Below are 115,343 nucleotides of genomic sequence, written 5' to 3'. Positions count from 1 at the left end.
AATACGACAGCGGCAATTCTCAAAACGCGCGAGCGAGTGATTAAGCAACTGCAAAAAATGAATTGCACCGTACTTCCGTCTGCCGCTAATTTTGTTTTTATTAAGTATGATGAATGGGAAGGCCAGGCCATATACGAACAATTAAAGGCTCATGGCATCCTTGTTCGGCATTTCAATGCCGAAAGAATTTCCGATTTTATTCGCGTCACGATTGGAACTGATGAACAGATGGATGTATTTTTGAATGAATTGTCTTCAATATTGGCATCCGCGTCTCCCGTCCAACCGTAAAGCTGTTATACTAATCCCTAAGAGATAAAAGAAGGGGACGGGATGACAATGATGACACCCAAATATATTGATGTTGCACTAATCATTTTTCTAACCTATTTCACAATCAATCGCTTTATGGAAGGGCATACGTGGATCGGCGTAATGCTTACTGTATTGACGCTCATGAATGTGCTTGTCTTATTCATGAAAATTAAACAGGATAAAGTTCAAGGAAAAGACGCAAAATAACCGTAAAATGAGGATGTTTTCAACAGCTGTGAGTTAACTTCCTGTCAGATTTGTGGTATACTGACTGAATGCAAAACGAGAAGCGAGGAATTGCAATGAAAAAATCAATTTACGGTTTGACTTTGGAGCAGCTGACAGATTGGTTAGTGGAACAGGGACAAAAGAAATTCCGTGCCGCACAGGTTTGGGATTGGCTCTATAAAAAACGAGTGGTCCGCTTTGAGGACATGAAGAATATAAATAAAGAATGCCTGCAATTGTTGGAGGATAACTTTCAAATCCAAACATTGGAACAGGAAGTTAAACAAGTTTCGGCAGACGGCACGATTAAGTTTTTATTCAAAATGCAGGACGGCAATTTGATTGAAACCGTATTGATGAAGTTTCCTTACGGCCAATCGGTCTGTGTAACGACACAAGTCGGCTGCAACATCGGCTGCAGTTTCTGCGCCAGCGGCTTGCTGCGGAAAAATCGCGATTTGGATGCAGGAGAAATCGTCGGTCAGATCATGAAGGTCCAACAGCATTTGGATGAGCTTGGGGAAGAGGAACGGGTCAGCCATATCGTCGTCATGGGAATCGGTGAGCCATTCGACAACTACACGAATTTGATGAATTTCCTTCGTGTCGTGAACGATCAAAAAGGGTTATCGATCGGTGCGCGTCATATTACCGTATCGACAAGTGGATTGACGCCGAAGATCCGCGAATTCGCGGAAGAGAATATCCAAATTAATCTCGCCGTATCACTTCATGCACCGAACAATGAACTGCGAACACAGATCATGAAAATTAACAAAGCGTATCCAATCGAGAAATTGATGGAAGCGATCGATTACTACTTGGAAACGACCAATCGCCGGATTACGTTTGAATATATTCTGCTAAATGATGTGAATGATCACGCTGCTGAGGCGGAACAACTGGCGAAGCTCCTATACAATAAGCGACACTTGTCGTATGTCAACTTGATTCCATATAACCCGGTTGACGAACATAGCCAATACCAGCGCAGTGAACCAGCCTCCATCAAGACGTTTTATGAGACGCTGAAGAAACGCGGAATCAATTGTGGCGTCCGTCTGGAGCATGGAACAGATATTGACGCGGCATGCGGTCAGCTACGCAGTAAACAAATTAAGAAAAATAAAGTGAATGCGTAAGCGCACTCTACCAACATAAAAGACTGTCATCCGCCCGAACTGATTCGGCTGATGACAGTTTTTTTTTTCAGTTATCGCTCATCAGATTGCCTTCTTGAGCCAGCGGTGAAAAACGTGCAGTGAAAAAGCGTAAGGTTGGCGGTTCATAATCCATGCGCAGACCGCAAATCGAATCCCGCTTATTATATAGCTCAATAATGGAATCCGCCACAACATCCATATGGTTATTCGTATAAACCCGACGCGGAATCGTCAGTCGCACGAGTTCCAGCTTAGGTTTATTATGTTCTCCTTGCTGATTCCGTCCGGCAGACACAATGCCCCGTTCCATGCTGCGTACACCCGAATCCAAATAGAGAGCTGCCGCTAGTGCCTGGGCAGGAAACGCTTCTTGTGGGAGGTGTGATAGGAATGAGCGGGCATCCAAAAACACGGCATGGCCGCCAATTGGTTGGACGACCGGAATGCCTGCTGCAATCAACTGTTCCCCGAGGTGCCGCACTTGTCCGATTCGATGTTCGATGTAGTGATCATCGACAGCTTCCCTAATGCCGACAGCCATCGCTTCCATGTCCCGTCCCGACATCCCGCCATAGGAAGGCATCCCTTCGTAGACAACAACCAATTCCCGTGAACGGATGTACAGCTCCTCGTCGTTCATCGCCAGAAAGCCGCCCATATTGACGAGACAATCCTTTTTCCCGCTCATAGTGCAGCCATCCGAGTAGGAGAGCATTTCTTTCAATATATCCGCGACAGGTCGGTGGCTGTGACCCTCTTCGCGTTCTTTAATAAAATACGCATTTTCCACACAGCGCGTCGCATCGAACATCACATCGATTCCATGAAACTTGCAAAGCATGTAGACATCCTTTAAGTTTTGCATACTGACAGGCTGTCCGCCTGCGAGGTTCACTGTCACAGCTACACATACATAGGGAATCCGATCTGCCCCAACCTCTTCGATAAGGCTCCCTAGTTTTTGGAGATCTACATTCCCCTTAAATGGATGCTCGAATAGCGGATCATGTGCCTCGTCAATAATAATGTCAACGAAGGTTGCACCATTCAATTCCTGGTGGGCTCTCGTCGTCGTGAAGTACATATTCCCAGGTACGTAATCGCCTGGCTTAATCTTCAATTGCGAGAGAATATTTTCCGCACCGCGGCCCTGGTGAGTAGGCAACACATACTGATAGCCGTAAACATCCCGTACGGCTTGTTCAAGCCGTTTCCAGCTTTTGCTTCCGGCATACGCCTCATCGCCCGTCATGAGTGCGCCCCATTGCGCGTCACTCATTGCGGTTGTCCCACTGTCAGTGAGCAAGTCGATGTACACATCTGCGGAATCAATGAGGAACGTATTATATCCGGCTCGTTCCAGTGATTTTTTTCGTTCGTCATACGTCAGCATCGCAAGCGTTTCGACGCTTTTGATTTTGTAAGGTTCAGCCGTTCTTCTAGTCAATGCTTCCAGCCCCTTTGTAAATATAGATCCATTTTTACAACCGTGCTTCTACTATATTTCAAGGAGGGGATAAATATCCCGGTTACTACTAAAAAGTGGCGGGGGATACAATTTTTGAAGTGAGGAATGGAAGTACAGGGGAGGCGAGTTTAAATATCCACTATGCAAAGTTTGGTAGGCGAGTGAGACGGAATACTGCGAACTCTGTCTGGCAGTGGGAGCTAGTAAAACAAATGAAACCAATCAACTCATCGAAGAATTCGCTGACTGACCGAATTTCATTTTTCGAGGGGATTGTATTTTAGGAAGACAACTAAATCATATAACTGCCACTTTACTGTAGTTTAGGAACTGCTATTTATGTAGGACGCAAAAAAAACCTCGCGTGTGAGGTTTTAAGATTATCATCTATTATTCATTCCTTTTTTTATGGCAGAAATTGCAGAGTCTAGATCTTCATAAGAGTCGATAGTGTTGTTCTGCAAATTTAATAACTCGTAGCGATTTTCCTTATAACTAATGGCTAACCGAGGCACTTGTTCTTCGTCATTGAAGGTTAATGATATATCGGTCGTTGGATAATCCGTTAGGATATCAAATAATGATTTTGTTATGTTACTAGAAATTCGTTTTCACATCCTTCCCTTTTAGGAAGGTGACTAAGAGAAGTCTAGTAGTTCCTGTATACGATGTCCTTATCATATCATAAATCACGTAACTTAGATATGAAAAAGCATTTTTTTACAGGGTTTTAGTGGTAAGTAATTAAGTGTAGTAAACTAGTCATCATTGTTTCGTAGAATTGGCTGCTAGCAAAACCAATTGCCGAGAAAGTGCACTTGTGATTCCAATTTCGACACAAAAAAAGACTAGAAACCAATTGTTCTAGTCCTCATCCATTCAAGAGGGTCGGTTAGTTCCATTTGTTGTGGAAAGTAACATTTTGACCGCCTGGACGATCAAGGTGATGCCGAAGCCAAATGAAGTAATGATGAAGAGGGAAAGGATTCCCGCGGCATCCCCCCAGCCGTCTTTGTCCATAATAAAGCTTCGGAACATTTCTGCGAAGCCGATTGCCAAGGAGGCCATGAAAATCCAAAATCCTGCTTTCATTTTGTAAAATCGCAAGAGAGTCGCCAGCATACCGACTGTCAGGCCAAAAACGGCAAATGTCAAATAGTTTTTTACCTCTAGTTGGTTTCCTAAAATAGTTCGTGTACCCAGTATTAGAAGGACGAACGATGTCAAAGCCGTAAAGAACCCAAGCTTCCAAAGTTTCGAATCCATAATCGCACCTGCTTTCCATCTACATCATACATGAAAATGAAAGAGGGGGAAAGCAAAGAAAGACCCTATCCAATGGCGGATAGAGTCTAGACTTACATTTATTTTTTTGCAATTAATACCAGTTTCCCGTGGTCCAATTCACGCTCTGCATCTGCAGCTTCTTCTGCAGTCAGGCCAGCTGCCTCCATCTTGTTGCGCAGCTCATCTCCGCGGGATGTGAACATATTTTTCATGCTGTCCAGGAAGCCTTGCTCTGCCATGCCGACTTTTTCTGTATCGAGCGCTTCTGTAATATCGTCCGAACGTTTTTTATCATGTGCGAAAATGTAAATATCATCATGTGAGTAGCCTTGAGTTGCTAACTCTTCGATTTCTTTTTTGGCTTGTACTGCATTTTCAACGATTTTTTTCAATGTCATAAATAATCCCTCCAAAACGTATTTGTCTATCTATACCTCGAATGCAAAGAATTAAACAAATACTGTAGGAGGAATTCCAATTTACAATGGATAAAAATCTCCCCTCAACTTACGGTAAGACGTCATGAAATCAGTAGGATCCGTTTTCACTTCAAAGGTGAAGAGACCCTGATTTGTATGCAAATAGAAGAGTCCATCGCCGTTTGAAAAGGGCCGGTACGACACATCATGGACGTGTGTCAGTTCAAAGGTATGACTGGGCGTGCAAATTTTTTCGACGTATAAGTGAATGGCATGAGCCGATTGCTGCTGTTTCTGTTCAAACCACTCAACCGATCGTTCCACTTTAAAAAAAGGAAGGCTGGATATGACTTCTTTCATCGGTTCACTCACTGTAAAACCTCCCGATGCGAGTTTTATTTATGTTTATCCTATCAGTTTTACGACCATGAAAACAAACGAAAGAATAATTTTATCTTAGCTTCTTGATATCGCGTATGATTTGTTTGACATATTCATCATCGACATAATTGTATTCATCCACTATATATCCTTCCCGGTCAATCAGATAAAAATTCGTCCCATGAATGACTTGGCTCGAGGTTTTTGGTTTTTGCACAATGGTCTGAAACTCTGAAACCGCCATTTCCTCGATATCTTTCTGGGAATAGCCCGTTAGCATATGCCAGTTTGATTCATCGTCAGTGAACTGTCCTACATATTGTTTTAAAAGTTCCGGGGAATCAACAGTCGGATCCACAGTGAAAGAAACGAATTCAACATCCAAGTCTTCTTCACGCATTACCTTCTGTAAATCAGCCATTTCACTTGTCATCGGTGTACAAACCGTTTCACATTTTGTGAAAATGAAACTGGCGATCCATATTTTATCCTGCAGTTGTTCCGTTCCAAATTCATGACCGTCTTGATCTGTAAATGCAAAAGGAGGGATACTTGGCCCTGAATAGTTTTTTCCACCGCATCCGCTTAATACAAAAAACAGCATGAGAACACTAATCCATTTTTTATTCATCATACTCGTCCCTTCTGCCAGTAGGTAAGGAGGGCAACCCGATCGTTACAGTTGTCCCATTTGATTCATCACTCTCAATAGTAAATGTGCCACCGTGCATCCTGACAATTTCTTTAACAATTGATAGGCCAAGGCCTGTACCTCCTGTTGTTCGGTTCCTCGCTTTATCCGTTCTGAAAAAACGTTCACCGATGTGGGCAAGATCCTCTTTGGGTATGGAAATGCCTGAATTGGTCAGTCTGTAGGAAGCCTGTCCATCTATTTCTCTCAGTTGTAGTTGAAGAAAACTGTTTGGATCGGCATATTTGATCGCGTTATCAATTGTATTGTAAAAAACTTGCTGGATTCGTTGCGGATCTCCTTCTACAATAATGTCTTCCTCCAGTTCCAGTTGCATCTCTGCATTTTTCTCGGTCAAACGGAATTGGAATAGCTCAAGTGTGTCGAGCAACAATTGGGCGATGGCGATCGGCTGATACTCCATTTTGTACATGCCATCCTGCAGATGGTTAAGATCAGCAAGATCATTGATTAATTTATTTAAACGCTCTGTCTCTTTCTCTATCGTTGCCAAATACGATTCCGCTTCTTCCGGTGAAGAATAGATCTTCTCCTGTAAGACATGGACATACCCGCTAATATACGTAAGAGGAGTCCGTAATTCATGGACGATGTTGGAGGTGAATTCCTTTTTTTGCTCCTCCTGTTTCTCCAATGAATGGCTCATCGAATTGAACGCGTCTGCCAGTTGGCCAATCTCATCATTGCGATTGGTAAGCATTCGTTTCGAATAATTTCCCTTTGATATTTCCCCGGCCAAGTGCTGCAAATCCTGCAACGGTTTAAAAATCGATTGCCATGCCCGGTTAACGACGAGGAACAAAATGAAGAAGAACAAAGTTCCAACCGCTATGAGGATCGGTATGCTCTCACGAAAAACATCTTGAATGTCTGCAAGAGGAACGTAGATATAGATGAACCCGATTAGGCCGTCGTTTCCTTTGATTGGAAAGATAGCACCGAGCACTTCTCGTCCCAATTCCTCCACATATCCTTTTTTGACGACATAAGCTCCCTTTTCAAGGGAGGAATAATCATTCTTGTCCACCAGATTTTTATAGTCCAGCTTATATGGAAAGTACGTTGTTAATTCATCAAGCTGATCCACTACAATAATTTCATATTCGGACACAATATTATACCACTGGATTTTTTCGATGATTTCGTCACTCAGCTCCCCATAATGATAGTGGGAGGCTGTCCGTTTTCCTTGATACACAATGGACTCTTCCATGCTGTCCAAATAAAGCTTGGAATACAGGAAATGGATGAAAAAGAATGAAAACAAGATGGTGAACGCAATACTTGAAAGGAGAACAGCAAGGAGTTTCCTGCTCAAGGTCAAGTTTTTCATGTTACACCTCGAACTTATAGCCGATGCCCCAGACAGTTTCAATCAATTTTCCTGAATCTCCTAGTTTAAGCCGGAGCGTTTTTATATGCGTATCAACTGTCCGATCGGTGCTTTGGTGATCTTGGCCCCAAACAAGGTGGAGAAGCTGCTCTCGCGTAAATACCCGGCCTTTATGTTTCATCAGTACTTGCAACACGCCAAATTCCTTCAAAGTTAAGCTGATCGGATTCCCGTTTAAAGTCACCGTATGGGCATCGGTATCGATGACCAGTGGACCTACGTTCAGGATCTCTGCTTTTTCAGTTCGTCCATACGTGCGGCGAAGCACCGACTCGATGCGGGCAAGCAACTCGCTAGGCAAAAATGGTTTGACAATATAATCATCTCCGCCGATTTTCAGCCCTTGCACTTTATCCCATTCTTCTCCCCGCGCGGAGAGAAAGATGAGGGGAATATCCGAAATCTGTTTAAGTTCAGCTGCAAAAGTAAATCCATCCATATAGGGCATCATGACATCCACGATGCATAAATCAGGCTTCACCTCTCCAAGACGTTTCAAAGCATGTAACCCGTCCGTCGCCTCTTCGACAAGATAGCCATCTTTCTCTAAAAATGTTCTAATCAGTCTTCTCATTTGAGGCTCGTCATCTATAATTAATACGGTGAGTGGCTTTTTCATACTCTTACCTCTTTTCAATAAAGCATAATTACTTACAGTCTGCTTGGATAATGTGAAATTAAAATGAAGTTCACTACTTCACACGAATTTCTAAATCAGTTTATATAATCATACTGAACTTTATTGTAAACGTTAAGCATGTAATGTGAGAGGAGCAAATCGAATGAAGAAGATAAGTTGGCTAATTAGTGCTGGCATGGTAATGATGCTGGTAGCCTGTGGAGCAAGCAAAGACAAAGCAGCTCCAGATTCCTCGGAGAGTGAAGAAATCCTTCCCATTTCCGTAGAATTGACTGTACCTGAAAAAGCGGAGGTCAATGAAACCATTGTTATGGAAACGGTGGTTACCCAAGGCGAAGAGCAAGTGGATGACGCGAATGAAGTGGTCTACGAGATTTGGGAGGAAGGAAAGAAAGAGGAATCTTACAAGGTCGAGACATCCAATGAAGGAAAAGGCCTTTATAAAGCCGAAACCTCCTTTGAACATGACGGCCAGTTCCATATTCAAGTCCATGTCACAGCGCGTGATATGCATACGATGCCGGAGAAAGTTGTAACGGTCGGCAATGGTGGAAACAATACTGTGGAAGAAGGCCATGAGCACGGCGGTGACCATGAACACGGGCATAGCGAAGGATTCTCCATGCATTTCATGGAACCGGATGCACCAGCTGCTGGCAAGTCGACAGACTTAGTGACACATTTGCAAATGAACAACGAACCTTTGGAGAATGTAGAGGTCCGTTACGAAATCTGGAAAGAGGGGCAAGAAAAACACGATTGGGTAGATGCTGAGGAGGCTGCGAAGGGTGAATATCATTCTTCCTTTACATTCCAGCAAGCCGGGGAATACACAGTCAAAATCCACGTTAAAGATGACAACGATTTGCATGAACACGAAGAAAAAACAGTCGAAGTAAAATAAGCAAAAGACCGCGTGCAGAAAATGCTGCGAAAAGGAAAACGATCCTGTTCGCGGTTGCACGCGGTCTTTTTATTACAAGCATCAGATGAAAATTTCATATAAGCCAATCAGTACAAGAAGTACTCCCGCGATTCTGTCGGACTGCTGGCCGAACCACGTATAGCCGATCCGATGGCCAAGTTTGACACCAATCCCGATGGAGATGAATGAAAACACTCCGATGGAAAGGGAAGCCAGGAAAGGGGGAACTCCTGTAAATCCTGCTCCAAACCCTATGGTCAGGCAATTGATCGCCAGAATAAAACCAAGCACGATCGACTCCTTCCAGTGTATGGTCGTGATCCGTGAAGGATTGCCCGTCGACTGGCTGCCTGGTTTTAAAATGAACCAGCAGCCTAGACCAATTAGAGCGAGACCGCCCAGAATGTTTGCGACATTCATCGGAATATATCCGGAAATCCAGCTGCCTGCCAGAATGGAGAAGTAGGCAAAAAGCATGGAAATGAAAGAGATGACCACATTATACACGATCGGTATACGATGATAACGTAATCCGTATGACAGACTGATGCCCAAATTGTCCAAGTTTGCAGCTATTCCAATAAGAATGATGGTTAGCAATTGCATTTTCATCCCTCCGCAATTGACGTTTCGTTTTGTATTTATATGATTGGGTCATCAGGAGAGAGTGGGCGTGGAGTCAGCATCCAAGGAAAGGATGCGGCAATCATGATATGATGGAAGGACATGAAGGAGGGCCAGATACTATGGCAGAACATCAATTTCATTTGAAAGCGGACTGGCCGGGTCTCCGCAATGACGTGGGAACGATTGAAGCGCTCCATTTAAAAACCAAGGTTTCGATTCCGATTGAAATGGACGGTCCCGGAATTGGAACAAATCCGGATGAGATGCTGCTTGGAGCGGCTGCGACATGTTATATCATCACATTGGCTGCGATGATGGAGAGAAGCCATATCGAGAAGCGGAGTTTGACGATGGAATCCGTCGGTATCGTGGATGTGACGAACGGAGTCATTACATACAAGAAAATTATCCATAAGCCGGCCATTACTTTGATGGAAAATGCATCTGAGGCAGAGCGGGAACTGACAAGACAATTAACTGCAAAGGCCGAAGCTTCTTGTATGATCAGCCGGGCACTCAGAGGAAATGTTGAGGTATTGGTGGAAGAAAACATTCGGTAATGCCAAGCTGCCAGACAAAAAATGTTCAAAAAATACCTGATGTACCTTTGTGCTGCTGGAGGATTTTGAAACAATCATGGTAGAATGGCGTTATCGTGCTTTGATCCGGCTTTAGACTGGAAAATTGATAAAGTACTTTTGATTGACGAAGGAGAGAATAATAATGACTGATTATCCGAAAAAAACATGTTCCGTAGAACGCCTCGTAACCGTACCTGCGGATGTTAAAAAAGTATTGGAAGGCAAGAAGACAGCGACACGACGAAACGGTGTCTATGCATATCCGGGAGAAATTATGGTGCTGGAAGGCAAGGAGTTCAAGGTTGATAAGCTATATGCTCAAACACTTGGCGAATTGACGGAAGAGAATGCAAAACAAGAAGGCTTTGATAATCTTGAAGACTATAAACAATCCATACTGTCCTTACACCCTAAAATGCCATGGCTTCCGACGATGAGCGTGTGGGTGCATGAATTCAGCGCTGTAGAGAATTAACATAGGCCGTTTCATGAATGTTACGGTCTATGACATAATCCTGTATTTCCATATCGTAAGTGCCGTCCTGGCAATTGGTCCATTGTTTGTACTGCTTCTTGTCATTAAACAACTGAATGGCGTGCAACGGGAGATTGAGCGGTCCTATGTGTCGCTCATCTCTGTGGCCGTCCGTTTCATTATGCATGCAGGGCATGCTTTAGTATTGACGGGCGCTCTCCTCATTCTGTTTGGACCATGGCCTTGGTATACGTCCTGGGTGATTATGACACTCGGCGTCATGCTGTTATCTGCTTTTTTTCTAGCAAGCGGCTTTACAAGGGTGCTTAGGCGCTTCGGGCAGGCAGAGGATAAACGCATCATTTTGAGTAGACTATGGAATACGACATGGATTTACATACTGCTGATGTTAGTCATGTTGTGGCTGATGGTGCAAAAGCCAATACTTTGGTAGCGTTCCGCTGTACATATCATGGTATCTAAAAGAAGTAGATGCTCAATGCAAAAAGGCTGAGATATTTCATCTTAAAGCCTTTTTTTGTTGGCCTGCTCCGCCAGATGGATGAAAAAATTGGATGACAAGTACAAGAGGGAACGGTATAATCTTCAAAACAGAATGGGGTGGGGTTATGAGGTTTAAGCAATATGAAGATGCAGATCGTTTCGCTCAGGTGGCGGAACCGATTTTAGAGCAGGGAGAAGATGTGAACAGTCTGTTTTACGGTGTCTTGCAGGCCATTCGCGCTGGAAAATATGCAGATCCTTTTATGGGAATTGTCGAAGAGGAAGGCGAATTATTGGGACTGTTCCAAATGACGCCTCCGCATGCATTAAACATTATTGTTGCAGCAGAAGATCGGATCGAGGAAATATTTCAGGAAGCAATACGGTATATTCTCGAACATTCCATTCCTGTGCAATCAATCATCAGTCAAAAACCTTGGGCAGAGCGATTTTCAGCAGAGTGGGAAAAGCAAACTGGCCAGACTTCAGTTGTATTAATGGACCAAGGCCTGTATCGGCTTGATGTAACAGATGAGTCTCTCGTGCACAGTCCGGGAAATTGGCGTAAAGCGATCGAAGGGGACAGCTCATTAATTGAAGAATGGTACAATGCCTTCGAATCAGATACCCATCTGCCAGTAACGGACTTAAATGTGGTAAAGGAAAAGGTTTCTAAATTCATTGAGGACGGGGAAGTCTTCGTATGGGAACATGATGGTGAGGTTGTTTCCATGATGAAAAAATCAAGACCGACGAAAAATAGCATCACCGTGTCACTGGTGTTTACGCCGTCTGATCAGAGAAGGAAGGGATATGCCCGTTCATTAGTGGCGCATGTCTCAAAAGAACTTCTTCAAGAGTATGCGTTTTGTGTCCTTTATACAGACATGCTGAATCCGACGTCCAATAAAATCTATAAGGAAATCGGTTATCAACATATTGCAGATTCTGTTCATATCGGCTTTATGTGAAAGAAGAAATCAGGTGGAGAAAACTAGACGTTTTCTCCACCTGATTCATTTTATTGGATACATGCTTCATACCCCGCTCGGTGAAAAGATGCCGAGGGTGGCAATTCTTCCTACAGCTTCACGGATGCGTTCCTCGCTGGCCAACAGCCCGACCCGTACATAACCTTCACCGTGCGTGCCAAATCCGATGCCTGGGGTGACAACTACACCTGCCTGCTGCAGGAGAATGTCGGCAAATGCTTCACTTGTATAACCAGGCGGCACTTTCAACCAAGCAAAAAAGGAGGCTTTAGGAGCTGTCACATCCCAGCCGATCCGCCTGCATTCGGATATGAGAACATCCCGTCGCCGCTCATACAAATCGGTCATGTCCTTGACGCATTGCTGGTTTTCAGATATCGCAGCAATCGCGGCATGTTGGACTGCCGGAAAAATGCTGATGAATAAATAATCTTGCAAACGTCTAAAGGCTTCGATCATTTGTCGATTTCCAACCGCAAAAGCGACACGCCAGCCAGCCATATTATAGGTCTTTGAAAGCGTATACATTTCTACGCCAATATCTTTGGCACCTTCCGCCTGAAGGAAGCTGACAGGCTTTTCACCATCAAATCCAATACCCCCATACGCCATATCATGCAAAATGAAGATGTCATGATCTTTGCCAAATTGAATCGCCTCATCGAAAAAAGCACGGGAAGCTGTGGCGCTCGTCGGGTTGTTCGGATAATTTAAATACATCAGTTTTGCCTGTTCCGTCTGCTCCTTCGTTAATAAGGAGAAATCAGGGAGGAACTGATTCTTTTCCAACAAAGGCATCGTCGCATATTGTATATCTGCTAGACTGACGCCCGATAAATAATCAGGATACCCGGGATCGGGCAAAAGCAGGAGGTCACCCGGATTCATCATGGCTAGCGGCAACTCGACTAGACCGATTTTGGACCCACCGATAATCGCCACTTCGGTATCCGGATCCACATCAACATCGTATTCCCGTTTATAAAAGCCGGCCACTGCCTGTCTCAATTCAGCAGTTCCATTGAATGGCGAATACCCATGAGTTTCTGGCTTCTCTGCCGCTTCTTGCAGCGCCTTAATAATGTGGGGAGGCGTCGGCTGGTCCGGATTCCCCCTGCCTAAATTGATAATATCCTTACCGGCTGCCCGTGCGGCATCCACCTTCTTCACCAGTGACGAAAAGAAATGGGGCGGCATTTGTTGCAAACGATTTGAAATCAGCATTCAACAACCTCGTTCCTTGATATTAGATTAGTCTGACTAGTAACTCCTTTCATCGTACTATATCGTATTGAAGAAATCTATCTTATATTCTGATAGTTTTTTGTAGTGTAGATTTACTTAGTTAGAGGGTCAGGATGGATAATGAGGTTAAGGAGCTTAGTAGCAAGCAGTCAAGGAGGGGGCGGTTACGGGGTTGATTGAATGCTTCATGTTTATTGGTCAGTTTTACAGATATATCGGCTACTTTATCATCAGCACTCGCCGGCATAAACGAGCGGTCGCAGAACATATACGAGCTGTTGGAGATTAGATACAAGTGGTTACAGACAGATACGAGCGGTTAGGGAACTGATACGAGAGGTTCGCGAGGATATACGAGCGGTTCAAGGTGAGATACGAGCGGTCTGAAAGGTCTATGCCCCCAAAAAACAAAAACCAGACGGTATGAAACACTCCGCCTGGTCTATTTCTCATTTGCCGTTGTCCATAATAAAGGCAAGCAGAGAAGTCCAATGATCCATTTCTTTCTTTATCGCCATATATTGGCCCGATTGCTTCTTTAAACGCTTGTCCAGGTTTGAATAGAACCGAATGACTCGAACCGGTTTTTCTTCATCGTCTAGTACGAGTTTCATTTCCAATGTGGCGACTTTCCGGTAGATGATTTTCTTGGCCACAGGCAGTTTGGATTTCGTTTCTTCTTTCCATTCTTGGCCAAGTGCAGCCAATCGTTCGTCTGTCCGCTCATCAGGATTTTTAAAACGTTCTTGCCGGATACCGTTTTCAAACACTTCTACTGCGAGCAGATCTTTGTATCCGTATTCTACTATTTCATAAGGCATGGAAGCATAGGCTTTGTTTACATACTTTCCGTCCCGTAGAGGAGGCACCCACAGATATAATTTACGGTGCTTCTCATCGATCGCTATTTTTGACAGCAGATCATAGGAAACATAAGCATGAGATTCGGTATACGATGGTTTTGCCGGTTGGAAAGTCTCCAAATGCGCTTGTTGTTTCTGTTTGGCTTTTCCTTCCGCTCTCCCGGAAAGATAGAGGAACAGGATGGCGAAGCCGAAAAATAATGCAAAAAATAAAAAGGCCGCCAAAATGGAGTCTTGCCGTATCAATACAAATAACGCGATGGTTCCAATGATTGGTGATAAACATCCTAAGCGGATAAACCAATTGGATTCTGTTGAACGCATGGAATTCACTCGTTTCTCAAATAAACTAGTCTCTCTTTATGATACCGAAAGATTACATGATTGACAATTGCATGACGAATAGAAGGGTAATTTGGCGGCGAGTGGAATTAAAAAAGCGAAGGAAACGGGATGCATTTCCTTCGCTGACTCTATTATGCTTTTGCCGCTTCGATTTCGTCGGTCAATTCGACGAGTTGATCGATCAGCTCACCGATATAAGCGATTGTATCCAATAAAGGCTGTTCCGTCGTAATGTCGACACCCGCCATTTTTGCAAGTTCCGCAGGCGATTTTGTACCGCCGGCTTGCAATACTTTCAACCAATCTTCAACAGCAGGCTGCCCTTCGGAAAGAATCCGCTTGGAAACTTGTGTGGAAATAGTCAATCCGGCACTGTATGTGTACGGATACAAGCCCATGTAGTAGTGAGGCTGGCGCATCCAAGTCAGTTCTGCCCCTTCATTGATTTCCACGTCGTTACCCCAGAATTCTTCCAAGACTCCGCGTTTCAAGCTGTTCAATACGTTGGCGTTCACGCTGCCGCCCTCATCAATTCGGTCATAGACTTTTCGTTGATAAGCCGCTTCCAGCAAGTGTGTAACGAAGTTGTGATAATACGTACGGGCCACAATGGAAGAAATAACCCATCGTTTGAATTTAGGATCATCCGAATTCGAAAGCAAGTGGTTCGCCATCAGCATTTCATTCATCGTGGATGGTGCTTCGATGAAGTAAAGGGATGGACGTGAATTGAAGATGTTCTGATTCTTATGAGCATTGTAGAAATGCCCTGCATGTCCAAGTTCATGTGCCAAGACAAAGACATCTTCCATGCTGCCAGTCCAGGAGATTAGGATATACGGATGGACTCCGTACGGGCTGGAACAGAAAGCACCTGTCGATTTGCCGACATTCTGAGCGAAATCCGTCCAACGTTCTTTGTAGGAACGGTCCACCATGTCAATATAGTCTTCACCCATGATGGCAAGTGCATCATCAATATATTTCTTTGATTCCTCGATCGTGATTTTCGGCTCATAATTCGGATCGAGTGGAATTTTCAAGTCGGAGAAAGTCATTTCATCCAGTCCATGAACCTTTTGAAGGAGCTTTGCATATTTTCGCATATGCGGCGCCAATTCTTTCATAATCAAGTCGATTTGGCGGTCGTACATGGAACGGTCTACTTCTTGACTAAATAATAAATAATCGAAAACTGTTTCATAACCGCGCAGGTCGGACATCGTCTTTTCTTCTTGTAAGTGCATATCATATGTTTTGGCTGTCGTATGCTGGTATTCTCGTAACTTTGCATGGAAAGCATCGTATGCAGCTCTGCGTTTCTTTGTATCTGGCTCTGTTTCCCAGCCGCCTTCAAAAGAAGTGTAGCTGAGCGGATACTTCTCACCATCCACTTCGAATTCGCCAAAGTTAATATCGACAAGCTTCGTCGTGTTGTAAAGGCCATAAGGCGCGTTCAATACAGAAGAAAGTGCCGCCAATGTCTTTTCGACTTCAGGATGAAGGCGATATGGTTTCTCGCGCAGAATTTCTTGCAAATAGAGATTAAATTCCTCGGATTGCTCCGCAGCGGATTGCAATAATTCAGCAGGGAGCTCAGAAAGCTCGCTTGTGACGAATGACAATTGACTGCCTAACTTAGCAGAGATCGAGCCAAATTTGCTGGAGCGCATTTGTGCTTCGTCATTCGTTTGGTCTTCACTCATGGCTAGGCTTGTATACGTACCGATCGGCACCAATTTTTCATAGATGGCAGCATAGCCTTTCAACGCTTCAATGATGGACGTTTCGTCGGCAATGTTACCCTTGAACTTGTCCGCATAAGCGGCAACCTCTTGTTCAAGTTCTTCAATCGCTTTGTTGTAATCGTTTTCGGATTTGAATAAATCACCCAAGTTCCATGTTTCTTCAACTTTTACTTCGGAACGTTTCGGCAAGCTTTTTACCATTCTCATCTCTCCCTTTTATTACGGTATTCGAACTAATATTAAGTATATAGCAGATTGATTGAAAAGTAAAAATGAATAGAAAGATTCTGCCGCTTTTTATTCTTGAACATTGTCCAGAAATTTCTACAGCCTTTCAAACTCTTATTTTCGCGTCTTTTCAATTTCCTCTGCCACGACAAAAGCAAGCTCGTCATTGCCGAAAAGCTGCAATAAATCAAGCATCGTGTCATTTTCTACCACTATATCATCATACGTTTCCTCGGAAGCCAGCAGTTGAGTCAAAATTTCGTTGTCTCTCTGAGTGGGATAGGCAGTTCTGTAAAGTACATGGGGGTCAAGTTCTTTTCTCTGACACCACTGAATGAAAAGCCGAATCATCACCATTTCATCTTCCTGATAAAGTTCAATAATTTTCTTCTGAAAGGTTTTTTTGTCCATGATTGTTTAAGTTCCTTTCCTCCATTATGATTCAAAGTATACTGCAAAATAGAGGGAGATGCTGGGGATGAGAAGATTGGATGTTGTATACACATTAATCGCAAAAGAGGAAAAAGTAGTTTTGGTGAAGAATAGGAAATATGATAACTGGACATTGCCAGGGGGATCGGTAGAAGAAGGCGAGACACTGGAAGAAGCTGCAGTGAGAGAAGTATGGGAGGAGACAGGTCTTACTGTCCAAGTGAAGAAACTGCTCGCGGTGAATGAAACGTTCAGAGAAAAAGAAGGCAATCACGTTCACTTTTTCACTTTTTTAGCACATCAAGTGAATGGGGATTTGGCTGTTCAGGACAAAGAAGGCATTTTGGAAGTGGACTGGAAGGACATGGAGTTTGCCGATCGCCAGATGCCTTATTACGAAGGCGGGATTCGGGGATTGCTTCGTGAATCCATACCTTACTCGTTTCAAGGAGTGCAGAATTGAAATGGCCCGCCTCTCTGCCGAGGGTGAAAACGTTAGGCTGTATATGGTCGGATAAGCGTTTGCTCGTCGAAGAATGCAGAGGTCCCCATTCTAGCGGGGAAGGCATTTACTATCGACCGCTTGGAGGAACAGTCGAGTTTGGCGAGCGTTCGGATGATGCATTGAAACGGGAGTTTTTTGAGGAAATTGGGGAGCAGGTGAAGATTGTTTCCTATATCGGTTGTTTGGAAAATATTTTTTCGATCCAGTCCGAAATGGGACATGAAGTGATTCAGCTATATGACGTCGAATTTGTGAAGGAAAGCAATTATTTGCGTGACCGGTTTAGGGTGCATGAAGGTGAAAAACAGGGTTGGGCAAAATGGATTGCATTTTCCGAATTTATTGAAGGGAAAGCAATTCTCTATCCTGAAAAGCTTACATCCCTACTAGAAAGGGGAGCGAGATGGAACAAAAACAAATGAGCAAAAGAAATCAAGTCGGATGGAACCAATACGCTTATGAAGCCTGGGTAAGGAGACATGGCAGTCCGAGCGACTATGCAAAAGAATTGCAAGCCGCCCCGGCAGATAAAGTGATGTATTACCTAAAAGAAATGGGAGAAGTCAATGGAAAAAGGATCCTGAACCCGCTTGGCTCGAAAGGCAATAAAGCGGTATGCTTCGCTTTGCTTGGAGCTGAGGTGACAGTTGTGGATTTATCAGAGGGCAACCGGCAATATGCCATGGAGCTAGCTGAAGCAGCGGGAGTTCCTCTTACCTATATCGTTGGGGATCTGCTGGACACGCCTCTTCATGACGCAGGAAAGTTCGATTTTGTTCTTCTGGAAATGGGCGTCCTGCATTATTTTGCTGAATTGCCTACGTTATTTAAGAAGATCGCCAGTTTGTTAGCTACAGACGGTATCTTTCTTATTCGGGAATATCATCCGTACGTCGCAAAAGTGATGTGCAATAAAGATGGCGAGGCTGTCTTTGAGGGGAATTATTTTGATGAATCATATACTGAGGAAGATGTCGCATATGCATCTTTACTACCGGAAAGCATCCGTCCGCAGCTTGAAAAGAATTTGATCAGGAGATGGACGATAGCTGAAGTAATCAATTCGTTAATCGTGTCTGGTTTTCACATTGTTAAAATGAAGGAAGATCAGGGAGTGAGCTGGGCCTTTCCAAAAGGAGCACCAGCAGGGATTGAAGACCGGCTTCCGGGAACGTATGCTTTGATTGCAGTGCCTTATTACGTAAGCCAAAGGGGAGTGTAGTATGGGTTATATCGAAGATTTGCGGGCTGAGGTTGGCAACCGGCCGTTGCTGCTGACGGGTGTCGGCGTTGGTGTTCTGAATGACAAGGGAGAAATCTTGCTGCAAAAGAAGGTGGATGGGCGCTGGGGCATTCCGGGCGGCTTCATGGAGCTCGGAGAAACAGCCGAAGAGACCGGCAGAAGGGAAGTTTTGGAGGAGACGGGCATTGAGATTGGCAAGATGCAGCTCGTTAGCGTATTTTCGGGCCCCCAGACTCATACAGTCTTACAAAATGGAGACGAATATTATTCAGTGACCTTGATTTACGCAACAAACGAAGTAATGGGGGGAGAACTTAAAGCAGATGGAGTAGAGACGGCAGAGGCGGGCTTCTTTCCAATTCGCCAATTGCCCGAGCAATTAAGTCCTGCTGTTCAAACTATGATAAAAAGCTATGCCGCACAGATGGGGATATACTAATCGTTAAACCGGAAAAAAGATGTCTTCTTGGACGATCGCAGAAGACATCTTCTCTTCTATCTTTATGAACGGTTAGAGGCGATGAAGCGGACAATCCAATCACCATCTAGCGGTCCATCGACAATTCTGTAGTACAGCATGGAGTTCTGGATGATGAGATTTTCATTTACAACGATGGTGATCGTATTCCCAGTCCCATCTTTCAGAATGATATTAAACTCCTCTATGTCATCTTGTAGTGTGATTTCTTCAGGTTTTAGCTTTTGGACACGATAGTCCTGCAAGAATTGAAGCAGCTGGTCTACTTCATACTCATCGTCGATGACCCATGTTTTAGCAGGAGCACCGAAGATGGGGGGAGTCGTGAAAACCAGTGACTGGAACTCCACATCCATCGACTGAAGCAAATCCTCGAAACGTCTTTCATTATACGCATTAATTTCATCAAACATTGCATACGCCCCTGCGATTACAAGTGCGAGTAACAGTACAGCTCTTGTCTTCATAACCATTTCCTCCTGGAGTCGTTTGTTTAGTATACGCATGCCGCAATACTTTGGAATAGTACATATGCTATGTGACAGAGAGGCAAAACATTAATGGTCAGGTGCAAATGCGGAGCATGCAGAAATTTTTTAGACAGCTAGTAAATGCCAGTGCCATAAAATCTTTGCAAAGTAATCGGTAGAGTAGTGTTATAATTAAAAGAAATTAGACGACTAAAGGGAGGAATGTTCATGAATACGGAAATGAATAAGGCAATCCAGGATGAATATCCAGACGATTTTGCCTGGTGTTTTGGCTGTGGGCGATTAAATAAAGATGGTTATCATTTCAGGACCGGTTGGGATGGGGAACAAACGGTCACATATTATGATCCGGAAGAGAAACATATTGCGATACCCGGTTTTGTATATGGCGGGTTGATCGCTTCCTTAATTGACTGTCATGGAACCGGTTCTTGTGCACTCGCACTGCATCGTAAAAATGGACATGAGCCAGGAGATGGTGCGGAAGTCCCTCGCTTTGTAACTGCTTCATTGCAGGTGAACTATCGCAAGCCGACGCCCCAGCATGTTGAATTAAAGGCAGTGGGAACAGTAGAAGAAATCCATCCGAAGAAGTTTAAGGTGGAAGTACAAGTATTTGCTGGAGAGGAACTGTGTGCAACGGGTGAAGTAGTTGGTGTCGTGATGCCGGCTTCTTTTACAGCGAAGTAATATGCTTTTCCTAAACATCGTGATGAAACGATTATCATGGTTTCCCCGTAAAGGAAGTACTGCTGTTCTTCGGTAAAATGACGAAATAGCCGGAAATGAATTACAGAATAAAAAGTAAAGGTATAGGTGAAAGACATGGTGATGTTATATGTTTTAGGAATTGTAGCGGTTGTAATGTGTGTCCCCATCACGGCGATCATCACAGACCATAAACAAAAAGCAATTAAATTCAAGGCAGATATCGTTCGACAGGAAATTGAACTGGAAAAATTAAAGCAGCAGAACTTCATTATTGAAACGGAAAAAATGAAGTTGGAGCTGGAGCAAATGAAACTGGATTATTCAAGCGGAGCGAAGGAGCTCATTAAAATCGACTAAGGGAGGCCGTGAAGATGGCAGATGATTATGTAACCCCAAAGTACAACGATTTGATTGGAGATATACTAAAGCGGCATACGGATGACGGCGGAATGGAAAATTTAAAAGGGCAGGGCAAGCCGCTCTCTAAGGAATACTTTTCGGGTGATACATTCCAGCACTTTCAGAAAATCGCAAAGGATGCAGGATACAAACCCCATTGGCTCAAGTTGCAGCATGAAATACGTGATGAATTAAACGACATTTCCTTTCAAATGAAGCAGGATGCTTCACTCGATATGCAGGAGAGGATTCAGCAGGTCAATGAAAAGATCGCCGAACATAATAAACACTGTCCACCTCCATTTGTCAAAGGAAAAGTGAGTGTTCAATCGGTCGAGACAGCCAAAAATTTCTGGAATTGATTCATGAGAAAATGGCTGATTTTATTTCTGGCATTTGTCTTGCTTCTTTCAGGCTGTTCTGTAGGAAAGGAAGATGCATCATCATCCAGCCGTACAAACACGGTATTTCTTGAGGAACGTAGTATGCCAAGCGATTTTACTATCCCTAATGTCGATGCGATTGAAAGTTTATTAGAACAAATGACAGTCGAAGAGAAACTTGGTCAATTATTTATTTTTGGATTCGAAAGCAAAAGTTTTTCGCCGCAATTGAAAGAAATGATACAAAAACATCATATAGGCGGTCTTATTCTGTTAGGCAGGAATGTGTCAACGGCTGATCATATGGTAGCTGTATTAAATGAGGCGAAAGCTGCTAATCAAGTGAATCAAATCCCTTTATTCCTTTCAGTTGACGAAGAGGGCGGCCGTGTATCCAGATTGCCGAAAGGAATCCGGAAACTCCCTTCTGCACAAAAGGTGGGGCAAAGGCAGAATGGAGCGTACAATTATCGGACAGGCGAGTATTTGGCGGAGCTGCTACAGTCTTTTGGGTACAATATGAATTATGCACCAGTGCTAGATGTTCACAGCAATCCAGCCAATCCGGTCATCGGTGACCGCGCATATGCGAGTAGTGCACAAGTTGTTGCTGATTTAGGTATCGAGACGATGAACGGCATGAAAGACCATGGTGTCATTCCTGTCATTAAGCACTTTCCAGGGCATGGGGATACAGCAGTCGATTCGCATCACTCCTTGCCAGTTGTCGAAAAGAGTCTTGAAGAATTGAAGCAGACTGAATTACTGCCATTCCAACAAGCCATAGACAAGGGTGCGGATGTTGTCATGGTGGCGCATGTCGTATACCCTGCTTTAGATTCCAAATGGCCAGCTTCCATGTCCAGCAGCATCATTAGCGATCTGCTGCGTGAGCAAATGGGTTTTCAAGGTGTTATCATTACGGATGATTTGACAATGGGCGCGATAACGAATGACCATTCGGTTTCCGAAGCAGCATTGCAATCCTTTTTAGCAGGAAGTGATGTGCTGCTCATCGCTGGCGATGAGGATGAACAATTGAAGACAATACAGTTGTTCAACAAGTCAGTTGCTTCAGGTGCCATTTCCGAGGAACGCTTGAATGAGAGTGTACGACGGATCTTGGAATTAAAAGAGGCTTATGGCTTGGAAGATGATCCGGTTCAGTCGTTCGATGCGGCCGTCGTCAACAATACGTATAAAAAATTAGTGGAAAATCAATAGAGTGATGAAACCTTTATTTTCTTTACCCGTATAAAAGATAGAAAGTAAAAGAAAATGGAGGTGCTACTGTGGAAAACACAGGTCTAAAAGTATTAGTTCACGCCAGCGCATTTTTTGCACCTTTTTTAGTTCCATTCATCCTCTATCTAGTTGTTGATGATCATGAAATAAAGAGGTTGTCCATTCAAGCCTTGTTGTTCCAGGTTATGATGGGATTTGCTATAACCGTTTCGATAATCTTAAGCTTTGTTTTGATCGGAATTCCGCTGCTCATCGCTTTTGGATTGGCAACGATCATTGTTCCGGTTCTGGGCATTATTAAGGCGTTGAATGGTGAAACATACAACTATCCGATTGTCGGTAGGTTTTTCTAAACAATAAATAAGATCGCAGAGGACATCGCCTACGAGCGGGTTCCTGCGATCTTTTGTTTTGTAAAGCGCCAAAATCCTTAATTGAGCATTCATGAAGGCAGTGGGACTTGTATAAGATGTAGTGATCTGAAATTTTTGAAAGGGGATGGGGATGAAGATCAAGTTTACGCTCATGACACAAATATTCATTGCATTTGTTCTGGCCGTTCTGCTGGGAAGTCTGTTCGGGGAGAATATCAATTTTTTAAAGCCGTTCGGTGATTTATTTCTGCGTTTAATAAAATTCATCATTGCTCCGCTCATTTTATCGACGCTTGTTGTAGGAGTCGCAAGCTCATCTGATCCTAAACAGCTGGGACGGATTGGACTCAAAACAATGGTATATTACTTGGCAACAACGGCGATTGCTATTTTGATCGGCCTGCTTATCGCATTTATTATTTCTCCTGGAAAAGGAGTGTCACTTGATTCGGAAGGACTTGTTGCGCCGGAAGCGGCTACACAGGAACCGCAGAGTGCTATTACGACATTATTGAATATCGTGCCCGATAATCCGTTTTCCGCTCTCGCATCAGGCAATATTCTACAGATCATCTTTTTTGCTTTATTCATTGGACTGGCGATTACGCTGGTAGGGGAAAAGGCACAGCCGGTCTACCGATTCTTTGAAGGATTTTCCGAGGTCATGTACAAAATAACAGGGATTGTTATGAAGGTAGCACCAATCGGGATTCTTGGCCTTCTTGCTCCAGTTGTCGGCCAATACGGTTTGTCCGTGCTTCTTCCATTGCTCAAGGTAATTGTCGCGGTTTATCTTGCCTGTATCTTGCACGCATTGATCGTCTATTCCACAGCAGTGAAGGCATTTGCGAAAATGAGCCCGCTCACGTTCTTCAAGGGAATATCGCCAGCTGCACTTGTCGCTTTCAGTACGGCCAGCAGTGCTGGAACTTTGCCGGTGACGATCAAAAATACGAATGAAAACTTAGGCGTACCGAAAAAAATCTCGAGTTTTGTCCTGCCTCTAGGTGCCACAATCAATATGGACGGCACAGCTATTTATCAAGGCGTCGCAGTTATTTTTATCGCCCAATTTTTCCAATTGGAGCTCTCCTTTGTTCAGCTGCTGACTGTTGTTCTCATTACCATTCTTGCATCGATCGGAACTGCAGGAGTACCTGGAGCGGGCATGATCATGCTCGCCATGGTGCTAAGTTCAGTAAATATGCCGCTGGAAGGGATCGCTTTAATTGCTGGAATCGATCGGGTCCTCGATATGATGAGAACTTCTGTCAATATTATTGGGGATGCTTCTGCTGCGGTTGTGGTGGCAGGCACAGAAAAAGAAGAGGACAGCGCAGTTTCATAGACATATGAGAAACATGAAAAAGCGGCAGAAACTACACGGTTTCGCCGCTTTTTTATGTCCGGAATATACTAATCGTTTCCATACCTACAGGTACGGCCGAATTATCGATTCAACCGTTCTTCCACACTGTCAACGATATCTTGGACTGAACGTCCTTCCACGCTGACGACAGGGAAGTCAAACTGATCGACGTTGACATCTCCTAAAGCACGGACGACACCAATATCGCACCCGTTTACATTCTCGTCGCTTTCAAACATTTCTACTTGGTAGCCTTTTTCCTCCAATGCTTGTTTGACATCAGTAAATGGGTTTTCTACAGCCACTTTTGCCATTTGAAGCACCTCCATGTTGTATTATTCTCTCCACCCATCTCTTCCCGCTGACAAATTGGTTAAACATGGGCAGCGGAACTTACATCAATGTTGGCTGGTAAAGGAATGAGCATAACAAACAACAGCAGAATTTTTTAAAAACACGGCAAATCAGCATGAATTCAAGGTGAGATAGAATGATTACAAACCAATTTGGCAGGAAAGTTTGATACTTTCGGCATGACTATCATATACATCTAACAGACGAAAGTTAGGTGGGGAAATAGTGGAATTTATAAGGAAAGCAACGGCCGTAGGAATCGGATGTCTATTTATCTCGATTGGAATCAATCTGTTTCTCGTACCCTTCGGATTTTTAGAGGGCGGCGCTTTGGGTATTAGTTTAATCCTTCACTACATATTGAACGTTAAAGTTGGATTAACATTTTTGCTGATTAGCATTCCGATTTTTATTGCGGCATGGTTTTTGTACAGGCCATTTTTCTATAATGGGATACACGGCCTGTTATGTTCCTCTGTCATTATCGATATGCTTATGCCGCTTAGAGAAGCGGGTCTGAGCGACAAGATGAATCCATGGCTGGGTGCTTTTACAGCGGGAGTCTGTATTGGTATGGGAGCTGGTCTCATGTTAAGGAAGGATATAAGTATCGGCGGGACAGACCTATTGGCACAAATGGCTGCTAAAAAGTTATCCATGAATCCTGCACTGATGATTCTTTGTTTTGATGTCATCATTGTGTCAATTGGCACCATGCTTCTCAGCCATGCACGGCTTGGATTATCTTTGGCAACCGTCACTACAATAGGAATTACAGCCAGCTGCATTGTGGCCTATCAAAAAAAGTGATCATCATATTGATGGATCACTTTTTTCGTGTTTCCGGAAACCCGCGAAAGCATCAATAGCGGTCGTCACTATCGTTGCGAGACCAATACCGATAATAATCCACCGGACTTGTCCGTAAATATCCTCTGGAGCTTTTTGAAAAATGGAGGCGAAAAAGGAAGCGACGGCATGTTGGATGATCGCAGGATTTATGACGAATATGGAAATGAGGCAAATCCAAAGCAAGTTAATGATGAAATTGCCAATGGCCAGAGTCTTTGTCCATTCCGAGGCAAATGCTTTGTAGCTTGCAATTACAATTTCAATAGTGATCAATAGCATGGCGGCAGGCATCAGAGAGGCGAGAGACGCGCTACTGATAAATCCCAATGGTTTCATCCTTTCTACCTGAGTTTACAGGTAGTGTACCCAGTAATCTGCACAATTTAAACGGAGGATCTCGTCTCCAAATGTAGGAACAAGTCATGTATACTGAAAAGTACATTCAGTATAAAGGAGGTTGATTTCAAATTATGACGACCAAGGAAGTAAACAGCCATTTACCTGTATATCCCATCATGTTTGCAATTGGGGGCTGTCATTTATTGAACGATACATTACAGTCCGTCATTCCGGCCATGTTCCCTGTGCTAGAGCAGGAAAGGGGTCTCAGCTTTACACAGCTTGGCTTCATATTTTTCTGTTTGAATATGGTTGCTTCGGTGTTGCAGCCGGTTGTTGGTTATTTCAGTGATCGTAAACCAATGCCTTATGCACTTCCGATTGGAATGACCTTTTCCATGCTTGGCATGGCCGGATTAGCCTTTGCCCCAAGCTACGCTCTCATTTTACTTTCTGTCATTGTGCTCGGATTAGGATCAGCGGTTTTCCATCCGGAAGGATCACGGGTTTCTTTTTTGGCCGCAGGCAATAAACGCGGATTGTCCCAATCGATCTACCAAGTCGGCGGGAATTCCGGGCAGGCGTTAGCCCCCTTAATCAGCGCCTTCATTCTTGTTCCGCTTGGGCAAATCGGGGCGGCGGTCTTTATTTTGGTTGCTGCACTAGGCATTTACATATTAACGAGAATATCGAGATGGTATAAAGAACAGCTGGATCAGGAGAAAAAAGCAAAGCGTAAAAAAGTAGTTCTGAGCACCATCGGAAAATTGACAAGCAAACAAGTAGGAACCGCCTTAACGTTATTGTTCATCATCATTTTTGCCCGTTCTTTTTATGTGACAACGATTACGAGTTTTTATGTATTTCACTTAATTGATCATTACAATTTGAAAATTGAATCGGGACAGCTATACATATTCCTCTTCATGGCATTAGGAGCAGCAGGAACATTTTTCGGAGGTCCGATGGCAGACCGAATTGGCCGCAAGAAGGTCATTGTCCTATCATTGCTTGCTCCGCTTCCGCTATGTCTATTACTGCCCTACGCTCCGCTTTGGGCCGTATCCCTGCTTCTCATCGGAATCGGTTTCTTCATTATGCTTAGTTTCTCAGTTACTGTCATCTACGCGCAAGAACTCGTGCCAAGCAAGATTGGGACGATGGCGGGTTTGACAGTTGGTTTGTCATTTGGCATGGGAGCTCTTGGCGCGGTTGGCATTGGTATGCTGATGGATACAATCGGTGTTTATCAAACAATGATTCTTGCTTCGTTTCTTCCATTTATCGGCCTGGTGGGGCTCGGTTTGCCGAAGGATCAAAAAGTCGGTGCCGCAGTTTCAGCTTCTCCTAAATAAGGTATCTGCCATTCATTTTCGGATGAATGGTATTTTTATTGAAATTTTACGTTAGTCGGCTTGTATTTAGGGTATAGGAAAGACAATCAATCTATAGGAGTCGATTTAGTTTTGGACAGAAGATTTTTGAAGAACCCGGTGTTTTCCATTTCGGCAGTCGTCATTTTGGTGCTGGCCGTCTTGGGGGCAATCATGCCCGAACAATTTGGTAATGTGGCCAATGTGTTATACGGTTTTACTACAGCAAAATTTGGGTGGTTTTATTTGTTGGCAGTGTTTATTGTCATTCTATTTTTGGCGGGTCTGGCAATAAGCAAATATGGCGCAATCCGTCTTGGCGGAGATGATGAACGGCCCGATTATCCTTTCTTCACATGGATTGGCATGCTGTTCTCTGCCGGATTTGGGGTGGGCCTCGTTTTCTGGGGTGTCGCCGAACCAATGAGCCATTATTTTACCTCGCCATTAACTGGAGTGGAGTCTAAGACAGTGGATTCGGCTCGTGTCGCAATGGGGTATTCGTTTTTCCATTGGGGAATCTCTCAGTGGGCTATTTTTGGCATCGTCGGACTCGTTATTGGATTTCTACAGTTTCGAAAGAAAAAGGATGGTTTAATATCAACTGCAATGGAGCCGCTCGTCGGTTCAAATAAAATCGTGAAGACGGGGATTGATTCCTTTGCAGTCATCGCAACCGTCATGGGTATCGCGACATCTGTCGGAATGGGTGTCCTGCAAATGGGCGGCGGATTGGAATATGTTTTTCCAGTCAAAAATACATTTCTCATTCAATTGCTCATTATCTTTGTTGTATTTGTAGCTTATATGCTCTCGGCATCTACAGGTTTAAGTAAAGGGATTGCCTATTTAGGAAACTTTAATCTAGGAATGGCGCTTGTCCTGCTTGCATTCTTCTTCATTGTCGGACCAAAAGTGTTTATCCTGGAGAGCTTCACATTGGCGATCGGGGATTATATTAATAATTTCATTCGTTATAGTTTACGCCTCCAACCCTATCAGGGAGGAACGTGGGTCCAAGAGTGGACCATCTTCTACTGGGCTTGGACAATCGCCTGGTCTCCATTTGTCGGTGCATTTGTTGCCCGCGTATCCAAAGGGCGGACGATCCGAGAATTTATTGCAGGCGTCATGGTCATTCCGCCAGTGTTTGCCTGTATGTGGATCGCAACGTTAGGGGGGACTGCTCTCTATAATGATTTGAACAACGGCACGCATATTGCGGAAGCTGTAGATGCCGAGGTCACATCAGCTGTATTTGAAACATTTAAGCATATGCCATTCACAAACGTGCTTTCTGTGCTGGCAATTATCTTGATCTTTACATTTCTCGTAACTTCCGCGGATTCCGCGACTTACATTTTAGCGAGTATGACAACGAAGGGGAATCTGTTTCCACCATTGATTGTCAAAGTCGTTTGGGGCTTTTTGATGTCAGCTATTGCAGCGGTGCTGCTATATGCTGGCGGCTTGGAAGCGCTGCAGACCGCGTCGCTCGTTTCGGCCTTGCCATTCACACTCTTTTTGCTGCTGCTCGTGTTCTCCATGATGAAATTGCTGAAAAAGGAACCGATCACCGTTCGGCCGACCGACATTCGGCGATTCGAACACATTGAAAAAGCAGTGAAGAAGAAAGCGAATAAGAAGTCTAAGAGAGAAGCAAAAGTGGAATAATGGAAAAACCGGTGCTTTTATAGGCACCGGTTTTTCTTATGTAAGTCAATTTTATTCTGAGGGCTCTTCAGATATTAATTTTACGGAATAAGGAGTGAGACCGGGCAGTTCCAGACAATTCAACTGGCCGCCATATACAGCACCACCATCAATTCCAATAATATTATTCTCCCCCAAAAAAATGGAGTGGTTAGTATCATCTTTATATAAATACTTGGTTGGAGTGTGTCCGAACACTACCTTTTTTTCACCACTATAGCCATTATGGAAAGGATCGCGAATCCAGAGAAAATCCCTTTCCTCCGTCTCATGGATAGGCGTTTCAGGATGAACGCCTGCATGCACGAAGATGAAATCGTCTAGTTCTATATAAATGTCTAAAGAGCAGATGAACTCAAGATGCTTCTTCAGTGCATCCGAGGAAAGTTGAGGCTGCTCAAACGGTAGATCGGGAGAAACGATATACTCCTCTTCGCGAAAGCCGTAGCTGCGCAATGTTTCATTTCCTCCATTCCGGTCCACCCAATGACGCCATGGCCGTTCTTCTCCACTCGTTAATGCTTTAATCATCATATCTTCATGGTTTCCCTTGAGGACAATCGCGCCAAGCTCGCGAAGCTGCATCACTTTGTCCAACACCGCTTTTGAATCTTCCCCCCGATCTACATAATCACCGAGGAGAATCAGCTGATCGGTGCCAGGCTCATAATTAATCTCACTCAATAATTGATTGAAAGCTGTAATCTCTCCATGAATATCACTTATTACCAATGTCCGTTTCACATGCGACAACTCCTTATTTATTCTTTTTATTCTACCTGAGAGATGAGTGAACCGTAAGAAAGATGCTTGTTTTAAAATAGATAGACGGCATGGAGGAGAAGGGTCGCTTGGTTAATCAAGTATGCTAAAAAAGTATTAACTTGCTATTAAATGAAGCGAGCGGTTCCGCAAGCAGATACGAGAGGTTTCCTTGCATAATCGAGCGGTCACGGAGAATTACGAGCGGTTGACGAAATATACGAGAGGTTGGAATGATTTACGAGCGGTTGATGAAATATACGAGAGATTGGAATGATTTACGAGCGGTTGATGAAATATACGAGAGGTTGGAATGATAAACGAGAGGTTCAAACCATCGGGGAGTATGGCGTTATAATCTCTTTATTCAGCCATACCAGAGAGAACCACTAGCTGGCAAAGTCCTTAACGTGAACCAACAAATAACAATGCCATTACGAGTTCGCTTAACGAGAGAAAACGTGAAAACAACATACTGTAAGTTAGAAACCTAATCCACAAGTACTTTGTTCTATCAAAATCAACATAAAAAAACGCACAGAAATGTGCGTTTCAGAGCGTAGACAAAAGCATATTAATTGTTGTCGCGTATAAAAATAATAAGCAACTGTTGCTCACATAAGATTCTTAATAAAGTTGATTTCCGCTTCTGGCGGTCGCTTTCCGGGGGGCGGGCGGTGAGCCTCCTCGTCCGCTGCGCTTCCTGTGGGGTCTCACCTGTCCCGCTCATCCCCCAGGAGTCGCCGCCTTCCGCTCCAATCAACGGATGTTCTGCTAACAAGTTATGTTAGTAATAATTAAAATGATGAACCTTGTATATAGGAAGTTAAAGGAACTTTCATATTTACTTAATCATAAAGAAATTATATTAAAGGCAGGGAGCGCAACGTAGACTCCTATGGGAATAGCTTGAGCTGAAGACCCCACAGGAACGAAGTGACGAGGAGGCTGAAGCCAAGCCCATGGAAAGCGAAGTTGCGCTCCCTGCCGGTTAGTTTATGCATTTCTATTCATCTCGAAGTGACTTTGTCTACAGTCTGAAACGCACAGAAATGTGCGTTTTAAATCCGATATTTCTAACTTAACAAACGCACCCTTTAGCTTTAAAAAGGATTAATAGTTACTTGATTAGTATTTTTATTTCCTTTTCATGTTTTTTTACTAAATCATTCAAAAAGTCATTTGCCTTTTTATCAAATTCCTTTAGGTTCTCTTCATCATACCCGTCAGCACCAACCATTTCTTGTATGTAGGCATTTACATACGAATCTTGTTCGCTCCTTATTTCAGCATACTTCTTGTAATATTCTTCTTTTTCCATTCCGAGCTTATCTGCTTGGGATGTGATAAACTCTTGCATTCTTACCTCTCCTTCTTCAAGAGGAAGAGATAGCATAATTTCTTTCCGAACAGCTTTGTCTTCAGAAATGTCTAGATTCATTTTTTTAGCTTCCTGGAGCATTAATTCGAACTTTACAATCCCCTCAATGTTATTTAAGACATCATCATCTGAATACAGAAATCGTAAGTCACCTATTGTAATTTCTTTGTCTCCAACAATTGCTGCCACATCACTGTTTTTGTAATCTTTCATGCTACCTTGAACATTAGAACTACATCCCATTAGGGAGATAATTAAAGACAGTAAAATTATTAATATAGGAATGCCTCTCATAAAAACACCTCCATAAAATAATTCTTATTATTAAGTAATACGATTTAGAATACAAAAAGTTCCAAATTGTTTGTGCGATAATAAAGCACCGGTTGTCTAGAGACCTTCAATCTCGCTATATCAAAAAAAGAGGACACCAATTCATATACGAATTGTGTCCTCGATGGATCTGTTATTTAATGTTTTTTTCCCTTCTTCAACCGAAGGCGTTACAAAAAAACTGCTTATCCATGAAGTGCCAATTGGATCATCAATTCGATGCCTGCCGGGATTGCTGCTTCGTCGATATCGAATTTCGGATGATGGTGCGGGTATTGGCTTTTTTCACTTTGCATGCCGACATTAATGAAAACGCCGACTTTGTTCTTCAAGTAATAGGCATAGTCTTCTGCGCCAAGCACTGGCTCGTAGTCTACAAAGGCATCTTCACCAAATGTTTTCTCGATAATATCCTTCGCCACCTCACATGCTTCGGGGTGGTTATACAAAGGGGGTGTTCCCTCGATGAATTGATAATGTCCAACCGCACCGAAGCTTTCACAGATGGATTTCGTCAATTGCTCTGTTTTACTGTGCATGAGTGTAGCGCCTTCGAATGTTAATGCTCGGATGGTCCCTTTTAATAAAACCTTATTCGGAATGACGTTATAGGAATTGCCAGCTTGTAGTCCGCCTATGGAAATGACGCCTGCATGCAAGGGATTTAGATTTCGGCTGACGATTGATTGGAATGCCTGTATGACATGTGTAGCAATATAGATCGGATCCACCGTCTCGTGCGGGCTGCCTCCGTGGCCGCCTTTGCCTTCTATGACGATGTCAAAATCATCACAGGAAGCCATGGCGGGGCCAGTGGCAAATCCAATTTTCCCAAGAGGCATGTTGGCCATATAATGAATGCCGTAAATGACATCAACACCGTCTAAGATGCCTTCCTCGACAAGCTGTTTCGCACCGCTGGGCGAGGCCTCTTCAGAACTTTGAAAGATGAACAGTATATTATTGCGAATGTGCTGCGCATTTTCGCTCATCCACTTGGCGACTGCCAGCAATGTGGCTGTATGCCCGTCATGGCCACAACCGTGCATGACCCCGGGGACTTTGGATATATACGGTTTATCTCCTTCCTCCTCAAGTGGCAGGGCATCCATATCCGCTCGCAGGGCAATCGTTTTGCTTCCTTCTGTTCCTTTAAAAAATGCAATGACATTCGGTTCTGAGTAGCCATCGACTAATGGAATTTCGAATTCTGCTAATCTCGCTTTGATATAAGCAGCTGTTCCTACTTCTTGACCAGACAACTCAGGATACATGTGGAAATGTCTGCGCTGTTCAATCGTCCAATCGATCAGCGTTTGATCCAGTGATAATTTATTCATTTTGAAGCTCCTCATCTAGTATGGCTTGAATGTGAAGCAGCTTAAAAGCTTTTACTATCCAAGTGTATAATATTATTATAACCGATTAAAAAGGGCCATAGTGGATCAGCTGTGCCACGATGAGAAAGATGATCGAAATGACGATTTGTATGCAGATAAGTGGAGTCACCCATTTGATCCACCTTGTAAAAGGAATTCCTGCAACAGCAAGGCCTGCGAGCAGGACACCGGATGTCGGAAAGAGCGCGTTGGAAATGCCATCGCCCAGCTGGAAAGCAAGGACAGCCGTTTGTCTCGTGACGCCTACGAGGTCGGAGAGCGGTGCTAATATCGGCATGGTGAGAGCCGCCTGGCCACTTCCTGAAGGTACGAGAAAGTTGAGGAACAGCTGGACCAAAAACATTCCGATGGCGTTCAAAATAGGGGACAGTTCCCCAAGCACAGAAGATGCATAAAACAATATAGTGTCAATCAGCTTTCCGTCTTGTATGACAACAAGAATCGCTTGTGCAAAGCCAATAATCAAAGCACCGCCAATGAGTTCTTTTGCTCCGTCAATAAAGCTGTCCGCCATCTTATTCGGCCCCAATTTGCCAATTAAACCGATCACAACGCCAAATAGCAAAAATAGTGCAGCGATTTCTGTAATATACCAGCCTAATTTAATGACACCAAAAATAAGGATGATAAAGTTAAATAAGAACAAGGAAAGTATCCATTTATGACGGTTCGTCAGTTTCGTCATGTTTCCGGCATTTTCGATTGAATCATTTTGAAGATGGCCGGTGAACTTCAGTTCAGGATGGGTCTTCACTTTCTTGGCATAACGAAATACATATAGGACGCCTGCACTGTATAAAGTGAAGAATAACACGATGCGGAGACCGATTCCGGAGAATGTGGGCAGATCGGCTATACTTTGGGCGACGCCTATATTAAAGGGATTCAAGACTGCGCTCATGAATCCGATATTTGCACCGACAGATACAATAGCGAAACCGACAATTGCATCAAAACCAAGTGCAATGGCAAGAGGAGTGACGATTGCGATATAGACAATCGTTTCTTCCGCCATACCCATTAAGGTTCCGCCGGCACCAAAAAAGAGCATTAAGACTGGTATAAGCAATAGTTCTCGTTTGCCAAGCTTTCTTGTCAAACTTACAATCAAAGCGTCCAGCGCACCGGTTGCTTTTAAAATGCCAAAAGCCCCGCCAATGATAAGGACGAAGAAAATAATGCCCCCTGCATTGACCATCCCTTCATGAAAGCTCGTAAACGCATGGAAGAAACCGACAGGGGATGATTCTGACCAGTGGAAGGAGTTCGGAACGACAAGAGTCCGCCCATCCTTTTCCACCCGGTCATATTCACCAGCCGGCATGATGTATGTCATTGCGGCAGATAGGAGAACTACTAGGAATAATAAGACGAATGCATTAATATGGAGAGGTTTCTTTTTAGGTTGACCTGCGTACTGATGGCTGTTCTCAGATGTCTGTCTCTGCATGTCACTTGCTCCTTTGTTATTCATTATAATGTATTTTTATTCACTTGATTGTAAAAGGTATTCAAATATAATGCAAGGTCAAAAAATGACAATCAACAAAATTTGAAATGATGTTTAAGAAAGAAACTAGTTGAAAAATAGAGTAAAATGGCATGTATATTAATTTCAATTTATAATAAGATTTATGATTTCCCGGGAAATAAAATATTTAAAATTATCCATATAATGTTAAAGTATAAAAGGAGGATGAATAAATTATGCTTGCAACTTTACTTCGTGACTCAAAACATGCGATCGTTTTTACAGGAGCCGGCATGTCTACAGAAAGTGGGCTGCCTGATTTCCGTAGTTCGAATTCAGGCCTTTGGGAACAGGAGGATCCCAGCAGGGTAGCCAGTACCGAGGCGCTAAATAAAAATGTGGAACAGTTTTTCCGCTTTTACAGACATCGAGTAGTGGGCATCCAAGATTGCAAACCACATGCAGGACACTTTATCTTAGCGGATTGGGAAAGGAGAGGGCTGATTCAAGGAGTGATTACGCAAAATGTGGACGGATTCCATGCGGAGGCGGGAACTGTTAATAGCATGGAACTGCACGGGACTCTTCAACAGGTTCATTGTCAAACATGCGGCCAGGTTTATGGAAATGATCGATATTCTGACGAGCATTTTTATTGTTCTTGTGGAGGCACTCTGCGGCCGTCCGTTGTTTTGTTCGGCGAAATGTTACCGGAAGCTACATTTGCAAGAGCTTTACACGAAACGGAGCGGTGTGATCTGTTTATTGTCCTTGGGTCATCCTTGACCGTCACGCCTGCCAATCAATTTCCTTTACTAGCAAAAGAACATGGCGCCAAACTGGTCATTGTGAATAGAGAGCGGACTTTACTGGATCATTACGCGGATGTTGTTATTCATGATAAAGATATTGGAGTCGTGCTCGCAGAGGCCGATCAAGATCTGGGAGGGGATTTGTAAATTTTTCCGTAACATTCTATGTTCCCGACCGTCTACTGGGTTAAATGGGGGAGTGATCGAAGTGAAAAGGAATGGACTTTGGTTGTTCGTAATTCTGTTTTTCTTTGTATGGAATAAACCAGAAGAGGCGTCCGCCTGTTCCTGTGCCATGTCTCCACCTGTTGATCAAGCTCTTGAGGAAGCCAAAGCAGTGTTTAGCGGGAAGGTCGTTGGAATCACTGAAAGTAAGAAGAGCTGGAATCGAGGTAAGACGGTTACATTTCAAGTGAATGAAGTTTGGAAAGGCGATGAAAAAAGCAAAATCGTAATTAGAACAGGTTTGGATGACGGAGATTGTGGCTTTCCATTTGTAGAGGGAGAATCGTATCTCGTCTTTGCGATCGTCAATGATTTTTATGGGCAAAATACATTATCAACAAACATTTGCCAAAGGACGGCTCGCCTTGCAGAAGCATCAGAGGAGCTGGCGGAATTGGGAAGCGGAATCGTTATTGAGCAATCAAATAAATGGACATCTGATCATTACAATACAAATGAAGCAGGATGGATAGTGGCCATTTGTTGTTTCCTTTTCGCCTTTATTTTTTTCAAGATCTATTCTTGTAAAAGAAATAAGACAAAGTAATAGCTGTCAATCCACTCGGTGTTAGACGAGTCGAATGACAGCTATTTTCACGTAAAAGTTATCAATTTGGCTAACGGACTATCTGAGGCTATCAATTTTTCCAAATCTTTGAGCGGAATCGGGAAGTATGGGAATCCCTGCGCATAAGGCGAAATTTCATAAAGCTGAAAGTAGATGACGATCGACGTGTCTGCCAGGTAGTAATCCTGGTTGGGGCGAATCTTCGTGAAAGGCGGATCAAGTAAGGTGATGTCCCAGTCATCGATCCGTTGACGGATAATATCGGAGATCACCTCTACATAATTGCTGCCGCTTTTAAACAAATCCTGTAATTTATAATGTTCGCCTGTTTTTGTGGAAAAAGTTAAAGATTTCACAATAGTCATGCCATGTGCGCCACCTGTGTACGAATATACAATAAGATTGAGGCTTAGGATACCCCGTTCATTTGTCTTTACTTCAAAATATCCAATTAGTTCGACTAAATCTTCATTATAAAAATTTTGTTCGATGAGTATATCATTATAGACAGAAATAATGGCGAAATTAATTTTCCGTTGAATAATGGCATCTTCCATTTCAATAATGACTGGATACGATATCGTAATTTTATCTGAATCCGAATCCAGCTTTCGTGATATGACTGTAACAGGTAGGTCCATTCCGTGGCCAAGCTCCCTTCTGACTCTTACCGAGTCATACAGTATATGAACACGGCCGAAATGAATGACACTACGTGAGAGACACTGAACCCCTTTTCTCTACTAGCAAAAACCGCCTGTCGTCGTTGACGGCAGGCGGTTCATTTATGGACTTAGTTTCTAACCTTTTTTCTCCGGTACTTGCCTACGAATTCAAAGACGACCGGTACAAATATGAGGGTTAGCAGTGTCGAGCTTGTCAGCCCACCGATAACTGTAATGCCGAGACCTTTGGAAATCAAGCCGCTTCCTTCAGCTCCAATAGCGAGCGGAATTAATGCGCCGATTGTTGCCAACGCAGTCATTAAGATTGGACGCAGTCTTGTAGCACCTGCTTCAAGAATGGCCTCCCGGGTAGGCAGTCCTTCTTTTTCTTTGTTAATGACTCGGTCAATCAATACAATGGCATTCGTTACAACGATACCAATCAACATCAGCATACCAATCATTGCGGAAACACTGATTGTTTCTCCGCCAATCAACAATCCGACCAATGCGCCGATTACTGTGAACGGCAAGGAGAAGAGGATTGCGAATGGGGCTAATCCGCCTCCGAAGGTAATAACAAGGATGAGATACACGATAGCAATCGCAGCGAGCATAGCCAGCCCAAGTTGCGTAAATGCTTCTGTAATATCCTCTGTGACGCCAGCTGTCTTGATTTTGACAGTAGATGGCATTTGCAGCTTATCGACTTTTTCACTTACATTTTTGGATACTTTGGATACATCCTTTGTGACGATTTCTGCCGACACGCTTGCGAACAGTTTTCCGTCTCGGCGGGAAACGGTATCCGAAGTTGTGCCTTCTTTCAATTCAACGACTTCCGAAACAGGTATTTCTATCCCGAATGGCGTTTGAATCTTTTCATCCAGCAGTTCCTCGATTGTTTTATGTTCTTTCTTGGCGTCGTCGACCAGAACATTGATCGATTTTCTGCCGTCTTCCAATTTCGTAATTACTTGCTGTTGTTTATTCGGATATAAAATCATACCGACCTGAGCTGTCGTCAAACCATATTGAGTCAGTTTTTCCTGATCAGCGACCAAAGTGTATTCCTTATAGGTGCGAGACATGCTTGTTTTCGTATTCTTCAAATCTTTATTTGACGATAAGATAGTTTCAATGTCGTTGACAACAGGTTCAATCTCATCTAGCCGCTCTCCGTATACATAGTAGCTCAATTGATTGCTGGAGCCGCTTACTCCGAAGTCCTGAGATTTCCATTCGCCTTTCACAGACAGCTTATTCAGCTCATTCATCGTTTTCTCTTTTACTTTTTCGAAGTTCGGTGTATCGGAATTAAAATTTACGAACATAAGCGCACCATTTGAAGCACCAGGTGCCATCGGGTTTTCGCCACCTACGGAAACTTGGACGCTTTCCACGTTTTTCAAATCTAGCAGGTAATTTTCCGCTTGGACGGTATTGTCATTGACAGTGTCCAATGGTTCACCTGGTTCAGGCGTGTACGTAATGTACATCATTTTCTGTTCTTCATCCGGCAGCATACTAACACCGACATGCGGAACCAAGAAGAGACTGCCTCCAAGAAGCGCTAAGGATAGAATAACAGTGATCAATTTATGATCTAATGTCCAGTTCAGGACTTTTCGGTAGCCGTTCGCCATTTTGCCATGTTGTTCTTTATGAACCCCAACATTGCCGTTTAATTGCTTGTTAAACAATGTATGGGCCAGCATTGGCACAATAGTGATGGCAACGAGAAGTGATGCTAATAAAGAAAAGACAATCGTGAGCGCAAACGGGAGGAACAATTCTCCTACCATGCCTCCGACCAGGCCGAGCGGCAGGAATACCGCCACAGTGACAAGTGTGGAGGATGCAATCGGTTTGAACATTTCTTTTGTTGCTTCCCGAATTAAATCACGGCCCCGCAATTTTTCTGTTGAGAGATGCATTCGCCGATAAATATTTTCTACGACAACAATCGAGTCATCAATAACTCGGCCGATGGCGACCGTCATAGCACCGAGTGTCATCATATTTAATGTAATATCGAGTTCTTTCAATAATAATACTGCGATAAGCAGAGACATAGGGATCGAGATAATTGAAATGATGGTAGATCGGAAATTGCGCAAGAACAGCATGATAATAATGACTGCGAATAGCGCTCCAAATAATGCTTTGCTCAGCATCGTTTCTACGGATTGTTCAATCGGTTCTCCCTGATCCAATGAGACAGAGATGGAGAGGCCGTCGTGTTCCTCTTGGAATGAAGCCGTCATCTCTTTCACTGCATTAACGACAGTCACTGTATTGGCATCCTGTGATTTGACAACTTGGATTGCAATGGCTTCTTTCCCGTTCATACGGGAAATCGACTCCGCTTTGCCGACATGCTTAATTGATGCAATGTCTCCCAGCTTGACTGTCGGGATGCCAGCCGACGCGGCAGGTGGTATTCCTTGTGGGGCGCTTTGACTGGCAGGGGACTGCGCAGCACCCGTTGCTTTCGGAATTACAGGAATCAAGAGATTCTCCAATTCTGGTATGGTTGTCAGCTTTCCATCTACGACGACGGATTGCTCTTCACCGTTAAAATTGAACAGACCGAGCGGCATTTTTAAGTCTGATCCTTTAATCAGTTGTTTTACCGTTTCTTCATCCAGATTATTTTCAGCTAGCGTTTCCTGGTCGAAGGTCAATACGACTTCTTCAATTTGCTGGCCAGATACAGCCACACTGGAAACTCCATCAATGCCTTCCAAGTCCGGCACAAGGGAATCTTCAACTAAGGCAGTCAAGTCCTCGAGCGTTTTGTTTTTATCTGAAACGCTTAAAGCGACTACTGGAAAAGCATTAATGCTAATTCTGCCAACAGACGGTTCTGGCGCTGAATCGGGCAGCTGATAATTGCCGATCGCTTCTTTGACCTCTTCTTCGGCAGCCTTCATATCTGTTCCGAAACTATACTCGATTTGCATGGAAGAAGCGTTTTGGTATGAAGTGGAGCTTACGGATTTCACGCCTTTTAAATTCTTCACCGTTTTTTCAAGAGGCTCCGAAATTTCATTCATCACTTGTTCAGGTGTCGCGCCAGGGTAGATGGTTGTGACGCTGACAACTGGAACCGTAATGTCGGGAATCGTCTCTAACTTCATTTTCATTCCCGAATAAATTCCCGCAACGGTTATAATGATAGTAAGAAGCCAAACGGCCAATTTGTTTCGCATGACAAAATTGATGATTGAATTCATAAGATCCTCCATTTCTAGTTTTGACGAGTTGACACTAATACTTTATCATGATAACTGACCGGTCAGTCAGACGTCAATGGAAATGGCGAGAATAAGGGATTCATAGGGAGGAATTCATATGGATAAACGAACAATGATAATTGAAAAGGCTTCCGAGCTCTTTGCGAAGAAAGGCTTTGATACGACATCAGTGCAAGAAATAACAGATGCGTGCGGTATATCCAAAGGCTCCTTCTATCTAACATTTAAATCAAAAGAAAGTTTGCTGTTCGCTATTTTTGAATATTTTACATCCAAGCTGGTAGACCGGATCAGTACTGTTTTCCAGAAAGAAATTAATTCACAAGAGAGACTCAGTGAATATTTAGTTATTCAATTTGAAGAGATTCAGAAATATAAAGATTTTATATTAATGCAAGTGAGAGAACAGACGAATCTTGGCAATGAAGAAATGATGAGGCTGCTCAGCCGGCTGCGCCGGAAAGCCTTTGAATTGCAGGAAGCTTTGTTTGTAGAACGCTATGGACAGGCAATCAGCGCTCATCTTCCCGATCTCTTCGTCATCGTCAACGGCATGACGAAAGGATATATTGAAATTATTATTATGACGAAAGTGGAACTTGATTATAAAAGACTTTCCGATTATCTGGTGGAGCGGATCGATTCCGTCGTGGATGGTCTCAATGAACCACTTTTGGATAGTGATTCGATATTCGGTTTTCAAACGGGCTGTTCCTCCTCAGCTGCCATAAAGGCAGATCTCGCCAGCCAGTTGCATGCGTTAAAACGAGATAGTGCTAATGCCGATATGACTATTAGTCTTGAGGTGATTGAGGAAGAGCTGATGAAGGAAGCAATCAGAAAGCCTGTCATTATTGGTATGCTATCGAATTTAGAACCATTCGAAGAAGCGGCTGAGTTTTGCCAGGCCATGAGGAGTTTCTTAGAACAATAAGGTGAAAAATCGTCCGGATAGGGCATGATATGGTAAGATAGATGTTTAGAAAAGGATAGGAAGTGGACAAATGATTTCCATAACAATACCGAAACCGGATGTAACTATCGTCCAACGGAAGCAGGACTCTGGCGAAGCAACAATCAAACCGATTTGCGGTTTTATTGATTTGCATGAAATTCCTCGTGACAAAGGGGGAATCGTTCTTTTTTATAACCGAGAGGACGAATTACTTTTTGCAGGAAAGGCACGAAAACTGCGTCAACGAGTGAAAAAACATTTGGAGGATAACGTTTCTCCAATCAAAGATCATCGAAGTGAAGTAAATAAAATCTCTGTCATCCTTGTGGAAGATCCGATGGAACGCGAGATTTATGAAACGTATATTATTAATACTCTCCGTGCGAAGTACAATACGGAAAAAGTATTTTTTTGAAAACGAAGAGTACCCGCATACGCGCCCATGAGGCTGTATGCGGGTATTGTTGTTATTTGCTCAGTTCATCATGAATGAGGTTAATATTATAGTTCAAATATTTTACATATGTGTCGACTTCATCGCCAGGCTGACCGATTTCATCGGAATAGATTCGTTTTTCTGCGATGCGCACATCCGTTTCAGCAGCTACGGTTTCCATCGGCCTTGGATCCACATTAGATTCAATGAAGAGTACAGGGACTTGATGTTCACGAATAAAATTCACCAGTGATTTGATTTGGGCAGGGGAACCGTTTTCCTCAGTGTCGATCTCCCAAATATACGCTTCCCTCAAGCCGTAATGAGACGTCATATATTGGAACGCACGCTCACTCGTAACGAGGGTTCTCTTGTCTTCCGGAATGTCTTGAATTCGTTCTTCATACTCCTGATCAATCGCTTTCAAACGCTCCACATATTCGTCCCCGCGCTTTTGGATTTCTTCGCTTTTGGCAGGATGTTTTTTAACGAGCGCATCTCGGAGATCTTCAGCCATTTTAATGCCGACTGCTGGATCGATGAAGGCATGCGGATTAATTTCTTCCTCTCTACCATCTTCATTCGTCAGATACATTGGTTCTACACGCTCTGTTAGGCTGATAACATTTTCTTCGTTTTGTTGAACCGTGTCGATCATTTTGAAAAACCAGCCCTTTTTGCCCCCCTCCAGGTTCAGACCATTGTAAAATAACAAGTCTGCATCTGTAGCTGCCTTAATATCATTAGGCAATGGTTCATATTCATGCGGATCGGTTCCAGTTGGCACTAAGTTATGGACTTCTACGAGATCGCCGCCGATTTCACTTGCCATATCAGCGATGATGGTAAAGGATGTAACAACTTTCAAAGGCGCATTAGGATCCTTAGTGTTATCTTTTTCAGTTCCACATGCGGAAAGTAATATGGAGGCAACTAAGGTTAAACTGATCCATTGTATCAATCGTTTCATTTGTAATCTCCTTCCTTATGTCGAAAATATTATGCATATCTTTTTCTGTTTGCGGACTTCAGTTTTCTTACTAGTAACCCCTGCTTCGGTGAAAAAAGGAAAGCCAGGACGAACAGGGCAGTTGTTACGAGTGCAATGACAGGACCCGATGGCATGTTGTAAAGAAAACTGAAATACAGGCCGATTACGGCAGACAGGGCACCGAAAATGGCTGACAGGACGACCATAACTGAGAGGCGGTTCGTCATTAGATAAGCCGTGGATGCTGGTGTGATCAGCAGAGATACGACCAAAATGACACCGACTGTCTGCAAGGATGCGACAGTAACTAAAGTCAGCAGGAACATGATTGCGTAATGGATAAGCCGTGTCGGTAATCCATAAGCCGCTGCCATCGTCTCGTCAAAACTGGAAATGAGCAATTCCTTATAGAAAATGATGACGACCAACAAGACCAGACCGCCGATTGCCAATGTCAGCCACATATCCGAGTTGCGGACGGCAAGTACATTGCCGAAAAGGATTTGTGTCAAATCGGTAGCGCTCTTAGCCCGGTTGATTAAAATGATGCCAAGAGCAAAAAAAGCAGAAAAGACGAGTCCGATCGATGAATCACTTTTTATTCGGCTGTTTTGCGTGATAGCGCCGATTCCGAACGCTGTTAACACGCCTGTCAATACGGCGCCGTAGAAATAATTGATGCCGAGCATATAGGAAATAGCCACGCCCGGCAAGATCGCATGTGAAATCGCATCGCCCATCAACGCCATGCCCCGCAGGACGATGAAGCTTCCGATAACGCCGCAGATAACGCCAACCATAATCGATGTCGTAAAAGCTTTTTGTAAAAACGCATACGTTTGCAAATCATGTATGAATTCGATCATAAAGGTACCTCCGATCCTTCGACCATTGAAAATGGACGCTGATACGCTCTCGTCATATTTTCCGTCGTGAAAACTTCTTGAACCGGTCCGGCAGCAATCAAGTTTTTATTGATCAATACAAGCTCGTCAAAGTATTGTTTCACCTTCGTCAAGTCGTGATGAACGACAAACACGAGTTTTCCCTCATCGCGAAGCCGTTTTAATATGCCGATGATTACTTCTTCACTTGATACGTCAATGCCGACGAAAGGTTCATCGAGGAAGAAAATGTCTGCTTGTTGTGCAAGGGCCCGTGCTAGGAATACCCGCTGTTGCTGTCCTCCCGAAAGTTCCCCGATTTGCTGATTCGCAAAATCCGCCATGCCTACCTGTTCCAGACATTGCATCGCCCATTCCTTATGTTCTTTTTTCGGTCTGTGGAAAAGACCGAGCTTAGGATACGTTCCTAACAGGACGGTATCCTTCACAGTGATCGGAAAGTTCCAGTCGATATTGGATCTTTGCGGAACATAAGCGATTTGCTTACGGACCTCTTTAATCGGTTTCCCGTTGATTTCAACTGAACCTTTGTCATTTGGTATTAGACTGAGCATTGCTTTCATCAATGTTGATTTGCCGGCGCCATTTGGGCCCAATATGCCGATGAGATTCCCTGATGTGAATGTGAAGGACACATCCACCAACACGGGATTTCCATAATACGATACGGATACGTCATGGACGCGTAATTGGTCTTTCATGTTTTTCACTCCAATCAATCCAACTTTCCCTTGTGCAACTTTCAGGTTAAAAAAAGTAGTTCGATATGCGGTTGAATATATGCTTTTAGAGGTGATAAATGAACACTACCATCAAAGTTTCCCTAGAGCAACTTATGCCAGTATAGTATATCTTAGATTCAGAGTAAAGTCTTTTTTCTTGGACAGTTTTATATAGTTCCATAACTTTTTCAATTTCCCTCACTTTGGATTGCTATGGCTATCACAAGAAAGTACTGTAAAATAAAAGGAGAACTAGAATCGGGGGAGAGGCAGAATGAAGTTTTTCCATACAGCGGATTGGCATCTTGGCAAACTTGTTCAAGGTGTCTATATGACAGACGGACAGCGTTTTATATTACGACAATTCGTAGATGCGATAAAAAAAGAAAAGCCTGATGCCGTCATTATTGCGGGTGATTTATATGATCGGGCTGTACCGCCGACAGAAGCTGTGAATCTATTAGACGAAGTGCTGCAGGAAATCGTGATGGAGCTGCATACGCCAGTCATTGCGGTCGCGGGTAACCATGACAGCCCAAGCCGACTTCATTTTGGAAGCGACCTGTTGCGGAAAAATGGTCTCTACATAGTTGGGCGTCTTGCGAAGCAGACGACACCATTTGTATTGAAAGATGCTGATGGAGAGGTTTATTTTCATCCTGTGCCATTCGTGGATCCTTCTGTGTGCAGACATTTTTATGAAGACGATACGATACGGGACTTCCATAGTGCCATGAAAAGGATTATTGAAGAGCTCCACCTTGCGCCAGATGCGCGCCATGTATTAATTGGACATGCATTTGTGACACCAGGTGGGGAAGAAGCGGAGAATACAAGTGATTCGGAAAGGCCGCTCTCCATAGGCGGGGCTGAATATGTTTCAGCAGAACTATTTAAGCCATTTCACTATACGGCTCTTGGCCATTTACATCAAGCTCATTTTGTCGGGCAGGAAAAGATCAGATATGCCGGTTCGCCAATGAAATATTCAATTTCAGAAGAGCATCATGTAAAAGGGTTTTACATCGTCGACATGGACGGTGAGGGCCAAGTGACAGTGGAAAAAAGGGAATTGATTCCCGATAAGGATTTGCGGACAGTCAAAGGAACGATGGATGAAATATTGCGGCACGAACCGAGCGAGGATTTCGTCTTCATTCAGCTTCAGGACGATACGCCTGTCTTGTATCCGATGGAAAAGGTCCGCTCTGTCTATCCGAATGCCATGCATATAGAGAGAGCGCTGCCGAAACTGGCAGCTACTATAGAAAATAGATCTGCGGAAATGCATACGAAGCCAAGTGATCTGGATCTTTTCCGTGTGTTCTATGCTGAGATGAAAGAGGTAGAGGCAGATGAGGAAACGCTCTCCATCCTGTCTAACCTATTGCATGATGTGATGAATAAGGAGGAAGCGTAACATGAGGCCGATCAAATTGAGCATGACCGCCTTCGGTCCATATAAAGCAACGGAAATTATCGATTTTACGGAGTTGGACAGCCATCGTCTATTTGTCATATCAGGGGCGACTGGTGCGGGCAAGACGACGATCTTTGATGGGATATGCTATGCCTTGTATGGACTGGCGAGTGGCGAAGACAGGACAGACAGCCGTGCGATGCGCAGCGATTTCGCTGACGATTCTGTCCAAACGGGGGTAGAACTTGTTTTTGAAGTGCGTGGTCGCCAGTTTCGTGTTCTCCGTCAAATCCCATATACGAAAGCAGGAAATAAGTCGGAAACATCTGGCAGATGTGAGTTAGTAGAAGTAACGAACAATGGAGAGATTCCTGCTGTCGACAGGCAAATCGTTACAGAAATCAATCAAAAGATTGAAAGTCTCATTGGTTTTACGTATGCGCAATTCAGTCAGATCATCATGCTGCCGCAAGGAGAATTTCGGAAGTTTCTTACTTCAGATACGGATAATAAAGAAGCCATTCTCCGAAAGATTTTCAAAACAGAACCTTATCGTCAGCTTGTCGATCGGCTGAAGGTGCAAAGGGATGATTTAAAGGTGGAATGGGAACGGGAGCGGCAATCGTTTGATGGATTGATCCGCCGAATTCCGTCGGCTGTTCCGCATCGGGACTCCTTATTATTCCGTTCGCTTGAAAACGACCAGCCGAACATTTATCAAATTGTTGAAGGCTTGGATAATGAGCTTGTGTATTATGGAAATAAAATTAAAGAAAACCAGAAAAAATACGAAGAGGCCTATGCGAGGCATACCGAGGTGCAAACAAGTTACCATGCGGCCAAAATGATTAATCAGCTGTTCGATGACTTGGAACGAAAGGAAAACTTGGCTAGGCAGATAGCGGAGAAGCAGCCGATTCTTGAACAAAAGGAACGGAGTTTGGAACGGGCAGAACAAGCGGCCTCCATCGAAGGCATTGAGCTACAGTATGCAGAATTGAAAAAAGAGTGGCTTGCGCAAAAGGAAGCGGTTGAACGCAGCAAAAAGGAAGCGGAGCAGGCGAAGGATTCGTTTACAACTGCTGAATTGGAAAAAGGAAGAATCGAAGAGCGGCAGGACGAAAGGGAGCGTCTTCAAACGAAGCTGACCTCACTGCGGCAGTATGTACCGGTCGTCATCACATTGAAAGAAAAGCAAGCGGATCTCCATAACATGAAAAAAAGTGTGGAAATTCTTCATACCGATATGTCGAGCATTAACGGCCGTTTGACTGAAAAGCGGAATGAAGTGAGTCGGTTAGCGAATGAAGTTGAAAAAACAGAACGCGAAGTGGAAAATTACGAGCAAGTTGTAGATGAAGTGAATGAACTGAAAACGAAGATTGCGTTGATGGCAGATTACGAAAAGCTACGCCAGAAGCATGAGGCAGCAAAACAAGCAGCAGAGGAACAGGCGCTTTATTTCAATCAATTGAAGCGCGAATTCTTTTTGCTTGAACAAAGGTGGCTCGATAACCAGGCTTCCCTTTTAGCGCACACGCTACAAGACGGGAAACCTTGCCCTGTATGTGGAAGCACCCACCATCCGACGAAAATGGGCAGTCAAGAAGAGAATCTGTCACTATCCAAGGATTTGGTGGAAGCGGAAAGGTTAAAGTTATCGAAGCACGAAACGACGTATCGCAATCAACTCGCTGCATCTGAAGCAGTTGGTTTGCAGGCGGAAGAGAAAAAGCGCCAGCTGGATGCGCAAAAAATTGAAGCCACTTATGACGAGCTTCTTGCTGTACAAAAAGGGCTGGAAGAACGGTTACATCAAATGCGCCAAAAGAGATCCACCCTTACTACATTGAAACAACAATGGAAAAAAGGAACCGGTGAACAGGAACATCTCCAAATTGATAAGGAGGCGGCCGAGAGAAAATTGGTTGATGAACAGGCGATTCTGGGGAAAGCGCAAGCCCGGTATGAACAGCTAGTTGAATCGGTTCCTCCAGAATATCGAGATGCAGCTTTTCTGGAACAACAGATTGCTGCACTGGAGAAAGCCAAGAGGGAACTTGACGAACTATTTTCAGCGGTTCAAAAGAGATATGAAGAGAGCAAGGAGCGTTTAACCAAAGCGGCTGCCACCGAACAATTTTCCGTGCAGGCATTAGAGCAACTTCATTTCCGAAAAGAGAATGCTGAGAAGCAATTCAAGGGAGCACTCCAATTAGCAGGATTCCAATCGATGGAGGATTATAAAGAAGCGGTCTTGACAGCACAGGAACGAAAAGATCTTCGGAATGCCATTCAAGAATTCAAGCAAAAAGCACACGCCACGAAAGAAATGATCCTTTCGTTAAGACAACAAGTTGAAGGAAAGGCGAAGAGCGACATAACGGCAATCGAAGCGATGACAGAGGAATTGAAAAAGGAATATGAAATGGCATTAGGCAATTATCATGCGTCCGTCGCAAGTGAAAAGGCGCTGAGCGAAAGCAAGGGCCAACTGTTGAAGTCTTCAGACAACCTCGTCGGACTAGAGAAGAAGATTGGCAAAGTCAGTGAACTCTATGATTTGCTGCGCGGACAAAATAGATTAAAACTGTCATTTGAGCGATTCATCCAAATTGATTATTTAGAACGGATTGTAGCATCAGCCAATAGCCGACTGCGTGAAATGTCAAATGGACAATATGAATTGATCCGCAGTGACAGGCAGGAAGCCCGTGGCAAGCAAAGCGGGCTTGGACTTGATATTTATGATGCGTACACGGGCCAAAACAGAGATGTCAAAACACTCTCGGGAGGCGAGAAATTTAATGCCTCGCTCTGTCTCGCGCTTGGTATGTCCGATGTCATTCAGAGCTTCCAAGGTTCTGTTTCGATTGAAACGATGTTTATCGATGAAGGTTTTGGAACACTTGATTCGGAATCACTGCAAAAGGCGATTGATGCCTTAATTGATCTTCAGCGTTCAGGGAGAATGATTGGTGTCATCTCCCACGTGGATGAACTGAAAGCAGCATTCCCTGCTATATTAGAAGTGACGAAATCGAAGGAAGGATATAGTAAAACAGTGTTTTTTATTAAATGATTCATTAATTTATTCTCTACAGTCTGGTCTTTCAGTGGTATAATGCAATAACGTTACTATTAATTAAAAAATAATGAATAGTATGAAATGATAATATTATTTTAAAATATAAATATGATTGCTTTTTAGCTGTTCGGACGGTATGATGAGGGACATTGATATATTGCATAACGGTTGCTTACACTTACATTTAGGAGGGAACACCTCATTGCAGCAAAAAATATCATTCTCATCATTTCTGTTAATCGGCGTCATGTTGTTCGCCCTGTTCTTCGGAGCAGGTAATCTTATTTTCCCGGCTTCTTTAGGACAAAATGCCGGAGAATCTTTGTGGCCGGCTATTCTGGGCTTTCTCATTACCGGAGTGGGTTTGCCGTTTTTAGGCATTGTGGCGATGGGCTTCTCAGGCAGTGAAAATCTGCAAATGCTGGCGAGCAGAGTGCATCCAATTTACGGGATCGTCTTTACGTCTGTCCTTTATTTAACGATTGGCCCGTTCTTCGCGGCTCCGCGGACGGGGGCAGTGGCCTATGACATTGGCATCTCTTCGTATATTCCATCTGGCTACGGCACACTGGCATTGTTCATTTTTACACTCGTCTTTTTCGGGGTGACATTCTGGCTTTCGCTCAATCCAAGTAAAATTGTAGATCGCATTGGAAAGATCATGTCACCTGCTATCATTATTCTATTGTTAGTGTTATTGGTTGTCGCTTTTATTAACCCAATCGGACCTATGGAACCGGCGCATGGCGATTATCAGACCATCCCATTCTTCAAAGGATTCCTGGAAGGGTATAATACGATGGATGTGCTTTCTTCACTTGTATTTGGGATCATTGTCATTAATTCCATCCGGGCTCTCGGCGTAACGGACAATGTCGAAATCATGAAAGCGACTGCCAAAACAGGTGTAGTTGCTGCAGGGTTTTTAGCAATCATCTATATTGGGATCGCCTACCTGGGAGCTTCCTCTACAGGAACGTTTGGATTGTTTGAAACAGGCGGCCCGGTTTTGAGTCAAGCGTCCTCCTACTATTTTGGTACGTTTGGAACAGTTTTGCTGGCGGTCATTATCATATTGGCTTGCCTGACAACGAGCATCGGTCTTGTGACGGCATGTGGGGAGTACTTTAATTCTCTCTTCCCGCGTATTAGCTATAAAGCGTATGTAACCATCTTCTCACTGTTCTGTTTCATCGTCTCCAATTTCGGGTTGGATAACATCATAACCTATTCCATACCTGTCTTATTGTTTTTATATCCACTGGCCGTTGTACTGATGTTGCTGACATTCCTGTCACCGCTGTTCGATCATTCAAGAATCGTCTATGTCAGTGCAACCGCGGTTGCGTTCTTAATTAGCCTGGTGGATGGCATATCAAGCTTCTATGCGTCGCTGGAAGCAACACGGCCGGCTTGGCTCGAAGAAATGACTGCATTTCTTGATAAAGCCTTGCCTCTATACTCCCACGGTTTAGGATGGGTTTTGCCTGTCGTAATAGTCATCCTGATTTCAGGATTACTAGTAAAGGTATTCAGAAAAGCGTATTAACTCAATTGAGCTATAGGCTGTCCAGAAAATCAGTGAAAACTGATTGTCTGTGACAGCCTTTTTTCGTTATCAAACAAATCTTGCCAAGTGTCTGGGTACCTGTGCAAACGGCCCTGGTAGCCGCGCATAAACAGTTGCCACCCGCGCATACGGCCCTTGTAGCCGCGCATAAACAGTTGCTATCCGCGCAAACGGCCCCGGTAGCCGCGCATAAACAGTTGCTACCCGCGCATACGGCCCTGGTAGCCGCGCATAAATACGGCAACCTCATGCAACTAATTTTTACAAATAACCAACACCCTATGACTACTTCAAGTAAAGAAGTGAAGATCATACAGTAGCCCCTAGTTGATCATGACAATCTCCTGAAGCTGTCCGATTGCCCGCGCTTGATGAATACTCATGCGAACTTGCTCATGCATTCCGTTTTCCATTGATTGACTAAAACAATATACCCTTTTTTCGGAATAATGCTTGTTTTATAGTTTGGATTATATATAATAGTCTGTATATTAAGAACAGGAGGGGTTATGTTTGGTAACATTTATATGTTCTCTTCTTTTGCTTTTTGCAGGATATGCAGTCTATTCAAAGGTAATTGAAAAAGTATTTGTCGTGAACGACAGCCGTCAAACACCGGCGTATACAAAACAGGACGGACTCGATTTCGTGCCGATGAGCTGGTGGAAGGGCTGGTTGATCCAATTATTGAACATTGCTGGACTTGGCCCGATCTTCGGAGCCGTCGCAGGTGCCTTGTATGGTCCTGTCGCATTTTTATGGATTGTGTTCGGTTGTATTTTCGCAGGTGCGGTCCATGATTACTTTTCAGGGATGCTTTCTTTAAAGCATGGTGGAGCTCAATTTCCTACGCTGGTCGGAAAATATATGGGGCAATTCGTCCGGAAATCGGTTAACATCGTTTCCATTGTATTGATGCTATTAGTGGCGGCTGCCTTTACAGCAGGCCCGGCGCAGCTTATTTCATCTATTAGTCCACTATCTTTTGGGCTTTGTCTCGTTCTTATTTTTGGTTATTTCTTATTGGCGGCCATCTTGCCGATCAATCAAATCATCGGACGGATCTACCCGATTTTCGGCGCTATTTTAATTATCATGGCCGTTGCCATTGCAGCTGCTCTCGTCTTTGGTTCCAAACAAATTCCAAATTTGACGTTTGCTAATTTGCATCCAAGTGACTTGCCAATATGGCCATTGCTCATGGTGACGATTTCATGTGGGGCTATCTCCGGTTTTCACTGTACGCAAAGTCCAATTGTTTCCAGAACGATGAAGAAGGAAACGGAAGGACGCAAGATTTTCTACGGCGCCATGATTGCTGAGGGAGTGATCGCGCTAATTTGGGCAGCTGCCGGCATGACATTTTTCGGCGGGACGGGTGGATTGCAGGGGGCATTGGCTGCGGGAGGCCCAGCAGGTGTTGTGAATGAAATCTCCACTTCCTTGCTCGGAACATTCGGCGGCATCCTCGCTATACTTGGTGTTATCATCTTGCCGATTACGACTGGTGATACGGCACTTCGATCGGCACGGATGATTGCAACAGAATCATTGTCCAAATGGTTTAATCCAGAGAAGAAATGGGTCGTTGCGGTTATTACTGTCAGTCTAGGTGCCCCTGTGTTTTACCTTTCTACCATCGACTATTCGTTTTTATGGAGATATGTAGGAGGGACCAATCAAATCGTTGCTACTGTTATGTTGTGGACGGCTGCTTCATTCCTCATGCGAGAAGGGAAAGCGCATTTCATTGCAGGAATTCCAGCCCTCTTCATGACAGCTGTCGTTTGCACGTATTGGCTGTATGCTCCGGAAGGCCTGTCGCTCGATTACACGCTTTCCGTTGTGGTCGGTTTGCTCGCAACGCTTGCTGCAGCCATCCAATATGCACGGAAGATTCTTTATTACCGACAACAAGCTCCAATAGTGCTCGAGAGATAAACAGAGACACCACAGTCGGTCCAATAGAAAAACGGCAATGGGAGATTATTACTTCTCCATTGCCGTTTTTATGGCCTGTATTATTTACGCAATGACTTAAATTCGTCAATTGCTCTGACCCAATTTTCCTTCATGACTTCAGACGCTTTTTTTGCATCTTTTTCGAGCAGCAGCTTGATGATTTGTTCATGTTCCTCAATGGATTGCTCTGTGAGGATAATGGAATTGTGAAAGAACAGCCTTCTTACATGCGCTTGCAACGAAGCGGCCATGTTTGTGATGTAAGGGTTTTCAGCCGTATCCACAATAATTTGGTGAAACGTCTCGTCAATTTTCAGTCCATTGAAATAATCCTCTTCCCGGACTGCCGTCGCGAAATCATCATTCACCTTTTTCAATTCTTCTATTACATCGGGAGTCACATTTGGCACAGCGAGTTCTGCTGCAAGTGCCTGCAATGCGGCTAGTGGCGGAAGCAGATCGACGATGTCCTCCTGCTCAACCTCTGTCACTTGCGTGGCTTTTCCGGGAAATAGTTTGACGAACCCTTGCACTTCCAATAATTGCAATGACTCTCGGATCGGCGTTCTGCTGACGCCTAAGGCCTGAGCCAATTCCACGTCATTTAATTTCTCGCCAGGTTGCAATGTACCGTCGATGATCCATTGTTGCAGTTGGGTGAAGGCTGCTTCTTTTGCTGTCATGCGTGAAGTCTTTTCGTAATTTGAAGGTATCGGCAACTGAATCACCATCCTCATATATTTGTTATAAGTATACCGTAAATTGTGTGTCTCGGAAAGGTATACAATATATTACTGTGCTAAATTATTCTGCAGTATAGAAGAGATAGTTCCTGGTCTTCTTCGTCAGCACCATAGGAGATGTGCTCTTCTTTGAAAATGAAACCCCTTGCTTCATAAAAAGGAATGCCAAACTGGTTTCCCTTGGCAACAGATACCCGTTGTTCAATTACATTAAATCGATGTTTCTGCAATTTTGAGTAAAACTCCAAGAGGCGGGTGCCGATACCGTTGCCCCTCATGTCAGGCTCCATGTAGAAGACATAAATTTCTCCCACCCCTTCCGAGGCTAAACCGCCACCAATGACACCTGCAATTTTACCCTTTTCAACAGCGACGTAGTAACCATGCCAAGAATCGCTGACTTCTAAAATTTCCTCACGAATTCGATTTATGTTGTAATATTTGTCGATTAGCTGCTGTATATATGGTTCACTATAGAGTTCTTTATAAGTAAACCATTGCGCTTTGACTAGCAAGGAGGCGATTTCTTCTGTATCTCTCAGTTCTGCTTTTCTGATCAACATGACAAGCGTCCTCTCGTTTGTAATATTCTGATTAGAAATGTAATAATAATTGCGCCATTTTGTAACGTGGCTGTAATATGAGCCTGTTAATCTAATTGTAGACTAAAACGCAAGGAGTAGAAAACTTGATAAAACGAATTGTGACGCTTATTTTTGCAGTAACACTTTTGATTGGCGGAACGTCTGAAAGTTTTGCAGCTTCTTCAAAGTATACGGTCAAACAAGGAGATTCGCTTTTTAAAATAGCGAAAACCCACCACGTTTCAGTTAAAGAATTAAAATCGTGGAACGGGTTAAAATCCAATACCATTCACCCAAAGCAAAAATTACACGTAGTGAATCCGAAGAAGGTTGCCGCCAACCAAACTACTAAAAAGGACGTAGCATCTTCCAAGAAAACACCATCACGATCTAATACAGACAATGTCGTCAAAGAATTCACCGTCTCTGCCAGTGCATACACTGCGAATTGCAATGGCTGCAGCGGAATCACTTCCACGGGCATTAATTTGAAGAAAAATCCCGATGTCAAAGTGATCGCAGTCGATCCAAAAGTAATCCCTCTAGGCACAAAAGTGCATGTGGAAGGGTATGGATATGCAATTGCCGGGGACACAGGAAGTGCAATTAAAGGAAATAAAATCGATGTGTTCTTTTCTTCCAAGAGTGAGGCATATGATTGGGGAAGAAAGAACGTCAAAATCAAAATACTTGAGTAAAAATGGAACTGTCCAGAATGTCAGCGGAACTGACTTTCTAGGCAGTTTTTTCGTTTGATCGAGGAGGTACATTGTTCCTCTTCTTTGGCAGCATCGTCTCAGTAAGCTGTTTTCTTCAAGATTAGATACTGTCAAAGTAGAATGCTTTTTTATGTCCAGAATGATAGACTGAAGAAAACAAATGGGGGAGAAGTGGTTAGATGGACAAAAGGAGAATGCTGATTGGGTTGATTGTGCTTCTTGCGATTCCGCTGTACATTTGGATTGCCTATGTGGAAATACCTGCTAAATCGAAAGTTGGCGAAGAGAAACTGCAGCAGGATCCGCTTCAGCATGATTTTTCCCAAGTGCTGCAATATGACAATCCTTACATGTGGAACGCCTCGAATGTAGGGAAATTATTTCAATCTCTGCCCTTGAATGATTACAAAGGAACATTCGAGATGGATTCTGATCGACTTTCACTTGTCATGAATTATGATGTAAATGCAGGGGAACTTGAGGGCAAAGCAGAAGATGCGTTTCTGTATAATTCGACGGCTGCTTTTTTGCTCATTCACAACTTAGATCAAATTGAGATGAAATTTTTGGATACTTCATTTATAACGACGAGGAATCGCGTTGAAAATTGGTTCGGTTCCGAGTGGGAACATTTAAAGGATCCGGAGGAATTTAAGAAGCAAGTCCAACAAAAGCTGAAAAACGGAGAGCAGGAGGATTGGCTGCATTCCTATCAGGAGGGGAAGTCGTAATATGGACATCGTCATTATTACCGGAGCATCAAAAGGAATCGGAGGGGAGCTGGCTGCCCAGTTGGAGCGGCAAGGGAAACAAGTGATTGGATTGGCCAGAACAAATCCAGGCTTAAAAGATAATTTTGTAGAAGTCGATTTGGCAGAAACGACTTTATTGCCTAATGTGATGAACGAAATCATTGAGCAGTACTTGGAAACCGCAACATCTTTCACACTTGTGAACAATGCAGGCATAGTCGATCCAATCGGATTGGCGGGGAAAATCGAGCCGGAGATGATCAGTAAGGCAATCACTGTCAATTTGACAGCGCCAATGATTCTTGCGAATACGTTCATTTCCCGACTGGCTAATTTCAAAGGTGCGAAAAAGATTGTAAACATCTCTTCCGGAGCTGGCAGAAATCCTTATGAAGGCTGGGGGGTCTATTGCACGACAAAAGCGGGACTTGACCACTTCTCTCGTGTTGTGGAGCTTGAGCAGCAGTCTGTCGAAAACCCCGTTCAAATCGCTTCCATTGCACCGGGAATTATTGATACGGGTATGCAGGAGACGATTCGCTCAAGTGAGGCGGCTGACTTCCCGTTGCTGGATCGGTTCATCAACTACAAAGAAGAAGGAAAATTGAGCAGTGCGGAAGAGACAGCGCAGAAATTGATCGCTTTCATGGAGACTAATTTCAAGGAAGCGGGCGGGCCGATTTTGGATTTGCGACAATTGTAAAGGGAAAGCGCCAGTCTGAGTATTTCTCAGATGGCGCTTTTTTCATGCTTCTTCAATGAGACGGACGGTTTGAAAGTCTTTCACTTTTTCAAGTGCAATTAAAAATGGAGGATTTTTTCGTTGGTTTATCAGCTCGTACCGAATGACATGGACATCGGCCTGGTGTATTTTTTTTACAAAGGTGAGCAGGGCATCCCGCTCCTCCTTGCCGCCTGTATGCCCATCATATACCGAAATGGTAATGATCCCGCCTACTTTCAACAACCCTAGCAGTTTGCGGACTGCTTCAATCGTAGACTCGGCTTTTGTAATGATAGACAAGTCCTCACTATAGGGCAAGTAACCTAAGTTGAACATTGCGCCGCCAATCGGTTGGTTAACATGTTGGTCGACATTCGCATGGCTGTCCAAAAGCAATGTAACCCGGTTATGTAGCTCTCCTAGCCGGTTCTTTGTCGCATCAAGTGCGGCTTGCTGGATATCGAAAGCATACACATGCCCCTCTTGACCGACTAGTTCGGCTAGAAAGAGCGTGTCATTGCCATTCCCCGCTGTGGCATCGACGACTGTTTCGCCTGGCTCCACTGTTTTTTCAATCAACCGCTTTGAAAACGGAAGAACACGATGCAATAAAATCGAACTGCTCACAACGTCTCTACCACCTTAGAATAAAATTTTCCTTGCCAGCTGTTCCGCCTCTCAAGCTCTTTATCGATCCCGTTGAGCACGTCCCATTTCGTTGCGCTCCACATTGGGCCAATCATCAAATCGATCGGTCCGTCGCCTGTAATTCGGTGGATGATCATTTCGGGTGGAAGGATTTCAAGCTGGTCAACCACGAGTTGGATATAGTCGTCTTTTTCAAGGAATGTCAACAATCCTTTTTCATACTGTTTGACCATTGGCGTGCCTTTTAACAGATGGAGCAAATGAATTTTAATCCCTTGCACGTCAAGCTTAGCAACCTCTTTTGCAGTCTCCATCATCATATCGTAGTCTTCTAATGGTAGACCGTTGATAATATGAGAGCATACTTGGATGCCGTGCTTTCTTAGCTTTTCTACACCTTCCACGTACGTCTGATAGTCATGAGCCCGGTTTACAATCCTGGCAGTTTTCTCATGGACTGTTTGAAGTCCTAATTCCACCCATAAATACGTTCTTTTATTCAACTCCGCTAAATAATCAACTACGTCGTCAGGCAAACAATCCGGACGGGTTGCGATAGAAAGTGCAACCACATCGTCTTGCGCAAGAGCGGCTTCGAACTTTTCCTTTAGAACAGGAAGCGGGGCGTGCGTATTCGTATACGCTTGGAAATACGCCATGTAATTCCCGTTCTTCCATTTCTGATGCATTTTATCCCGTATCTTTGCAAACTGGACATCGATCGGTTCTGCCCGGTCGCCTGCAAAATCGCCAGATCCGGCCACACTGCAAAATGTACAGCCGCCAAAAGCGACCGTGCCATCCCGATTTGGGCAATCAAAGCCTGCGTCCAATGAAATCTTAAATACTTTAAATCCGAATTTGTCCTTTAAATGTTTGGACCATGTATGATAACGTTTCCCTTCCGAAGGGAACGGCAATGTTTGCAAATCCACGTCATTTCATCTCCTTACGGATAAATTGTATCATAAATGGGGACTTGAATTCGGTGAATCGGGTAAACCCGGAGTATAGGATATAACGTGTGAGTAAAGCATCCCTTATGATCTGAATTATGGAACATATACTGATGTGCTTGTTTGGTTACTAAAAAAAGAATAAACTCTAATTATATTTTTGGCAGAACGGAGGCAGAAATATGCCTAAAAAAGTTTGGCTGCTCGTTATCGGCATGTTTGTCAACGTAATCGGCAACTCCTTTTTGTGGCCGTTGAATACGATATATATGCATGAATACTTAGGGAAGTCGCTGGCTGTTGCTGGCCTGGTGCTCATGGCCAATTCCGGAGCCGGGGTAATCGGCAACTTGCTTGGAGGTTATTTATTCGATAGGATCGGCGGATATAAATCGATCATGGGCGGGATACTGATTTCAGTCCTTGCACTGGTCGGGCTCGTGTTCCGGCACGACTGGTATCCGTATGTCATTCTATTGACTGTACTCGGTTTTAGCGGCGGGATCATCTTCCCAAGTATGTATGCAATGGTCGGCACGGTTTGGCCAGAAGGCGGGAGAAAGGCATTTAACTCTATATATCTTGCACAAAATGTCGGTGTTGCAATTGGCCCAGCGTTAGCCGGTCTCGTTGCGTCTTTCCATATCGACTATATTTTTGGTGCAAATTTGATTTTTTACATTCTATTCCTGTTCATTGCCTATTTCGGTTATAAGAACTTCAGAATCGCACCGGACCGACACACCGATGTATTTAGGGAAACTTCACCAATCAAGAAGAAAGCCCCATTCTACGCGCTGCTCATCTTGACGACTGGTTATTTGCTGACATGGCTTGTTTACTCCCAATGGTCGACTACGATTTCAACTCATGCGTTGTCCCTCGGTGTCACGCTTAGGGAGTACAGTTTAATTTGGACGGTTAACGGTCTTTTGATTGTCTTAGGCCAACCGCTCATCCGGCCATTGATCAAGCGGTTGGAGCATCAGCTGAAAGCACAGATGATCATCGGAACACTCATATTTATCGGGTCGTTCATTATGGTTAGTTTTGCGGGCTCCTTCCAAATGTTCATCGCGTCCATGGTCATCCTAACGTTTGGAGAAATGATTGTCTGGCCGGCTATTCCTACGCTTGCGAGTCAATTGGCGCCGAAAGGGAAGGATGGTTTTTACCAAGGAATCGTCAACTCAACAGCTACGATAGGACGGATGATCGGCCCGTTTGCCGGCGGTGTCCTCGTTGGACTGTATGGAATGAAAGCGATGTTGCTCATCTTAACTGCGTTTATGAGCATATCCATTGTGACGACACTACTTTACGATAAACCCCTTAAAGGTCAACAGACAAAACCGGAACAACCGTAAAGGTTGCCGGTTTTTCTTTATGCTTTCATTTCCACATAAATTGCAACAGATAAAATAGTTTGTTTTAATAGATTATGAGAGGTATTGTAAATTATCGTTTTCAAACAAAGGGGGATGTTGAATGAAACCAATTTACACGACTGCTATGGAAGCGGTTTCTCGTATTGAGGACGGCTCCACATTGATGGTTGGCGGGTTCGGTCTTGTAGGAATTCCGGAGCAGCTCATTTTAGCACTGGTAGAAAAGGGAGTAAAGGATCTGACCATCATTTCTAATAACTGCGGAGTGGACGACTGGGGACTTGGACTGCTCCTGAAGGAAAGGCAGATCCGGAAAATGATTGGATCCTACGTGGGAGAAAATAAAGAATTTGAACGCCAGGTCCTCTCTGGTGAAATTGAAGTAGAATTGACGCCGCAAGGGACTTTGGCAGAAAAGATACGGGCTGGCGGTGCCGGAATTCCGGCATTTTACACTCCGGCAGGCGTTGGAACTATTGTTGCCGAAGGAAAGGAAGTACGTCTTTTCGACGGTAAGGAATATGTGTTGGAAGAAGCGCTCATGGCAGACTTTTCATTGGTAAGAGCTGCAAAAGCCGACACGTTCGGAAATTTAATTTACAACAAGACAGCCCAGAACTTTAATCCGATGATGGCGGCTGCCGGTACATTCACGATTGCTGAAGTGGAAGAGATCGTGGAAGCTGGAGAGCTGGATCCTGCAGCAATTCATACACCGAGCATCTATGTGCAGGGGCTGCTCCAGGCGAAGCAGGAAAAACGGATTGAGCGTTTGACGACTCGATGAAAAAGGGGGACTGGCGGTTATGACTAAAGTCAATTTCAGGGAGCGTATCGCAAGACGGGCTGAGAAAGAAATTAACGATGGAGATTACGTCAATTTAGGCATTGGCATGCCGACGCTAGTAGCAAATTATATTTCGCCGGATAAAACCGTTGTGCTGCAGTCGGAAAATGGACTGTTGGGCATCGGGCCCTATCCGACTGAAGATGAAGTGGATCCGGATTTGATCAATGCTGGGAAGGAAACAGTAACGACCATACCTGGTTCAGCATTCTTTAATAGCGCCGAATCGTTTGCGATGATTCGCGGAGGACATGTGGATGTAGCGATCCTCGGTGGCATGGAAGTTTCAGAAACAGGGGACCTCGCCAATTGGATGATACCGGGCAAGATGATCAAAGGGATGGGCGGAGCGATGGATCTCGTCCATGGCGCCAAAAAGATCATCGTCATCATGGATCATGTGGCGAAGGATGGATCTGCGAAAATAAAAAAGGAATGTACGCTGCCTCTTACAGGAAAAGGTGTAGTCCATAAAATCATTACGGAACGTGCCCTAATTGAAGTGACACCAGAAGGGCTTGTGTTACAAGAAGTATTTGAAGGTTTCACGGTTGATGAAGTGATCGGCTCGACGGAAGCGGATTTGCGTGTGGCGGATGGATTGCGGTAAAACCCCCAGGCTGAATTCAGTTGTTGTATTTTGTAACATAGTAGGGTACACTACAATAAACTAACTCTAAATAGTGTCGGCTATGACAAGGAGTAGTAATCTGGAAGGTCGTTTTAGAGAGCAGGCGGTTGGTGCAAGCCTGTACGACGCAAGGATGAACTCGCCTTAGAGCCCGTATCGGTGAATGTAAACTAGCCGGTGCCGTTTTCCTCGTTACGGATCAAGCTGAGCAGAGTAATCTGCTAATTTGGGTGGCACCGCGGGAGAAAATACTCTCGTCCCTTTTCATAAGGGACGGGGGTATTTTTTTATTTTCCCCCATACTCGCAAGGACATGATTTGGAGAGCAGGAAGGAATGATTTCATGAGTTACAACCATTTGCAGATTGAAAAGAAATGGCAACAATACTGGAAGGATCAAAAGACATTCAAGACGATTGACGATCCTTCAAAACCAAAGTTCTACGCACTTGATATGTTCCCGTATCCGTCGGGTGCAGGTCTTCACGTCGGGCATCCGCTCGGCTACATCGCAACCGATATCCTAAGCCAATTCAAACGGAAACAAGGCTACAATGTCCTTCATCCGATGGGCTGGGATGCATTCGGATTACCGGCTGAACAATACGCGATCGATACAGGCAACGATCCGGCTGAATTTACGGCGAAAAATATTGCGACGTTCAAACGCCAAATGAACGATTTAGGATTTTCATATGACTGGGACCGTGAGATTAATACAACAGATCCGAAGTATTATAAATGGACGCAGTGGATCTTCATTCAATTGTTTAATAAGGGATTAGCCTATATCGATGAAGTTCCTGTCAACTGGTGTCCGGCACTTGGCACAGTTCTTGCGAACGAAGAAGTCATCGATGGGAAATCAGAGCGTGGCGGCCACCCGGTTGAACGCCGTCCGATGAGACAATGGGTGCTTCGCATTACGGAATACGCGGACCGCTTGCTTGAAGATTTGGATGAGCTTGATTGGCCAGACAGCTTGAAGGATATGCAGAGAAACTGGATCGGCCGTTCAGAAGGCGCGCAATTGACATTTGAAATTGACGGTACAGACTTGTCATTCGAAGCATTCACGACGCGTCCGGATACTATTTTCGGCGCGACGTATGCAGTCTTGGCGCCAGAGCATAAATTGGTGGAGCAAATTACGACAGATGAACAGCGCCAGGCGGTCAACGATTACTTGGATAAAGTAAAAGTGAAAAGCGATTTGGAGCGTACGGATCTAGCAAAAGAAAAGACAGGCGTATTTACGGGTGCTTATGCAATCAACCCGGCAAGTGGCGAGAAAATGCCGATCTGGATCGCGGATTATGTATTGGCTTCCTACGGCACAGGTGCCATTATGGCGGTGCCTGCACATGATGAACGCGACTACGAATTCGCTAAGACATTTGATCTTCCAATTGTCGAAGTAGTAGCTGGGGGCGATGTTTCGAATGAACCGTTTACAGGTGACGGGGAGCATATCAATTCCGAATTCCTGAACGGGCTTGGCAAAGAGGAAGCGATCGACAAGGCAATTGCCTGGTTCGTTGAAAATGGCAAAGGCGAGAAGAAAATTACGTACCGCCTTCGCGACTGGTTGTTCTCCAGACAGCGTTATTGGGGTGAACCGATCCCAATCATCCATTGGGAAGATGGTTCCATGACGACAGTTGATGAGTCAGAACTGCCTTTGACACTTCCGAAAACAACAAACATTAAACCGAGCGGAACGGGTGAATCACCGCTTGCTAACATTGACGAATGGGTGAATGTCGTCGATCCGGCTACAGGTATGAAAGGACGTCGCGAGACGAACACAATGCCGCAATGGGCAGGAAGCTGTTGGTATTATCTTCGTTATATCGATCCAGACAATGATGACATGATCATTGATCCGGAATTGGCTGAGCGCTGGCTTCCAGTCGACATTTATGTCGGCGGAGCAGAGCATGCTGTCTTGCACTTACTGTATGCGCGTTTCTGGCACAAAGTATTGTATGACGTAGGCGTCGTTAAAACGAAAGAGCCATTCCAGAAATTGTTCAACCAAGGCATGATCCTAGGAGAAGGCAATGAAAAAATGTCTAAATCCAAAGGGAATGTCGTGAACCCGGATGATATCGTCCATTCGCACGGTGCGGATTCATTGCGTCTTTATGAGATGTTCATGGGACCTCTTGATGCATCGAAAGCTTGGTCTACCAACGGACTTGACGGATCTCGCCGTTTCTTAGATCGGATTTGGCGTCTATTCGTCAATGAGGATGGAACGCTTAGCGAGAAAATCAAAGAAGTGACAGGCGGACCGCTAGAGAAGGTATACCATCAAACGGTGAAGAAAGTAACCGAAGACTTCGAAGCGATGCACAACAATACGGCCATCTCACAAATGATGGTGTTCATAAACGAAGCATACAAAGCGGACACCATTCCAAAAGAATACGTGGAAGGATTCGTCACAATGATTTCGCCAATTACTCCACATCTTGCAGAAGAACTATGGGAAAAATTGGGCCACTCCGAATCGATTACGTACACAGCATGGCCGTCCTATGACGAATCCAAGTTGCAAGACGACACAATCGAGATCGCTGTCCAAATCAACGGCAAAGTGAGAGCGAAATTGGAAGTATCCAAAGATATCTCCAAAGAGGACTTGGAAAAAGCAGCACTTGAAAACGAGCAAGTAAAGCAATGGATTGACGGCAAAGAACTGAAAAAAGTAATTGCCATTCCAGGCCGGCTTGTCAATATCGTCGCTGCAGAGTGACATTTATAACAGATGGAGAAAAACGATTGTTTTTCTCCATCTGTTTTTTGTTTTGGATACATGGGTATGGATGCTAGGTAGTAGGCGAAACGGAAGTGTTCGAAGTGACCGATACCATTGGTAAAGAGCGCTGGATATATGAGTGGGCGCCAATAAAACCGGGTGAACGCCAGAATATCAAGCCGAACGCCAGATAAATAGACTGAACGCCAGAAAATCAAGCCGAACGCCAGATAAATAGACTGAACGCCAGAAAATCAAGCCGAACGCCAGATAAATGAGCTGAACGCCAGAAAATCAAGCCGAACGCCAGATAAATAGACTGAACGCCAGAATATCAAGCCGAACGCCAGATAAATAGACTGAACGCCAGAATATCAAGCCGAACGCCAGATAAATGAGCTGAACGCCAGAATATCAAGCCGAACGCCAGATAAATGAGCTGAACGCCAGAAAATCAAGCCGAACGCCAGATAAATGAGCTGAACGCCAGAAAATCAAGCCGAACGCCAATAACCCCGGGTGAACGCCAAAAACTCGGGCTGAACGCCAAAAACTCCGGGTGAACGCCAAAAACTCCGGGTGAAAGCCAATAACTCTGGGTGAACGCCAAAAACTCCGGGTGAACGCCAAAAACTCGGGCTGAAAGCCAAAAACTCAGGTTGCCAAAAACTCGAGTTGAACGCCAATAACCCGAAATGAACGCCAATATAAAAGCGATCTATAACGATCAACGAATCCATACCAATCGATACTAATTAAAGACAACGGCAAACATTTTATCTCTTAACGAGAAAAATGGCTTTAGCCTCGAATTCCGAGCTAAAGCCATTCAGCCGTTGACCATTCATTTATCATGAAGGCTGCCCAAAACAGGACAGCCTCCACTTTCAATTTTTTCATCCCTCCGAAGCATACTGCCCGGCACTCATGCCTGCTATGCGGCCGGTGACGAGGGCGGAGGTAATATTATAGCCGCCAGTGTATCCGTGGATGTCGAGGATTTCGCCACAGAAATAAAGTCCTTCTTTTTTGCGGGAGGCCATCGTTTTCGGCTCAATTTCTTTGACCGACACACCACCGCCTGTAACGAACGCTTTCTCGATAGGCTGGGTGCCATTCACTGTCATCGTGAACGCTTTTAAGGAAGTGGAGAGCCTTCTTAGTTTATCGGTTGCGAGCGTGGCACCGATTTCGCTAGGGTCGATGCCGGCGCGGTCGAGTAGAAATAATAGCCAGCGTTCTGGCACGAGGCCTTTCCAGACATTTTTTACAGCCTTTTTTGGATCTTCCTTGATGTGGGTAGATAATAGTTGGAATACATTCTCTTCGTTTTTGTCTGGGAATGAGTCGATCCGGATATCGACAGGCTGATTGCCATTCTTTTTTCTTTCCTTTACGACATACTGGCTGCATCGGAGAATCGCCGGTCCGCTTAATCCAAAATGGGTGAAGAGCATGTCCATTTGGTGCGTAACGAGTGCTTTTCCTTTTGCATTCAAAACAGACACAGCTACATCTCTCAATGCGAGCCCTTGCAATTCTGCCGAGTTGATAAATGGCTCATTCGATAGTAAAGGCACTTCTGTCGGGTAGAGTTCGGTCACGGTATGTCCGGCCTTTTCTGCCCACGGGTAACCGTCGCCTGTTGAACCGGTTTGCGGAACTGCTTTCCCGCCTACTGCGACTACGATGGCCCGGGACCGAATTTCCTCGCCGGATTCAAGCCGGACCCCTATCACTTGTGTATCGTCCATCAACAGTTTTTTTACTCGTGTCTCGAGCTTTACGTGGACATTAAGACGGTCCATTTCGGACAGGAGAGCGTTGACGACATCCTTTGCTTTGTTTGATACTGGGAACATTCTACCGTGATCTTCTTCTTTTAACGGCACACCTAGTCCTTCAAAAAAGCGGATGATGTCTTCATTATTGAAAACCGAAAAAGGACCGTATAGAAAACGACCATTTCCGGGTATATGCTTAATGATCTCTTCGATGGGAAGGCGATTCGTCACGTTGCAGCGCCCGCCCCCTGAAATGGATAACTTGTGTCCAAGCTTTTTTCCTTTATCGAGCAGGAGGACCTTTTTTCCGTTTTCAGCTGCCGCAATCGAAGCCATCAAGCCGGAAGGACCCCCGCCGACTATAATAACGTCATACATAGTAGGTACCCCACACTTTCTGTTTTTCTTTATTATACACAATAACATTGATACCCATTGTGAAATTTGACGGTCGGGGGTAAACTATAACATAGCTCTAAAGAATGGATGGATCATTTATGTCATCAAATTTAGTAAAAGGCACGGCCATATTAACCATTGGGCTGTTTTTGTCGAAAGCTCTTGGTCTTTTGTATGTCATACCGTTTTATAGCATCATCGGGAAAGAAAATGTCGGATTGTACCAATACGCATACATACCTTATAATCTGGCGCTTTCCATCGCAATCTCTGGAGCACCTCTCGCTATCTCCAAATATGTCTCCAAATATAATGCGCTAGGTGATTACGCAACGGGAAAGAAATTGATGAAATCCGGAATGCTTGTCATGTCAGTCACCGGTTTTCTTTCGTTTTTAATACTCTACTTCCTTGCTGAGCCGATTGCTGGACTGGTACATAAATCAGAAGACCAAAGCTTTAGCATTGAGGAAATTGCAACTGTTATCCGCTGGGTCAGCTACGCGTTGCTTGCAGTTCCTCTCATGAGTATTGTCCGGGGCTATTTCCAAGGTTTTCAGAAATTCGAACCGACATCCGTTTCGCAGCTCGTTGAACAGATTATCCGAATCGGAGTCGTTCTGATCGGCGCTTATGTCGTTGTAGATGTCCTCAAACTCTCCCCGCGGACTGCTGTTAATTTTGCTGTTTTTGCCGCATTTATCGGTGCACTCGCTGGACTTGTCGTCTTGTATCGCTACTGGATGAAATACAAGCCGGAAATTCAGCAGCTGTATGATGCAAGTCCGCCGGCAAGCGAGATTACGTTTGTCGATATGTACAAAGAAGTAATCGGTTATACGATACCTTTCGTTTTAGTGGGAGTCATTAATCCGTTATATCAGTTCGTTGATATGATCACATTTAATGAAGCAATGGGATCGATCGGTCTAGCTAAAGTATCGGATGAATATTTGTCGATGCTGAACTTCTTAACGCATAAGATTGTGATGATTCCGGTTATGGTTGCAACTGGATTTTCTATGGCGCTTATCCCGGTCGTCACAAACTATTACACGAAAAAGGATCAGAAGGGGATTAATCGTTCTTTGGATCAAACGTTCCAAATTATGCTGTACCTCACAATCCCGATGGTCATTGGCTTAATGGTTCTTTCTAATGAAACTTATCAATTTCTTTATGAAAAAGACACTGTAGGGGCTGACGTTCTATTCAGTTATGCTCCGGTTGCCATTCTGTTTGGACTCTTCACAGTGACAGCCGCTATCTTACAAGGAATCGATAAGCATAAATGGATTGTTTTCACGTCCTTGCTTGGCTTGCTATTTAAATTAATGCTGAACATCCCGCTCATTAAAATGTTTGAAACGGATGGCGCCATTGCGGCTACGGCGATTGGATATATCATCGCTGTTGGAATTAATATCGTTGTTATCGCCAAGGAATTGAATTACCGTTCGAAAATGGTGTACCGACGACTGATCTTAATCAGCATTTTCAATTTGATCATGCTGATCGCTGTCCACTTAACGTTAAAAGGATTGCTTGCCATCAGTCCTGTAGGAGGCAAATTCCAAGCCTTGCTTTATATCGCCATCTGTGCGGCTGTCGGTGCTGCTATTTATGGTTTCCTGTCATTAAAAACAGGATTGGCACAAAAGTTGTTCGGAGAACGGCTGACAAGATTTACGAAGAAATTCGGTTTTGGAAGGTGACGGTATGAGACTTGATAAATTGCTTGCCAATATGGGCTATGGATCTCGAAAAGAAGTGAAACAGCTATTGAAAAAAGGCGCAGTCAAAGTGAATGATGTGCCTGTAAAAGATGCAGCCTCTCATGTGGAACCGCATAAGGATGTGGTTTCAATTCTAGGAGAGCAGGTGGTTTATAAGGAATTCATTTATCTTATGATGAATAAGCCGCCTGGTGTTGTATCAGCCACAGAGGATTACCGGGATCGGACGGTTGTTGATCTGCTGGAACCAGAAGATCGCCATTTTGATCCGTTTCCTGTCGGAAGGCTTGATAAGGATACGGAAGGTCTTCTGTTATTGACGAATGATGGGAAGCTGACACACAATCTCCTTTCGCCGAAAAAGGAAGTGCCGAAGACGTATTTTGCCCGCATTGAGGGCGTTGTTACGGAAGAGGATATTTTGCTTTTTGCACAAGGACTGACGCTGGAAGATGGTTTTGAAACGAAGCCAGGCATTTTGCGGATACTTGATTCCAATGCAATTTCTGAAATCGAGTTGACAATTACAGAAGGGAAGTTTCATCAAGTGAAGAGGATGTTCGAGGCGGTCGGGAAGCGTGTCATCTATTTAAAGCGTTTGTCGATGGGAGCATTGGAGCTTGATGACGAATTAAACTTGGGGGAGTACCGTGAATTGACCGATGAGGAATTGTCTTCAATCCTCACCCCATGAAGCTGCAAAAAAGGAGGCTGTTCGGCATGTCATATCGACTGCCGGACAGCCTCCTTTCCGTTAAGGAAAGCAATATTAGGAAGGCAATTTCACTTTTTTCTTAGTTGTCGTCCATTTTCCGCGCGCCGGGCTTATAATGAGCTCGTTGTATTCAAGAACATTTAAATCCCTTTGTGCTGTGCGGTTTGTTATTCCGAATTCCTCGACCACGTTTTCTGTTGTGACTGTACCTCTGTCAAGGATGTATAGATAAACGTCTTTGATTCGGGTAAGCATACGATCAGTAGCAGGATTCAACTTGGAGACCACTCCTTCATCTTCATTTTCCAAAATCGATGGGCATGAGACGTCTGAATGTTACCTTTGCTCGTGAAATTGCTCCTGATATTGCACTCCTTTCACATCTAGGAATGTCAGTGAATTGTTCTGACAATACAATTATAGCGCATTACTATTAAAAATGCATGAATTTATTGTTAACTTTGTCTTTTGGTACAACCTATGAAGAAGAGACAATAACACGAGATAATTTTCGATTTTAGAGAGGCGGAAAATCTAACAGAAACTGTTGAAAATGAAATACTTGGATACGAAGGATTGTTCTTTATTTTATTCGCCCAACGTGTGAAAATAGAGAGTATTAATGAAAAGAGGTGCTTGAATTGATGGATTGGAAAGAAGAGGCGTTACGACGGCAAGAGCAGATCATCACAGATTTGCAGCAATTGGTTTCCATCCCTTCCGTACTCGATGAAAGCTCTGCTTCCAAGGAAGCTCCCTTTGGGCCGGGTCCAGCCGAGGCTTTGGGATGGATGCTGGAGGAGGGACGCCAAGCGGGTTTTACAGTGAAGGACATCGATCATATGGCAGGTCATATTGAGATGGGAGAAGGCGATGAATTGCTCGGCATTCTTTGTCATGTAGACGTGGTTCCTGCAGGAAGCAATTGGACATACGGTCCTTTTGAAGGGGCTGTGAAAGAAGGGAAATTGTTTGGCCGTGGTGCGATTGATGATAAAGGCCCGACAATCGCGGCTTGGCATGCCATGAAAATGGTGAAGGAAGCAGGCATTCCTTTGACAAAAAGAGTGCGGCTCATTGTCGGTGCTGACGAAGAAAGCGGCTTCCGATGTATGGACCGTTATTTCGAAACGGAAGAAATGCCAACGCTCGGCTTTGCCCCGGATGCCGATTTTCCAATTATCCATGCGGAGAAAGGCATTGCGTCACTTCATTTCAGTCAACATTCATTCAAACCAGACGGCCAGCTGCTCAAGTTCCAATCTGGAAATCGGACGAATATGGTTCCAGATCATGCTGAGGCGGTAACATCGCTAAATGCTTCTGACATATCGGAGCAGTTTGAGAGTTACTTAAATATCAACTCAGCAAAAGGGTCTATTACTAAAGAAAACGGACAAACGATTATTACGGTAGAAGGGAAATCCGCACATGCCATGGAGCCCGATCAAGGGATCAATGCGGCCGTTCTTCTTGCTTCCTTCCTGAACCGTGTCTTCAAGGAAGGCTCATCCAAAGATTTCACTCAGTTCATGCTTGATGCATTTGGGACAGAAACGAGAGGGAATTTTCTTGGTTTAGCATTTAACGATGAAGTGTCCGGCGATACGACGTTGAATGCAGGCATTGTAGAATTTACTGAATCTGCTGGAGGAATCATAAAAGTTAGTATGCGCTATTCCGTTACGTATCCGTTTGATGATAAAATCGAGACTTGCAAAGAAAGACTTGAACAGACGGCATTTCAGCTGGCTGTTTCATCTAACTCCAAACCGCATCATGTGGATGCGGAAGATCCGTTCATCAAAACGCTTCAAGCCGTCTACACAGACCACACCGGTGATGAGGCCGAACTATTGGCTATTGGAGGCGGTACGTATGCGAGAGTGTTGGAAAAAGGCGTCGCTTTCGGCATGCTTTTCCCTGGCAGGGAGGATGTCGCACACCAAGCGGATGAATATGTATATATAGAAGACTTGATGAAAGCGACAGCTATTTATGCAGATGCCATCAGCCGACTGGCTGGAGAAAAGAAAGGGGAACAATGATGATATATTTTATGAATGGTCAATTTACGGACCAAGAGGGATGTACAATCTCCATCGATGATCGTGGCTATTATTTTGGAGATGGGGTATATGAGGTTGTAAAGGTATATAATGGAGAACTTTATACTGCAGAGGAACATTTCAACCGGCTTGTGGAAAGTGCGGAAAAAGTGAAGATGGTGCTGCCTTACTCGAAAGAGGAATTGATCGGTATCGCCAGCGAACTAGTCAAGGCAAATCAAATTGAAACGGGCCATATTTATATCCAAGCAACAAGAGGGGTTTCCCCAAGAACGCATCAGTTTCCCGAAATTCCAGTCACTCCTGTCGTGACTGCGTATGCCATCAATAATCCTAGACCTTTGAAAAATATTGAAGAAGGCGTCCGAGTAAAAATCGTTGACGATGTGAGATGGCTTCGGTGTGATATTAAAAGCTTGAATTTATTAGGCAATGTATTGGCTAAACAAGAAGCTTTTGAAGCAGGTTGTGCGGAAGCGTTATTTGTACGGGATGGCATCGTGATGGAAGGCTCATCCTCAAATGTTTTCGGCATTAAAAATGGCACAGTCTATACACACCCTGCCACAAATCTTATCTTAAATGGGATTACTCGCCGCGTTGTAATGAAGCTTTGCGAAGAACTCGCAATTCCGTTTGTGGAGAAAGAGTTCACACCAATCGAAGCATTAAGCATGGATGAATTTTTCCTTACTTCCACAACCGCGGAAATTACCCCGATCGTTTCAATTGATGGCCATCCGATCGGAAATGGACAGCCGGGTACTGTGACGAAACAGTTGCAGGAGGCTTTTGCCCGCCAAATACCAGTACCGGTCAAAGCAAACTGAACGGAGTGAAATGCCATGGCGCAGCTAGTGAAGTTGCTAGATTATATTTCCCGATATGAAAATGATTTGTCACGATATCCGACACAGTTTATCAGGCTGAAAAAATCACAGTGGGAACGGATGAGGTTTCAATGGGAAAATGGAACGGATCTATCTGTGTTAGAAACAGAAGATGAAGGATCCGGAGGTAACCCGGAGGATCGGAAATGGTTTAACCCGATTCTCCGGCTATTCAACCGGAAACAGGAACCAGAGGATGAGCAGATCGAGGAGCAGGAAGCGGATGCCGAGGAGGAATTCGATTTTCAGCCGAACCTTGTTCAGCGCCCAAATGACATTGCACATATGCGCAAGCTCTACTTGGACCAGCTGTTTCATTTTCAAATCAAATGGGCCAGTTCTACCTTATTGGATAAGTCCAGAGTGGACGCTCGTTTTTTTCGTGACATGTTTCTGCGGGAATTAACATTACAATTACCAGACAGTTATTTATTGTTTTATTACCCGATTGTAAAAGTGAAGAAAGCGCCTGTTGAACTGGACATCATTTTACTTACCCCCATCGAATGCATGTGCCTGACAGTCGTTGAAAAGGAAGATGCAGCGGTTTTCATTGGGGAGAGCGATCGGTTTTGGTTAAAAAAGTTCGGGGACCAGGAAGCAAAATTGCTAAATCCGACCATTGGCTTGAATCGGATGGAAAAGATCATCACAGGGTTATTCGCACGGGAAGGGATTGAGTTCCCGGTACGCAAATATATCGTTTCCCGTAATGGCTATATTGATTATCCCGGATCGCCTTATGATATCCGGGCTATTGACCGGCGTTCGTTCCCAGATTGGTTCAATGGTTTGGCGCAATCGACGACACCGATGAAATTCAATCAATTCAAGGCGGCGCAAGCCATTTTGGATATCGGCCAGACGACTGCAATGAGCCGGCTTTTGGAATCATTTGAACAGCCAGAGGAACAGGACGAGGAAGAATAAAGATTATAGAAATGAGTGTAGAGATATGCGGTTACGCAACAAACCATGGGCGAAGGATTTTATGGCCCAGCATCCAGATGTGTTAATTCTGGACGAAGAACGGCCAAAAGTAGATTGGCAGCAGGAATTCGGTAACGAACATCCAATTCATATTGAAGTGGGTACTGGCAAAGGTCAATTTATTATCGGAATGGCTCTTGCCAACCCAGAAATCAACTATATCGGTATTGAGCTTTTTGACAATGTCATCGTTTCGGCGCTGGAAAAGGTAATTGAAATGGACAAGCCGAAGAATTTACGCTTATTGCGCGCGAATGGCGCTAATTTGACAGAGCTGTTTCAGGAAGGACAAGTGGATCGGGTTTACTTGAATTTTTCGGATCCTTGGCCTAAAACGAGACATGCGAAAAGACGTTTGACGCATGAGTCGTTTTTACAGCGCTATGAAACAGTTTTGAGAAAGAATGGGGAGATTCATTTTAAGACAGATAACCGGAAGTTGTTTGAGTATTCGCTTACGTCCATGTCTGCTTACAAAATGAAACTTCAATTCGTTTCGTTGGACCTTCATGCGGATATGCCGGAAGATAATATTATGACGGAGTACGAAGAAAAGTTTTCGGCAAAAGGCATGCCGATCTACCGCCTGGAAGCACAGTTCTGCGAATAATGCACGAATAAGTAAAGGGGGATGGAATTGTGGATACATATACGTTTCACAATATGAAATTGACATGGTTAGACGGGGGCGTCAACTTTTTGGATGGCGGGACGATGTTTGGTGTCGTTCCGAAAGCATTGTGGGCAAAGCGTTATGCCTGTGATGAGGATAATTTGATTGAACTGCGGACGGATCCGATTCTCGTTCAATACGAAGGCAAAAATATGTTGATCGATTCTGGGATGGGGAACGGAAAACTGAACGAAAAAATGAAACGGAATCTGGGTGTCCGGGCAGAATCGAAAGTCAAAGAAAGTTTAGATGAATTAGGATTGACACCTGCCGATATTGATCTCATTCTAATGACACATCTGCACAATGACCATGCCGCAGGGTTGACGGGATTGCAGGATGGCGAGCTGGTTTCGATGTTTCCGAATGCCGAAATCATCGTGTCACAAGTCGAATGGGATGAAATGCGCAATCCAAATATCCGATCGAGGAACACATATTGGAAAGAAAACTGGGAGCCAATCCAGCAGCAAGTGAAGACGTTCACTGACGAAATCACGATCTTGCCGGGCATCTCTATGATTCATACGGGTGGCCATAGTGACGGCCATAGCATTGTAAAGCTTGAGCAAGAAGGCGAAACGATTCTTCATATGGGAGATATTATGCCGACGCACGCTCATAGCAATCCGCTATGGGTGCTGGCGTATGACGACTACCCGATGACATCCATTTTCGCTAAGGAACGATTAATGAAAGAAGCATTGGCGAACGGCTACCGTTTTATATTTTACCACGATGCGGTGTACCGGTTGGTCAAGTGGGATGAATCTGGAAAAGAACTGATTGAAACCATAGACTGTCATGCATAATAAAAGTCGCAGGAGCGGGTAAATCCCAGACTCTGCGACTTTTTTATTATTTTTTAATCAATTCAACGACGGTTCCAGTTTTTGAATCTGCCGCAAACTCAAATTGCTCCAGGGAGCCGTTTTGAATGCGTGAAATGCCGCCACGGTATACATCCATTGTAATGACGCCATTATGGAACGGTTCAGGTTTCATAACAATCCAGGAACCATCAATCGGTCCCTCTTTTTTAAATGCCTCTTTGACAGAACGCAGCACATCCTCGGCTGGTGTATTCATTTCTATTCTTCCAATTGCTTGATTGACGATGAGTCCGGCTGCTACCCCAGTTAACACTCCCGCAAGGAAATCTTTTAATTTCATCGGTACGTAACCCCCTCCATCAGTTTCTTTCCAAGTGTACCATAATTCTGTTGATTATAGCAGATTCCGTAAGGCTCGTGAATTAATTCGAACTAGAGGACAGCTCACAGAAAAACGTTCTCAAGAAGGGAAACGACACTTGTAAAGTAAACTATTTCGAGAAGGGGGACTTAACTATCATTTCTCATAATTTGATAAATAAGTATTTGAATATTTCGCCAGATAGTGTAGTATTTTCTCCATAATCAAAAAACTTATGATTAAAGGGGGTATGTCCAATGAAGGTTGAAAGCGCATACAAAGAGAAAACCAAGAAAAAAAAGGGGGGCGCCGGACCTTTAGCGGGCCAGGGAGCAATTGATTACGAAAAGATAGTATCAAGCCCGGAGTATAAAGAAATGCTGCGTCGGAAAAAACGTTTCATCGTCCCGATGACTATTTTTTTCCTCGCATTTTACTTTATGCTGCCGATCATGACATCGTATTCAACAGTACTGAATACGCCTGTGTTTGGCGATATCACTTGGGCTTGGGTGTTTGCTACTGCTCAGTTCATCGTCACGTGGGTTTTGTGTGTCATGTACGTAAAAAAATCAAATTCATTTGATAAAGATTCAGATGAAATTATTAAAATGATTGAACGGGATGGGGGCTCGGCTTAATGAATGCAACGGTTGTAATATTATTTCTGGCGATTGTCATCGCTACTTTGTTCATAACGTATTATGCAGCGAAGCGGACACAAACTACCGGCGATTTTTATACAGCAGGCGGTGGTCTGACAGGCTGGCAGAATGGACTGGCTATTGCAGGGGACTACTTATCGGCAGCCTCGTTTCTTGGGATTGCTGGCGCGATTGCACTTTTTGGTTTTGATGGATTCTTTTATAGTATCGGTTTCCTGATCGCGTACTTGGTTGTCATGTTCCTAGTTGCAGAACCTCTTCGAAATTTGGGGAAATATACGCTGGCAGATATGATTAATGCCCGCTTTGATGCCAAAAAAGTTCGTGGCATGGCCGCATTCAGTACTATCACGATCGTCATTTTCTATATGATTGCGCAGCTGGTGGGGGCCGGTGCGCTCATTCAATTGCTGTTTGGCATTAAATATTGGATCGCTGTCCTCATTGTCGGCGTAATGATGACAGTATACGTATTGTTCGGCGGCATGACAGCAACGAGCTGGGTGCAGATTGTCAAAGCTGTTCTGCTAATGCTTGGGACAATAATTATCGCAGTTCTCGTATTTGCAAAATTTGATTTCAACCTAGTTAAGATGTTTGCTGAAGTCAAAACGGCTACTGTGCATGGGGCAGACTATCTGAAGCCGGGACTGAAGTATAAAGTTCCGCTCGATACATTGTCGCTAATGCTGGCGCTTGTGTTAGGAACCGCGGGGTTGCCGCATATTCTGATGCGCTTCTTTACCGTAAAAGATGCGAAGACAGCGAGAAGCTCAGTTGTTATCGCGACATGGATTGTCGGGATTTTCTATGTTCTGACTGTGTTCCTCGGCTTTGGCGCAGCGGCATTTGTCGGCTATGATGCCATTACGAAAGCGAATGCTGCAGGGAATATGGCTGCACCGCTGCTAGCCGGTGTGCTCGGAGGAGATATTTTAATGTCCTTCGTATCTGCAGTTGCTTTTGCTACAATCTTGGCAGTTGTTGCCGGGCTCGTCTTGACAGGGGCATCCGCGTTTGCCCATGATATTTACGGCCAGATTATTAAAAAAGGAAAGGCGAGCGATCGGGAGCAAATGCTGGCGGCACGATACGCATCATTAAGTGTTTCGGTTTTCTCCATTTTACTTGCCTTGTTCGCACAGTCGATGAATGTAGCATTCCTCGTCTCCTTGGCTTTCTGTATTGCTGCCAGTGCGAATTTGCCAGTCATCTTATATACAATCTACTGGAAAAAATTCAACACGACCGGAGCAATTACCGGGATGGCGGCAGGCCTTTTCTCTGCCCTCGTTCTCGTTGTAATCAGTCCGAACGTTTTTGCTCCGGAACCGGGACAAGCCATATTTGTCGGTACTGCTTTGTTCCCGCTCACGAATCCGGCCATTATTTCAGTGCCGCTAGGATTTTTAGGCGGTTATCTCGGAACGATCCTTTCCAAGGAAAAAGCCGATTATCGGAAATATGCAGAAGTAAGTGTCCGTGCCAATACAGGCTTTCGGGAATAAGCTTTTACATGAGCGAAGGGGACGAAAATCCCCTTCGTTTTTATGTATTTGAATGGCTAAAACGCAGTCTGTAAATTAATTCGGGTTCCTAATTATTCTGTTGGAAAGTTCATGCAAGATGGTCTACAATGAAATGAGGAATACATACTAGATTGGGGAGGACACGTTTCATGCAAAAAGAGACACTAACAATGTTCAAGACGTTGACAGAGCTGCCGGGGGCGCCTGGCAATGAACATATGGTTCGCAGCTATATGAGAAGTGAGTTAGAAAAATACTCAGACGAAATCGTGCAAGATAATTTAGGGGGCATTTTCGGTTTGCGCAAGGGACCTGAAGACGGTCCGCGGATTATGGTAGCCGGCCATATGGATGAAGTCGGTTTTATGGTCACTGCTATTACGGATAACGGCATGCTTCGTTTTCAGCCATTAGGCGGCTGGTGGAATCAAGTGCTCCTCGCACAGCGGGTGCAGATTATTACAGATGAAGGGCCGATCATCGGTGTTATCGGTTCCATTCCTCCGCATTTATTAAGTGATGAGGTTAGAAATAAACCGATGGATATTAAAAATATGCTGATTGATATCGGTGCGGATGATAAGGAAGATGCAAAGCGCCTTGGGATCCGCCCGGGCCAACAAATCGTTCCCGTATGCCCATTCACTCCGATGGCTAACGATAAGAAGATTTTGGCCAAAGCATGGGATAATCGCTATGGTTGTGGACTATCCATTGAACTTCTAAAAGAAGTGCATGGGGAAGAATTGCCAAATACGCTATACTCCGGTGCGAACGTAATGGAAGAGGTCGGTTTGCGTGGTGCCCAAGCAGCGGCACGGATGATTAATCCTGATCTATTCTTCGCGCTCGATGCAAGTCCTGCAAATGATGCTTCTGGCAATAAAAACGAATTTGGCCAGCTAGGAAAAGGTACGCTGCTCCGTATTTTTGACCGTACTATGGTCACTCATCGCGGCATGCGCGAGTTCATTTTAGACACGGCGGAGTCAAATAATATTCCGTACCAATACTTCATCTCCCAAGGAGGCACGGATGCCGGGCAAGTACATGTTTCCAATGAAGGCGTTCCAAGTGCGGTTATTGGTATCTGTTCTCGTTATATCCATACATCAGCATCGATTATTCATACGGATGATTATGCTGCTGCAAAAGAATTGCTCGTCAAACTGGTGAAAGCTTGTGATAAGACAACGGTGGAGACGATCAAAGCGAATGTCTGATTGTTTGATGTGATAGAAGCAAGTTAAAAACGAGACCGTCCTTTCAGTTGATGAAGGACGGTCTTGCCGCGAATGGAGTTGATCAAATGGATTTCGTTATCGGATCAAAAAATCATGCAAAAGTAAGTGCGGTTCGCAAGGTGTTGGAACTCCATCAACCAGAGTTCCACCTTCACGAAGCGAAGGTGCCATCCGGTGTAAAAGACCAGCCGTTTGGAGATGAGGAAACAAGACAGGGAGCGATCAATCGTGCGAAGAATGCTGCAGTAACGGTTGATGGTGCGATTGGCATCGGACTGGAAGGCGGTGTTCGCATGCTGGATGGGCAATTGTTTGTATGTAACTGGGGAGCGCTTGTACTGCCGGATCAAACAGTCTTTACTGCAGGCGGAGCACAGATCCCTCTTCCGGATGAAATTGCAGAAGAACTACATAAAGGCCAAGAATTGAGCGAAGCAGTCGATACCTATTTCAATGCACGTGGCATAAAGCATAGCGGTGGGGCAATGGGGATGTTTACAGCTCATGCAGTCAATCGGGATGCATTGTTTGAACATGTCATGCTATTGCTGATTGGCCAGATGAATTATGAGAGACAAAAATGATTCCGCTTGCTTGCATAACATAAGAAACAACTTTAAAATGAATATGCTCTTCTATAATTAACTAACTACTGACATGATGCACTGGATTGATGATAACTATATGTAAATTGATTGGGGGAAATTGAATGTTCCGCTCGTGGAAGTTCTTGTTCCTGCTCGTGAGCGCTATTTTTGTGCTTGGCGGGTGCGGCAAATCCATTGACCAAAAGGCGGAAGATGGGATTGCGGCAGCGCGTGATATTTTTGAACAGGATGGGAAGAATGCAACTGAGGAAATCGAGGGTGTTGCATTGTACAAGCCAGTTGGTTTCACAATTGAAGATGCATCTGACCCGCAAAATATTATCTTTTCGAATAAGGATGAGACATTTATTCTGTTCATTAATCCAAATGAAGAAAAGGATAGCCATCTATTCCATGATTTATTGAAATCGCAGGAAAAGATCGAAGTCATTAAAGAGGAAACATTTTCGGATAAAGGGTATTTTGGGTTTGCATCGGTATTAAAATCGGGTGACGGCAAGGTGGAACTTGTCACAAGTGTCGGCGGTGTGAAGATGACTACCATCACAAAAGAGAAAAATATAGAAAATTACATGGCGAGCATGATGGAAATCGTCCGATCTGTAAAGCAGCCGGATTGACAACCATACATGCTCAGCGATTGAAAGGACGTGGAACGGATTGAAATCTGAAGAGCTGGTAGAAGTGTTGAAAGAGCGGCTCCCTTCCGAAAGTTTTCAATGGCGTTTCGACCGGAAGACCGATAAAGTCCGTTTGGAACACAGCGGCTTGGGAAAAGGTATGGATATTTCCTTGCCAGAAATCTTAGCAAAGTATGAGGATAAAAAAGAACTGGCACTGGATGAAATCGTTTATACGATCCGTGAAACCTTTAATGCGATGGAGAAGGAAATGAATGAGGGATTCCATAAGGATCTGCCGATCTACCCTGTCATTCGTTCTACCTCTTTTCCGACTGAATCTACAGCAGGGCATCAGTTCATCACAAAAGATCATACAGCGGAAACACGGATCTATTATGCAATTGATTTAGGGACGACCTATCGGCTTATTGACGCCAGTATGTTGGAGTCGATCGGATTGACGGAAAATGAGATTGCAGAAGCGGCTTTATTTAAACTCCGCTCCTTGAAAACGGATTACAAGAAGGATGAAGTGGCGGGAAACCTGTTTTACTTTGTCAACAACAATGATGGCTATGATGCCAGCAGAATTTTAAACAGTGCATTTTTGAAGGAAATGGAAAGCAAAGTGGAAGGCCACATGACAGTTTCCGTGCCTCACCAAGATGTACTAATAATCGGTGACTTGCGAAATGATACTGGCTATGATGTTCTCGCACAGATGACGATGCAATTTTTCACTGTCGGAAAAGTGCCGATTACTTCCTTGTCATTCATTTACGAGCAAGGAAAGCTGGAGCCGATCTTCATCATGGCAAAAAACCGGATAGCTAGAAAGGATGGAAAAAAGAAATGAATGCATTTTACAATCCCGAAGGCGTAGGCAACGTACTACTCATACAATTTCTTGCAACGAAGCCGAAAAACGTAGAAGTAAAATCGTTGAATGATGTCACTCTTTTGAAGGATGAAGAGACGGGGGAACTGGCCGGCTTGAATCTATTCAATGCAACTGAATATGTCGATGTGGCAGGCAATGGTCAAATTGAAGTGACTGAGAAATTGGTTGCTGAGATTAGGGAAGCTTTAAAAAAGAACGATGTAGCAGTTGAGTTTACAGTGGATTTTTCACCAAAATTTGTCATCGGCCATATTGTAACGAAGGACAAGCATCCGAATGCTGATAAGTTGAGCGTATGTACTGTAGATGTGGGAGACGACACATTGCAAATCGTATGTGGAGCACCGAATGTGGAAGCTGGCCAGAAGGTCGTCGTTGCAAAAGTGGGCGCAGTTATGCCATCTGGCATGGTGATTCGGGATGCTGAATTACGTGGCGTTGCCTCCTCTGGGATGATTTGTTCCGCGAAAGAATTAGGATTGCCCAATGCACCGGAAGTAAAAGGGATCCTTGTTCTGTCTGAAACAGCGATACCGGGAGAGCCTTTCACAAATATGTGAATCTGTTAGGGGACATGCCAATTATGACAGACGGCCCCCGCCTTGGAGAGGCTTACATGTAGACAATCCTGCTTATGGAGACAAGTCGCATGGCATCTCCTTTGTATCATCTATCTCATATGAAACGTACTGTTATAGGCAGTACGTTTTTATCATTTTAGGGATAGGTTTGATTTCGCCATGTTGAACCTGTTAAAATAGAATGATCGACATGGAAAGAGTGATAATGTTGACTTGGTTTAAAAGAGTATTGAATCGAATTGTAAAGTCGGATAAGGATTATGAAACTGACACGGAAAACGAATATGAATACGAGTATGAATACGAACATGAACTAGTGACAAATGAACAACAGCAGGAGAGGGAAAGCGATAGCGAGCGAAAACACCCGCCGTCCTTCCGTTTCCCTATCATCACGGACGCCGAAATTTACGGCTGGGATGATGAGGAACCTGTGGATCGCCTGAAACCATCTGCCCCACCTCAGGAAATGCTGGAGGAAGACGGTTTTGAACCTGTACCGCTTTATCAAAATGAGCGTTGGCCAGGCAAAAATGAACGTGTGACCATCCATCGGACAGAAACCGAGCGGCGTTTGGATAAAAGTGCTCTCCGAATGACGGGAGCAACGATTGAAGCAGCTTCGGAACCAAAGCAAGAGAAAAAGGAGAAGGTGAAACCGGTACGGAACCGACCATTTACGCCTACACAGGTTCCATCTCCCGTTTACGGGTTCCGAACACCAAAAAGAACCGTCTTAGCAGAGGAGCAACTGCCAATTCCGCGAAGTCATGCCGAGAAGACGGGCGTACATAATGATTGGGCTGACCCCAATGCTTTGCAGAATGATGAAAAGAACCTGCCAGTTCAGGAGAGGGAAGATTCAACCACCTATAGGAATGTTGCGAGTCCTTCATCTTTGGCTGATGGGCAGGCAAAAGAACAGATGCATAGCCAGGAAGATTTGAAAGCAATAGAAGCAAGTGGCTTCGAGGAAGAACAGTCACCGCGAAATGAAGAACCTTTTGACCATTCTTTGGAAGAAGAGGCGGAGTGCGCTGAAGCAATTGAAGTGGAAGCTCCCACCTATGAGACAGAGGCGAAAGTAAATGACTTCGCTACTGAGCTGTTTGAAGAAACAGAGAATCATGTCATTACAGGTGAAGCAGATGTCCATATTGCCATCACGCATACAAATGATGAAGTGCAAGAGCATGAAGTTTCTGGAGAAATGGTAGATTTCATAGAAAGTCATTCTGGCAGCAGTGAGATGAATGGTCCGATGGATGAATATCAGGCTGCCAGTGTAACGGATGTTGAGCTAGAAGGTATGGTCGGCATCGGTGAAGCGAAAAACGTGCCGGAAGAACAGGTTGCTATCAGTAGCTCGAATGATGAGATGGAAGATAGTGGTAAATTAATTGAAGAGACGAAAGATTTCACTGCCATCGGTGAGGCAAATAATGAGGCGGTAATTCATGCTGCCATCAATGATTCGAGTGTTGAGTTGGATCAGGACTCTGCCGATGAAGATTCAGAAACTGTGGCGGAAAATAACGAAGCTTTCAGTGAAGTGAATGAAGATCCTGCCATATCCGGCCAATTGGATGTGGAGCCAGTACTCGATACTGCTGGGGAAAGCTCCATTGAACAGCCGGTAGAGCGGGAGAAGGTCGTCCCATTCAATGTACTTATGCTAAAATCGGACAAAATGAAAATTGACAAGACAGTAGAGCAGGTAGAGCAAGTTGCAGAGCCCGCTCAAGCTGAGAAGAAAACAGTCGAAGAACCCATCGAGCCGATAGAGGAAGAAGAGGAGCCTTATTATGCTTTTCCGTCATTGGATCTTTTGATTCAACCTGAGGAGCATATTGAAGATGTTGAATGGCTGGAATCCCAATCGGTTAAACTGGAGGAAGCCCTATCGTATTTCTCCATCCAGGCTAATGTGATGGAAGCAGTGCAAGGACCGACTGTTACACGCTTTGAATTGACAGTCGGCCACGGAACGAAAGTGAGTAAAATACGGAATTTGACGGACGATTTGAAACTCGCTTTGGCAGCGGAAGATATTCGCATTCAAGCGCCAATCCCGGGAACAAGCTCCATCGGCATTGAAATTCCGAATCGGCGGACACGCGCTGTCCGGATTTCTGAAGTCATTCAGACAGAACGATTCCGGCAATCGACGTCTCCTCTTGAGGCGGTGCTCGGATTAAGTTTGACGGGTGAACCGGTCACACTGGATTTGCGTAAAATGCCGCACGGAATGATAGCAGGTGCGACGGGCTCAGGAAAATCGGTCTGCATCAACTCCATCTTGACGAGTTTGATGTATAAGGCCTCCCCGACAGACGTGAAACTGCTATTAATCGATCCTAAGATGGTCGAATTGGCTCCGTATAATGGTGTTCCGCATTTACTCAGTCCGGTCATTACAGATGTAAAAGCGGCAACGGCTGCGCTGAAATGGGCTGTAGATGAAATGGAAAGGCGTTATGAACTCTTTGCCCATGCGGGTGCGAGAAATATTGAGCGCTACAATGAAATGGTCACTGGCAGCCGTCAGTTCTCCTTGAAGATGCCTTATTTGCTCATCGTCATTGATGAACTGGCAGACCTCATGATGACGGCACCAGCGGATGTGGAAGTTTCCATCAGCCGCATTACGCAGAAGGCAAGGGCTTGCGGTATTCATTTGATCATTGCCACGCAGCGACCATCCGTCGATGTCATTACAGGCACAATTAAAGCGAATGTACCGACACGTATCGCATTTTCGGTATCGTCCCAAGTGGATTCCAGAACCATTATCGATACCCCTGGTGCAGAACGTCTCCTCGGAAAAGGGGATATGCTGTATCTGGGTAATGGCCAATCTTCTTCTGTTCGATTGCAAGGGACATTTGTCACGGATGAAGAAATTGAACGTATAATAGAACACGTTCAAAATGAAGCAAAACCGGATTATTTGTTTGGCCAGGAGGATTTATTGGCCAATTCCATCGAAGAGGAGGAAACCGATCCCCTTTTTGAAGAGGCTTGCAAGTTCATAATTGAACATGGAAGCGCCTCAACATCCCTGCTGCAGCGCAATTTCGGTATTGGCTACAATCGTGCTGCAAAGCTGATGGATAAAATGGAGAAACTCTCGTTTATTTCTGAACAAAAAGGAAGCAAACCGCGGGATGTCTATTTGACTCAGCAGGAATTCGAACAGTATGTAAATCGGTTTGAACAAAACTAATCACGTAGCTAGTAAATAAATGCGGATTCATTCGTGGTATAATGGGGAATGAGAAGCAAAGGGAAATCGAATGATTTTCAAGAAGATGAATGTGGGAGCAGTGATGATCCCGGGAGGTTGCAATATGACAGTGTTTCATTTTACCGGAATTAAAGGATCAGGGATGAGTTCGTTAGCCCAAATCCTCCATGATTCTATGAATGAAGTTCAAGGATCTGATGTGGAGAAATATATCTTTACAGAAGAGCCTTTAGTGGAAAGAAAAATAAAGATCTTGCCGTTTGATGCGGATAATATTGTGCCAGGATTGACGGTTATTGCCGGCAATGCATTTCCGGATACACATCCGGAATTGGTGCGGGCGAAAGAACTTGGACTGGAAGTTATCCGGTACCACGATTTCCTCGGACATTACATGGATCAATTCACATCGATTGCGGTGACTGGTTCGCATGGCAAAACGTCGACAACCGGTTTGCTTTCGTATGTGTTATCGGGCTTTACGCCGACTTCTTATCTAATTGGAGATGGAACAGGCAAAGGCGTAAAGGACAGCAGGTTCTTTGTTTTAGAAGCGTGTGAATACCGGAGACATTTCCTGGCTTATAAACCGGACTATGCAATTATGACCAATATTGATTTTGATCATCCAGATTATTTTAAGGATCTCGACGATGTGATGGATGCTTTTAATCAAATGGCGATGCAAGTGAAAAAAGCGATTGTGGCATGCGGTGATGATCATCATCTGCAGCAGATCAAAGCAAATGTTCCTGTAGTATTTTATGGTTTCGATGAAGCCAATGATTTCTTTGCGAAAAATGTTGTGAAGACTTCAGATGGATCATCGTTCGATGTATACGTCAGAAATGAGTATTTCAATTCGTTCGCTATTCCTTCGGCTGGCGACCATGCGATATTGAATGCTTTAGGTGTGATTGCTCTGTCCCATTATGAAGGTGTGCCAGTCGACATAATCAAAGATCGGCTATCTACATTCGGCGGTGTAAAGAGACGCTTTACTATCACGGAATATGATGACAAAACGATTGTGGACGATTATGCCCACCATCCGACTGAAATTGAGGCAACCTTGCAATCGGCGAAACAGAAGTATCCGGATCGGGAAATCGTCGCGATTTTCCAGCCGCATACTTTTACAAGGACAGCCGCTTTGCTTGATTCATTTGCTGCCAGCCTTTCTCATGCGGATTCTGTCTACTTATGTGACATCTTTGGATCTGCGAGGGAAAAGAGCGGGACATTAACGATTGATGACTTGGTTAAACGGGTACCGGGAGCTAAGCATCTTAAAATCGAACAAATTGCCGAGCTTGAAGAACATGGAAATGCAGTTTATCTGTTCATGGGAGCAGGGGACGATATCCAAGATTATATGAATGCATTTAAACGTTTGATTGAGCAAGGAGAAACAGCTTGAACCTTACCGGTTTAAGCTTCCCGTAATAGTAAAAAGGGCTGGAAATCGACTCGATTTCAGCCCTTTTTCTTTTAAAGAAATGTCTGTTGAATTTGCCAGTTATTCAAGAGCAGCCAGGAAGAAAAGAAGTGAGTGCGGCGGCAACCAGAAAAAACGATGCGGCAATTGGGCCGAGCAATGGACAGGAAAACCCTTGCAGACAGGCATCTGTTGTTTGATATTTCGAATACTTTTCATCATAAGACATTTTTCTTGTCTAATTCGGGTTTATTGGAAATAATAAATTATAATCTACTTTTTTAAAGGGAATTTAGGAAGAATGTCGAAAAGGGTATGTAGGCTTGGCGTTTACTTTATTTCAGATAAGGGTAGAAATTACTTATGTATGTAGAAGGAGGAAGCGTTTTGGTGATTTTGTTGTACCTGGCAGCGATTATTGCTGCTGTGGCGTTTTTAATATTATGTGTGAGCCTTGCAATGACGCTGGGATCATTGAAAACCACTTTGCGAAGTGTTTCGGAGACATTGGACGGGCTGACGACTCAGCTGGAAGGTGTGACGACTGAAACGACGGAGCTATTGCATAAGACGAATGCCCTCGCGGAAGACATTCAGGAAAAGTCGTTGAAGTTGAATTCCGTAGTTGATGCTGTAAAAGGTGTTGGCGAGTCCGTCAGCGGGTTAAACAGCTCGGTGCGGAGGGTAACAGAATCCATTACCGTCGAAGCAGAACGCAATAGCGATAAAGTGGCGCAAGTCGTTCAGTGGAGCCATGTCGTCTTAGGTATTTATGACAAGGTGAAGGACATGAAAGCCAATACTTCAAAGGGTTGGACAGTGTATAAGGCAGATACAGGACAGAAGAAGCTGCCAAGCCCATCAGACCGCTTCCGATGAAACAAAAAATATTAGAGGAGGAATTAAATTGACGGATTACAACAACTCAAAACCGAACTATGGTGATTCTGCATTCCAACATCAGTATTATGGCGATAAACAATACAAGAACACTTTCGGAGAACCGTCCAATTTGCCGGTGAACTATTCACATTACACAAATACGGATGATTTTTATAATGAAGAAGAAAGTTCCAGTGCCGGCAGTTTTCTTCTCGGCGCATTAGTCGGCGGCGTCATTGGTGCTGCGGCCGCCCTATTCCTAGCCCCTAAAACTGGGCAAGAAATGCGCGAGGACTTCTCTGAACAGGCGTCACAGCTGAAAAACAAGAGCATTGAACTCACTTCAGTAGCGAAAGACAAAGCGACTGAACTGACTGCAGTTGCGAAGGATAAAACGGATGGTTTGACGAAAACGATCCAAGAGCAATCCGGACAATTGGTCGACAAAGTGAAGTCGATGGCAAATAAGACAACCATTCCAATGGATGATGGCACAGCGTCTTCCGAAGGGGAAGAAGCAATGGATTATGTGGAAAACAAGGTAGAAGAAAACAAAGAAGCTGCAGAAAGCAACACAACAGGAAATAGCGATGTCGTCTACGACAATAGTGAAAATTTCGGAGAAGATAAGGTGACAAACCAAAATCATATCTCCGTCGAAAAGGATAAGTAATAAAAATGGCCGGTCAACCAAACATTTTGGGTTGACCGGCTTTTTAGTACTATTATTTACATGTTCAACTTGTCCGAGAATCGTATCTCCAATTTATCACCGCTGAAGATCGGGTCATGGAACCCGATCGTCTCGCCGTTTCGAACCAATTGGTAATGGATCGGGCCATTCATTGGCAGTTCGTAGTCCACAAATGCGAACACATCGCTGAATACAATTGGAGCAAAATCCGCTGAATCCAAGTCAATCCTGTCACCGGAGGAAAGGACTGCTGATTCATCGACTGCCTCGCCATTCACTCGGATGCTATAACGTTTTTTCTGTATGTCCACTTGTATTCCGTTGAATTCTACAGTAGCTTTGTCGTGGAGAACCAATCCGGCTTCTTGTGCAAGCTGGCCGATCGTCGGCATCTTTGGGTGTTCCATTTTAATGTCATCTCCATTGGAAACGACGTACGACTCGGAAACAGATCTTCCGCCAACGAGATATGTTGTTTTCATTGAAAATTTCGTTTGCACGCTTTTTTGGTTGACGAACAATTGAAGCGGCTTCTGACCAGCAGAAATTGTTTTATTCCACTCAGCAGCCAGATCTTTGATGGACTCCTTTTGAATCACTGTGATCTCATCCCGGTCCTGGAGTGCAGTGTCTAACCGTATGTCATTCCCATTTAGCAAGATGACCGGTGCAACGTCTTTTTCCTTGCCATTGAACGTTACTCTTTTCGTTGGGATATCACCTACTAAATCCCTGACAGTGGCAGAAGCATCTCTTCCATTTTCTCCTCGTGTCAATTGAATTTGATCTCCGTTTGTTAAAAGATCCTTTGTGCTGGCAGATTGCCCGTTCACGAGCAATGTGGAAGGCGTTCCGTGTTCTCCGGGAATGAAAACCGTTTGGCCGTTCACTGTAATGGACATCCCAAGGCCGGGCTTGCCGTATAATTCACCTGGTCTGATTTTTGCAGCAAGCAGGGCATCGCCGACAGACATCTCTTTCAATTCGAATAAGCGGATTGTCTTGTCGTTCACGGTGACAGACATGTAGTGGATAGGCGCTCTCCGTGCCGCGATGGCAATGCCGATCGGCGTCACCAGGGCAGGGGAGGATTCGATCTCCTCAGCATATGTAACACCTGATAGGGCATCAATCCCTCTTATGCCGATCCTGTTCAACGGCAATTCCAGGCAGCGGCTCAGCTCATCGGTCAGACGAGGCGTCAAGCTGCCGCCACCGACTACCATGACGGCTTGTGGAGATTTGCCGTTATTCAGTCGCTTAATTTCTTCCGAGATGCTTTGTGCGAGCCGTTCTGTAGCCGGCTGTAAAATAGAAATGACTTCTGAAGAAGGCACTTGCTGTTCAAATCCGAGGATATCCGTAATGGTAACGTCCTCTCCAGCAAGCTCCCTTTTCGTCAGCTCGGCGACAGGGAAGTCCAGCAAGTAATGATTGCTGAGTGCTTCGGTAATTTCATCCCCTGCGATTGGCACCATGCCATAGGCTGTCACGGTATTTTCATTCGTAATCGCGATGTCTGAAGTGCCCGCACCAATATCGACAAGCGCCACATTCAATCGCCTCATGGAAGGAGGAATCAGTACATTAATTGCTGCAATTGGTTCTAATGTGAGTGCTTCCATTTCTAGATCAGCCCTTTTCAAGGCAGAAAGAAGGGATTCGACGACGACGCGAGGCAAAAATGTAGCAATGACTTCGACACTGGCAGTCTGGCCAGCCTGATCGATCAAGCTGCCGATTTCCTCACCGTCCAGCTTGTATCGAAGTACGGAATACCCAACACAATAATAGTAGTCATCCATTGGTACGGAGTCGGACAGTAACAGTTTTTGCTGAGCTTGCTGGACGGCTCCGAGCTCCAGGCGGTTGACGTCTTCCATCGACATAAGTGCCTGGTCGGAAGTATTGATTTCCATTGAGCCTTCAGCAGTCTTCAAGGCACGTCCTGCTGCAGCAACACTGACGCGTTTCAAAGGACCGTGACGCATTTCAAGCTCGGTTTTGATTTCTGAAATCACTTTAGCGACGCTTAAAATATTATGTATTTGTCCATCAATCATGGACCGTTCTTTATGTTCCACGGAGATGAGGTCGGCAACATGGTAGATGCCATCTTCTTCTTGTAAAATCAGGCCGACGACAGAGCGAGTTCCGATGTCCAAGGCAAATAGGGTGGTGGCCACGGTCATTCATCCTTTCTTTAGACGAAAACTGCGAATTTTAGACAATTCGCAGAAATCGCGTGACTTTCCAATCGCTTTTCTTTATACTAGGTCTATTATATAAAAATGTAACATAGAATCACCCCTTCGGGAAGTGCTGCTATGTGCGGGGAGGAGTCATAATGATGAGGCAAAATGATTTAGATGAGTTGCGCGGACGTGTGGATGAATTGAACATCAAGATTTTAGATTTAATCAACGAGAGAACCGCTGTCGTGCAGGAGATCGGTAAAGTAAAAGAGAAGCAAGGTGTGAATAGATATGATCCGATCCGCGAGAGGGAAATGCTTAATTTCTTGAAAGAAACAAATAAAGGCCCGCTTCCAAACGGTGTCTTGGAGCAGATTTTCAAAGGCATTTTCTTATCGGCACTTGAAATCCAAGAGGATGAGCAGCGCAATGCATTGCTCGTTTCTAGGAAGCGCAAGCCGGAAGATACAGTTGTTGATATAAATGGCGAGAAGGTCGGCGATGGAACGCCTACTTTCGTTTTTGGCCCGTGTGCAGTGGAATCTTATGAGCAAGTGAAGGCTGTTGCAGACTCAATCAAGGCGAAAGGCTTGACGATGATGCGAGGCGGAGCATACAAGCCACGTACATCTCCATATGATTTCCAAGGCCTTGGCTTGGAAGGGCTTAAAATATTGAAGCGGGTTTCGGAGGAGACTGGACTATCCATCGTTACCGAAATCATTACACCATCCCACTTGGAAGAAGCAGTTGATTACATTGATGTCATTCAAATTGGCGCACGTAACATGCAGAACTTTGAACTTTTGAAAGAAGTCGGCATGCTCAATAAACCGGTTCTTTTGAAACGCGGTCTTGCCGCTACAATCGATGAATTTATCAATGCAGCTGAATATATCATTTCAAAAGGGAATAGCAATATTATGCTTTGCGAACGCGGAATCCGTACATACGAGCGGGCGACGCGCAATACGCTGGACATTTCAGCAGTGCCGATCTTAAAGCAAGAAACGCATTTGCCTGTGTTCGTGGATGTCACTCACTCAACTGGAAGAAAGGATTTATTGCTTCCAACGGCTAAGGCTGCTATTGCGGTTGGCGCTGATGGAGTAATGGCAGAAGTCCATCCAGATCCGGCTGTGGCGTTGTCGGATGCGGCACAACAGATGGACATCCAGCAATTCGATGAATTCTACAAAGAAATCCAGAAATTCATGAATACGTATCAAACAGTATAATGTTGTAGTAGTCCGGCGAGGGATTGGGAGCATTCCCACCAAGCCGGGCTGCGTTTCGTCACATATTTGGCGTCGGACCTTTTACGGATCCGGCGTTTTGTTTATAATGAAGATAGGACATATTTGCAGGAAGGGGAAAGGTCAATGGCGGTGACAATATATGATGTGGCACGAGAAGCGAATGTCTCGATGGCTACGGTTTCGAGGGTCGTCAATGGCAATCCTAATGTGAAGCCGGCAACCCGTAAAAAGGTGTTGGATTGCATCGAGCGGTTGGGCTATCGGCCAAATGCGGTAGCGAGAGGGCTGGCAAGCAAGAGAACAACAACAATCGGAGTCATCGTGCCCGATATTTCGAAAAGCTACTATGCAGAGCTTTCGAGAGGGATTGCGGACATTGCCACGATGTATGAATATAATATTATTCTTTCGAATTCCGATAAACGGGCGACGAGGGAAATGGAGCTTTTTGAAGACCATCTCGGAAAACAAGTGGATGGACTTATTTTTATGAGTGATTCCATTTCCGATGAGATGAGAAAAGAGATGGTCACAGCTCATATTCCGATCGTATTGGCAGGCACGCTGGAATCGGATACGGATATGCCTACGGTTAATATTGACCATGAACAGGCTGCTTATGATGCGACCAAAAAACTGATCGATAATGGACATACGAGGATAGTTCATGTATCCGGTCCATTCTCAAGAGATATTAATCGGCTCTGCAAGAGAGTTGGATATGAGCGGGCTTTGCGTGAAGCAGGATTGCCGGTTTCGGAAGAATATATTATCGAAACGGACAATACATACGACGATGCGTATGATAAATGGAAGCTTGTACGGGATTTGTCTGAAAAACCGACAGCCATTTTTGCCGGCAATGATGAAATAGCGGTCGGCGTATTGAATGGCATTCGGGATGAAGGGCTGTCTGTCCCGGAAGACTTCGAACTCATCTGCTTCGAACATACTTTGCTTTCAAGAGCCGTCCGTCCGCAACTAACGACGATAGTCGTTCCGTTATACGATCTTGGTGCGGTGTCCATGCGTTTACTGACGAAGTTAATGAACGGAGAAGAAGTGGACGATCCGGACGTCATTTTGCCATACCGGATGGAAGAACGTGAATCAACAAAATAACGAAAAAGGACATCCTCTCGATCATTCGACAGGATGTCCTTTTTCATTGAAAGCCCATATGTGCCACTTTTTTTTGTTTCTTCGGGACAAATGGAGCAGGCAATCATTGCGTTACTTCCTGAGGCATAAGGTAATTGATAAACCCTTTATTTCTCATTCCGAATGATATGTAATGCACGGTTGGCCATCTGTGCATTTTTCTCCGTAATTTCACCTTTTCTTGGGATGGGCTCATATAATGGATTCGGATCATCCCATGTCCCAATTAACGGGACGGGCGATTGTGGCTGCCATTCATCAAGCCAGTCCGCAGGCAGAGCGCCGCTTGGCGAAGGCAGCTGTTTCATTGAAAGCCATATTTGAGACCAGGCTCTCGGCACAACTCGCCAAATGTCATATCCGCCTCCTCCGACAGCAATCCACCGGCCATCACAAAATTCCTCCGCTATTTCCCTCGCGAGACGAGGAATTTGTTTATAGATTTCCATCGTTCCGTATAAATGCGTCAGCGGATCAAAGAAATGGGCGTCCGCGCCGTTTTGGGTGAGCAGAACGTCCGGTTTAAAGAATTCGGCTACTTCCCGCAGGGAGGTCCGGTAAATATCCAAAAACGATTCGTCCTCTGTAAACGCATCAATTGGAAAATTGAAGCTCGTTCCATAGCCAGCCCCATTTCCACGTTCCGTCACATTGCCCGTGCCGGGAAATAGATAACGGCCGGTTTCATGAATAGAAAGCGTGCAGACCGAGGGATCATCGTAAAATGTCCATTGCACACCATCCCCATGGTGTGCATCCGTATCGACATAGAGGACACGGGCATTGTATTTTTGCTGAAGATATTTAATGGCGACCGAACTGTCATTATAAACGCAGAATCCTGATGCTTTCCCCTGAAAGCCATGATGCAGACCGCCCCCCAAATTGACGGCATAGCGTGAATGGCCTTCCATCACCTGATCCACTGCGGTCAGCGTCCCGCCGACTAGTGTTGCACTTGCTTCATGCATGCCCTGGAAAATGGGGGTGTCTTCCGTTCCAATGCCATACAAGTCAGACACTTCCGCGCCGACCTCTCCCCGTCCCGCTCTTTTGACGATGTCAATAAACTTTTCATCATGGGCAAGAAGCAGTTCGTTGTCTGATGCAATTCTTGGCGCGACAATGTCTTCATCATTGATCGCATTGATTTTGCGCAATAAATCTAGTGTCATAACGATTCTTTTTTGATTGAACGGATGGGTATCTGAAAATGAGTATCCAAGTTGATCTTCTGAAAATACGAAAAGCGCATCCTTCTTCATTGCTGTGCGCCTGGGAAATTTGGCCATAAGACTTCGAAACCGCTTTCTTTTAAACCTTGTATGGTTTGCAAGGGATTCATCGTTTTGATGCGGATGACCAATATTTTATGATTCTCGTTTTCCTTGTCAGGGTAGACGAGAACACTTAATACATTCGTATGTTGTTCATGAAATACCTTGGATACTTCAAATAGGATGCCAGGCACGTTCGGAACCCGAACTTCAATTTGTGAACCCGGCTGGTGTGCGCCAGTCAATTCAATATAATTGTATAAAAGATCTGTCTCGGTAATGATGCCAACCAATTTTCCGCCCGAAACGATAGGGAGACAACCAATTTGATTTTCATAGAACAGCACTGCTGACTCCTCTACAAAATCCATCGGGTGACCTGTGATCGGATTAGAGGTCATAATATTCGTCAGTGGCAGATCGAGAGGATGCTGTTCAATTTCAGCAAGCAGTGTAGGGGCTGCCTCCTTCAAGTCCCGGTCAGAAACCACACCTACCAGTTGTTCTTCGTCCAGAATGGGCAGATGGCGGATTTTATGGTCCCGCATGATCTGCAAGGCATCCCGTACCGTGTGTGCGGTTGTCAGTGTGACGACCTCTTTTTTCATTATCTCTTCAACTAGCATAGGTAAAACCTCGCTTTCAGTACATAAATCAGTACATAAATCGGTTCATGAACCGCAGGCTGTCGAACTGGCGGATTGACTCTGGATCGATCCGTTTGCCGATTCGGGCCATCAGGCAATTTGCGGGATGGGAGCTGATTTCGGGATCGTCCGTTGCATAATATTCCAAACCGCCCGCATTCATCATTTTCTCCATTACTTTTCGGTATTCCCAAACATTCAGCTTCGTGCCTTTCAAATCCCAATGCCAGTAATATTCAGTCGTAATCGTAATATAATCTTCCATAGCGTCGTCCATCATCGATACTTCCAGCAATGCTTTTCCAATGCCGCCGCCACGAAATTTAGGAATCACTTCGATCGCGCCAAGTTCAATTAAATTTTCCATCTTGCCTTGGGACCATCTTTCAAGCGGATCCGGATAAAGATACGTGACATACCCGACGATCTCATTCATTTCACGTGCAATGATGATGCGGCCTTCCGGAAGATCTGCGATTTCAATGAGTGCTTTATGCTGCTGCTCAGGCGGCCTGAAAGCCACTAAATGCTCATGAAAATCAAAGGTTGCCAATTTGGAAGAGGGGATCGGTCCTTCAATGATGACATTGCCGTTCCGGTGCTTGATTTCCATCGCATTATACGTTTTCTTATGTTCCAACAAACTCACCGTCCCTGAATAAATTACCTCTCTTTTCAGTATACATTAAAAATCTTCTGTTGCCGCCCACTATTATTACAAATTAAATAATAATACGAAAAATATTAATTTATTAGCCAATATAATGAGAATATTGTAGAATAAAGAATGTTATAGTTTCTAGAAAGGGTGATATGTATATGGTAACCAAAATTTTACCTGTCGTTCAAGGAGAATATAACCTGGGGGATTATGAAACGACAGTTAAAGAGTTTTCATGGGAGGAAGCTGAAAAACAGTTCAGCTGGCACGAAACAGGACTGGTTAACATCGCACATGAAGCGGTGGACCGTCATGCAGATTCTTTTCGGAAAAACAAAGTGGCGCTCTATTACAAAGATGCGAACCGGAAAGAAGCGTATACGTTTAATGAGATGAAAAAGATGTCCAACAAGGCTGCCAATGTGCTTCGGGACTTTTCATCGTTGGAAAGAGAGGACCGTATTTTTGTATTCATGCCTCGCTCTCCTGAATTATACTTTGCTATTTTAGGAGCTTTGAAGAATGGCGCGATTGTCGGGCCGCTATTTGAAGCGTTTATGGAAGGTGCTGTCTACGACCGTTTGGCAGACAGTGAGGCAAAGGTGATCATTACAACACCGGAGCTGGTGGAACGAGTGCCGGTGGATCGTTTGCCGCATTTAAAGCATATCTTCTTAGTTGGAGAGGGAATCGAAGAAAATGAACGCTTTATTGATTTTAACAAGCATCTGAAGGAAGCATCTCCCTATTTCCAAGTGGAGTGGATGGAGAAAGAGTCTCCTACCTTGCTGCACTATACTTCCGGCTCGACAGGCAAACCGAAAGGGGTCTTGCACGTTGAGGCAGCGATGGTCCAGCAGCTCCAAACAGCCAAGTGGGTCCTCGACTTGAAAGAAGAGGATGTCTTCTGGTGTACGGCAGACCCGGGATGGGTGACAGGAACGGCCTATGGTATTTTCGGACCAATGCTTGCGGGAGCCACATCTTTGATCGTGGGCGGGCGCTTCTCGCCGGATGTTTGGTATGAAGCGATTCAGGATTACAGCGTTTCTGTATGGTACAGTGCCCCGACTGCTTTCCGTATGCTGATGGGAGCTGGGGCCGGGCCGATTGAAAAGTATGATCTCTCCTCATTGCGCCATATTTTATCGGTCGGGGAGCCATTGAATCCGGAAGTCATCCGTTGGGGCATGGAAGTGTTCAACCTCAGAATCCATGATACATGGTGGATGACCGAGACAGGTGCGCAGACGATCTGCAATTTCCCAGCAATTCCGATCAAACCGGGAAGTATGGGGAAACCGGTGCCTGGCATTGAAGCGGCAATCGTAGATGACCAAGGGAATGTCCTCCCGCCGAATCGGATGGGGAACTTGGCAATCCGCAAAGGCTGGCCGGCGATGATGCGTCAAATCTGGAATAATCCCGAGAAATATGCATCCTATTTCTTAAATGATGAGTGGTATGTATCGGGCGATTCTGCATATATGGATGAGGATGGCTACTTCTTCTTCCAGGGACGTGTGGATGACGTCATCATGACGAGCGGAGAAAGGGTAGGTCCGTTTGAAGTAGAAAGCAAACTTCTTGAGCACCCGGCTATCATTGAAGCAGGTGTAATCGGCAAGCCGGATCCGGTACGTGGGGAAATTATCAAGGCCTTTGTCGCTCTGCAAGCAGGGTATGAGCCGTCGGATGAGTTAAAAGAGGATATCCGGCAATTCGTTAAACGCGAATTAGCTGCCCATGCAGCTCCGCGGGAGATTGAGTTCAAGGATAAACTGCCGAAGACCCGAAGCGGAAAAATTATGCGACGTGTACTGAAGGCGTGGGAACTGAATTTGCCGACAGGTGATCTATCGACAATGGAAGACTAATAGAAAAAACTGGATCGCTCAAGAGCGATCCAGTTTTTTTATCTGTCATCTTCCTCATCTTTTGGAGGAGGATTTTTCCCGTTATTCCCATGGCCGCTTCCATTACTGGAACCATTGCCAGAACCGTTGTTGCCATTTCCATTCCCGCTGCCATTATTGTTGCCGTTGTTGCCTTTATTATCATTCGGATCTCCTGAATTTCCGTTATTTTGTTCAGAGCCAGGATTTCCATTTTCAGATGGAGGTGTCGGATTCGGGTTCTCATGATCTCCCTCGTCGTCATGTTCACCTGTATCGGCCGGAGGTTCCGGACTTCCGATGGTTACTATGTTCGAGCCTGGAGATAATAATCCAGTAATATCAACTGCACGGACATAATAGGAACCAGGACCAGCAGAATATGAATTGGATGACGAATCACGGATTGTCGATACTCTTTCATTATCCCGATAGACATAATATCCGATTACATCATTGGATGCCGATTCAGTCCACGTAATAGTTGAGCCATTGGCGCTTGCCTGGACTCCAGCCGGGTTCGCTCCGTCGGCATTAAAGACCGAGCCTGAAACGACATTGGAGGAGAAAATGGATTTGCCGGAGAATAGTTTTGAACCATCTCCGCCGAAAGGTCCAAGCATCCGCTTGATGAATTCTTCGTTCACACCAGTGCCTCCGGACACAATGAACTCACTAGGCGTAGAAGGAAGTGCCAAATATTTAACACCTTTTACCGATACATAAGACGCGCTAATAATGCTGTCATCCGGCTTCGTCGGCACCATGACCTTCGAGTTGAATAAGTCCGAACGTACAATGCCAGCCGCAGAACAAGCGTTAGATGGTGCTAGACCTGAAATACCGCAGAAACTGCGTGTTACAACGCCTGCCGGCTGTTTGAACCTTGAGCCTGCTCCCACGATGTCTGGACGAGCGGCGTTCGCGGTATTCATCAGCCTGCCAAAAAGAATACTCGTTCTCGTTGTCGGATGCAGTTGAGATGAGCCGCGAGAGTACAGTTTGCGCGTCTGGTCTTTATAGCCGAGCCAAATGCCAAGCGATACATTTGGATTATAGCCAACGAGCCAAGCGTCGCCATATCCTTGCGTCGTTCCTGTTTTGGCAGCAAGGTCAAGAGAGAAATTCAAGTTCTTTGGAACTTGTTGGCCTGTGCCAGGCGGTTTGACGACATCTCGGAGCATATCGGTAATGATATAAGCCGTCTCCGGACTGAATACCTCTACCGGTTCACTCTTATGCTCAAAAATGACATTCCCTTTTGCATCTTCTATTTTCTCAATCATATATGATTGAATAAATTGACCCTCATTGGCAAAAGTTGCAAATGCATTCGTGTTTTCTTCAACGCTCGCACCAACAGTAAGCGCTCCTAGGGAAGCAGACTGATTCACGTAATCTGCCTCTGTAAGTTTCTTGAAATTCATTTTCTCCAAGAATTCCATTGGCCGGCGGTCACGAATTTCTTCGTAAAGACGGGCAGTCGGCAAGTTCAACGAACGGGCGAGTGCCTCCCGGGCAGGCAAGATGCCGTCTTCTTGTTCCGCAAAGTAGTTGCTAACTTTCCAGTTTGGAGTATCGATTTTTAAGTCGACAACTGGACTGCCTGCTCCAATAACTCCATATTCAATAGCTGGCGCATAGACGAGAAGCGGTTTAATTGAAGAGCCATTTTGGCGATGGGCTTGAGTAGCATAGTTGTAACTAGGCTTATCATCCAATCCGCCGATAAAGGACAAAATGCGTCCCGTTTTGTTTTCAATTAAGATGGATCCGACTTGGACAGGGTCGTCAACTAACACCGTTTCGCCTGTTTCCGAGTCCTTTTCTTCTCTTGTGTAGGTGAATCCATAATGCTCAAAGTTTTTCGCAACATCATTCATCTTGTCATACAGTGTTTGATCGATAGTGGAATAAATGCGATATCCGCCTGTTTTCATTTCACGTTCTGCAAGAATTCGATATTTCTCTTGAAGTTTATGATTCTGTTCCAACCGTTCCAATTCGATATCATCCCGTTTAGCGAGAACTTCCATTAAAATATCGGTCGTCCGTTTCTGAATTTCCTGGGTGAGGTACGGATACCTGCTAGTAGGGCGGTCTATATCAGTACGTAAATCCTTTGTAATGTCATAAGCGATTGCCTTGTCATATTCCTGCTTCGTAATATAACCGGTTTCCTTCATGCGGAACAATACTGTTTTCATACGGTCAATACCTGGCTTCAATGCTTCATCCGATTTCACGCCACCGCCATATCTCCCGCTTTTAAAAGGAGTATAAGCAAATGGTGCCTGCGGAATCCCAGCGATATAGGCAGCCTGTGCCAAGTTCAAATCTTTAGCGTTAATGCCAAAAATACCTTCCGCTGCGGTTTCTACGCCGGCGATATTGTCACCATGCACATTTCTTCCGTAAGGAATGATGTTCAGATAAGCTTCCAAAATTTCATCTTTGTTCATGAAGTGTTCGAGTCTCATCGCAAGAAGGATCTCTTTCGCTTTCCGTTCATAGGACACTTCGTTCGTTAAGATTTGATTTTTAATCAATTGCTGTGTCAATGTAGATCCGCCTGTTTGGCTGTCGGAATTCGTGACATCCTGCAACAATCCGCGGAAAATCGCTTTAGGCACAATGCCGTTATGTGTCATGAAGTATTCGTCTTCTGTAGCAAAGACGGCGTCAATTAAATAAGGCGAAACATCTTTCAGCTTCGTTTCCCGTCTTTCGATATCCGAGCTTACTTTGCCCAAGTATTTGTTATCTGCAAAGAAAATCTCGGAGGTTTCTTCATAATTAAAAATCTCACTGCGCATTTCCTGCTTCGTCCGGAGCGGTTCTTTTGCAACCAAAGATGCGAAATAACCTGCACCGACAGAAGCGGCAAAGACACTCAGCGTCAAACCGAAAATCAGGAAAAGAAGAAATAGGTTCCACACTACGCCTGTCGTGATGCGTAAGCCTTTGGCCCATTTCTTTTTCTTCATATCTTCAAACTTTTCTTCTATCAGATCGATCCGATTTTTTCGTCTTTCGCTCAAGTCGTTCTCCCCCCTAAAATCTTTCCTATTATAGCACATTTTTCGCAGGACCGAAGATTATGTTTGACAAGTAACTATTTTGTACTACAATAAGGGATATATCTTTTTATTGCATGATGATAAAGTCGGAGTAGCAGCGTTTGATCCGTATAGAGAGGCAGCGGTTGGTGGAAGCTGTCCGGTAGGACGTTTGTGAATTACAGCTTTGGAATGCAATCGCGGACGCGGCGTTAGTGCGAAAAAGCGGAGAAACAGTCGTTTCTCAAGCTGGGTGGTACCGCGTTACACAACATTGTGATGAACGTCCCTGCATAATTCTTATGAATTGTGCAGGGCTTTTTTACTTTTAGGAGGGGTCCAAATGAAAAATGAACTACTGGAAGATTTGAAATGGAGAGGGCTGCTGTATCAGCAAACCGACGAGGAAGGTTTGGAGAAGGTATTAAATGAAGAGAAAATCTCTCTTTATTGCGGTACAGATCCAACTGCGGATAGCTTGCACATCGGCCACATCGTGCCATTTTTGACATTACGCCGTTTTCAGCTCCATGGGCATCGCCCAATTGTCCTTGTAGGAGGGGCGACAGGAATGATCGGTGACCCGTCATTCCGTGCGGATGAGCGTCAGTTGCTTTCAGATGAGCAAATCGCTCAAAACGTAGCGGGCATCCGCATGCAGCTCGAACAAATCTTTGATTTCTCCAATACAAGCGATGGCGCAATTCTCGTTGATAACAAAGATTGGTTCGGTGAAATGAGCGCAATCGACTTTTTGCGCGATTACGGAAAGCTGTTAAGCGTCAATTATATGCTGGCAAAGGAAAATGTCGCGTCGCGTTTGGAAACGGGCATTTCATTCACCGAGTTTTCTTATATGCTCATCCAAGGTGCGGATTTCAACCACCTATATGACCATTATAATTGCCGTCTGCAAGTCGGCGGGTCAGATCAGTGGGGCAATATTACAACGGGCCTTGAATTTATCCGAAAGACACATGACGACAATGCAAAAGCATTCGGTATTACCATTCCGCTCATTACAAAGGCTGATGGAACTAAATTTGGCAAGACAGCGGGTGGTTCGGTCTGGTTGGATCCAAAGAAAACTTCCCCATATGAGTTCTACCAATTCTGGATCAATACGGCTGACTCAGATGTCATTAAATACTTGAAGATCTTCACGTTCATGAGTAAAGAAGAGATTGATTCATTGGAAGTGTCAGTTCAAGAAGAGGCGCATTTGCGGAAAGCGCAAAATGCGTTAGCTGAGGAGATGACTCGCCTGATCCATGGCCAGGAAGCGCTTGAGCAAGCGATCCGAATTTCAAAAGCTTTATTCAGCGGTGATTTGAAGTCGCTCACCGTTGCGGAAATGAAGGATGCATTAAAGGATGTGCCAACTGTGGAAATGGAGAAGGCAGATAAAAATATTGTTGATTTCATTGTGGAAGCTGGTGTGTCGCCGTCCAAACGCCAAGCGAGGGAAGATGTGACGAATGGTGCGATTTCCTTTAACGGGGAAAAAGTGACTGATTTAGAATACACGGTAACGTCTGCAGACCGTTTGGACGACGCGTTTACAATTGTGCGTCGCGGCAAAAAGAATTATAAAATGGTGAAATTCCTTTAATAAGAAAAAAAGCTGTTCGTCAGTGACGGACAGCTTTTCTTTTTACTACGCATTCTTCTTTGCAGCCGCTTTTTTCCGCGGTGCCGGCTTTTTCTTTTTCGTCTGATCTAGAGAAGCTTGTAGGGCTGCCATTAGATCATTCATATTAGCTGGAGCTGCTGGCTGCTTCTCGCTTGCTGCCACTGTGCGGTTTCCGGATTTTTTCTCTTCAATTAAATCCATTAACGCGGACCGGTATTCATCCGTATATTTTGTTGGATCAAATGCAGTCGTTAATTGGTCAACCAATAACAGGGCGGTATCCAATTCTTTTTGAACAACAGAGTCGGCACTTGGAATATTCGGTACATCCTGCACATTCCGCACCTCATCTGGAAAATGGATGGTTTCCATTAAAAGCGCATCTTTATAGACACGGACTACGGCAAGCTGTTCTTTTGAACGGATAATAATTTTTGCGACCCCGATTTTGCCTGAATCCTGAAGGGCTTTGCGCAATAAGGCATACGCTTTTCCGCCACTCGCATCAGGGGCCATAAAATAGCTCCGCTCGAAATAAATCGGATCTATTTCCTCCAATTTGACGAAGTCGATAATCTCTACGGCTTTGTCTTCATTCTCCTTTTTCAGCTTCTCCAGTTCTTCATCGTCGAGTACGACAAACTTGTTCTTCGTATATTCATACGCTTTCACAATTTCTTCGTTTTGGACTTCCTTTGCACAAACTGGGCATACTTTTTGATAACTGATCGGCGAATGGCATTCTTTATGAAGCTGGCGTAATTTCACATCGTTGTTTTCCGTGGCGGCATGGAGTTTGATCGGAATATTAACAAGACCGAAGCTAATGCTTCCTTTCCAAATGGTATGCATACTGTCACCCGCTTTTTCATTAGTATGGAAAGTGTTTGGAATCCTATGTATATGAAATGATTTATGCCAAACAATAACGTAAACAGTGAGGTGAAATGCATGAAACCAATGCTGCTGACCGACGCAGACAACATCCCGGAAGGCCAAGATTGGATATATGAAACCAAATACGATGGCTTCCGCTGCCTGTTGGATTGGTCAGAAACGTCCATCACGCTGACAAGCCGGAATGGAAACAGGTTAAATGAGATGTTCCCTGAAATTATTCAATTTTGCCATGAAATTCAAGATAAGATAAAGTCTTTATTACCGATTCACCTCGATGGAGAACTTGTTCATCTGCAAAATAATTTTAAAAGCGAATTTGTTGTTGTCCAGACGAGAGGGAGAATGCGGAAAGCGGATGCCATACGCAATCATTCCAGGCGCTTCCCGTGTCATTATGTTGCGTTTGATTTACTGAAATGGAAGGGGAAAGATATTACTGGTGAAACGCTAATGAAAAGGAAGAAGCAGCTACAATCCCTTTTCGCCAAATTAAAATTGCCGTGCTCGGTTAACTATGCCAGCAAAGAGCCCTTGCAGCTCATCGAGGCTACCGAAAACGCCTCTATGATGTGGGAGGCCATTCACATACATAATGGCGAAGGGCTTGTAGCCAAGAAAAAAACAAGTGACTGGTCCAGTGAAAAACGGACACCACATTGGGTGAAGGTGAAAAACTGGAAAACGGTCCATGTCATTGTCACCAAATACGAAGCGGCTAACGGCTTCTTCACAGGCAGCTTGTTCAAAGACCAGCAGCTCCTCGACATCGTGACATTCCGGCATGGTTTATCTGACGATGAATTTCAAGCACTTGCGAGTTTATTCACTTCGAATGGAACGAAAATCGAAGCCGAAACATGGCGGGTAGATCCTTCGATATGTGTGCAGATCAATTGCATTGATTTTGATGGGAAACATTTGCGCGAACCGAGGTTTCACAGTTTCAGCTTTGAATGGAATGCAGAACAGTGTACTTGGAGGCAAATGCTCCGGGAGGTCAATCCGATAGCTGAGACTGTGCCAATCACGCATCCGGACAAACCGGTCTGGCCGAAGATGGGTGTTGAAAAGGATGATTTCTTATACTATCTTCAAGTTGTCTTTCCTTATATAGGACCATTTCTGCACAACAGGCTGCTAACTGTCATTCGCTATCCTCATGGGGTTGTCGGCGAACGGTTTTATCAAAAAAACGCGCCGGATTACAAGCCTGATTTTGTTGTCACAAAGCGAGAGGAAGGCATTGATTATCTCCTTTGTAATGACATCCAGACTTTGCTCTGGCTCGGAAATCAATTGGCGCTTGAATATCATATTCCCTTCCAAACGATTGACACGGCTTGCCCGACAGAAATTGTCTTTGATTTAGATCCTCCTTCTGTCCAGGAATTTTCACTAGCTGTAGAAGCGGCTTTGCGGCTGAAGGTAATTTGTGACCAATTTAAATTGGAAACCTTCGTTAAAACATCGGGCGGGAAAGGGCTGCAAGTATATATTCCTCTTCCATTTGATACATTCACTTATGAGGACACCCGTGTTTTCACCGAATTTGTAGCAGAATTTTTATGTGAGCAGGAACCACAATGGTTCACGACGGAGCGATTGAAAAAAAACAGGGGAAACCGGCTGTACATCGATTATGTCCAGCATCAAGAAGGCAAAACGATTGTCGCCCCCTATTCAACGCGGGGCGGCGAACTGGCCACTGTCGCAACACCTCTGGAATGGCAGGAAGTATCCAGTCAATTGCGACCGGAAATGTTCACCATCCCGACTGTATTGGATCGAATAAAACAAATCGGAAATCCATTTCGAAACTTCAAGGAAGTTGGAGCCAATCAGCCGTTTGAGGAAGTATTGAAGCAGTTGACCGAGTTATGAAAGAAAGACAGAAGGCAGCTGAACATCGAAAACGATGGGCTGCCTTCTTTTCGTGTTGGTGCATTTTTTTAACTTAACAGTTACAGATCATTAAGACATTGCCGTCCGGGTCTTGGAAATTAAAATACGCAAAATCGCCAATCCTCTCGATTTCCCGAGTAACCGTAATTTGATTGTCCTGAATGAATTGATAGGCAGCATCAATATCCTCAACGAATAAATTGAATAGTACATGGGAAGAAGGAGCGAGTGTAAAACCAGGATCGAATGTATGGTCATCCAGTGTCAGACCTGTTTCTCCAGTAACGGGAATATTATGGACCGGTGATTCAATGGTTGCTTCATCAATGGATAGACCGAGAAGATTAGCATACCACTTGACCGACCTCTTCAAATCACTGACATGGATAAACACATTATTGACTTTGCACGCAATGGGTGAAGCTTGTACTGTCATGGGGCAGATACCGCCTTTCGTAGGATTCTTTTATTATTCGACACATCTTCTTTTGTTCCTCTAAATAGTTAAATGATTATAAAGCAGAAATTTTAAGGATTGTTACAGTTGGAAAGTAAGAAGCGGGGAGGCACCGAAGATATCCCGTTTGAATAATATGTACTGACCAAAGTATGAAAGCTGGAGTGGTACAATGAATCAATATTATGGGAATCGAATGCCGATAAACGCAATGCAGCCCGTGAATTGTTATAGCAAGGCGCAAGTTGAATTATGGAATAAAAATCGGCTGCTCTGGCAGCAGCATGTCACATGGACGCGGATGGCGATCACAGCTATTGTTTTCAAAGTGCCTGATTTGAAATACGTACTCGCACGCCTATTGCGCAATGCAACCGACATGGGCGACTCTCTGAAACCTTATTATGGAGAACAAATAGGAAATATATATAGTAATCTTATCTCAGAACATTTGATGATCGCCGCGGATTTAGTAACGGCAGCTGTCAATGGGGAAACGGAAAAGGCGGCACAGAAAGAAAAGGAATGGTACCGGAACGCAGACAAAATCGCTGAATTCCTAAATCAAATCAATCCATACATCGACAAAGAGGCTTTCCGTAAGATGCTGTATTCTCATCTGGCATTGACGAAGCTGGAAGCAGTGTGTATGATTCAAAAGAATTTTGAGCTGGAAGTGCAAGTATTCGACCAGATTGAAGCGGAAGCATTAATGATGGCGGATATGATATCGGAGGGCATATTTAAGCAGTTCCCTTATAGGTTTATTCCTCGATAGAAAGGCAAAGAAGAGAAGCCCAGAGCTTCTCTCCTGTTGCTTTTACTGCCATTTCTCACTACTGTAATAAATGCCTTTGAACCCTCTTAAAGTAGTATATTTCCAAAATATAGTAAAAATAGAATGTACTAAAATTAGTGAAATATTGATAGATTCTATATACTTATTACATGAAGATAATAAGGGGGAGAGAGTATGAAAATAACAAATTACTCAAAAATTGCAGCAAGATATGATGTAAATCAATATAGAGCTAATGAGATTAAATTTGATTATGATTTAAAACAATATATTGAAACCAATAGTAAAGCTGAATATCAGGTATTGGATTTATCTTGCGGAACAGGTCTTTATCTAGAACAACAACAAAAAAATTTTAAAGAGTTTAATATAAAATGGAAGGGGTTGGATTTATCAGAACAAATGTTGGACAAAGCAAAAGAGAAGCTGGAAAATGTCGATTTCGTAGTGGCTAATGTAGAAAATATGCCGTATGAATCAGAAACATTTGATTTTATTTCTAACAACTATGCTTTTCACCATTACATTGATAAGGAACAGGCTATTAATGAGATTTATCGGGTATTAACAAAAGGTGGAATATATAAATTACATAATATAGCAATACACGATATGCCTAAGTGGTGGATTTATCATTACTTTCCAACAGCTTTTAACGAAGATATTAAAAGATATTGGAATAAAGACGTTATTTTTTACGAGCTTTCTTCTAGAGGTTTAGAAGTTAAGTTAAAGATCGATTACAAGATGGAAAATATAATGGTAAAAGATTACATAAACTACGCTGAAAACAGGGATATTTCTGTACTTACTTTAATTGATGATAAAGATTATGAGGAAGGATTAGAACGGATGAAATTCGATTTAAAAGCTAATCCCGAAAAAACTATTGTAAATGATTTTGCAGAAATGTTTTGTACTGCTACAAAAATATAAAGGTTTTTCTAAAGAACGAATTCAGATACCGATGAGATTAATTACTTGTATTGCATCTCTCCAGTTATATTAATGGAAAAATAATTCTCCCAATATTACCTCCAGATTAATGCTTTATTCCGGGGAGGAATAAAAAGCGGATAAAACAAAAACCCTCGCAAACAACGCTGTTAAGCGGATTTCGAGGGTTTTTAGTAATGCTAGTTATTAACGGCTGTAGAATTCAACGATAAGTGCTTCGTTGATTTCAGCAGCAAGTTCGCTGCGTTCAGGCATGCGGACAAATTGTCCAACTTTTTTATCAGCATCGAAAGAAACGTAGTCAGGAACATAGCTGTTCACTTCAAGCGCTTCGTTTACAGCTGTAAGGTTTTGAGATTTTTCACGAAGAGAGATCTCTTGGCCTGGTTTTACGCTGTAAGACGGGATGTCAACGCGTTTGCCGTCAACTAGGATGTGTCCGTGGTTGACAAGTTGGCGTGCTGCACGGCGAGTGCGTGCAAGACCGAAGCGGTATACTAGGTTGTCAAGGCGAGTTTCAAGAAGGATCATGAAGTTTTCACCGTGTTTACCTTGCATTTTACCAGCTTTGTTAAAGATCGTTTTGAATTGGCGCTCGTTTACGCCGTACATGAAACGAAGTTTTTGCTTTTCTTGTAATTGCATTCCGTATTCGGAAAGTTTCTTACGTTGGTTAGGACCGTGTTGTCCTGGTGCATAAGGGCGTTTTTCGATTTCTTTCCCAGTACCGCTTAGCGAAATGCCAAGACGACGGGACAGTTTCCAAGATGGACCTGTATAACGAGCCATGAGAGACTCCTCCTCTAATTGGTTTTATTTTGTTGTAAAATAAGAACCAGAAGTGTTCATGCCGCACGCCATTCTATTATCTTGCATCCTCGCCTCAGCAGCCATGAGGTTACATGATGCACCTTCGAAAAGGAATAGACTGGACAATCCGGAACACACTACTGCTGCAACTATTTTACACAAGTTCCATCATACCGTTCTGGCAACCAACAGTCAAGGAAATTATCATGACAACACGAAGATTGTCGCAATTTATTAATGGCAATTATAGGTGTAATGCATTACTATGGAAGAAAGGTAATAAAGGTACGTTTACGATTGTAGCAGGGGTGACATCGGTATGAATCATCAAACGATTTTATATGAAATGAAATGTGGACTTTTTGATTTGGGTGCCAATTCAATGGAAGGGCTTCCATTGGAACAGACATTTGAGGCGTTGCAGCGTCTGTTCTCATCCCATTTCGGTATCGACCAAGCTGATTTCCTCTTGTATGAAAGCAACCGGTTCCTGCCGGTCTGCAAGCATGGGAAAGAGTCGACAGAGGTACTGTTGTCCAACTACATTGACAGTCGGGAACTTTTTAACGATAAAGAATTCATTGTCCAGATTACAGAACGAGGTTATGGATTTGCGGACGATTATCTTATCTTCCGAAATAAGGAGCTGGATCCGCTTGGTGCAATGCTGTTCCGGTCGACAGATCTATGGCACTCCTTTGCCTCGACTCCTTTACTGCATGAATTGAAAAAGGCAGTCAGTATATTTATCGACCAAGTGGTGAGCCAGCATTCTCTCAGGGAGAAGGAGAAGAATTATAGAAAGCTATTTGAAGTGACAGAGCTGTTCAATGCAACAATGGACAGTGCGGTTATCTTGGATGGCGTTGTAAAAGCGGTCATTCAAACCTTCCCTTCCTTCCAAGTGGACTTGCTTCTATCTCATGAACAGAAAGGGAAATCCTTCTCCTATCGATTGTTTGACTATTTGAATGAGCGAGCTTCCGCGGTAGATGCTTTCTTATCGGGAGAATTGACAATTGAACACGCATCAGACCTGGCCAGAAGCATATTGAATGTTCCAATTAAAGGGCGGCAAGGCATCTATGGCGTTCTGCAGATCATTGCACCCGAAGGTACAGATTTCTCTGCGATGCAGCGAAGCTTTGTACGCATGATATCGAATGCGGCTGGAAACGGGCTGGAAAATGCTTCTTTGTATGACCAATCCCATCGGCTCGTGGAAGATTTGCAGCTAGTCAATGAAGTATCGCGAAATCTTAACAGTAACCTTGAAATGAACGATATGCTTCGTTTCCTTAAACAGCAGCTGATCAAAGCGTTCCAGCCGATGGAAATCGCTTTTGTGTTTTATAAAGAGAATGGAGAGTATGAAATTTCCTCTGTCAGTTCCAATTTCTTTTTTGAACTGGGAGGAGCCGATTATTTAGAGTTTGCCTCGACCCGCTTGCAAGGCGGAGCCGAATCTATATTCGAGGCAAATATTCATCTGGCTGTAAAGGAACCGGTTCGCTTTCCTTTCAAATCACTCGTTTCGATCCCAATCACCCATCAGAAGGAAATGACAGGTTTTGTCCTATTGCTGCATAAAGATGAATACTTCTTTTCTTTTGATAGCTTTAAATTAATGAGGTCCTTGATCGGACACTCCTCTTTAGCCATTTCAAACTCTCAGCTTCGTGATAAATTGCAAGAGCTAGTCGACAAAGACAATTTGACTAAGTTGTTTACAAGAAGCTATTTGGACAACTACATGAAAAAGGCCATGGAGAATAATGAATCAGGTGTATTTATTCTCATTGATGTGGACGATTTTAAAATGGTAAATGATACGTATGGCCATGCTATAGGAGACCAAGTGCTGAAACAGATTGCCGATCTCATCCTCGAAGCAGTGAAAGGAAGGGGTATTGCTTGCAGATGGGGGGGTGAAGAGATTGCTATCTTTCTACCGTCTATCTCCAAACAGAAGGGGATCGATTTTGCCACTGAATTGGTCAGTCTCGTCCCGAAATCGACAGATCCGCAAGTTACGATATCTGTCGGCATGAACAATTGGTCCCTCCATCAGAAAACGTCCTTCAAAGAGTTATTCCAAGATACGGATCAGGCACTTTATAAGGCGAAAAACACTGGGAAGAATCAGCTTGTTGTACATGGCGGCTTTTTAACAAAAGTGTAAGGTTTTTAGTCTCATATTTCATCAGATGGATTTTATAGGCGGGAAGACGCCGTCATTGAATAATTTTTCCTTGACTTTTAATGGGAAGGTCGTAAAAAGAGAAACGAAGATTTCTAACTATTGATAATATTTACAGCTGCATTAGAATTAATCTTAGTTCTGCAAGGGGAGGAGCAAAGGGGAATGATGTAGCTTGTCACAGGACATGGAAAGAGGAGGAGTCATAGGTTGATTCGGAAGGTTACAGCGCTTTTTTTTTGTTGATGTTGGCAGCATGCGGCAGTACAAAAAACAGTGACGGATCATGGATTGAGAATGACATCACGACATCACAATTGTCCAGCTTGCAAAGAGAGTATGACGCAGGCCATCGCGCGGGTCTGAATGATCCGATTCAAGTGTCCAGAGAGTTTATCAGCTCGCTTTCAGGCATCGAGGTGGATGAGTCAGGGGAATCTGTAATTGAGGAGCAAGACGGCCACAAGCAGTTAGCGGTCTATCCATTGACAAATGGCAAATCAATTGAACTGGAGCTTGCCCATCCGAATGATGGGGAGGAAGGGATTTTATACGTGAAGAGGTACCGAATCGTTACGAAATGACGAAAAAGGAGCTTGTTATTGTATAAAAAATTATGTCTGACTTTACTAGTTGTCCTGTCCATGCTGCTGAGCGGAGTTTGGGTGAATGAGGTGCAAGCGGGTGGCAGCATCGATTTTAAATCCGATAACCCGTTATACGATGATAAAGAAGTGCTCAATTACCTGCTGTGGACAATGGATGAGAAGTTGGAGAAAGATGTAGTGAAGTTGCAGGAAGACCTGGGACTATCTGAGAAGGAAATGGACTTTCTTAAAGAGTGGGGGCTAAAAGAAAGATCTTTGGTCATGGAAAGCCTTAATCAACTTTCACCACAGGATCAGCAAGATGCCGCCACTTTTAATAGAATTGCTGAAGATGTCTTTGCGCAGCGGAATCTCGCATTACAGGACTATTTCGGTGAAAGATACACATTGCTGGAAACTTGGATATCGGAATGGTGGAAGGAAGAGGTTGATTATCGGAATCAATGGCTTGCTGCCAGGACGGATGTCAATGCGGATATAGATCGGGTATCTGGAGTTTTTGCGACACAATACAATCCGAATACGAGTGGTGCGTATGAAGTGGCGTTGTCGGATAAGTACGTCAAATTCGCGAATTTAGGATGGATATCAAACATTCCATCGAATTTGCGTACGATCTACGGAAAGGCGCCTTATGTCGTCAACGTATACAATCCGGCAACTGGCAGGTCTGTTCGCAGTGTTAAAGTCGATGAAGTGGGACCTTGGAACACAGACGATAATTACTGGGATGCTAAAAACGGGACGAATCCTCGCAGGAAATTTACCGATTTGCCATTAGGCACCCCGCAAGCCTATGCGGCGTATACGAACGGCCACAATGGCGGGAAGGACCAAAGCGGGCGGAAGGTTCTGAATCCGGCCGGAATTGATTTGACGCCTCGTGTTGCGACGGATTTAGGCTTAAAAAGCCTGCAAAATGCCTGGATTGATGTGAGGTATGAATATCTGCCGTAATGGTAGTTCTTTATAATATAAGTCTTGTCTTCTAAAGTATGGAAGACAAGGCTTTTTCTTTTTCATAACGAAGAGTATAATAGAGAAAGGGGAATGTAAGCGATTTCATTTAATCGAAAGGTGGAGCATACTATGAAACTTCATAAGGACACGGTTGTCATTCACGAGGGGTATGATGACTCGAAACATCATGGAAGTTTGGCAGTGCCTCTCTATCAAACATCGACTTATTCATTTGACACGGCGCTGACTGGGGAAAAGCGGTTTTCAGGTGAGGAGTCGGGCAATATCTATTCCAGGCTCGGCAATCCGACAGTACGTGTGCTGGAAGAGAGAATTACAGTGCTGGAAAAAGGTGAAGGCAGCCTCGCTTTTGGCTCAGGCATGGCAGCGGTCAGTTCCATTCTTGTTCATTTAACAAAAGCCGGAGATCACATCCTGTGCTCCAGAGGCATTTATGGATGTACTTTTGGTTTGCTTTCTATAATGGAAGAGAAGTATGGAATAACGCATGACCTCATCCGAATGATGTCGGAAGAAGAAATAGAGAAAGCAGTAAAGCCTGAAACAGTATGCATTTATGTAGAAACACCGATCAATCCGACTATGGAACTGGTAGATCTGCATGCGGTAGTAGCAGTTGCGAAGCGCCATGGACTCCGTGTCGTCGTTGATAATACATTCACGTCGCCTTATTTGCAAAATCCTTTGGAAATCGGAGCGGACTTTGTATTGCACAGCGCTACGAAATATATTAATGGCCATGGTGATGTGATTGCAGGTCTTCTAGTCGGTAATAATAAGGAAGAAATGGAACGGATCCGCATGTCGGTTCAAAAAGATTATGGAGCGATCATGTCTCCATTTGATGCCTGGTTACTGATACGTGGCTTAAAGACGCTACCTGTCCGGATGGAACGGCACACATTCAATGCTGAAAAATTAATCAAGTATCTAAAAGGAAAAGCTTGTGTGGAAACCATCTATTATCCGTTTGATGAAGAGAACCCACAATATGATATTGCCAAACGTCAAATGAGCGCTGGCGGAGGTTTAATCTCTTTCACAGTAAAGGGAGGGAAAGCTGGGGCACAGCGATTCATGGACAGTTTGTCCCTGATCAAAATTGCAGTTAGCCTAGGAGATGCAGAAACTCTGATTCAGCATCCGGCAACCATGACCCATTCCAGTGTACCGGAAATAGAACGTCTGCAAATGGGCATTACCGATTCACTGCTTCGCCTCTCTGTGGGATTGGAACATGCAGACGATCTGATAGCTGATTTGGAACAGGCATTTGCCGTATTGGAACGGGATAATGTGAAGGCTTGATAAAACAATAGAAAGAAAAGGCGACCATTCAATCAATCGAATGGCCGCCTTTTCTTTATACTAATATTCTATTGATTATAAATGGGAGGCTAGAACTTCTACGAATGCTTCGAGACCTTGGCGGTCATCATCCGTGAAGCGGTCCAGTTCGGGGCTGTCGATATCAAGAACACCGATCAATTCGCCGTCTTTAACGATGGGAACGACTATTTCGGATTGTGATGCTGCATCACAAGCAATATGGCCTGGGAACGCATTAACGTCTTCTACGACTATTGTTTCTTTGCGCTCTGCTGCTGTCCCGCAAACCCCTTTGCCCAGAGGAATCCGGATGCACGCCGGCAAGCCTTGGAATGGGCCAAGCACAAGCTCCCCATCTTCCATTAAATAAAACCCAACCCAATTGATACGGTCGAAAAATACATTTAACAGCGCAGAAGCATTGCTCAAGTTGGCATAACGGTTACTTTCGCCAGATAAAAGAGCATCAAGCTGCTTTGTCAATTGCGAGTATTTTTCTATCGGATCAGATGAATAAGTCACTGTTGTAAACATATAAAACGTCCTCCTTCAATACGATGTTCGCTTCACTCAGTATACGTCGAAAGTCTTTTTTTCTACAAATTTCATGCTTTCTCCAGATGAAAATGTATTTTTCCCTATAAATCATTCATTTATAACGCGAAAACTCTTTAAACATGTTACTATATAAGATAATATCAAATTAGAATGTCTCATTTCAGTGATGCGGAATAGGGGGATCACAATGATGAAATATTTCATCATTCCAATTTTACTTCTTATAGTACTCATAACCATCGCCTTTTTATTCAGGCGTAAACATATAGGTGAAATTAAGCGGTTGGAAAATGAAAAAATGCAAATACAAAACAAACCGATTTTTGAAGAAATGATGAAAGTAAAACAATTGAATATGACGGGTGAGACAGAAGAGAAGTTTGAACGGTGGCGGAATGAGTGGACAGAAGTCATTGATGTCCACATGCCCAATATCGACTCGATGCTGTTTGACGCCGAAGATATGGTTGATCGATTCAAATTTAAAAAAGCGACCCAGACTGAAAAAGACATCCAGGAGAAGATCCGTTACTGTGATAAACGGAAGAACGAAATTCTGGATGAGTTGAATGAATTGATTGGCAGCGAAGAAAAAAATCGAATTGAGATTGAAAAGCTGAAGGAACAATACCGAACGGCCCGCAAGACGTTGCTTGCTCATCAGCATTCCTTCGGCGTTGCGATTGAATCGTTGGAACAAGAACTTGAATCCTTCAATCCGAAGTTTGAAGAATATGACCAACTGACAGATAATGGGAATTATTTATTGGCAAGAGAAATTGTGATCAATCTTTCTGCTAAGGGCGAACGCTTATCCGAGTTGATTCATGATATACCGAGTTTGCTTGTTGAAGTGCAAAATAAGATTCCATCTGCCATTAGAGAGCTGCGTAACGGCACACGCGAAATGGAAGAGCAATACTACAATCTGCAACATCTTGAACTTCCTAAGCAACTTACTGCAATTGAAACGAAACTTGATGAGATAATGGCTAAAGTGAAGCTGCTCGACATTGATACCGTGAAACAGCAAGTGCAGGAGATGAACGATCAGATTGATTCATTCTATGATGCGCTTGAAAATGAAGTCATTGGGAAACAATATGTGGACAGCCACTATGAAAAAGTGTCCGCAGAGCTTGAATCCATGACTCGCATGACAAGGGACATTTCCAATGAAGCTGTCTATGTTCAGCAAAGTTATCGTCTGGAAGAAGATGAAGCTAAAATCCCCCAAACTGCGGTAAAACGCTTGGAAGCTTTGCAAAAGCGTTTTTCTACGCTCGCTTTCATGTTTGAGGAGCAAGGATCTGCTTATACCACTTTGCAGCAAGAGCTGAAAAGCATTGCTGATGAAATGGAGCAGATTGCGGAAGAGCAGGAGAATTTCGCGAACCGGATTAAAAATCTCAGAATTGATGAAAATAATGTACGGACCAAGCTGGCGGACCTATCACGTGAATTGCAGGCGGCGGACCGCAAGCTTCATAAAGCCAACATACCTGGAATTCCAGATGAAATGGACGCAAGGTTGGAGGAAGCGGAAGAACAGATTTTCCTTGTCTCCCAAAGTTTACAGGAAGTGCCGTTAAACATGGCTCTGGCAGAATCGTATTTAAAGAATGCTGAAAAAGCTGTTCATGATGTGAACGAGAAAGTCGATCAAATGCTTGAAAATGTAATGTTGATCGAATTGATCATACAATATGGCAACCGATTTAGAGCTTCAAATCCGATAGTGCATGCACGATTACTGGATGCGGAAGAGTCCTTCCGGCAATTCCGATATGCAAAAGCGCTTGAAGAGGCTGCTACAGCGGTCGAAGAAATGGAACCGGGTGCTATGAAGCGTATTGAAGAAATGTTGAAGGAGCATGTCTAACATTGTTAACATAGCCACCGGCATATATATGCAGGTGGCTTTGTCACGCTTATAATGAGGGATTCCAAAAATTCAGGCGTCTCCAAATTAAAATAAAGGATGTGAAAGAAATGGCCTATTTTGATAATAGTGCAACAACGAGACCCGACGAAGAAGTGTTGAGCTCTTTTGTCGAGGCGAACCGGCGCTTTTTCGCCAATCCCGCTTCCATTCATGGGAAAGGAAGAGAGGCAGAAGCTTTATTGGAGCGATGCAGAGATCAAATCCGCTCTTTAGTAGGCAGCCACGATGCAGAGGTTATTTTCACCTCTGGCGGTACGGAAGCCAATAATTTAGCTGTGATTGGATTTGCCTATGCGCTTCAGTCGAGAGGCTCCCACATCATCACGACGGCCATTGAACATCCATCCGTTCTGAACGCTTGTCACTTTTTGGAACGAAATGGCTTTGAAGTCGATTATTTGCCTGTGGATGAACAGGGCAGGATATCACTTGAACAATTAGCTAAGCTGGTACGAAAGGAAACGACCGTCGTCAGCATCATGCATGTGAATAATGAAATTGGAACCATTCAGCCGATAGAACAGGCCGTGGAAATCGTTCATCAAAACTCTCGAGCGATATTTCATTCGGATTGTGTTCAAAGTTTCGGCAAGCTGCCAGTCAAACTTCATGCAAGTGGGCCGGATGCTATTACTGTTTCTGCACATAAAATCAATGGGTTAAAGAATTCTGGAGTGCTCATGATGAAAAAAGGCATGACACCATCGCCTATTAATTTCGGCGGCGGCCAGGAGAAAGGTGTCCGAAGTGGAACCGTTTCAGTTCCAAATGCAGTTGCTGCTGCAAAGGCGATGCGGCTAAGTGCCGTGAATCAAGAAAATGAAACATACCGTAAATGGCGAAACGACTTGATTCAATTTGTAAACCAATTTGAAGGTGTTCAGGTGATCGCATCACATTGCGGCGCACCCCATATAGTATCTCTCGCTTTTTCGAAAATTAAAGGCGAAGTGGCTGTTAATTATTTTCAGGAGAACGGGATTTATCTTTCCACGTCTAGTGCCTGTTCATCAAAAAGTTCGAATGCTGGTCATGTAATCGAGGCAATTCATTTGAAACAGGAATACAAATTTGGAGTTGTCCGAATCAGTTTTGGAAAAGATAATACCGATGAGGAAATAAAAAAATTCGAGACTGTTTTTTCAGCATTTATGAAACTGCTTGGAAGGGATTTGAAATAGATGGAATGGAATGAGCTGTTAATCCGTTATGGAGAACTATCACTTAAAGGTAGAAATCGTAATACATTTGTACGGAGATTGAAGAAAAATATTCAATTAGCGATGCGGGATCTTCCGACGGTAAAGCTGCAAGCAGAACGCGACCGTATGTTTTTGCATGCAAGTGATCATGATGATATGAGGGAAGCAATTGAACGTCTTCCTTCTATATTTGGCATCCAATCGTTCAGCCCGGTTGCCAAATGTCAGGCAGAACTCGAAGCAATCAAAGCAAAGGCGCTCGACGTCATCGCGTCTGTTGAAACGACAGGCAAGACTTTCAAGGTCGAAATCAAGCGTTCGGATAAATCATTTCCGCTCGTGACAGGGGAACTTCAACAAGAAATTGGTGGCCATGTATTGCGCCATTTCCCTGATCTCGGTGTAAAGATGAAAAAGCCTGATATCCAACTGCTTGTCGATATCCGAAGTGATGGAGCGTTTTTGACAGCTGCGACATATAAAGGCGCAGGCGGCATGCCTGTGGGCTCGAATGGTCATTCTCTGCTTATGCTGTCTGGTGGAATAGATAGCCCGGTAGCAGGCTACTTAATGATGAAAAGAGGCGTGTCATTAGATGCAATCCATTTTGCAAGCCCGCCATTCACAAGTGAGATGGCGCAGAAAAAAGTAATGGATTTAGCCGAGCGACTAGGGACGTTCGGGGCGGATATACGTCTTCATATCATACCTTTCACTGAACTGCAGCAAGCGATTGTCAAGCAAGTGCCAAACAACTTGTCCATGACGACAACAAGAAGAATCATGTTGGAAATTGCGGATAAAGTGAGAGGCGAAATTGGTGCGATGGGTATTGTCACCGGTGAAAGCCTCGGACAGGTTGCAAGCCAGACGCTGGACAGCATGACTGCCATCAATGCTGTGACCTCCACTCCAGTGCTGCGTCCGTTAATTGCATCCGATAAACTGGAGATCATTGATATTGCGCAGCGCATTGGCACATACGATATTTCAATACGGCCATTTGAAGATTGCTGCACCATTTTTACACCGTCTAATCCGAAGACGAAACCGCGTCTCGAGAAAGTAACGCATTATGAAAGCTACTTTGATTTTGCTCCGCTGATTGAAGAGGCAATTGCAAAACGGACGGTAATCAACCAGGCGGCAAAGCAGCCGACTGATTTTGACGATTTATTATAAAAGAAAAAATTACCATAAATCCTCCTGCATGATTTTTTGGATACAGTCCATTCTATAGTCACAAGGAGGTGAGAGACATGTCAAACAACAACAGCAACTCAAACCAACTTCTAGTTCCTGGTGCACAACAAGCTCTTGATCAAATGAAGTATGAGATCGCACAAGAATTCGGAGTGCAACTTGGAGCAGATGCTACATCGCGTGCCAACGGTTCCGTCGGCGGAGAAATCACGAAGCGATTAGTACGTCAAGCTCAATCGCAAATGAACAACTTCACACAACAATAACATGATTCAAAGAAGTCGTCCCGTTTTAAACGGGGCGGCTTTTTCTATCTTCCTTAGCATAGCCGTTTTTTGTTTGTTCATGTGTTTTGAAATCA

General features: G+C 44.2%; 110 protein-coding genes and 2 other annotated features (1 of these 112 only partly in view). Of the genes, 69 read left to right on the top strand and 41 right to left on the bottom strand.

Annotation, left to right across the window (positions count from 1 at the left end; translation table 11 throughout):
* From hisC to rlmN, 3 genes are all read left to right on the top strand, one after another.
* On the top strand, positions 1 to 291 hold the 3' end of the coding sequence (gene hisC, locus NCCP2222_RS03330) for a histidinol-phosphate transaminase (protein WP_248509580.1). It extends 789 nt beyond the left edge of the window; the window shows 291 of its 1,080 coding nt (coding positions 790-1,080); its start codon lies off the left edge, out of view; it ends in the stop codon at positions 289 to 291.
* A 42-nt stretch (positions 292 to 333) separates the two neighbouring features.
* Positions 334 to 522: a hypothetical protein gene (locus NCCP2222_RS03325; protein ID WP_248509578.1), complete on the top strand. Its 189-nt coding sequence runs from the start codon at positions 334 to 336 to the stop codon at positions 520 to 522.
* A 95-nt stretch (positions 523 to 617) separates the two neighbouring features.
* Positions 618 to 1,685 (top strand): dual-specificity RNA methyltransferase RlmN, encoded by a 1,068-nt coding sequence (gene rlmN / locus NCCP2222_RS03320; RefSeq protein WP_238080238.1) that lies wholly within the window; start codon positions 618 to 620, stop codon positions 1,683 to 1,685.
* A gap of 67 nt (positions 1,686 to 1,752) precedes the next feature.
* Here the strand turns inward: rlmN and NCCP2222_RS03315 are convergent, their stop codons facing one another.
* From NCCP2222_RS03315 to NCCP2222_RS03285, 7 genes are all read right to left on the bottom strand, one after another.
* Positions 1,753 to 3,153: a tyrosine phenol-lyase gene (locus tag NCCP2222_RS03315; protein WP_248509577.1), complete on the bottom strand. Its 1,401-nt coding sequence runs from the start codon at positions 3,151 to 3,153 to the stop codon at positions 1,753 to 1,755.
* Between the two features lie 900 nt (positions 3,154 to 4,053).
* Entirely contained in the window at positions 4,054 to 4,440 is a 387-nt protein-coding gene (locus NCCP2222_RS03310; protein ID WP_248509575.1) for a hypothetical protein, read from the bottom strand.
* Between the two features lie 98 nt (positions 4,441 to 4,538).
* The gene (locus NCCP2222_RS03305) at positions 4,539 to 4,859 is read right to left on the bottom strand and encodes a YflT domain-containing protein (protein WP_184207570.1); all 321 of its coding nucleotides are present in this window, start codon (positions 4,857 to 4,859) and stop codon (positions 4,539 to 4,541) included.
* An 81-nt stretch (positions 4,860 to 4,940) separates the two neighbouring features.
* Complete coding sequence (locus NCCP2222_RS03300; protein ID WP_248509574.1) at positions 4,941 to 5,252, bottom strand: hypothetical protein; 312 nt, start codon at positions 5,250 to 5,252, stop codon at positions 4,941 to 4,943.
* Positions 5,253 to 5,331: 79 nt separating this feature from the next.
* Complete coding sequence (locus tag NCCP2222_RS03295; RefSeq protein WP_248509573.1) at positions 5,332 to 5,895, bottom strand: SCO family protein; 564 nt, start codon at positions 5,893 to 5,895, stop codon at positions 5,332 to 5,334.
* Positions 5,885 to 7,306: a sensor histidine kinase gene (locus tag NCCP2222_RS03290; RefSeq protein ID WP_248509572.1), complete on the bottom strand. Its 1,422-nt coding sequence runs from the start codon at positions 7,304 to 7,306 to the stop codon at positions 5,885 to 5,887. Before NCCP2222_RS03290 ends, NCCP2222_RS03295 begins: the two co-directional genes overlap by 11 nt.
* 1 nt (position 7,307) lies before the next feature.
* Positions 7,308 to 7,985 (bottom strand): response regulator transcription factor, encoded by a 678-nt coding sequence (locus NCCP2222_RS03285; RefSeq protein WP_248509571.1) that lies wholly within the window; start codon positions 7,983 to 7,985, stop codon positions 7,308 to 7,310.
* A gap of 163 nt (positions 7,986 to 8,148) precedes the next feature.
* Here NCCP2222_RS03285 and NCCP2222_RS03280 point away from each other — a divergent pair, with 163 nt between their 5' ends.
* Complete coding sequence (locus NCCP2222_RS03280) at positions 8,149 to 8,910, top strand: FixH family protein (RefSeq protein ID WP_248509568.1); 762 nt, start codon at positions 8,149 to 8,151, stop codon at positions 8,908 to 8,910.
* An 81-nt stretch (positions 8,911 to 8,991) separates the two neighbouring features.
* On the opposite strand, the gene NCCP2222_RS03275 is transcribed toward NCCP2222_RS03280, so the two are convergent.
* Positions 8,992 to 9,537, bottom strand: a complete 546-nt coding sequence (locus NCCP2222_RS03275) for a manganese efflux pump MntP (protein WP_248509567.1) — start codon at positions 9,535 to 9,537, stop codon at positions 8,992 to 8,994.
* 140 nt (positions 9,538 to 9,677) lie between these two features.
* On the opposite strand from NCCP2222_RS03275, the gene NCCP2222_RS03270 reads away from it, so the two are divergent.
* From NCCP2222_RS03270 to NCCP2222_RS03255, 4 genes are all read left to right on the top strand, one after another.
* Positions 9,678 to 10,118: an OsmC family protein gene (locus NCCP2222_RS03270; protein WP_248509566.1), complete on the top strand. Its 441-nt coding sequence runs from the start codon at positions 9,678 to 9,680 to the stop codon at positions 10,116 to 10,118.
* A gap of 163 nt (positions 10,119 to 10,281) precedes the next feature.
* Complete coding sequence (locus tag NCCP2222_RS03265) at positions 10,282 to 10,614, top strand: ASCH domain-containing protein (RefSeq protein WP_238080227.1); 333 nt, start codon at positions 10,282 to 10,284, stop codon at positions 10,612 to 10,614.
* Between the two features lie 13 nt (positions 10,615 to 10,627).
* Positions 10,628 to 11,068, top strand: a complete 441-nt coding sequence (locus NCCP2222_RS03260; RefSeq protein ID WP_248509565.1) for a DUF2269 family protein — start codon at positions 10,628 to 10,630, stop codon at positions 11,066 to 11,068.
* 175 nt (positions 11,069 to 11,243) lie between these two features.
* The gene (locus tag NCCP2222_RS03255) at positions 11,244 to 12,089 is read left to right on the top strand and encodes a GNAT family N-acetyltransferase (protein ID WP_248509564.1); all 846 of its coding nucleotides are present in this window, start codon (positions 11,244 to 11,246) and stop codon (positions 12,087 to 12,089) included.
* Between the two features lie 66 nt (positions 12,090 to 12,155).
* Here NCCP2222_RS03255 and NCCP2222_RS03250 read toward each other — a convergent pair whose 3' ends face one another.
* The 4 genes from NCCP2222_RS03250 to NCCP2222_RS03235 form a co-directional block, all read right to left on the bottom strand.
* Entirely contained in the window at positions 12,156 to 13,334 is a 1,179-nt protein-coding gene (locus tag NCCP2222_RS03250) for a pyridoxal phosphate-dependent aminotransferase (RefSeq protein WP_248509562.1), read from the bottom strand.
* Positions 13,335 to 13,804: 470 nt separating this feature from the next.
* On the bottom strand, positions 13,805 to 14,542 hold the full coding sequence (locus NCCP2222_RS03245) for a hypothetical protein (RefSeq protein ID WP_248509561.1): 738 nt from the start codon (positions 14,540 to 14,542) through the stop codon (positions 13,805 to 13,807).
* Between the two features lie 152 nt (positions 14,543 to 14,694).
* Positions 14,695 to 16,512, bottom strand: coding sequence for an oligoendopeptidase F (gene pepF / locus NCCP2222_RS03240; RefSeq protein ID WP_248509559.1), 1,818 nt, complete (start codon positions 16,510 to 16,512; stop codon positions 14,695 to 14,697).
* Between the two features lie 141 nt (positions 16,513 to 16,653).
* Positions 16,654 to 16,950: a hypothetical protein gene (locus NCCP2222_RS03235; protein WP_248509557.1), complete on the bottom strand. Its 297-nt coding sequence runs from the start codon at positions 16,948 to 16,950 to the stop codon at positions 16,654 to 16,656.
* Between the two features lie 67 nt (positions 16,951 to 17,017).
* On the opposite strand from NCCP2222_RS03235, the gene NCCP2222_RS03230 reads away from it, so the two are divergent.
* From NCCP2222_RS03230 to NCCP2222_RS03215, 4 genes are read left to right on the top strand one after another with little or no spacing between them, the layout of a single operon-like run.
* Complete coding sequence (locus NCCP2222_RS03230; RefSeq protein WP_248509555.1) at positions 17,018 to 17,434, top strand: NUDIX hydrolase; 417 nt, start codon at positions 17,018 to 17,020, stop codon at positions 17,432 to 17,434.
* Positions 17,431 to 17,898 (top strand): NUDIX hydrolase, encoded by a 468-nt coding sequence (locus NCCP2222_RS03225; protein WP_248509553.1) that lies wholly within the window; start codon positions 17,431 to 17,433, stop codon positions 17,896 to 17,898. Before NCCP2222_RS03230 ends, NCCP2222_RS03225 begins: the two co-directional genes overlap by 4 nt.
* Positions 17,880 to 18,698: a class I SAM-dependent methyltransferase gene (locus NCCP2222_RS03220; RefSeq protein ID WP_248509552.1), complete on the top strand. Its 819-nt coding sequence runs from the start codon at positions 17,880 to 17,882 to the stop codon at positions 18,696 to 18,698. The genes NCCP2222_RS03225 and NCCP2222_RS03220 overlap by 19 nt, the downstream gene beginning before the upstream one ends.
* 1 nt (position 18,699) lies before the next feature.
* Positions 18,700 to 19,158, top strand: coding sequence for an NUDIX hydrolase (locus NCCP2222_RS03215; RefSeq protein WP_248509551.1), 459 nt, complete (start codon positions 18,700 to 18,702; stop codon positions 19,156 to 19,158).
* A gap of 62 nt (positions 19,159 to 19,220) precedes the next feature.
* On the opposite strand, the gene NCCP2222_RS03210 is transcribed toward NCCP2222_RS03215, so the two are convergent.
* Positions 19,221 to 19,664 (bottom strand): hypothetical protein, encoded by a 444-nt coding sequence (locus tag NCCP2222_RS03210; protein ID WP_248509548.1) that lies wholly within the window; start codon positions 19,662 to 19,664, stop codon positions 19,221 to 19,223.
* A 231-nt stretch (positions 19,665 to 19,895) separates the two neighbouring features.
* Here NCCP2222_RS03210 and NCCP2222_RS03205 point away from each other — a divergent pair, with 231 nt between their 5' ends.
* From NCCP2222_RS03205 to NCCP2222_RS03180, 6 genes are all read left to right on the top strand, one after another.
* Entirely contained in the window at positions 19,896 to 20,378 is a 483-nt protein-coding gene (locus tag NCCP2222_RS03205; RefSeq protein ID WP_248509547.1) for a PaaI family thioesterase, read from the top strand.
* A gap of 135 nt (positions 20,379 to 20,513) precedes the next feature.
* Positions 20,514 to 20,756, top strand: coding sequence for a hypothetical protein (locus NCCP2222_RS03200; protein ID WP_309295940.1), 243 nt, complete (start codon positions 20,514 to 20,516; stop codon positions 20,754 to 20,756).
* A 14-nt stretch (positions 20,757 to 20,770) separates the two neighbouring features.
* Positions 20,771 to 21,160, top strand: a complete 390-nt coding sequence (locus NCCP2222_RS03195; protein ID WP_248509546.1) for a DnaJ family domain-containing protein — start codon at positions 20,771 to 20,773, stop codon at positions 21,158 to 21,160.
* Between the two features lie 3 nt (positions 21,161 to 21,163).
* Positions 21,164 to 22,405: a beta-N-acetylhexosaminidase gene (gene nagZ / locus NCCP2222_RS03190; RefSeq protein WP_248509545.1), complete on the top strand. Its 1,242-nt coding sequence runs from the start codon at positions 21,164 to 21,166 to the stop codon at positions 22,403 to 22,405.
* A 68-nt stretch (positions 22,406 to 22,473) separates the two neighbouring features.
* Positions 22,474 to 22,779, top strand: coding sequence for a DUF4870 domain-containing protein (locus NCCP2222_RS03185; RefSeq protein WP_248509544.1), 306 nt, complete (start codon positions 22,474 to 22,476; stop codon positions 22,777 to 22,779).
* 157 nt (positions 22,780 to 22,936) lie between these two features.
* Positions 22,937 to 24,148, top strand: coding sequence for a dicarboxylate/amino acid:cation symporter (locus NCCP2222_RS03180; RefSeq protein WP_375709158.1), 1,212 nt, complete (start codon positions 22,937 to 22,939; stop codon positions 24,146 to 24,148).
* A gap of 101 nt (positions 24,149 to 24,249) precedes the next feature.
* Here the strand turns inward: NCCP2222_RS03180 and NCCP2222_RS03175 are convergent, their stop codons facing one another.
* The gene (locus NCCP2222_RS03175) at positions 24,250 to 24,483 is read right to left on the bottom strand and encodes a YkuS family protein (protein WP_238080209.1); all 234 of its coding nucleotides are present in this window, start codon (positions 24,481 to 24,483) and stop codon (positions 24,250 to 24,252) included.
* A gap of 265 nt (positions 24,484 to 24,748) precedes the next feature.
* On the opposite strand from NCCP2222_RS03175, the gene NCCP2222_RS03170 reads away from it, so the two are divergent.
* Positions 24,749 to 25,333 (top strand): YitT family protein, encoded by a 585-nt coding sequence (locus tag NCCP2222_RS03170; RefSeq protein ID WP_248509539.1) that lies wholly within the window; start codon positions 24,749 to 24,751, stop codon positions 25,331 to 25,333.
* 3 nt (positions 25,334 to 25,336) lie between these two features.
* Here NCCP2222_RS03170 and NCCP2222_RS03165 read toward each other — a convergent pair whose 3' ends face one another.
* Positions 25,337 to 25,702, bottom strand: coding sequence for a hypothetical protein (locus tag NCCP2222_RS03165; RefSeq protein WP_248509537.1), 366 nt, complete (start codon positions 25,700 to 25,702; stop codon positions 25,337 to 25,339).
* Positions 25,703 to 25,845: 143 nt separating this feature from the next.
* Between NCCP2222_RS03165 and NCCP2222_RS03160 the strand changes: the two genes are divergently transcribed.
* Together NCCP2222_RS03160 and NCCP2222_RS03155 are read left to right on the top strand one after the other, a co-directional pair.
* Positions 25,846 to 27,069, top strand: a complete 1,224-nt coding sequence (locus tag NCCP2222_RS03160; RefSeq protein WP_248509536.1) for an MFS transporter — start codon at positions 25,846 to 25,848, stop codon at positions 27,067 to 27,069.
* 111 nt (positions 27,070 to 27,180) lie between these two features.
* Positions 27,181 to 28,761 (top strand): BCCT family transporter, encoded by a 1,581-nt coding sequence (locus tag NCCP2222_RS03155; RefSeq protein WP_248509534.1) that lies wholly within the window; start codon positions 27,181 to 27,183, stop codon positions 28,759 to 28,761.
* A gap of 51 nt (positions 28,762 to 28,812) precedes the next feature.
* Here the strand turns inward: NCCP2222_RS03155 and NCCP2222_RS03150 are convergent, their stop codons facing one another.
* The 4 genes from NCCP2222_RS03150 to NCCP2222_RS03135 form a co-directional block, all read right to left on the bottom strand.
* A complete protein-coding gene (locus NCCP2222_RS03150) occupies positions 28,813 to 29,544 on the bottom strand; it encodes a metallophosphoesterase family protein (protein ID WP_248509532.1) in 732 nt (243 codons plus the stop codon).
* 1,138 nt (positions 29,545 to 30,682) lie between these two features.
* The gene (locus tag NCCP2222_RS03145; protein WP_248509531.1) at positions 30,683 to 31,237 is read right to left on the bottom strand and encodes a hypothetical protein; all 555 of its coding nucleotides are present in this window, start codon (positions 31,235 to 31,237) and stop codon (positions 30,683 to 30,685) included.
* Between the two features lie 224 nt (positions 31,238 to 31,461).
* Positions 31,462 to 32,616 (bottom strand): M20 metallopeptidase family protein, encoded by a 1,155-nt coding sequence (locus NCCP2222_RS03140; protein WP_248509530.1) that lies wholly within the window; start codon positions 32,614 to 32,616, stop codon positions 31,462 to 31,464.
* Between the two features lie 85 nt (positions 32,617 to 32,701).
* Positions 32,702 to 34,126, bottom strand: coding sequence for a YfcC family protein (locus NCCP2222_RS03135; protein WP_248509529.1), 1,425 nt, complete (start codon positions 34,124 to 34,126; stop codon positions 32,702 to 32,704).
* A gap of 257 nt (positions 34,127 to 34,383) precedes the next feature.
* Between NCCP2222_RS03135 and NCCP2222_RS03130 the strand changes: the two genes are divergently transcribed.
* Together NCCP2222_RS03130 and NCCP2222_RS03125 are read left to right on the top strand one after the other, a co-directional pair.
* Positions 34,384 to 35,106, top strand: a complete 723-nt coding sequence (locus tag NCCP2222_RS03130) for an NAD-dependent deacylase (protein WP_248509528.1) — start codon at positions 34,384 to 34,386, stop codon at positions 35,104 to 35,106.
* Positions 35,107 to 35,167: 61 nt separating this feature from the next.
* Entirely contained in the window at positions 35,168 to 35,731 is a 564-nt protein-coding gene (locus tag NCCP2222_RS03125; protein ID WP_248509521.1) for a hypothetical protein, read from the top strand.
* A 47-nt stretch (positions 35,732 to 35,778) separates the two neighbouring features.
* Here NCCP2222_RS03125 and NCCP2222_RS03120 read toward each other — a convergent pair whose 3' ends face one another.
* A complete protein-coding gene (locus tag NCCP2222_RS03120) occupies positions 35,779 to 36,393 on the bottom strand; it encodes a DUF3298 and DUF4163 domain-containing protein (protein WP_248509519.1) in 615 nt (204 codons plus the stop codon).
* Between the two features lie 152 nt (positions 36,394 to 36,545).
* On the bottom strand, positions 36,546 to 39,656 hold the full coding sequence (locus NCCP2222_RS03115) for an efflux RND transporter permease subunit (RefSeq protein ID WP_248509517.1): 3,111 nt from the start codon (positions 39,654 to 39,656) through the stop codon (positions 36,546 to 36,548).
* 118 nt (positions 39,657 to 39,774) lie between these two features.
* Here NCCP2222_RS03115 and NCCP2222_RS03110 point away from each other — a divergent pair, with 118 nt between their 5' ends.
* Both NCCP2222_RS03110 and NCCP2222_RS03105 read left to right on the top strand, forming a co-directional pair.
* Complete coding sequence (locus NCCP2222_RS03110) at positions 39,775 to 40,611, top strand: TetR/AcrR family transcriptional regulator (protein ID WP_248509515.1); 837 nt, start codon at positions 39,775 to 39,777, stop codon at positions 40,609 to 40,611.
* 70 nt (positions 40,612 to 40,681) lie between these two features.
* Positions 40,682 to 41,047, top strand: a complete 366-nt coding sequence (locus NCCP2222_RS03105; protein WP_238080194.1) for a nucleotide excision repair endonuclease — start codon at positions 40,682 to 40,684, stop codon at positions 41,045 to 41,047.
* Positions 41,048 to 41,099: 52 nt separating this feature from the next.
* Here the strand turns inward: NCCP2222_RS03105 and NCCP2222_RS03100 are convergent, their stop codons facing one another.
* The 3 genes from NCCP2222_RS03100 to NCCP2222_RS03090 are packed head-to-tail and all read right to left on the bottom strand — an operon-like array spanning position 41,100 to position 43,665.
* Positions 41,100 to 42,038, bottom strand: a complete 939-nt coding sequence (locus NCCP2222_RS03100; RefSeq protein ID WP_248509513.1) for a metal ABC transporter solute-binding protein, Zn/Mn family — start codon at positions 42,036 to 42,038, stop codon at positions 41,100 to 41,102.
* Between the two features lie 29 nt (positions 42,039 to 42,067).
* A complete protein-coding gene (locus tag NCCP2222_RS03095) occupies positions 42,068 to 42,922 on the bottom strand; it encodes a metal ABC transporter permease (RefSeq protein WP_248509786.1) in 855 nt (284 codons plus the stop codon).
* A complete protein-coding gene (locus tag NCCP2222_RS03090) occupies positions 42,922 to 43,665 on the bottom strand; it encodes a metal ABC transporter ATP-binding protein (RefSeq protein ID WP_248509511.1) in 744 nt (247 codons plus the stop codon). Before NCCP2222_RS03090 ends, NCCP2222_RS03095 begins: the two co-directional genes overlap by 1 nt.
* Before the next feature lie 295 nt (positions 43,666 to 43,960).
* Between NCCP2222_RS03090 and NCCP2222_RS03085 the strand changes: the two genes are divergently transcribed.
* From NCCP2222_RS03085 to NCCP2222_RS03070, 4 genes are all read left to right on the top strand, one after another.
* Complete coding sequence (locus NCCP2222_RS03085; protein WP_248509509.1) at positions 43,961 to 45,106, top strand: exonuclease SbcCD subunit D; 1,146 nt, start codon at positions 43,961 to 43,963, stop codon at positions 45,104 to 45,106.
* 1 nt (position 45,107) lies between these two features.
* Complete coding sequence (locus NCCP2222_RS03080) at positions 45,108 to 48,188, top strand: AAA family ATPase (protein WP_248509508.1); 3,081 nt, start codon at positions 45,108 to 45,110, stop codon at positions 48,186 to 48,188.
* 208 nt (positions 48,189 to 48,396) lie between these two features.
* Positions 48,397 to 49,743, top strand: coding sequence for a branched-chain amino acid transport system II carrier protein (brnQ, locus tag NCCP2222_RS03075; protein WP_248509507.1), 1,347 nt, complete (start codon positions 48,397 to 48,399; stop codon positions 49,741 to 49,743).
* A gap of 534 nt (positions 49,744 to 50,277) precedes the next feature.
* A complete protein-coding gene (locus NCCP2222_RS03070; RefSeq protein ID WP_248509506.1) occupies positions 50,278 to 51,705 on the top strand; it encodes a carbon starvation CstA family protein in 1,428 nt (475 codons plus the stop codon).
* Positions 51,706 to 51,785: 80 nt separating this feature from the next.
* Here the strand turns inward: NCCP2222_RS03070 and NCCP2222_RS03065 are convergent, their stop codons facing one another.
* Positions 51,786 to 52,445 (bottom strand): GntR family transcriptional regulator, encoded by a 660-nt coding sequence (locus NCCP2222_RS03065; RefSeq protein WP_248509505.1) that lies wholly within the window; start codon positions 52,443 to 52,445, stop codon positions 51,786 to 51,788.
* Between the two features lie 80 nt (positions 52,446 to 52,525).
* Entirely contained in the window at positions 52,526 to 53,032 is a 507-nt protein-coding gene (locus NCCP2222_RS03060; protein WP_248509504.1) for a GNAT family N-acetyltransferase, read from the bottom strand.
* Positions 53,033 to 53,160: 128 nt separating this feature from the next.
* On the opposite strand from NCCP2222_RS03060, the gene NCCP2222_RS03055 reads away from it, so the two are divergent.
* The 3 genes from NCCP2222_RS03055 (at position 53,161) to NCCP2222_RS03045 (ending at position 55,227) form a co-directional block, all read left to right on the top strand.
* Positions 53,161 to 53,751, top strand: coding sequence for a 3D domain-containing protein (locus NCCP2222_RS03055; RefSeq protein WP_375709157.1), 591 nt, complete (start codon positions 53,161 to 53,163; stop codon positions 53,749 to 53,751).
* A gap of 200 nt (positions 53,752 to 53,951) precedes the next feature.
* A complete protein-coding gene (locus tag NCCP2222_RS03050; protein WP_248509501.1) occupies positions 53,952 to 54,503 on the top strand; it encodes a DUF4825 domain-containing protein in 552 nt (183 codons plus the stop codon).
* Between the two features lies 1 nt (position 54,504).
* The gene (locus tag NCCP2222_RS03045) at positions 54,505 to 55,227 is read left to right on the top strand and encodes an SDR family NAD(P)-dependent oxidoreductase (protein WP_248509499.1); all 723 of its coding nucleotides are present in this window, start codon (positions 54,505 to 54,507) and stop codon (positions 55,225 to 55,227) included.
* A 42-nt stretch (positions 55,228 to 55,269) separates the two neighbouring features.
* Here NCCP2222_RS03045 and mnmM read toward each other — a convergent pair whose 3' ends face one another.
* Positions 55,270 to 55,875, bottom strand: coding sequence for a tRNA 5-(aminomethyl)-2-thiouridylate-methyltransferase MnmM (gene mnmM / locus NCCP2222_RS03040; protein ID WP_248509497.1), 606 nt, complete (start codon positions 55,873 to 55,875; stop codon positions 55,270 to 55,272).
* Complete coding sequence (gene mnmL, locus NCCP2222_RS03035; protein WP_248509494.1) at positions 55,872 to 56,831, bottom strand: tRNA modification radical SAM protein MnmL/YtqA; 960 nt, start codon at positions 56,829 to 56,831, stop codon at positions 55,872 to 55,874. Before mnmL ends, mnmM begins: the two co-directional genes overlap by 4 nt.
* A 203-nt stretch (positions 56,832 to 57,034) precedes the next feature.
* Here mnmL and NCCP2222_RS03030 point away from each other — a divergent pair, with 203 nt between their 5' ends.
* From NCCP2222_RS03030 to leuS, 4 genes are all read left to right on the top strand, one after another.
* Positions 57,035 to 58,219, top strand: coding sequence for an MDR family MFS transporter (locus NCCP2222_RS03030; RefSeq protein WP_248509492.1), 1,185 nt, complete (start codon positions 57,035 to 57,037; stop codon positions 58,217 to 58,219).
* A 121-nt stretch (positions 58,220 to 58,340) separates the two neighbouring features.
* Complete coding sequence (locus tag NCCP2222_RS03025) at positions 58,341 to 59,027, top strand: CoA transferase subunit A (RefSeq protein ID WP_248509490.1); 687 nt, start codon at positions 58,341 to 58,343, stop codon at positions 59,025 to 59,027.
* A gap of 19 nt (positions 59,028 to 59,046) precedes the next feature.
* Positions 59,047 to 59,697, top strand: a complete 651-nt coding sequence (locus NCCP2222_RS03020) for a CoA transferase subunit B (RefSeq protein WP_248509488.1) — start codon at positions 59,047 to 59,049, stop codon at positions 59,695 to 59,697.
* A gap of 73 nt (positions 59,698 to 59,770) precedes the next feature.
* Positions 59,771 to 59,983, top strand: a binding site (T-box leader).
* Positions 59,984 to 60,061: 78 nt separating this feature from the next.
* On the top strand, positions 60,062 to 62,479 hold the full coding sequence (leuS, locus tag NCCP2222_RS03015; RefSeq protein WP_248509486.1) for a leucine--tRNA ligase: 2,418 nt from the start codon (positions 60,062 to 60,064) through the stop codon (positions 62,477 to 62,479).
* A 417-nt stretch (positions 62,480 to 62,896) separates the two neighbouring features.
* Here the strand turns inward: leuS and NCCP2222_RS03010 are convergent, their stop codons facing one another.
* Both NCCP2222_RS03010 and NCCP2222_RS03005 read right to left on the bottom strand, forming a co-directional pair.
* Positions 62,897 to 63,052: a hypothetical protein gene (locus NCCP2222_RS03010; RefSeq protein WP_248509481.1), complete on the bottom strand. Its 156-nt coding sequence runs from the start codon at positions 63,050 to 63,052 to the stop codon at positions 62,897 to 62,899.
* 326 nt (positions 63,053 to 63,378) lie between these two features.
* Entirely contained in the window at positions 63,379 to 64,644 is a 1,266-nt protein-coding gene (locus NCCP2222_RS03005) for a BaiN/RdsA family NAD(P)/FAD-dependent oxidoreductase (protein ID WP_248509480.1), read from the bottom strand.
* A 119-nt stretch (positions 64,645 to 64,763) separates the two neighbouring features.
* On the opposite strand from NCCP2222_RS03005, the gene NCCP2222_RS03000 reads away from it, so the two are divergent.
* Positions 64,764 to 66,380, top strand: a complete 1,617-nt coding sequence (locus tag NCCP2222_RS03000; protein WP_248509479.1) for a putative polysaccharide biosynthesis protein — start codon at positions 64,764 to 64,766, stop codon at positions 66,378 to 66,380.
* A 4-nt stretch (positions 66,381 to 66,384) separates the two neighbouring features.
* Complete coding sequence (locus NCCP2222_RS02995) at positions 66,385 to 67,095, top strand: pseudouridine synthase (RefSeq protein ID WP_248509478.1); 711 nt, start codon at positions 66,385 to 66,387, stop codon at positions 67,093 to 67,095.
* A 75-nt stretch (positions 67,096 to 67,170) separates the two neighbouring features.
* Here NCCP2222_RS02995 and NCCP2222_RS02990 read toward each other — a convergent pair whose 3' ends face one another.
* Entirely contained in the window at positions 67,171 to 67,392 is a 222-nt protein-coding gene (locus NCCP2222_RS02990; protein WP_238082704.1) for a DeoR family transcriptional regulator, read from the bottom strand.
* 368 nt (positions 67,393 to 67,760) lie between these two features.
* Here NCCP2222_RS02990 and pepV point away from each other — a divergent pair, with 368 nt between their 5' ends.
* From pepV to NCCP2222_RS02965, 5 genes are read left to right on the top strand one after another with little or no spacing between them, the layout of a single operon-like run.
* The gene (gene pepV / locus NCCP2222_RS02985; protein ID WP_248509785.1) at positions 67,761 to 69,164 is read left to right on the top strand and encodes a dipeptidase PepV; all 1,404 of its coding nucleotides are present in this window, start codon (positions 67,761 to 67,763) and stop codon (positions 69,162 to 69,164) included.
* Positions 69,164 to 70,015, top strand: coding sequence for a D-amino-acid transaminase (dat, locus tag NCCP2222_RS02980; RefSeq protein WP_248509476.1), 852 nt, complete (start codon positions 69,164 to 69,166; stop codon positions 70,013 to 70,015). Before pepV ends, dat begins: the two co-directional genes overlap by 1 nt.
* Positions 70,016 to 70,030: 15 nt before the next feature.
* A complete protein-coding gene (locus NCCP2222_RS02975; protein ID WP_248509474.1) occupies positions 70,031 to 71,005 on the top strand; it encodes a nuclease-related domain-containing protein in 975 nt (324 codons plus the stop codon).
* Between the two features lie 25 nt (positions 71,006 to 71,030).
* A complete protein-coding gene (gene trmB / locus NCCP2222_RS02970; RefSeq protein ID WP_248509472.1) occupies positions 71,031 to 71,675 on the top strand; it encodes a tRNA (guanosine(46)-N7)-methyltransferase TrmB in 645 nt (214 codons plus the stop codon).
* A 29-nt stretch (positions 71,676 to 71,704) separates the two neighbouring features.
* Positions 71,705 to 72,550 (top strand): YtnP family quorum-quenching lactonase, encoded by an 846-nt coding sequence (locus NCCP2222_RS02965; protein WP_248509470.1) that lies wholly within the window; start codon positions 71,705 to 71,707, stop codon positions 72,548 to 72,550.
* 46 nt (positions 72,551 to 72,596) lie between these two features.
* Here NCCP2222_RS02965 and NCCP2222_RS02960 read toward each other — a convergent pair whose 3' ends face one another.
* Positions 72,597 to 72,911 (bottom strand): hypothetical protein, encoded by a 315-nt coding sequence (locus NCCP2222_RS02960; protein ID WP_238082694.1) that lies wholly within the window; start codon positions 72,909 to 72,911, stop codon positions 72,597 to 72,599.
* 278 nt (positions 72,912 to 73,189) lie between these two features.
* Between NCCP2222_RS02960 and NCCP2222_RS02955 the strand changes: the two genes are divergently transcribed.
* From NCCP2222_RS02955 to NCCP2222_RS02905, 11 genes are all read left to right on the top strand, one after another.
* Positions 73,190 to 73,573, top strand: a complete 384-nt coding sequence (locus tag NCCP2222_RS02955; protein WP_282570643.1) for a DUF485 domain-containing protein — start codon at positions 73,190 to 73,192, stop codon at positions 73,571 to 73,573.
* The gene (locus NCCP2222_RS02950) at positions 73,573 to 75,105 is read left to right on the top strand and encodes a solute symporter family protein (protein WP_248509469.1); all 1,533 of its coding nucleotides are present in this window, start codon (positions 73,573 to 73,575) and stop codon (positions 75,103 to 75,105) included. Before NCCP2222_RS02955 ends, NCCP2222_RS02950 begins: the two co-directional genes overlap by 1 nt.
* 170 nt (positions 75,106 to 75,275) lie before the next feature.
* On the top strand, positions 75,276 to 76,349 hold the full coding sequence (locus tag NCCP2222_RS02945) for a M42 family metallopeptidase (protein WP_248509467.1): 1,074 nt from the start codon (positions 75,276 to 75,278) through the stop codon (positions 76,347 to 76,349).
* 86 nt (positions 76,350 to 76,435) lie between these two features.
* On the top strand, positions 76,436 to 76,954 hold the full coding sequence (locus NCCP2222_RS02940) for a DUF84 family protein (RefSeq protein WP_248509466.1): 519 nt from the start codon (positions 76,436 to 76,438) through the stop codon (positions 76,952 to 76,954).
* Positions 76,955 to 77,079: 125 nt separating this feature from the next.
* Entirely contained in the window at positions 77,080 to 77,598 is a 519-nt protein-coding gene (locus NCCP2222_RS02935) for a hypothetical protein (protein ID WP_248509465.1), read from the top strand.
* 40 nt (positions 77,599 to 77,638) lie between these two features.
* On the top strand, positions 77,639 to 78,457 hold the full coding sequence (locus NCCP2222_RS02930) for a DUF1444 domain-containing protein (RefSeq protein ID WP_248509464.1): 819 nt from the start codon (positions 77,639 to 77,641) through the stop codon (positions 78,455 to 78,457).
* Positions 78,454 to 79,062, top strand: coding sequence for a YtpR family tRNA-binding protein (ytpR, locus tag NCCP2222_RS02925; RefSeq protein WP_248509463.1), 609 nt, complete (start codon positions 78,454 to 78,456; stop codon positions 79,060 to 79,062). The genes NCCP2222_RS02930 and ytpR overlap by 4 nt, the downstream gene beginning before the upstream one ends.
* 211 nt (positions 79,063 to 79,273) lie before the next feature.
* A complete protein-coding gene (locus tag NCCP2222_RS02920) occupies positions 79,274 to 82,309 on the top strand; it encodes a DNA translocase FtsK (protein WP_248509461.1) in 3,036 nt (1,011 codons plus the stop codon).
* A 124-nt stretch (positions 82,310 to 82,433) separates the two neighbouring features.
* Entirely contained in the window at positions 82,434 to 83,750 is a 1,317-nt protein-coding gene (murC, locus tag NCCP2222_RS02915) for a UDP-N-acetylmuramate--L-alanine ligase (RefSeq protein ID WP_248509459.1), read from the top strand.
* 405 nt (positions 83,751 to 84,155) lie between these two features.
* Positions 84,156 to 84,647 carry a DUF948 domain-containing protein gene (locus tag NCCP2222_RS02910; protein WP_238082676.1) on the top strand — a complete coding sequence of 164 codons (492 nt, stop codon included), beginning with the start codon at positions 84,156 to 84,158 and terminating at the stop codon, positions 84,645 to 84,647.
* Positions 84,648 to 84,675: 28 nt separating this feature from the next.
* Positions 84,676 to 85,323, top strand: coding sequence for a YtxH domain-containing protein (locus NCCP2222_RS02905; RefSeq protein WP_248509457.1), 648 nt, complete (start codon positions 84,676 to 84,678; stop codon positions 85,321 to 85,323).
* 56 nt (positions 85,324 to 85,379) lie between these two features.
* Here the strand turns inward: NCCP2222_RS02905 and pilM are convergent, their stop codons facing one another.
* Positions 85,380 to 87,530 (bottom strand): pilus assembly protein PilM, encoded by a 2,151-nt coding sequence (pilM, locus tag NCCP2222_RS02900; RefSeq protein WP_375709149.1) that lies wholly within the window; start codon positions 87,528 to 87,530, stop codon positions 85,380 to 85,382.
* Between the two features lie 164 nt (positions 87,531 to 87,694).
* On the opposite strand from pilM, the gene NCCP2222_RS02895 reads away from it, so the two are divergent.
* Positions 87,695 to 88,777: a bifunctional 3-deoxy-7-phosphoheptulonate synthase/chorismate mutase gene (locus tag NCCP2222_RS02895; RefSeq protein WP_248509781.1), complete on the top strand. Its 1,083-nt coding sequence runs from the start codon at positions 87,695 to 87,697 to the stop codon at positions 88,775 to 88,777.
* Positions 88,778 to 88,921: 144 nt separating this feature from the next.
* Complete coding sequence (gene ccpA / locus NCCP2222_RS02890) at positions 88,922 to 89,920, top strand: catabolite control protein A (RefSeq protein WP_248509447.1); 999 nt, start codon at positions 88,922 to 88,924, stop codon at positions 89,918 to 89,920.
* 146 nt (positions 89,921 to 90,066) lie between these two features.
* On the opposite strand, the gene NCCP2222_RS02885 is transcribed toward ccpA, so the two are convergent.
* The 3 genes from NCCP2222_RS02885 to NCCP2222_RS02875 are packed head-to-tail and all read right to left on the bottom strand — an operon-like array spanning position 90,067 to position 92,523.
* A complete protein-coding gene (locus NCCP2222_RS02885; RefSeq protein ID WP_248509445.1) occupies positions 90,067 to 91,224 on the bottom strand; it encodes an acetoin utilization protein AcuC in 1,158 nt (385 codons plus the stop codon).
* Positions 91,221 to 91,862 (bottom strand): acetoin utilization AcuB family protein, encoded by a 642-nt coding sequence (locus tag NCCP2222_RS02880; RefSeq protein ID WP_248509443.1) that lies wholly within the window; start codon positions 91,860 to 91,862, stop codon positions 91,221 to 91,223. The genes NCCP2222_RS02885 and NCCP2222_RS02880 overlap by 4 nt, the downstream gene beginning before the upstream one ends.
* Positions 91,863 to 91,890: 28 nt before the next feature.
* The gene (locus tag NCCP2222_RS02875; RefSeq protein ID WP_248509440.1) at positions 91,891 to 92,523 is read right to left on the bottom strand and encodes a GNAT family N-acetyltransferase; all 633 of its coding nucleotides are present in this window, start codon (positions 92,521 to 92,523) and stop codon (positions 91,891 to 91,893) included.
* 179 nt (positions 92,524 to 92,702) lie between these two features.
* Between NCCP2222_RS02875 and acsA the strand changes: the two genes are divergently transcribed.
* Positions 92,703 to 94,421 carry an acetate--CoA ligase gene (acsA, locus tag NCCP2222_RS02870; RefSeq protein ID WP_248509439.1) on the top strand — a complete coding sequence of 573 codons (1,719 nt, stop codon included), beginning with the start codon at positions 92,703 to 92,705 and terminating at the stop codon, positions 94,419 to 94,421.
* A 38-nt stretch (positions 94,422 to 94,459) separates the two neighbouring features.
* Here the strand turns inward: acsA and NCCP2222_RS02865 are convergent, their stop codons facing one another.
* Positions 94,460 to 97,480 (bottom strand): transglycosylase domain-containing protein, encoded by a 3,021-nt coding sequence (locus NCCP2222_RS02865; RefSeq protein WP_248509438.1) that lies wholly within the window; start codon positions 97,478 to 97,480, stop codon positions 94,460 to 94,462.
* Positions 97,481 to 97,587: 107 nt separating this feature from the next.
* Positions 97,588 to 97,792: a binding site (T-box leader), on the top strand.
* A gap of 49 nt (positions 97,793 to 97,841) precedes the next feature.
* On the opposite strand from NCCP2222_RS02865, the gene tyrS reads away from it, so the two are divergent.
* Entirely contained in the window at positions 97,842 to 99,110 is a 1,269-nt protein-coding gene (gene tyrS, locus NCCP2222_RS02860; RefSeq protein ID WP_248509436.1) for a tyrosine--tRNA ligase, read from the top strand.
* A 45-nt stretch (positions 99,111 to 99,155) separates the two neighbouring features.
* On the opposite strand, the gene ku is transcribed toward tyrS, so the two are convergent.
* On the bottom strand, positions 99,156 to 99,983 hold the full coding sequence (ku, locus tag NCCP2222_RS02855) for a non-homologous end joining protein Ku (RefSeq protein WP_248509433.1): 828 nt from the start codon (positions 99,981 to 99,983) through the stop codon (positions 99,156 to 99,158).
* A gap of 99 nt (positions 99,984 to 100,082) precedes the next feature.
* Between ku and NCCP2222_RS02850 the strand changes: the two genes are divergently transcribed.
* Entirely contained in the window at positions 100,083 to 101,912 is a 1,830-nt protein-coding gene (locus tag NCCP2222_RS02850; RefSeq protein WP_248509432.1) for a DNA ligase D, read from the top strand.
* Positions 101,913 to 101,985: 73 nt separating this feature from the next.
* Here NCCP2222_RS02850 and NCCP2222_RS02845 read toward each other — a convergent pair whose 3' ends face one another.
* On the bottom strand, positions 101,986 to 102,369 hold the full coding sequence (locus tag NCCP2222_RS02845) for a VOC family protein (RefSeq protein ID WP_248509426.1): 384 nt from the start codon (positions 102,367 to 102,369) through the stop codon (positions 101,986 to 101,988).
* Positions 102,370 to 102,562: 193 nt separating this feature from the next.
* Here NCCP2222_RS02845 and NCCP2222_RS02840 point away from each other — a divergent pair, with 193 nt between their 5' ends.
* Positions 102,563 to 103,168: a hypothetical protein gene (locus NCCP2222_RS02840; RefSeq protein WP_309295937.1), complete on the top strand. Its 606-nt coding sequence runs from the start codon at positions 102,563 to 102,565 to the stop codon at positions 103,166 to 103,168.
* 195 nt (positions 103,169 to 103,363) lie between these two features.
* On the top strand, positions 103,364 to 104,125 hold the full coding sequence (locus NCCP2222_RS02835; protein ID WP_248509424.1) for a class I SAM-dependent methyltransferase: 762 nt from the start codon (positions 103,364 to 103,366) through the stop codon (positions 104,123 to 104,125).
* A gap of 207 nt (positions 104,126 to 104,332) precedes the next feature.
* On the opposite strand, the gene rpsD is transcribed toward NCCP2222_RS02835, so the two are convergent.
* A complete protein-coding gene (gene rpsD, locus NCCP2222_RS02830) occupies positions 104,333 to 104,935 on the bottom strand; it encodes a 30S ribosomal protein S4 (protein ID WP_248509421.1) in 603 nt (200 codons plus the stop codon).
* A gap of 340 nt (positions 104,936 to 105,275) precedes the next feature.
* Here rpsD and NCCP2222_RS02825 point away from each other — a divergent pair, with 340 nt between their 5' ends.
* The 4 genes from NCCP2222_RS02825 (at position 105,276) to megL (ending at position 110,053) form a co-directional block, all read left to right on the top strand.
* Positions 105,276 to 107,138, top strand: coding sequence for a sensor domain-containing diguanylate cyclase (locus tag NCCP2222_RS02825; protein ID WP_248509416.1), 1,863 nt, complete (start codon positions 105,276 to 105,278; stop codon positions 107,136 to 107,138).
* 257 nt (positions 107,139 to 107,395) lie between these two features.
* The gene (locus tag NCCP2222_RS02820; protein ID WP_248509408.1) at positions 107,396 to 107,740 is read left to right on the top strand and encodes a hypothetical protein; all 345 of its coding nucleotides are present in this window, start codon (positions 107,396 to 107,398) and stop codon (positions 107,738 to 107,740) included.
* Positions 107,741 to 107,758: 18 nt separating this feature from the next.
* Complete coding sequence (locus tag NCCP2222_RS02815; RefSeq protein ID WP_248509406.1) at positions 107,759 to 108,721, top strand: hypothetical protein; 963 nt, start codon at positions 107,759 to 107,761, stop codon at positions 108,719 to 108,721.
* A gap of 132 nt (positions 108,722 to 108,853) precedes the next feature.
* Positions 108,854 to 110,053, top strand: coding sequence for a methionine gamma-lyase (gene megL, locus NCCP2222_RS02810; RefSeq protein WP_248509404.1), 1,200 nt, complete (start codon positions 108,854 to 108,856; stop codon positions 110,051 to 110,053).
* A 75-nt stretch (positions 110,054 to 110,128) separates the two neighbouring features.
* Here the strand turns inward: megL and NCCP2222_RS02805 are convergent, their stop codons facing one another.
* Positions 110,129 to 110,608: a GAF domain-containing protein gene (locus NCCP2222_RS02805; RefSeq protein ID WP_248509402.1), complete on the bottom strand. Its 480-nt coding sequence runs from the start codon at positions 110,606 to 110,608 to the stop codon at positions 110,129 to 110,131.
* Positions 110,609 to 110,822: 214 nt separating this feature from the next.
* Between NCCP2222_RS02805 and ezrA the strand changes: the two genes are divergently transcribed.
* The 4 genes from ezrA (at position 110,823) to NCCP2222_RS02785 (ending at position 115,248) form a co-directional block, all read left to right on the top strand.
* Positions 110,823 to 112,514: a septation ring formation regulator EzrA gene (gene ezrA, locus NCCP2222_RS02800; protein WP_248509777.1), complete on the top strand. Its 1,692-nt coding sequence runs from the start codon at positions 110,823 to 110,825 to the stop codon at positions 112,512 to 112,514.
* Between the two features lie 110 nt (positions 112,515 to 112,624).
* Positions 112,625 to 113,758 (top strand): cysteine desulfurase family protein, encoded by a 1,134-nt coding sequence (locus tag NCCP2222_RS02795; RefSeq protein ID WP_248509400.1) that lies wholly within the window; start codon positions 112,625 to 112,627, stop codon positions 113,756 to 113,758.
* Positions 113,759 to 114,961 carry a tRNA uracil 4-sulfurtransferase ThiI gene (gene thiI / locus NCCP2222_RS02790; protein WP_248509398.1) on the top strand — a complete coding sequence of 401 codons (1,203 nt, stop codon included), beginning with the start codon at positions 113,759 to 113,761 and terminating at the stop codon, positions 114,959 to 114,961.
* 77 nt (positions 114,962 to 115,038) lie between these two features.
* The gene (locus NCCP2222_RS02785) at positions 115,039 to 115,248 is read left to right on the top strand and encodes an alpha/beta-type small acid-soluble spore protein (protein ID WP_248509394.1); all 210 of its coding nucleotides are present in this window, start codon (positions 115,039 to 115,041) and stop codon (positions 115,246 to 115,248) included.
* Positions 115,249 to 115,343 lie beyond the last annotated feature (95 nt).

Origin of the sequence: Sporosarcina sp. NCCP-2222 (assembly GCF_023168145.1) — a bacterium.
GTDB lineage: Bacteria > Bacillota > Bacilli > Bacillales_A > Planococcaceae > Sporosarcina.
Note: the sequence above shows the minus strand (reverse complement) of the source record. Positions and strands in the feature narration are given on the sequence as shown.

What these genes read in the sequence shown, in the direction of transcription:
- NCCP2222_RS02955 (WP_282570643.1), top strand. Translation starts at nt 73,190, where the DNA reads ATGAAGGTTGAAAGCGCATACAAAGAGAAAACCAAGAAAAAAAAGGGG.
- NCCP2222_RS03220 (WP_248509552.1), top strand. Translation starts at nt 17,880, where the DNA reads ATGGAACAAAAACAAATGAGCAAAAGAAATCAAGTCGGATGGAACCAA.
- NCCP2222_RS03140 (WP_248509530.1), bottom strand. Translation starts at nt 32,616, where the DNA reads ATGAATAAATTATCACTGGATCAAACGCTGATCGATTGGACGATTGAA.
- megL (WP_248509404.1), top strand. Translation starts at nt 108,854, where the DNA reads ATGAAACTTCATAAGGACACGGTTGTCATTCACGAGGGGTATGATGAC.
- NCCP2222_RS03250 (WP_248509562.1), bottom strand. Translation starts at nt 13,334, where the DNA reads ATGCTGATTTCAAATCGTTTGCAACAAATGCCGCCCCATTTCTTTTCG.
- NCCP2222_RS03305 (WP_184207570.1), bottom strand. Translation starts at nt 4,859, where the DNA reads ATGACATTGAAAAAAATCGTTGAAAATGCAGTACAAGCCAAAAAAGAA.
- acsA (WP_248509439.1), top strand. Translation starts at nt 92,703, where the DNA reads ATGGTAACCAAAATTTTACCTGTCGTTCAAGGAGAATATAACCTGGGG.
- NCCP2222_RS02920 (WP_248509461.1), top strand. Translation starts at nt 79,274, where the DNA reads ATGGAAAGAGTGATAATGTTGACTTGGTTTAAAAGAGTATTGAATCGA.
- NCCP2222_RS02995 (WP_248509478.1), top strand. Translation starts at nt 66,385, where the DNA reads ATGAGACTTGATAAATTGCTTGCCAATATGGGCTATGGATCTCGAAAA.
- leuS (WP_248509486.1), top strand. Translation starts at nt 60,062, where the DNA reads ATGAGTTACAACCATTTGCAGATTGAAAAGAAATGGCAACAATACTGG.
- NCCP2222_RS03325 (WP_248509578.1), top strand. Translation starts at nt 334, where the DNA reads ATGACAATGATGACACCCAAATATATTGATGTTGCACTAATCATTTTT.
- tyrS (WP_248509436.1), top strand. Translation starts at nt 97,842, where the DNA reads ATGAAAAATGAACTACTGGAAGATTTGAAATGGAGAGGGCTGCTGTAT.
- NCCP2222_RS03030 (WP_248509492.1), top strand. Translation starts at nt 57,035, where the DNA reads ATGCCTAAAAAAGTTTGGCTGCTCGTTATCGGCATGTTTGTCAACGTA.
- ccpA (WP_248509447.1), top strand. Translation starts at nt 88,922, where the DNA reads ATGGCGGTGACAATATATGATGTGGCACGAGAAGCGAATGTCTCGATG.
- pepF (WP_248509559.1), bottom strand. Translation starts at nt 16,512, where the DNA reads ATGGTAAAAAGCTTGCCGAAACGTTCCGAAGTAAAAGTTGAAGAAACA.
- NCCP2222_RS02845 (WP_248509426.1), bottom strand. Translation starts at nt 102,369, where the DNA reads ATGACAGTACAAGCTTCACCCATTGCGTGCAAAGTCAATAATGTGTTT.
- rlmN (WP_238080238.1), top strand. Translation starts at nt 618, where the DNA reads ATGAAAAAATCAATTTACGGTTTGACTTTGGAGCAGCTGACAGATTGG.
- NCCP2222_RS03045 (WP_248509499.1), top strand. Translation starts at nt 54,505, where the DNA reads ATGGACATCGTCATTATTACCGGAGCATCAAAAGGAATCGGAGGGGAG.
- NCCP2222_RS03215 (WP_248509551.1), top strand. Translation starts at nt 18,700, where the DNA reads ATGGGTTATATCGAAGATTTGCGGGCTGAGGTTGGCAACCGGCCGTTG.
- NCCP2222_RS02840 (WP_309295937.1), top strand. Translation starts at nt 102,563, where the DNA reads ATGAATCAATATTATGGGAATCGAATGCCGATAAACGCAATGCAGCCC.
- NCCP2222_RS03195 (WP_248509546.1), top strand. Translation starts at nt 20,771, where the DNA reads ATGGCAGATGATTATGTAACCCCAAAGTACAACGATTTGATTGGAGAT.
- NCCP2222_RS02795 (WP_248509400.1), top strand. Translation starts at nt 112,625, where the DNA reads ATGGCCTATTTTGATAATAGTGCAACAACGAGACCCGACGAAGAAGTG.
- NCCP2222_RS03310 (WP_248509575.1), bottom strand. Translation starts at nt 4,440, where the DNA reads ATGGATTCGAAACTTTGGAAGCTTGGGTTCTTTACGGCTTTGACATCG.
- NCCP2222_RS03230 (WP_248509555.1), top strand. Translation starts at nt 17,018, where the DNA reads ATGAGAAGATTGGATGTTGTATACACATTAATCGCAAAAGAGGAAAAA.
- NCCP2222_RS02835 (WP_248509424.1), top strand. Translation starts at nt 103,364, where the DNA reads ATGAAAATAACAAATTACTCAAAAATTGCAGCAAGATATGATGTAAAT.
- NCCP2222_RS02880 (WP_248509443.1), bottom strand. Translation starts at nt 91,862, where the DNA reads ATGCTAGTTGAAGAGATAATGAAAAAAGAGGTCGTCACACTGACAACC.
- NCCP2222_RS03275 (WP_248509567.1), bottom strand. Translation starts at nt 9,537, where the DNA reads ATGCAATTGCTAACCATCATTCTTATTGGAATAGCTGCAAACTTGGAC.
- ku (WP_248509433.1), bottom strand. Translation starts at nt 99,983, where the DNA reads ATGCATACCATTTGGAAAGGAAGCATTAGCTTCGGTCTTGTTAATATT.
- NCCP2222_RS03120 (WP_248509519.1), bottom strand. Translation starts at nt 36,393, where the DNA reads ATGGACCTACCTGTTACAGTCATATCACGAAAGCTGGATTCGGATTCA.
- dat (WP_248509476.1), top strand. Translation starts at nt 69,164, where the DNA reads ATGATATATTTTATGAATGGTCAATTTACGGACCAAGAGGGATGTACA.
- NCCP2222_RS03260 (WP_248509565.1), top strand. Translation starts at nt 10,628, where the DNA reads ATGAATGTTACGGTCTATGACATAATCCTGTATTTCCATATCGTAAGT.
- NCCP2222_RS02805 (WP_248509402.1), bottom strand. Translation starts at nt 110,608, where the DNA reads ATGTTTACAACAGTGACTTATTCATCTGATCCGATAGAAAAATACTCG.
- NCCP2222_RS03290 (WP_248509572.1), bottom strand. Translation starts at nt 7,306, where the DNA reads ATGAAAAACTTGACCTTGAGCAGGAAACTCCTTGCTGTTCTCCTTTCA.
- NCCP2222_RS02950 (WP_248509469.1), top strand. Translation starts at nt 73,573, where the DNA reads ATGAATGCAACGGTTGTAATATTATTTCTGGCGATTGTCATCGCTACT.
- murC (WP_248509459.1), top strand. Translation starts at nt 82,434, where the DNA reads ATGACAGTGTTTCATTTTACCGGAATTAAAGGATCAGGGATGAGTTCG.
- NCCP2222_RS02935 (WP_248509465.1), top strand. Translation starts at nt 77,080, where the DNA reads ATGTTCCGCTCGTGGAAGTTCTTGTTCCTGCTCGTGAGCGCTATTTTT.
- NCCP2222_RS03130 (WP_248509528.1), top strand. Translation starts at nt 34,384, where the DNA reads ATGCTTGCAACTTTACTTCGTGACTCAAAACATGCGATCGTTTTTACA.
- nagZ (WP_248509545.1), top strand. Translation starts at nt 21,164, where the DNA reads ATGAGAAAATGGCTGATTTTATTTCTGGCATTTGTCTTGCTTCTTTCA.
- ezrA (WP_248509777.1), top strand. Translation starts at nt 110,823, where the DNA reads ATGAAATATTTCATCATTCCAATTTTACTTCTTATAGTACTCATAACC.
- NCCP2222_RS03090 (WP_248509511.1), bottom strand. Translation starts at nt 43,665, where the DNA reads ATGAAAGACCAATTACGCGTCCATGACGTATCCGTATCGTATTATGGA.
- NCCP2222_RS02850 (WP_248509432.1), top strand. Translation starts at nt 100,083, where the DNA reads ATGAAACCAATGCTGCTGACCGACGCAGACAACATCCCGGAAGGCCAA.
- NCCP2222_RS03005 (WP_248509480.1), bottom strand. Translation starts at nt 64,644, where the DNA reads ATGTATGACGTTATTATAGTCGGCGGGGGTCCTTCCGGCTTGATGGCT.
- NCCP2222_RS03115 (WP_248509517.1), bottom strand. Translation starts at nt 39,656, where the DNA reads ATGAATTCAATCATCAATTTTGTCATGCGAAACAAATTGGCCGTTTGG.
- thiI (WP_248509398.1), top strand. Translation starts at nt 113,759, where the DNA reads ATGGAATGGAATGAGCTGTTAATCCGTTATGGAGAACTATCACTTAAA.
- NCCP2222_RS03100 (WP_248509513.1), bottom strand. Translation starts at nt 42,038, where the DNA reads ATGAAACGATTGATACAATGGATCAGTTTAACCTTAGTTGCCTCCATA.
- rpsD (WP_248509421.1), bottom strand. Translation starts at nt 104,935, where the DNA reads ATGGCTCGTTATACAGGTCCATCTTGGAAACTGTCCCGTCGTCTTGGC.
- NCCP2222_RS03245 (WP_248509561.1), bottom strand. Translation starts at nt 14,542, where the DNA reads ATGCGTTCAACAGAATCCAATTGGTTTATCCGCTTAGGATGTTTATCA.
- NCCP2222_RS03060 (WP_248509504.1), bottom strand. Translation starts at nt 53,032, where the DNA reads ATGTTGATCAGAAAAGCAGAACTGAGAGATACAGAAGAAATCGCCTCC.
- NCCP2222_RS02825 (WP_248509416.1), top strand. Translation starts at nt 105,276, where the DNA reads ATGAATCATCAAACGATTTTATATGAAATGAAATGTGGACTTTTTGAT.
- NCCP2222_RS03050 (WP_248509501.1), top strand. Translation starts at nt 53,952, where the DNA reads ATGGACAAAAGGAGAATGCTGATTGGGTTGATTGTGCTTCTTGCGATT.
- NCCP2222_RS03080 (WP_248509508.1), top strand. Translation starts at nt 45,108, where the DNA reads ATGAGGCCGATCAAATTGAGCATGACCGCCTTCGGTCCATATAAAGCA.
- NCCP2222_RS03145 (WP_248509531.1), bottom strand. Translation starts at nt 31,237, where the DNA reads ATGAGAGGCATTCCTATATTAATAATTTTACTGTCTTTAATTATCTCC.
- NCCP2222_RS03205 (WP_248509547.1), top strand. Translation starts at nt 19,896, where the DNA reads ATGAATACGGAAATGAATAAGGCAATCCAGGATGAATATCCAGACGAT.
- NCCP2222_RS03085 (WP_248509509.1), top strand. Translation starts at nt 43,961, where the DNA reads ATGAAGTTTTTCCATACAGCGGATTGGCATCTTGGCAAACTTGTTCAA.
- NCCP2222_RS03200 (WP_309295940.1), top strand. Translation starts at nt 20,514, where the DNA reads ATGGTGATGTTATATGTTTTAGGAATTGTAGCGGTTGTAATGTGTGTC.
- trmB (WP_248509472.1), top strand. Translation starts at nt 71,031, where the DNA reads ATGCGGTTACGCAACAAACCATGGGCGAAGGATTTTATGGCCCAGCAT.
- NCCP2222_RS02940 (WP_248509466.1), top strand. Translation starts at nt 76,436, where the DNA reads ATGGATTTCGTTATCGGATCAAAAAATCATGCAAAAGTAAGTGCGGTT.
- NCCP2222_RS02975 (WP_248509474.1), top strand. Translation starts at nt 70,031, where the DNA reads ATGGCGCAGCTAGTGAAGTTGCTAGATTATATTTCCCGATATGAAAAT.
- NCCP2222_RS03135 (WP_248509529.1), bottom strand. Translation starts at nt 34,126, where the DNA reads ATGCAGAGACAGACATCTGAGAACAGCCATCAGTACGCAGGTCAACCT.
- NCCP2222_RS03255 (WP_248509564.1), top strand. Translation starts at nt 11,244, where the DNA reads ATGAGGTTTAAGCAATATGAAGATGCAGATCGTTTCGCTCAGGTGGCG.
- NCCP2222_RS03110 (WP_248509515.1), top strand. Translation starts at nt 39,775, where the DNA reads ATGGATAAACGAACAATGATAATTGAAAAGGCTTCCGAGCTCTTTGCG.
- ytpR (WP_248509463.1), top strand. Translation starts at nt 78,454, where the DNA reads ATGAATGCATTTTACAATCCCGAAGGCGTAGGCAACGTACTACTCATA.
- pepV (WP_248509785.1), top strand. Translation starts at nt 67,761, where the DNA reads ATGGATTGGAAAGAAGAGGCGTTACGACGGCAAGAGCAGATCATCACA.
- NCCP2222_RS02785 (WP_248509394.1), top strand. Translation starts at nt 115,039, where the DNA reads ATGTCAAACAACAACAGCAACTCAAACCAACTTCTAGTTCCTGGTGCA.
- NCCP2222_RS03020 (WP_248509488.1), top strand. Translation starts at nt 59,047, where the DNA reads ATGACTAAAGTCAATTTCAGGGAGCGTATCGCAAGACGGGCTGAGAAA.
- NCCP2222_RS03025 (WP_248509490.1), top strand. Translation starts at nt 58,341, where the DNA reads ATGAAACCAATTTACACGACTGCTATGGAAGCGGTTTCTCGTATTGAG.
- NCCP2222_RS03160 (WP_248509536.1), top strand. Translation starts at nt 25,846, where the DNA reads ATGACGACCAAGGAAGTAAACAGCCATTTACCTGTATATCCCATCATG.
- NCCP2222_RS03210 (WP_248509548.1), bottom strand. Translation starts at nt 19,664, where the DNA reads ATGAAGACAAGAGCTGTACTGTTACTCGCACTTGTAATCGCAGGGGCG.
- NCCP2222_RS03295 (WP_248509573.1), bottom strand. Translation starts at nt 5,895, where the DNA reads ATGATGAATAAAAAATGGATTAGTGTTCTCATGCTGTTTTTTGTATTA.
- NCCP2222_RS03000 (WP_248509479.1), top strand. Translation starts at nt 64,764, where the DNA reads ATGTCATCAAATTTAGTAAAAGGCACGGCCATATTAACCATTGGGCTG.
- NCCP2222_RS03280 (WP_248509568.1), top strand. Translation starts at nt 8,149, where the DNA reads ATGAAGAAGATAAGTTGGCTAATTAGTGCTGGCATGGTAATGATGCTG.
- NCCP2222_RS02895 (WP_248509781.1), top strand. Translation starts at nt 87,695, where the DNA reads ATGAGGCAAAATGATTTAGATGAGTTGCGCGGACGTGTGGATGAATTG.
- NCCP2222_RS03265 (WP_238080227.1), top strand. Translation starts at nt 10,282, where the DNA reads ATGACTGATTATCCGAAAAAAACATGTTCCGTAGAACGCCTCGTAACC.
- NCCP2222_RS02945 (WP_248509467.1), top strand. Translation starts at nt 75,276, where the DNA reads ATGCAAAAAGAGACACTAACAATGTTCAAGACGTTGACAGAGCTGCCG.
- NCCP2222_RS03270 (WP_248509566.1), top strand. Translation starts at nt 9,678, where the DNA reads ATGGCAGAACATCAATTTCATTTGAAAGCGGACTGGCCGGGTCTCCGC.
- NCCP2222_RS02960 (WP_238082694.1), bottom strand. Translation starts at nt 72,911, where the DNA reads ATGAAATTAAAAGATTTCCTTGCGGGAGTGTTAACTGGGGTAGCAGCC.
- NCCP2222_RS03285 (WP_248509571.1), bottom strand. Translation starts at nt 7,985, where the DNA reads ATGAAAAAGCCACTCACCGTATTAATTATAGATGACGAGCCTCAAATG.
- NCCP2222_RS02885 (WP_248509445.1), bottom strand. Translation starts at nt 91,224, where the DNA reads ATGAAGAAGGATGCGCTTTTCGTATTTTCAGAAGATCAACTTGGATAC.
- NCCP2222_RS03105 (WP_238080194.1), top strand. Translation starts at nt 40,682, where the DNA reads ATGATTTCCATAACAATACCGAAACCGGATGTAACTATCGTCCAACGG.
- NCCP2222_RS03235 (WP_248509557.1), bottom strand. Translation starts at nt 16,950, where the DNA reads ATGGACAAAAAAACCTTTCAGAAGAAAATTATTGAACTTTATCAGGAA.
- NCCP2222_RS03175 (WP_238080209.1), bottom strand. Translation starts at nt 24,483, where the DNA reads ATGGCAAAAGTGGCTGTAGAAAACCCATTTACTGATGTCAAACAAGCA.